Genomic DNA, 108174 nt, shown 5'->3' on the forward strand with positions numbered 1-108174 from the left:
TCGCCAAGGCCCGAAAGCCCTTCGAACCAAAGCTCGCCCCCTGAAAATAGGGCTTGCTCAACGTGACGGTATCTCACGGCGCGGCCTCCCCCGCCTCCCCGCTGCGACCGGCCGGCGCCGCCCCGGGCCGGCCGGTCAGCCGTTCCTCCAGGCGCTGGAACGCGGCGAACAGGGGCGGCACCAGCAGGATGCCCACCACCGTGGCGGCCAGCATGCCGGCGAACACGGTGATGCCGATGGACCGCCGGCTGGCCGCGCCGGCACCGCTCGCCACCAGCAGCGGCACCGCCCCCAGGATGAAGGCGAAGGCGGTCATCAGCACGGCGCGGAAGCGCGCCTTGGCCCCCTCCACCGCCGCCTCGTGCACCGACAGGCCGTCGTGGCGCCGGGTGCGCGCGAACTCGACGATCAGGATCGCGTTCTTGGCCGCCAGGCCGATCAGCAGAACCAGGCCGATCTGGGCGTAGACGTCCAGCGGGTTGCCGGCCAGCAGCAGTCCGCCCAGGGCCCCGGCGACGGCGACCGCCACCGACAGCAGCACCGAGGCCGGCAGGAACCAGCTCTCGAACTGCGCCACCAGGAACAGGTAGGCGAACAGCAGCGCCAGCCCGAACACCAGCGCCGCCTCGCCGCCGGCGCGCACCTCCTGGTAGGAGAGGCCCGACCAGACATAGCCGTAGCCGGCCGGCAGGGTGCGGTCAGCGACCGCGGCCATCGCCGCCAACGCCTCGCCGGAGGTGGCGCCGGGCGCGGTCTGGCCGTTGATCTGCGCCGACAGCGCCTGGTCGTAGCGGCTGATGGTGTCGGGGGCGAGATCCGGGACGACGCGGGCGATGCTCGACAGCGGCACCAGCTCGCCCGAGGCCGAACGGACGTGCAGGCGCTCGATGGCCGCGGGCGTCCGGCGGAACTGCGGCAGGTCCTGGATGCGCACCTGGTAGATCCGGCCGCCGCGCGGGAAGTCGTTGACGTAGGCCGAGCCGAGATGGGCCTGCAGCGTCTCGTAGACGGCGGCCGGCGTGATCCCGAGGAGCGCCGCCTTGGTGCGGTCCAGCTCCAGGAACAGGTGCGGCACGTCGGCGGTGTAGGTGCTGAAGGCCGAGCCGATCGCCGGCTCCTGGTTGGCGGCGACCAGCAGGCCCCGCAACACCGCCGCCAGATCCTGCGGCGAGGCGTCCGACAGCGCCTGGAGGCGGAAGTCGAAGCCGCCGGTGGCGCCGACGCCGGGCACCGAGGGCGGGTTGAAGGCGAACACCGTCGCCTCGGGGATCGCCATGAAGCGCGCCTGCAGGGTGCGGATCAGCGCATCGACGCTCTCCTCCGGGCCGCGGTCCGCCCACGGCTCCAGCACGGCGATCGCCAGGCCGGCGTTGGAGCCGCCGCCGCCGAGCAGGCTGAAGCCGGTGACGCCGATCACGTCGGCCACCCCCTCGGCGTCGCCGACGATGGCGGCGACCCGCTCCATCACCTCCTCGGTCCGGTTCAGCGCCGCCGCGCTGGGAAGCTGGACGTTGACGAAGAAGTAGCCCTGGTCCTCGGCCGGCAGGAAGCCGCCGGGCAGCACCCGCAGGAAGCCGTAGGCGGCGCCGGCGACCGCCAGGAACAGCACGGCCGTGAGCGCGAGGCGCCGCGCCAGCACGCCGACCAGGCGGCCGTAGCCGGCGCGCGTGCGCTCCAGCACCCGCTCGAAGGCGGCGAGCGGCCCGCGGCGGCGCGGCCGGACCGGCCGCAGGATGACGGCGCACAGCGCCGGGCTGAGGGTCAACGAGACGACGCCGGAGATGAGGAAGGCCACGGTGATGGTCACCGCGAACTGGCTGTAGAGCTGGCCGGTGATGCCGGGCAGGAAGGCCACCGGCACGAACACCGCCGCCAGCACCAGGGTGGAGGCGACGATCGGCCCGGTGACCTGGCGCATCGCCCGCAGCGCCGCGGCGGCCGGCGCCAGGTCCGGCTCCGCCTCCATGACGTGGCGGACGTTCTCGACCACGACGATGGCGTCGTCGACGACCAGGCCGATGGCGAGGATCAGGGCGAACAGGGTGATCGTGTTGGCGCTGAAGCCGGCGACGTAGAGCACGGCGAAGGTGGCGACCAGCGACACCGGGATCGCCAGGGTCGGGATCAGGGTCGAACGGCCGTCCTGCAGGAACAGGTAGGTGACGCCGACCACCAGCAGGAAGGTGACGCCGAGGGTCAGGACGATCTCCTCGATGGTCGCCTCGACGAAGCGCGTGGTGTCGAACACGACGGCGTAGTCCAGCCCCTCGGGGAAGCTGCCGGACAGGCGCTCCAGCTCGGCCCGCACGCGCTCGGCCACCTCCAGGGCGTTCGCCTCGGGCGACTGGTAGACCACCAGCATCGCCGACGGCCGGCCGTTGAGGCGCGAGGTGGAGGCGTAGGTCTGCGCCCCCAGCTCCACCTCGGCGACGTCGCCCAGGCGGACGACGCCGCCGTCGGGATTGGTGCGGACGATGATCCGGCCGAAGGCCTCGGCCTCCTCCAGGCGCCCCTCGGCGAGGATGGTGAGCTGCTGGCCCTGGGCGTCGCCGATCGGCGGGGCGCCGATCTGTCCGGCCGGCGCCTGGGCGTTCTGCGCCTGCACCGCGGCGACGATGTCGGCGGCCGTCACCCCGCGCGCCGTCATGCGGTCCGGATTCATCCAGATCCGCATGGAGTAGGTGGCGCTGCCCAGCACCTGCGCGTCGCCCACGCCGTCCAGCCGGGCGACGGCGTCCCGCACCGACAGGTTGGCGTAGTTGCCGATGAAGAGCGGGCTGAGGTCCGCCCCTTCGGCGGCGTAGAGATTGACGCCCATCAGCATGTTGGTGGAACGCGGCCGCACCGTCACGCCCTGGCGCTGCACGGTGGACGGCAGCATGGCCTCGGCGAGCTGGACGCGGTTCTGCACCTCGATCGCCGCGAGGTCGGGGTCGGTCCCCACCTCGAACGTCACCGTCAGGGCGTAGGAGCCGCTGTCGGAGCTGCTGGAGGACATGTAGAGCATGCCCGGCACGCCGTTCACCTGCGCCTCGATGGGGGCGGCCACGCTCTCGGCGACGACGGCGGCGCTGGCGCCGGGATAGCTGGCGGACACCTGCACCGACGGCGGCGTGATCGCCGGGAACTGCGCCACCGGGATGGCGCCCAGCGCCAGCAGCCCGGCCACCAGGGCGGCGACCGACAGCACGATGGCCAGGTTGGGGCGGCGGATGAACAGGCCGGAGATCATCGGGACTCACCGGGGGCGTCACCGGTCGTGGCCTCGGCCGTCTGCTCCGCCGGTATCGGGTTCACCGCCATGCCCGGCTGGACCTTCTGCTGTCCCTGGACGACGATGGTGTCCCCGGCTTCGAGCCCGCTGCGGACGGCGAAGGTCTGTCCGACCTGCGTCCCCAGCGCGACGCGGCGCGCCTCGACCCGGTTCTCCGGCCCGACCACCAGCACGAACGGCCCGTCGCGGTCGCGCTGCACGGCGGTGACCGGCACCACCGGCCGCTCCGTCGTCTGCTGCGGCCGGACGCGGACGGTGACGTACTGGCCGGGCAGCAGGGTGCGGTCGGGGTTGGGGAACTCGGCGCGCACCGTCACCGTGCCGGTCGCCGGATCGATGCGGTTGTCGACGAAGGCGATGCGGCCCGGTTCGCCGTAGGTCTCGCCGTCGGCCAGCTCCAGGGTCGGCGTGAAGCGGCCGACCAGCTCCGCCGGCGAACGGGCCCCGAAGCGCCGCTGCACCGCCAGGAGGTCGCGGTCGCTGACGGAGAAGACGACGCGGATCGGGTCGAGCCGGACGACCGTCGCCAGCACGCCGCTGTCCGGCCCGACCAGGTTGCCCTGGGTCACCGCGGTGGCGCCGATGCGGCCGGCGATGGGAGAGCGCACCTCCGTGTAGTCGAGGTCGAGCCGCGCCCGCTGCACCTCGGCCTCGGCCGCCTTGACGTCGGCCGCCGCCGTTTCCCGGGCCGCCAGGGCCTCCTGGAGGGCCGCCTCGCTGACGTTGCCGCGCTGGCTCAGCTCCTCGGCCCGGGCGTAGGCCTGCTGGGCCTCGCGGAGCTGCGCCTGGGCGCGCTGCAGCCGGGCCTCGGCCTGGGCGAGCCCGGCCCGGTAGGGGGCCGGCTCGATGACGTAGAGGAGCTGCCCCTCCTCGACGTCCTGGCCCTCGTCAAAGGCGACCCGCTCGACCGCGCCGGTGACCCGCGCCCGCGCCTCGTAGGACTGCGGCGCCTCGGTGCGGCCGACGAAGGCTTCCGACGGCGTGACGTCGGCGCGGCGCACCGTCTCCACCGCCACCGCCGGCGGCGGGCCGGCGGGCGTCTGCGCCCGGGTGGAGGGTGCTGCGAGCAGGACGGCGAGGACGGCGAACGCGCACAGCCGGCGCGCGGGCGTGAAGGGCGTCGTCATGCAGGCTCCCGCTGGCGAGGCTTCGGTCTGCCTCACAACAGGAGGGCCGGCATGGCGTTGCGCCGGCGCAGCGCAAGCGGAGCGGGAAAGCGATCTTGCTCTAAAGATTTGAATTTAGAGCGGGATCACTCCAGGTGGGATCACCTGGAGTGATCCCGCTCTGGAACCTAGGGACGGTGCGGCAGGTCGATCCGACACACCAGACCGGTGGCGGACCAGTCCATCTCCGCCCGGCCGCCCGGCCGGGCGGCGACGGTGCGCTCCAGGAGCCGGGTGCCGAACCCCTTGCGGCCGGGGGCCGTCACCGCCGGGCCGCCCGATTCCCGCCATTCCAGGCGCAGCACGGTGCCCTCGGCGTCGAGGCTGCCGGCGAGGACGACCCTGCCCTCCGGCACGGAAAGCGCGCCGTACTTCGTGGCGTTGGTCGCCAGCTCGTGGAGCGCCAGGGCGAGGTCCGACGCCACGTCGGCGGTGACGGCGACCTCGTCGAGGTCCAGGCGTGCACGCCCGTCGCCCCCGACGAACGGGGCGAGGGCCGTGCGGGCGAGGACGGGCAGCGGCACCGCCACGGCGCCGTGGCTGGCCGTCAGCAGGTCCTGCGCCGCCGCCAGCGCCCGCAGCCGCCCGCCGAACCGCTCCAGGAAATCGGAAAGCGTCGGCGCCGTGCGCGCCGACTGGTGCATCAGGGCCTCCATCATCGTGAACAGGTTCTTGATCCGGTGGCCGAGCTCGGCGTTGAGCAGGCGCGCCCGCTCCTCCAGCGCCTTCTGCTCGGTGACCTCGCGGACCATGACGCCGACGGCGACGACGGTCCCGTCGGCGTCCTTCAGGGGGTAGAAATCCTCGATCCAGCAGCGTTCCACGTCGGGTTCGCGTGGCGTGGTGCCGCGCACCTCGTTGTTGCGGATCGCCTCGCCGGTGTCGAAGACGCGCGCGAAGAGCGGTCCGGTCACGGGCCGCAGGGCGGGAACGACGTCCCAGGCGGAGCGCCCGAGGTGCGCCTCCACCGGCAGCCCGTTGATGTCCGCCAGCGCCTCGTTGACGCGCAGGAAGGTCATGTCGCGGTCGAACAGCCCGAGACCGATCGGCGCCGTCCGGTAGAGCGCCTCCACCTCGGCCAGTTGGACCCGCGCCCGCGCCTCGCTGCGGCGCAACGCCTGCTCGGTCTCCCAGCGGGCCGTGATGTCGTGGACCTGGATCAGGCAGAGCGGCTCGGGTCCCTGGTCCAGCAGACGGACCACCACGTTGTGGACCAGCGGCCGCCCGTCGAAGCAACACAACGGGAAGATGCGGTCGTGCAGGACGGCGGTGAGTTGCCGGGCGAAGCCGGACGACAGGGCGTCGTCGACGGCCTCCCGCAGGCCGGGCGCCGCCAGCGCGGACAGTCCCTCCCACAGCGGCCGGCCGAGGAGGGTGGCGGCGGCGACCCCGGAGGCGGCGACCATCCAGGCGTTCCAATGACGCACGCAGTGCCGGGCGTCCAGAATGACCGCCCCGCTGTCGAGCGCGTCAAGAATGGCGAAATCGAGGGGCGCTGCACCGAGGCCTGACATAAACACAGAGCCCTGGAAGCGTTGAGGCACGTCTGCCGCCGGCACGATAGCAGAGCGTGGTGACGGCGCCTAGAGTCGTCGCGAACGGGCGGAGCCTGGTCCGATGCACGCATTGTCCCGGCTGCTTCTTTTCCGGTCCGCCCCCCGGGCGGCGGGAAGGACGCCGCCCTCCCCCGCCGTTCCCGCATCTACTTCTTCGCCGCCTTCACCGGGTCCTTGACGTCGGGGATCGTGGCGAACTCGACGTTGTGGAGTTCGCCGTCCACCCGCTCGACCTTGCGGATGTAGACGTTTTGAACGATGTCGCGGGTCTCGGGATCGATGGTCACGGGCCCCCGCGGGCTGGTCCAGCTCATCCCCTTCATGGCCTCCACCAGGGCCGGGCCGGCGGTGTCGCCGCCGGTCTTCCTCAGCGCCTCGTAGATCAGGTGCATGCCGTCGTAGCCGCCGACCGCCATGAAGTTCGGCCGCATGCCGCCGCTGGCCTTCCTGAACGCCGCGACGAAGGCGCGGTTCTCCGGCGACGGATGGGCGGCGGAATAGTGGTGCGACGACACGATGCCGAGCGCCACGTCGCCCATGGCGTTCAGCAGGTCGTCGTCGGTCACGCTGCCCTCGGCGAGGACGGCCATGCCCGAATCGTGCAGGCCGCGCTCGACGAACTGCTTCATGAACTGGGCGCCGACCCCCGACGGCACGAAGACGAACAGGGCGTCCGGCTTGGCGTCGGCGACCTTCTGGAGGAACGGCGCAAAGTCCGGGCTGCGCAGCGGCACGCGCAGGGTGTCGGCGACGGTGCCGCCGGCGGCGGCGAAGCGCTCCTCGAACGCCGTCTCCGTGTCGATGCCGGGGCCGTAGTCGGTCACCAGGGTCACCACCTTGCCGATCCCGTTCCTGGCGGCCCAGTCGGCGGCGGCGACGGTCACCTGGGCCGCCGTGAAGCTGGTGCGGACGACGTAGGGCGAGGCTTCGGTGATGATCGAGGTGGCGGCCGACATCACCACCTCCGGCACCTTGGCCTGGGTGGCGACGGGGGCGGCGGCGAGCGCCAGCGGCGTCAGGCCGAAGCCGGCCAGCACCGCGACGCGGTCGTTGACCACCAGCTCCTGGGCCAGGCGCTTGGTCAGGTCGGCGACGCCGGTGTCGTCCCTGACCACCAGCTCCACCGTCTTGCCGGCGACGTCCGTGCCGTGCTGCGCCATGTAGAGGCGGGCCGCCGTCTCGATCTGCCGGCCGGTCGAGGCGAAGGGCCCCGACAGCGGCAGGATCAGCCCCACCTTCACCGTGTCGGCCGCGGCGGCGGGCATCGGGCCCGCCGCCATGACCGCCAGGACGGCCGCCGCGCCCAGCGCGACGGTGCGCCGATGGATCATCTCTCTCTCCTCCCTCTCGTCCGGTTGGCGACGACGCGTCTTCGGCGTCCTATCGGTCGGCGGTGTCGATGGTGATGCCGCCGTGCGCCACCCGCGACACGCAGGTGCACAGGCGGGTGTTCTCGGCCTTCTGCCGGTCGCTGAAGAAGACGTCGCGGTGGTCGACGTCGCCGTCGGCGTCGAGGATGGCGACGGCGCACAGGCCGCATTCGCCGCGCCGGCAGTTGTGGATCATGTCGACGCCGGCCGCCTCCAGGGCGTCCAGCATGGTCTGGTTCTGCGGCACGAGGATCTCGCGCCCGAGGCGCGGGATGCGGACGGTGAAGGACTCGGACGGGAAGCGGCCGGTGTTGCCGAACGTCTCGAAGCGCAGCCCGGCGGCGGGGCGGCCGCTCTGCGCCCACAGGCGGCGGGCGGCGTCGAGCATGCCGATGGGGCCGCAGATGTAGAGCTCCCCACCCGCCGGCAGGCCGGCGATCGCGGCGGCGAGGTCGATGGCGCCGCCCTCCGCCTCGACGAAGACCTCCAGGCGGTCGCCGAGGCGCCGCCGCAGCTCCTCGGCGAAGGCGAGGTCGGCGCGGCCGCGCACGGCGTAGAGCAGGCGCACGTCCGCCCCGCCCTCGGCCAGGGCGAGCGCCATGCCGTAGATGGGCGTGATGCCGATGCCGCCGGCCACCAGCAGGTAGTGCGGCCGGCCGCGGCCGAGCGCGAACAGGTTGCGCGGCGCGGTGATCCGCAGGCGCGCGCCCGCCTCCAGGGTCCAGAGATAGGCCGAGCCGCCGCGGCCGGCGGGCATGCGCTTGACGGCGATGCGGTAGACGCCGTCGCGGCAGGGGCCGACGACGGAGTAGGAGCGCACGTCCGGGCGTCCGTCGACGAACACGGTCACGTTGATGTGGGCTCCCGGCTCGGGAGCCACGAAGCCGTCCGCCGGTGCGATCTCGAACAGGCGGATGTCGGGCGTCAGATCGGTGACGGACCGCAGGACGGCGTCACCCCATTCGGATTCGGCTGGCATGTCTCGATCTCCGGCGCGGCTCAGGCGCTTTCGCGCGCCCGGATCAGCGGCGATCCGGGGATGCGCTCCCGATGGTGTTGGTTCTGCAGGGCGATCTGGAGGTTGCGCTGGGCGATGCGGGAATGCTCGCGGGCCAGGCTTTCGGCGCGCGCCCCCTCGCCACGCTCGATGGCCTCGAGGATGGCGCGGTGGTGCTCCTGGGCGATGACCAGGATCTCCCGCGATTCCGCCAGCTCCGACTGCATGAAGACGAAGGCGTTGGGCGAGGCGAAGGGCAGGGTCTGGATGCGGTCGATGGAGCGCTTCAGCACCGGGCTGTCGGCCAGTTCCACCAGCCGGGTGTGGAAGCGCTCGTTGAGGCGGATGTAGTCGGAGAAGCCGTCGATGCCCGGGCTGGTCCGCCGCACCAGCGCGTCGAGGCTGCCGACGCAGTCGCGCAGTTCCGCCAGCTCGTCCCGGCCCGGCCGGCGTTCGGCGGCGCGGCGCGCCGCCATGCCCTCCAGCGTGCCGCGCACCTCGATGGCGTCGGCGATGTCCCGCTCGTCGAAGCGGCGGACGGTGAAGCCGCCCGTCGCCAGGCAGTCCACCAGCCCCTCCTCCTCCAGCCGCACCAGCGCCAGCCGGATCGGCGTGCGCGACACGCCGAGCCGCTCGACGATGCCCAGCTCCGGCACCCGCTCCCCCGGCGGCAGCTCGCCGCTGAGGATCAGCTCGCGGAGCTGCAGCAGCGCCTTGACGGTCTGCGCGTTGCGCGGCTTGTCGTCCATGCTCCGTGCGGACATCGCCGGCCCGTCACTCCGCCGCCATGCGCGGCGCACCGCCGCGCTCGGCGGCGATCAGGCGCTCCACCAGGCGGCGCGCCCACAGGGCGCCGGCGTCGATGTTGAGGTCGTAGAAGGGCTGCCGGGCATGGCGGTCGATCGCCTTCTGCTGCGCCTCCAGCACCACGTGGTCCTGGTCGTAGACGCCCTTCCCGGCGTTGACGTGGCCGAGGTTGATGGCCCGCGTCAGCTCGGCGTCGTCCTTGCGGAAGTTGCGCACGAAGTTCCAGAAATAGTGGCACGAGGTCGCCGTCTCGGGCGCCAGCGCCGCCAGGAAATGCCCGTTGACGCCCTGCGAGCGGTCGCCCTGGCGCGCCCCGGTGCCGGTCAGCGCCACGCCGACGTCGCCGGCGACGATGCAGGGCGCCTCGAAGCGGATGATCTGCCAGCGGTCGACGTTGCCGGGGCGGCCCAGCAGGCGGGCCCAGAAGGGGGGCGGGTGGATGTCCTCCATCCAGCGGGCGACGGTCACCGTGCGCTCGGTGTGGGTGACCTCGAAGGGGGCGCGGGTGATCGCCTCGTCGCCGATGCTGCCGGCGTGGACGTAGGTCTCGTGGGTCAGGTCCATGAGGTTGTCGACCACCAGCCGGTAGTCGCACTTCAGGCTGTAGAAGGTGCCGCCCTCGCCCACCCAGTCGTCGCCGTCGTTCCAGTGGAAGTCGGGCACCTTGGCCGGGTCGGCCAGCGCCGGGTCGCCCGGCCACACCCACACCAGCCGGTGCTTCTCCACCGCGGGATAGGCGCGCACGCAGGCCGACGGGTTGATGGTCTCCTGCGCCGGCATGTGGGTGCAGCGCCCGCCGGCGTCGAACACCAGCCCATGGTAGCCGCACACCACCTGGTCGCCCTCCAGGCGCCCCATGGAAAGCGGCAGCAGCCGGTGCCAGCAGGCATCCTCCAGCGCCGCCACGCCGCCGTCGGTGCGGCGGTACAGCACGATGTCGCGCTCGCAGATCGTCCGAGCGGTCAGGCTGCGCGCCACCTCGTGGCCCCAGGCCGCGGGGTACCACGCGTTCAGCGGATAGGTCCGGGTCTCCGCCATCCGTCGTCTCCTCGCCCTCTGATTGTCATGCGCCGGCGCAATCCGGCCGGCCAACAGAATAGCGCGGGGCGTCATTGGATACAATAGCCGGGGCGAGGCACAATCCGTTTGGGGGATTTCAGCGGTCCCACGCCCGGCGGATCGGCGATATTGGATACATTTCTTGCCGCGAACCCTCCCCCGGCTCCGCCGGGGGAGGGTGGCCGCGAAGCGGCCGGGTGGGGGCAAGGATCCGCGAGGATGCCGGACGGCCAGCGTGGCAAAGCGAAGGCGCCGGCCCGACGGGAGACACCCTGCCCTCACCCTTCCCATGCTCCGCACGGGCCCCTTCCCTCCCCCGCCGGAGGCGGGGGAGGGAACACACCCCTACGACGCCATGGTGCGGCCGACGGGAGGCGGGGCGGCCTTGCGGGCGACGCCGAGGTGCCGTTCCAGGGTCTCGGCGTCGTCCCGCAGCGCGGCACTGGCGCCGACGTGGACCACCGTGCCGCGGTCGAGGATCATCGCCCGGTCGGTCATGGCGAGGATCTTCTGGGCGTGCTGCTCGACGACGATGCCGGCCATGCCCTCGTCGCGGAAGATGCGGCCGAGCGCCCGCAGCAGCTCCTCGACGATGATCGGGGCGAGGCCCTCGGTCGGCTCGTCGAGCAGCAGCACCTTGGGGTTCAGCACCAGCGCCCGGCCGATCGCCAGCATCTGCTGCTCGCCACCGGAGAGCTGGTTGCCCATGTTGGTGCGCCGCTCCCGCAGGCGCGGGAACATGGCGTAGACGCGGCGGACGTCCCACGGCCCCGGCCGCGCCACGGCGGTGAGGTTCTCCTCCACCGTGAGGGACTTGAAGATGTTGCGCTCCTGCGGCACCCAGCCGATGCCGGCGGCGGCGCGCTGCTCCGGCCGCCAGCGGGTGACGTCGCGCCCGCCCAGCGTGATCCGCCCGCCGAAGCGGCGGGTGACGCCGACCGCGGTGTTGAGCAGCGTCGTCTTGCCGACGCCGTTGCGGCCGAGCAGCGCCAGCGCCTCGCCCTCGCGCAGGCTCAGATCGACGCCGGAGATGACCACCGCCTCGCGGTAGCCGGCGGTGACCGCCTCCATGGTCAGGACGTCAGGCATGGGCCTCCTCCCCGAGATAGACGGCCTTCACCGCCGGGTCGTTGGCGATCTCCTCGACCGTGCCGTCGCGGAACAGGGCGCCGTTGACCAGCACCGAGATGCGGTCGGCGAAGCTGAAGACGAGGTCCATGTCGTGCTCGATCAGCAGGACCGCCACCTCGCGCGGCAGCGAGGCGACGGCGGCCAGGATCTCCTGGCGCTCGGCCTCGGGCACGCCGGCCGCCGGCTCGTCCAGCAGCAGGACGCGCGGGCGGCAGGCGAAGGCGATGGCGATCTCCAGGAGGCGCTGCTTGCCGTAGGCCAGGGTCGCCGTCCGCTCCTCCAGCACGTCGCCGAGGCCGAAGCGCTCGGCGATCGCGGCGATCTCGTCGACGATGGCGCGCTTGGTGCCGATCAGCCGCCACCAGTCGTGGCCGCCGCCCAGGCGCTCCGACACCGCCAGCCCCAGCGTCTCCAGCGGCGTCAGGTCGGCGAAGAGCTGGTTGATCTGGAAGGTCCGCGCCAGGCCGCGGCGCACCCGCCGGTGGGCGGCGAGGCCGGTGATCTCCCGCCCCTCCAGCAGGATGCGCCCGGCGCTCGGCGCCAGCACGCCGGTCAGCAGGTTGATGAAGGTGGTCTTGCCCGCCCCGTTGGGCCCGATCAGCGCGTGGCGGGCACCGGGCTCCAGGCGGAAATGGACGTTGTTGGTGGCGGTGAGGCCGCCGAACTGCTTCTGCAGGCCGATGGTCTCGAGCGCGGGCGTGCTCATGGCTCAGGCCCTCCGCAGGCCGGGCAGGCGCCGGGCGAGCCCGGCGAAGGGGGCGCCGAGGGCGGCGACGATGCGCTCGCGCCCCACCAGGACCATGACCACGAGGATCAGGCCGATCCAGAAGTACCAGTACTGCGGCGTCAGGTTGGCGAGCTGGTCCTGGACCATGCGGAACAGCACGGCGCCGATCAGACCGCCGTAGAGATAGCCGGTGCCGCCGATGATGAGCACCAGCAGCACGTCGGCGGAGCGGTGGAATTCCAGCACGTCGAGCGACACGAACTGGGTGGTCTGCGCCAGCAGCGCCCCGGCGATGCCGGCGTAGGCGGCGGCGAGCGTGTAGACGGCGACCAGCCGGGCTCCGACGGGGATGCCGACCGCCCCGGCGCGCAGCGGGTTGTCGCGGATCGAGCGCAGCGACAGCCCGAAGGGCGACGACACGACGCGCCGGGCCAGCAGGAACAGCAGGAAGGTGACGACCAGGCTGTAGCCGTAGGCGGTCTGCCCCCACAGGTCGAACTCGAAGGTACCGAGCACCGGCGCCACCATGATCCCCTGCAGGCCGTCGGCGCCGCCGGTCAGCCAGGCCATCTGGTTGGCGATCTCGGCCAGCACCAGGGCGACGCCGATGGTCACCATGATGCGGGTGAGGTCGGAGCCGCGCAGCACCAGGAAGCTGGTGGCGAAGCCGACGGCCGCCGCCACGGCGGCGGCGGCGAACAGGCCGACCACCGGCTCGCCCACGCCGTGCTTGGCGAGCAGCCCGGCGGTGTAGGCGCCCAACCCGAAGAAGGCGGCGTGCCCCAGCGAGACGATGCCGGCGTAGCCCAGCAGCAGGTCGAGGGAGAGGGCGAACAGGCCGAGGATCGCGATCTCGTTGAGGATCAGGTACTGGCTGGGGAACAGGTAGAGGGCGGCGAAGGCGAGCAGCCAGAAGGCGGCCTCGCCGATCCCCCAGCGGGCGCGCCGCCGGAGCGCGGAGGTGACGCGGTCGCCAAGGCGGGAGGAAGTCATGGGAGCGGCCTCGAAATCGTGTCGTCAGCGGGCCGGCGCGAACAGGCCCTGGGGGCGCAGCACCAGCACCACGATCATCAGCGTGTAGATGACGAAGGCGCCGAAGTCGGGCACGTAGTACTTGCCGGCCACGTCGGCCACGCCGAGCAGCAGGGCGGCGAGGAACGGCCCGGTGATCGTCGCGGTGCCGCCGACGGTGACGACGATCAGGAAGTAGATCATGAACTTCAGCGGGAAGGTCGGGTCGAGGCCGAGGATCTCGGTGCCCAGCGCCCCGCCCAGCCCGGCCAGCCCCGAGCCGGCGGCGAAGGTGGCGGCGAAGATCAGGTTGACGTTGATGCCGAGGCCGCGGGCGACGCGCTGGTCGTCGACCGCGGCGCGCAGGCGGCTGCCGAAGCGGGTGCGCGTCAGCACGAGCTGCAGCGCCACCACGACGACGCCGCAGATGGCGATGATGAAGGCGCGGTAGAGCCCGACGGCGACGCCCATCACGTCGACCCGCCCCTGCAGCCAGGCCGGCAGGGTGATGAGCTGCTGCGACGAGCCCATGGCGTAGTCGACGGCCGCCACCGCCATGAAGACGAGGCCGATGGAGAACAGCACCTGGTCGAGGTGGCTGCGCCCGTAGAGATGGACGTAGAGGGTGCGCTCCAGCACCAGCCCGACCGCGGCGGTGAGGGCGAAGGCCAGCGGCAGCGAGGCCAGGAACGGCCACCCCAGATGGTTCATGGCGACCACGGTGACGTAGCCGCCGGCCATGGCGAACGCGCCGTGGGCCAGGTTGATGAAGTTCATCAGCCCGAGCGTCACCGACAGGCCGCAGGACAGGATGAACAGCACCATCCCGTACGCGATGCCGTCGAACAGCAGGGTCAACATGCAGTGCTCCGCATCGTCTGGATCCGGGTGGCGGGAGGTGTCGCATCGGCCCCCCACCCGACCCTCCCCCACTTCGCGGGGGAGGGCTCATCTCCTCCCCCCGCGCAGTGGGGGGAGGTCGGGAGGGGGGACCGCCGCTGCGCCTCCGTCCGCCGCCTACTTCTTCGCCGCCTTCACCGGGTCCTTGACCTCGGCGATCATGTCGAACTCCACGTTGTGCAGCTCGCCGGCGGTGCGCTCGACCTTGCGGACGTAGATGTTCTGGACGATGTCGCGGGTCTCGGGATCGATCGACACGGGGCCGCGCGGGCTGGTCCAGGACATGCCCTTCATGGCCTCCACCAGGGCCGGGCCGGCGGCGTCGCCGCCGGTCTTCCTCAGCGCCTCGTAGACCAGGTGCATGCCGTCGTAGCCGCCGACCGCCATGAAGTTCGGCCGCATGCCGCCGTTGGCCTTCTTGAAGGCCTCGACGAAGGATTCGTTCTCCGACGACGGGTGGGCGGCGGAGTAGTGGTGGGTGGTGACGACGCCGAGCGCCACGTCGCCCATGTCGTTCAGCAGGTCGTCGTCGGTGATGTCGCCGGTGCCGATCAGCTTGATGCCGGAGTCGTTGAGGCCGCGCTCGACGAACTGCTTCATGAACTGGGCGCCGACCCCCGACGGCACGAAGACGAACAGGGCGTCCGGCTTGGCGTCGGCGACCCGCTGCAGGAACGGCGAGAAGTCGGGGTTGCGCAACGGCACGCGCAGGTTCTCGACGGTGCCGCCGGCCTTGGTGAACTCCGCGCTGAACGCCTTCTCCGCGTCGATGCCGGGGCCGTAGTCGCTGACCAGGGTCACCACCTTGTGGATGTCGTGCTTGGGCGCCCAGGCGGCCAGCGGCACCGCCGCCTGGGGCAGGGTGAAGCTGGTGCGGACGATGTAGGGCGAGGCCTCGGTGATGGTGGCGGTGGCCGCCGCCATGACGATCTCCGGCACCTTGGCCTGGGTGGCGATGGGGGCGGCGGCGAGCGCCAGCGGCGTCAGGCCGAAGCCGGCCAGCACCGCGATGCGGTCGTTGACCACCAGCTCCTGGGCCAGGCGCTTGGTGAGGTCGGCGACGCCGGTGTCGTCCCTGACGACCAGCTCCACCGTCTTGCCGGCGACGTCCTTGCCGTGCTGCTCGATGTAGAGGCGCGCCGCCGCCTCGATCTGCCGGCCGGTCGAGGCGAAGGGCCCCGACATCGGCAGGATCAGCCCCACCTTCACCGTGTCGGCCGCCAGCGCCGGCGGCGGCCCGAAGGCCAGGGTGCCGGCGACGGCGGCCAGTGCCGCCAGGGAAACGCTACGCCTGTTGAGCATCGATTGCCTCCCGAATGTATGGGGCCGCCCCTTGCGGTGCGGCGTTCATGATTGCAGCCAGCCCCGCAGGGCCTCGGTGACGGCCTCCGGCCGCTCCACCGTCGCCATGTGCCCGCAGTCCTCGACGACGGTGAGGGTCGCCCCGGCGATGGCGGCGGCGATCGGCTCGTGCTGGGCGACCGGACTCCAGCCGTCCTGGCGGCCGACGACCAGGGCCGTCGGGCAGCGGATCGCGGCGAGCTGGGCGGACGCGTCCGGCCGGTCGAGCAGGGCACGGACCTGGCCGGCGAAGACGGCCGGGGTGGCGCGGCACACCATGGCGGTGAGCGGCCCCATCAGGTCCGGCTCGGCGACCCGGTCGGGGTGGACCATCGGCGGCAGCCAGCGCCGCGCCAGCGCCTCCATCCCCTCGGCGTGGGCGAGATCGACGAGCGCCTGGCGCGCGGCCTCCTCGCCCGGCTTGCGGGGATGCACGCCGGTGTCGAGCAGGGCCAGCCGCTCCACCCGGTCCGGCGCCCGCCGCACCACCTCCAGCGCCACCCGGCCGCCCATGGAATGGCCGGCCAGGGCGAAGGGCCCGGGCACGCGGTCGAGGACCGACGCCGCCATGGCGGGGATGGACTCGTAGCCGCGGAAGACGGGAACGACGACCTCGTGAGTGGCGGCGAACGCCGCCGCCTGGTGCGCCCAGACGGAGGCGTCGCACAGCAGGCCCGGCAGCAGGACGAGCGTCGGCCGGACCGTCATCGGGCGCCGTCGTCGCTGCGTGCAGCGGCCTGCACTGGATACAAAGCCCGGCGGTTCATCCACTGTCCTCCCCTGCTCGGCGCCGTTTGCGGCGCTCCATGACTGCTTTGCCGGCCAACCATACCGTTTCCGCCGCGGCGGCGCCTATCGATTCGGCGTGCGTCGCTATTCGGAAAGGGTTGCGCGCCGAATTGGATACAATGAGCCGGGCCGGAATGGAAGAGCGCTGACTGTCAGCAAGGCGCACGGAATTTGCGCCCTCCCCCGTCCCATGCCAGCGCCCGTTCCGCGGAGGCGGGCCTGAGTGACCGCTTTTGCGGCCGACTGTCATTGATCCAGATCATTTCGCCAGCCTCTCTCATTGTATACATCAAGGACGGTCGAACGCCGGATCATCGCCCTCGAAAGCGGAATTCGGCGGATTTTCGCCCCCGATTGTACGCATTGGATAGGACCGGCAGCCGATGGAAGCGGTCAGGCACTGGAGCGTGCGGCACGCCCGCGGCCTCAAGCGCGTCTACGACGCCTGCGCCCGGCTGGCGCCGCGGCTGGGCGGCGCGGTGCGCCGGCTGGGGGCGGCGCGCGCCGAGCGGCTGCTCCTGCCGGCCGAGCGCGCATCCAAACGCCTCCTGTTCGACTGCCGGATGTGCGGCCAGTGCGTGCTGTCCGCCACCGGCATGGCCTGTCCCACCAACTGCGCCAAGGCCATGCGCAACGGTCCGTGCGGCGGCGTGCGTCCCGACGGCGCCTGCGAGGTGGACCCCGCCATGCGCTGCGTGTGGGTGGAGGCGACCGAGGGCCGCAAGCGCATTCCCGCCGCCGCCGCGCCCCTGCCCGCCATCGACCACCGCCGCGGCGGCCGCTCCACCTGGGTCCCCTTGATGGAGGGGCGCGACCCGGTGGCGCCCGTGCCCGCGGCACCGCCGCCGCGCGAGCGCCCGCTGCACGGGTTCGAGCAGGCCTGGCGCTCCGGCCGCTTCCTGGTGACGGTGGAGGTGGCGCCGCCCGACAGCGCCGACCCCGCCGCCCTGGTCGAGCGGGCGCGGCGCTTCCACGGCCTGGTGGACGCCGTCAACGTCACCGACGGCGCCGGCGGCAACTGCCACATGTCGAGCGTCGCCGCCGCCGCCGTGCTGGCCGGCGACGGGCTGCCGGCGGTGGCGCAGATCGCCTGCCGCGACCGCAACCGGATCGCCGTGCAGGGCGACATCCTGGGCGCCGCCGCGCTGGGCGTGCGCAACATCCTGTGTCTCACCGGTGACCACGTCAGCCGCGGCGACCACCCCGAGGCCAAGCCGGTGTTCGACCTGGACGCGGTGTCGCTGCTGCGCATCGCCCGCGACATGCGCGACCGCGCCGCCTTCGCCTCGGGCCGGGCGATCGAGGTGCCGCCGGACCTCTTCATCGGCGCCACCGCCAACCCCTTCGTGCCGCCCTTCATCGACCGCGTCGACAACCTGGAGCGCAAGGTCGAGGCCGGGGCCCAGTTCATCCAGACCCAGTTCTGCTTCGACCTGCCCCGGTTCGCCGCCTTCCTGCGGGAGGTGCGGGGGCGCGGGCTGCACCGGCGCTGCGCGCTGATCGTCGGGGTCGGCACGCTGGGCAGCGCCAAGGCGCTGCGCTGGATGGCGGCCAACGTGCCGGGCGTGCACGTCCCGGCCGCGGTCACCGACCGCATCGCACGCTCCGCCGACCAGAAGGCCGAGGGCCGGCGCATCCTGGTCGAGACCATGCGGGCGCTGGCGGAGATGGAGGGGGTCTCGGGAGTGCACCTGATGGGGCACCGCAACGAGGGCGTGCTGGCCGACGCCATCGTCGAATCGGGCCTGAGAAACGCAACGGCGGCCGCGTGAGCGTGCGGCCACAGACGGGGAAGACGCCGATGGATGGGATGACCGAAGACGAACGCCGGCTCGTGGAGTGGCTGGCCGACATGAACGAGGACGACGCCGTCGCCCTTGCCAAGCGCATGCTGCTGGAGGAGGGGGCGGACCCGCTGCGGGTGCTCGAGCTGTGCCGCGCCGGCATGGACATCGTCGGCCGCCGCTTCGAGGAGGGGGAATACTTCCTGCCCGAACTGGTGCTGGCCGGCGAGATGCTGGAGACCATCGGCGCCATCGCCAAGCCGCTGATCACGCACGCGCCGGGCGAGGAGCCGAAGAAGCTGGGCCGCGTGCTGATCGGCACGGTGCACGGCGACCTGCACGACATCGGCAAGAACATCGTCAGCTTCATGCTCGACATCAACGGCTTCGAGGTGAAGGACATCGGCGTCGACGTGCCGGTCAAGACCTTCCTGGAGGAGATCGACGCCTACAAGCCCGACGTGGTCGGCCTCTCCGGCTTCCTGACCCTGGCCTTCGACAGCATGAAGGAGACGATCGCCGCCATCGAGGGGGCGGGCCTGCGCGAGCGGATCAAGATCATGATCGGCGGCGGCCAGATCGACGAGACCGTGCGCGGCTACACCGGCGCCGACGCTTTCGGCACCAACGCGGTCGACGCGGTCTCCTTGTGCAAGCGCTGGGTGGGGGTGGCGGCATGAGCGCCTACGAGCAGACGCCGGAGGCCAAGGCCGCCTACGACGCGCGCTGGCAGCGCGTCATGGACTGCGTGGCGCTGAAACAGCCCGACCGCATGCCCATCGGCATGCAGCCGACCTTCTGGCTCGCCAAGTACGCCGGCATCACCTGCAAGGAGCTGATGTACGACTACGAGGGCACCAAGGCCGTCGCCGAGCGGGCGCTCCGGGAGTTCGAGCCGGACGTGCACAGCCCGATGGTGCTCGGCGTCGCCTCGGGCAACGCCCTGGAGGCGATCGGCTTCAAGCAGTTGCAGTGGCCCGGCCACGGCGTCGCCGACGACCAGCCCTACCAGTACATCGACCGCGAATACATGAAGCCGGAGGAGTACGACGAGTTCCTGTTCGACCCCACCGGCTTCTACCTCTCCAAGTACCTGCCCCGCGTCGCCGGCGCCTTCGAGGGGTTCGAGGACCTGCCGAGCTTCCCCGGCCTGCACTATTTCCGCCTGATCGGCGGCATCCGCGCCTTCGCCAAGCCCTCCGTGCGCGCCGCGCTGGAGAAGGTGATCAAGGCGGCCGAGGAGGTCGACCGCTTCGCCGCCCACCACGCCGACTTCACGGCACGGATGGCGGCGCTGGGCTACCCCGTGAGCTACACCACCACCTCGGTGTCGCCCTACGACTTCGTCGCCGACTATTTCCGCGGCGCCACCGGCATGATGAAGGACCTGTTCCGCAACAAGGACAAGCTGCTGGCCCTGCTCGACAAGGCCCGCGTCTTCCTGCTGCGCCATGCCATCGCCGGCTGCCGGGCGTCGGGCAATCCCTTCGTCTTCATCCCCGTGCACTGGGCCCCCGACGCCTTCATGTCGGGCAAGCAGTTCGAGACCTTCTGGTGGCCGAGCTTCCGGGAGATGCTGGTCGGCCTGATCGACGCCGGCCTGATCCCCATGCCGATGTGGGAATCCGACTGCACCAAGCGCCTGGAGATCATCCGCGACGTGCCGCCGGGCACGTGCGTCTACTGGTTCGAGCGCACCGACATGGTGCGCGCCTTCGAGGTGCTGGGCGACGTGGTGGCCCTGCGCGGCAACCTGTCGCCGTCGCTGATGACCACCGGCACGCCGGACGAGGTCGACGCCGCGGTGCGTCACCTCGCCGAGAACGTCTTCCACAAGGGCGGCCGGCTGATCCTCGACTGCGCCTTCGGCATCCCCGACGAGACGCCGGTGGCCAACGTGCGCGCCATGTTCGACGCCGCGCGCACGTACGGCGGCTGACGGCGATGGCGACGGGGGTGGCGACGGGGGTGGCGACCGGGGTGGCGACCGGGGTGCAGGACCGCTTCCGCCGCGAGGCGGCGGAGCTGGCGCAGCGGGAGGGGCTGGCCGAGCCGCGCTCCGCCTGGCGCTTCGTGGCGCTCGACGGCCCGCCGGGCGCGGTGCTGCGGGCCGGCGGCGCGGCGCTGGCCGCCGGCCGGCTGGTTCCGGAGTCCGGCACGCTGACCCACCTCGCCTGCGCGGCGTGCACCATCGGCCCGCGGCTGGAGCGGCGCGTCGCCGCCCTGTTCGCCGAGCGCAGGATGTCGCTGGCGCTGGCGCTCGACGCGATCGGCAACGCGCTGCTGCGGGAGACGGCGCGCCGCCTCCAGGACCGCATGCTGGCCGACGCCCGCCGCCGGGGCCTGAGCATGGCCGGCGAGCTGCGCCCCGGCGACCCCGGCCTCGGCCTCGACGCCCAGCCGGCGGTGCTGCGGCTGGCCGGGGCCGAGGGCATCGGCGTCGCCGTGACGTCCGGGCTGGCGCTGACCCCGCACAAGTCGGCGTCGATGGTGCTGGGCGCCGGGATCGACCTGCCGCCCGCCCGCTGGTCGCGCTGCGACGACTGCCCGACGGCGCCGCGGTGCGCCATGGCCAAGGAGCGGGTGGATGCGTGAGACGTGTCCGCACCGCCCCCCCCTCCCGACCTCCCCCCACTGCGCGGGGGGAGGAGTTGAGCCCTCCCCCGCGAAGTGGGGGAGGGTTTGGGTGGGGGTCCGCAGCAGCCAAGTCCCCGCCGATCCGGACCCCCTCCGATGACCGACCGCGTCCTGCGCTTTCCCCAGCTCCACCGCACCGTGCCGGCCCTGGCCGGGGAGACGGTGTTCCAGACCGCCCGGCGCGCCGGGGTGCGCATCGTCGGCGCCTGCGGCGGCCGCGGCACCTGCGGCACCTGCGCCGTGCGCGTCGTCGAGGACGGCGTGCACGAGACGCGCAGCCGCAAATGGCGGCGCGCCTGCCAGGCGGTGCCCCGCGGCGACTGCGTGGTCGAGGTGGCGGCGCGCTCGCTCGCCCCCGTGGTGCGCGCGGAGGCCGACGCCCGCGCCGCCGAGACCCTGCCGCTCGCCCCCGCCGTCCGGGTGTGCGACGTGACGGTGCGGGAAGCCACGCTCGCCGACACCGCCGGCGACGTCGACCGCATCGCCCGCGCGCTTCCCCTCCCCGTCGACTCCGTCGACCTCGCCGCGGCGCGCCGCCTGCCGGCGGTGCTGCGCGACGGCGGCTGGTCGGTGCGCGCCCGCATCCGCGGCCGCGAGGTGATCGGCGTGGCGCCGGCGGGAAGTCGCACCCTGGGCCTGGCGGTCGATCTCGGCACCACCAACGTCGCCGGCTTCCTGGTCGACCTGGAAAGCGGCGCGCGCGTCGCCGGCCTCGGCATCGAGAACCCGCAGACCGCCTGGGGCGCCGACCTCGTCAGCCGCATCAACCACGCGGTGCGCGGCGAGGCCGAGGCCGAGGAGCTGCGCCGCGCCGCGGTGGCCGCCATCGATGCGCTGTCCCACGACCTGTGCCTGGCCGCCGGGGCCACGCCCGACGACCTCGCCGACGTCGCCGTGTGCGCCAACACCGCCATGCACCACCTGCTGCTGGGGCTGCCGGTGCGCCAGTTGGGCCGCGCGCCCTTCGTGGCGGCGGTGCGCGACGCCATGGACGTGCGCGCCCGCGACCTCGGCCTGCGCACCGCGCCGGGAGCCTGGGTGCACATGGCCCCCAACGTCGGCGGCTTCGTCGGCGGCGACCACGTCACCGCCCTGCTGGCGACCGAGGACCGGTGGTCCGGCGCCGGCACCGCGCTGGTCATGGACATCGGCACCAACACCGAGATCTCGCTGATCCACGCCGGCACGATCCTGTCGGCCTCCTGCCCCTCCGGACCGGCGCTGGAGGGCGGGCACATCGCCTGCGGCATGCGCGCGGCCGAGGGCGCCATCGAACGGGTGCGGGTCGAGGACGGACGCCTTACGGTGGCGACCATCGGCGGCAAGGAGCCGGTGGGGCTGTGCGGCTCCGGCGTGCTCGACGCGCTGGCCGGGCTGCGCCGGGTCGCGGCGGTGGACGCGCGCGGGCGGCTGGCCGCCGGCCACGCGCTGGTGCGCGAGCATGGCGGAAAGCGCGCCGCCGAGCTGGCCCCCGGCGTCCTCTTCACACAGGACGACGTCCGCGCCGTGCAGCTCGCCAAGGCGGCGATCCGCACCGGCGTCGACCTGCTGCTGCACCAGGCGGGGCTGGAGGCCGACGCCATCGAGCGGTTCGTCATCGCCGGCGCCTTCGGCGCCTACATCGACGTCGCCAGCGGCATCGCCATCGGCCTGTTCCCCGACCTGCCCGCCGACCGGTTCGCCCAGGTCGGCAACGCCGCCGGGCTCGGCATCCGCCGCATGCTGGCCTCGACCCTGGCGCGCGACCGCGCCCGCGACCTCGCGGCGCGCTGCCGCTACGTCGAGCTGAGCACCCGCGCCGACTTCCAGAAGCGATTCCTGACCAACATCGGCTTTAGGACCCCGTCATGACCCAGGCCCACGGCTTCGCCATCGCCGTCATCGGCGAGCGCATCAACCCCGGCTTCAAGAGCACCAAGGCGCTGTTCGACACCGAGGACATCGCCGGCATCCAGGCGCTGGCCGTCCGCCAGGCCGAGGCCGGAGCCCGCTACCTCAACGTCAACATCGGCGCCCGCGCGCTGACCGATCCGCACTTCATGGCCGAGGTGATCCGCGCCATCCAGGCGGTGGTCACGGTGCCGCTCTCCTTCGACTTCCCCAGCGCCGCGGTGCAGGAGATCTGCCTGAAGACCTACGATCGGGAGAAGGCCGGCGGGGCGCCGCCCATCGTCAACTCGATCACCGAGCACCGCTGGGACCTGATGGACCTCTACCGGCCGCTCGGCCCCTTCAAGGTCATCCTCATGGCCTCGGAACGGGTCGAGGACGGCGTCGCCAAGAGCAACAAGACGGCCGACGAGATCGCCTCCACGGCCCGGCGCTGCGCGCTCCGGCTGGCCGCCGAGCACGGCATGGCGATGGACGACGTCTTCGTCGACCTGTCGGTCAGCGCCATCATCGCCGACACCGCCGGCCTCAACCGCGCCACCCTGGACGCGGTGCGCCTCATCGGCGAGGATGCCGACCTCAAGGGCATCCACATGATGGGCGGCCTCTCCAACATCGGCCAGCAACTGCCAGCGAAAGCGGCCGACGGCTCCGACCTCAAGCACGGGCTGGAGTGCGCCTTCCTGACGCTGGCGGTTCCGCACGGCTTCGACACGGTGCTGGGGACGCCGTGGCGCGCCTACCACCCGCTGCCCGACGACAGCTACGTGCTGACCGCCTACCGCAATTTCCTGGAACAGAGCGGCAGCAACGCGTTGCGCGCCGTGCGCAAGCTCTACAAGGCCTGACGCCATGGAGACCCTGGTCGTCGGCAGCTATTTCGACGGGGAGCGCCAGCACGACGGCGGTCCCTACGCGCTCCGCTTCGCCGACGGCGCCCTGCGCGCCGTCGAGCCGGTGGCGCCGGACACGCCGCGGGACGCCGCCTTCGCCATGCCGACCCTGGTGGAGGCGCACGCCCACCTGTTCCTCGACGGCGGCCTGCTCGACACCGCGGCCCGCGCCGCCGCCATGAAGGCCGACCGCGACGCCATGGTGGAGACGGCGCGGCGCAGCCTCGCCCAGGCGCGGGCCTCCGGCGTCGGGCTGGTGCGCGACGTCGGCGACCGCTGGGGCGTCAACCACCAGGTTCGCGACGAGGCGAACGGGCGGCCCGGCATCCGCGTGCGCTCGGCCGGCGTGGCGCTGCGCCGGCCCGGCCGCTACGGCGGCTTCATGGGCCGCGAGGTGGCCGACGACGACGCCATCCGCGCCGCGGTGGACGAGCTGGCGGAGCGCAGCGACGACGTCAAGGTGCTGCTGACCGGCATCATCGACTTCGCCAAGGGAACGGTCCCCGGCGCGCCCCAGTTCGACGCCGACGCGCTGCGCCTCATCGTCGAACGCGCCCGCGCCCACGGCCGGCCGACGCTGGCCCACTGCAGCGGTGCCGCCGGGCTGGAGGTCGCGGTGGCCGCCGGCATCGGCTCCATCGAGCACGGCTTCTTCATGTCCCACGCCGTGCTGGAGCGCATGGCCGGCGAGGGCATCGCCTGGGTCCCCACCTTCTCCCCCGTCGCCTTCCAGGCGGCGCACCCGCAGCATGCGGGCTGGCCGTCCGAGGTGGTGGCGACCATCCGCGCCATCGTCGAGAGCCACCGCGAGCACGTCGCGCTCGCCCACCAGATGGGCGTGGCGGTGATCTGCGGCTCCGACGCCGGCAGCCACGGCGTGCCGCACGGCCGCGCCCTGGTGGACGAGATGATGGCCCTGCGCGAGGCCGGGGTGCCGATGGAAGCGGTGCTGCGCGCCGCAACGTCGCTGCCGCGCCGCACCTGGGGAGCGCCGGCCAACGACGTGGTGCCGGGGGCGCGGCCCGACCTGCTGCTGCTGCCGGACAGCCCGTTCCGCGACGCCTGCGTCCTGTACCGCCCGCTCCCTCCCGTCTAGGATGCCGCCTGGCCTCAGCAACCCGGCGCATTCGCGATGTCGCGGCACACCCAGATCGTCCTCAAGCTGCGCGAGATGATCCTGAGCGGCGCGCTGCAGGCGGGCGAGCGGGTGACGGAGATCCCGATCGCCACCCAGCTCGGCGTGTCGCGCACGCCGGTGCGCTACGCGCTCGGCATCCTCTCGCGCGAGGGGCTGGTCGTGCCCACCGACAACCGCCGCGGCTTCGTGGTGCGCGCGTTCACCCTGAAGGACATCGACGACGCCATCCGCGTGCGCGGCCTGCTGGAGGGCATGGCGGCGCGCGAGATCGCCGAGGCCGGGCCGACGCCGGACCTGCAGGCGGAGCTGCGGGCCTGCGTCGCGGAGGGCGCGCGCCTGATCGCCAAGGGCCGGCTCGGCGACGAGGACGACGTGGCGTGGAGCGAGACGAACGGCCGCTTCCACGACCTGATCGTCGAGGGGTCGGGCAACCGGGCGCTCATCCACGCGCTGCGGATCAACGACCAGGTCCCCTTCGCCTCGGCCAAGGCCTTCCTCGACGACCGCTCGGACGTCGCGGTGACGCGCCGCCAGTTCGACGTGCTGTTCCTCGCCCAGAAGCAGCACGAAGCGGTCTTCCAGGCCCTGTGCAACCGTCAGGGCAGCCGCGCCGAGGCGCTGATGCGCGAGCACAGCCACGTGGCGATGGACAACATCCGCCTGTTCCGCACCGCCATCACCCAGCCGCCCGAGGCGTAGCCTCCGCCATTGCCGGCGCCGGCACTTTCGCCGATGGTGGGGCATCATGGAGCCGAACATCCAGGGCAGCGAGTTCGCGCAGTTGCGCGCCTTCGTCGCGGTCGCCGAGCAGGCGAGCTTCAGCCGGGCGGCCGAGCTCCTCGGCATCTCGCCGTCGGCGCTGAGCCAGACCATCCGCACCCTGGAGGAGCGTCTCGGGGTGCGCCTGCTCAACCGCACCACCCGCAGCGTCGCCCCGACGGCGGCGGGCGAGGCGCTGCTGGCGCGCCTGCGCCCGGCGATGGAGGAGATCGCCGCCGCCGTCGGCCAGGTCGGCCGCTTCCGCGACCGCCCGTCGGGCACCGTTCGCCTGCACTGCAGCCGGCAGGCGGCGCACGGCCTGCTGGAGCCGATGATCGCCCCCTTCCTCGCCGCCAACCCCGACGTCGTCCTCGACGTCACCGTCGACGACGCGGTGGTCGACGTGGTGGCCGGCGGCTTCGACGCCGCCATCCGGCCGGGCGAGGTGATCGAGCGCGACATGATCGCCGTGAAGCTGACCGGCGAGCACCGCCAGATCGCCGTCGCGGCGCCCGCCTACGTCGCCCGCCACGGCACGCCGGCGACGCCGCGCGACCTGCCCGCCCACCGCTGCATCCGCTGGCGCTGGGCGGGCCGCCCGACCCCCTACAACTGGGAGTTCTTCGCCGACGGCGCCTGGTTCGAGGTCGCGGTCGACGGACCGCTGATCCTCACCGACCGGGCGACCATGGTGCGCGCCACCGTGGACGGAATCGGCATCGCCTTCCTGACGGACTGGGAGACCCGCGAGCTGATCGCGCAAGGCCGCCTGGTGCCGATGCTGGAGGCGTGGTCGCACCCCTACCCCGGCTACTTTCTCTGCTATCCCCGCCAGCGCCAGATGGCGCCCGCCCTGCGCGCCTTCATCGACGCCCTGCGCACCGCGACGGCCGATTATGCAGGCCGGACTAACAAGCCTTCCAACGGCGGGCCCGATTAATCAGCCGGCGTGAACGAGCCATCCTCAGGGGCACAACCATCCCAGGAGGACGGACCATGACCGACAAGGTCTGGCTCATCACCGGCATCTCCCGCGGCCTCGGCCTGGCGCTGGCGCAGGCGGTGCTCGCCCGGGGCGACGCGGTCGTCGGCACCACCCGCGACGGCGCCGCCCCGCCGCAGCTCGCCCCCGAACGCCTCACCGTGCTGCCCCTCGACGTCGCCGACCCGGCGCAGGTCGAGCGGGCGGCGGCGCAGGCGCAGGCGGTGCACGGGCGCATCGACGTGCTGGTCAACAACGCCGGCTACGGGCTGCTCGGCCCGGTCGAGGCGGCGACCGCGACGGAGGTCGAGCGGCTGTTCGCCGTCAACGTGTTCGGCCCGCTCAACCTGATGCGCGCCGTGCTGCCGCACATGCGCGCGCGGCGCAGCGGCCACATCGTCAACGTCTCGTCGATCGCCGCCATCGCCCCGGCGCCGGGCTCGGGCGTGTACGCCGCCACCAAGGGCGCGCTGTGGGCGCTGTCGCAGAGCCTGGCGCAGGAGGCGGCACCGCTCGGCATCTGGGTCACCGTGGTGTCGCCCGGCGCCTTCCGCACCGACTTCCTGTCCGAGCACTCGTTGCGCCACACCGCGACCCGCATCGACGCCTACGCCGAAAGCGCGCGGGTGGTCGGCGGGCTGATGGAGCGGGCGGGCCGGCAGCCGGGCGATCCGGCGAAGGCGGCCCAGGCCATCGTCCAGGCCGTGCAGGCCGACGAGCCGCCCTTCGACCTGCTGCTGGGCAGCGACGCCCTGGCGCGGGCGCGCGTCCGGCTCGACCGGCTCGACGACGACCTCGGCCGCTGGGAGAGCGTCGGCCGCGCCACGGACGTCGCGCCGTGAGGGCGGACGACGACGATGCCAACGTGAAGGAGACGAGCTTGGGCCCGCACCCCTACGCCGGCACGTGGGTGACCGCCGACGGCGACGTCGTCGACGCCCTCCACCACCACGGCGGCATGCGGCTGCGCCGCGAACGCTGACGCCCGCCACGGCCGAGGCGGCGCGGCACCGTCGCGCCCTCAGCGGGACGGCGTGACGCCGGCCGCGGCCTCGCCGCCGATCCAGGCGCCGAGACCCGCGGCGAGCGCGTCGAACGTGGCGCGGCAGCGCGGCGTGGTGCGCAGGTCCTCGTGCATGACGATCCAGGTGTCCAGGCCGATCTCGAAGGCGTGCGCCAGCACCCGCACGAGGTCGCCGTGGCGCCGCGCCAGCGGCACCTGGCAGACGCCGATGCCGAACCCGGCCTCGATGGCGGCGAACTGCGCCAGGTCGCTGTCGGTGCGCAGGGCGAAGCGCTGCCGCTCCAGGCCGCGGGCATGGCGCAGCATGGCGCGGATCGTCGCCGTCTCGCGGTCGAAGCCGATCACGCTGTGCCCGGCGAGGTCCTCCAGGCGGTCCGGGACGCCGCGCCGCTCCAGGTAGCGGCGGTGGGCGTGCAGGCCGAGGGCAATGGTGCCGACCCGGCGCACCACCAGGGACTGCTGCACCGGCTCCACCATGCGCACGGCGATGTCGGCGTCGCGCTGCAGCAGGTTCTCCACGGCGTTCGACAGCACCAGCTCGACGGCGAGACCGGGATGGCGCTCGTGCAGCGCCGCCAGGATCGGCGGCAGCACCCGCGCCCCCACCACCTCGCTGGCCGTCACCCGCACCGTGCCGCGCACCGCCCCGCCCCGGCCGGACGCCGCCCGCATCAGCGATGCCGCCGTCGCCTCCATGGTCTCGGCGAAGGGCAGCAGGTCGCGCGCCGCCTCGGTCGGCTCCAGGCCACGCTGCGAGCGGACGAAGAGCGTGACGCCGACCGCCGCCTCCAGCGCCGCGACGTGGCGCGCCAGGGTCGGTTGCGTCAGCCCGAGGGCGCGGGCCGCCCCCGACAGCGACCCTTCGCGGATCACCGCCAGGAAGCTGCGGTGGAGGTCCCAGCTCGGATCGGTCCGGTTCATAAATTCATGTATAGCGACCCCACACCGTTCGACAATTCCGTTCATCACGGATCACGCCATTCTCTGGCCGTCACCCACGGATCGAGGGGAGAGTGAGCCATGAGGACGCGACGGACGGCGCTGGTGCTGGGCGCCACCGGGGGGATCGGCGGCGAGGTGGCGCGGCGGCTGGACGCCCGCGGCTGGGCCGTGCGGGCGCTGCATCGCGGTGCCGCGGCCCCGGCGGACGGCCGGTTCGCGTGGCGGCGCGGCGACGCCCTGTCGGCGCGCGACGTCGCCGCCGCCGCGGAGGGCGCCGAGCTGATCGTCCACGCGGTCAACCCGCCGGGCTACCGGCGCTGGGAGGAGCTGGTGCTGCCGATGCTGGACAACAGCATCGCCGCGGCGCGGGCCAACGGCGCGCGCATCCTGCTGCCCGGCACCGTCTACAACTACGGCCCCGACGCCTTTCCCGACCTGGACGAGGACGCCCCGCAGACCCCGGTGACCCGCAAGGGCCGCATCCGGGCGGAGATGGAGCGCCGCCTGCGCGCCGCCGCCGGGCGCGGCGCCAAGGCGCTGATCGTGCGGGCCGGCGACTTCTTCGGGCCGAAGCCGGGGAACAGCTGGTTCTCCCAGGCCCTGGTCAAGCCCGGCCGGCCGGTGACCGCCGTCTCCTGCCCCGGCCGGCGCGGCGTCGGCCACCAGTGGGCCTATCTGCCGGACGTGGCGGAGACGATGGTGCGGCTGGCCGAGCGGGGCGACGCCCTGCGGGAGTTCTCGACGTTCCACATGGAGGGCCATTGGGACGCCGACGGGACCGCCATGGTCGCCGCCATCCGCCGCGCCGTCGGCGACCCGGACCTGCCGGTCCGCCGCTTCCCCTGGTGGGCGATCGGCCTGGCGTCTCCCGTCGTTCCGCTGTTCCGCGAGCTGAAGGAGCTGCGCTATCTCTGGGAACGGCCGGTCCGCCTCGACAACGCCCGCCTCCGCGCCACCCTGGGGACGGAGCCGCGCACGCCGCTCGACGAGGCGGTGCGCGCCACCCTGGCCGGGCTCGGCTGCCTGCGCCCGCCGTCAGGCGACGGCGGGGTCGAGGGTGAACAGCTCCTCCGCCCGGCCCACGCCGCGCAGCGCGAAGCGCCCCACCGACACGAGGTCGCGGCGCTCCGGCTCCGGAGTTGCGCCGGCGAATTCGGCTGAGACGAGCATGGTGCGGTCGACCGACCGGCACATGGCGGAGATGCGGCTGACCTCGTTCACCGCCGGGCCGACGACGGTGAAGTCCAGCCGCTCGGCGCTGCCGATGTTGCCGTAGAACACCTCGCCGATGTGCAGACCGAGATAGACGGTGGTGACCGGCCGCCCCTCCGCGGCGCGGCGGGCGTTGAGCTCCTCCAGGCGGCGGCGCAGCGCGCGCTCGGCGGTGAGCGCGCAACGGCAGGCGGCCGCCGGCTCCGCCGCCTTGAAGATGGCGAGCACCCCGTCGCCGATCAGCTTCAGGACGTCGCCGCCGGCCTCCTGCACCGACGACACCACGGCGTCGGCGTAGTCGTTCAGCAGCGGGATGACCTCCTCGGGCGGAGCGGTGTCGGCGATGGTGGTGAAGCCGCGCAGGTCGGAGAACCACAGCACGGCGCCGATGCGCTCGCTGGCACCCCGCGAGATCCGGCCGGCGAGCACCGCCTGGCCGGCGTCGCGCCCGAGATAGACCTCCACCAGCGTCTCGGCGATGCGGGCGAGCGACGCCGTCTTGATGGTCAGCGCCAGCAGCGGCCCGAGCCGGCGCAACGCCGCCAGATCGGCGTCGGAGAAGCCCTCGGGGTGGCGGGTGGTCCAGGACGCGTAGACGCAGTCCATCTCGCCGAAGGTCCGGCCGGTCAGGCGGTGGGCCATCGCAACGTAGTCGGTGTGCCCCTCGTCCCGATGCAGGTTCAGCACGGGAAAGCGAAGCGGGCCGCCGGGGAGCAGCCGGCAGCGGTACTCGTCGGCACCGGTGGCGGTCAGGTGGTAGAAGGTGCTCTGCCGCCAGGCGTCGGCGGCCTCCCCCTCCTGGCTCGGGCCGTAGGCGACCACCGGCTGCTCCTCGCCGCCGTCGCGCCAGCGGAAGGCCCGCCCCTCGTGCACCGGGTGCAGCGTGTCGATCAGCACCACCACCCGGGAGAGCGGCAGCCCGGCGGCGCAGCAGCGCGCGCACAGCCCGTCGATCAGTTCCGTCTCCGATGCCCCGGCAAGGCCCTGCTGGATCAGCCAGCCGAGGATCCCCTTGATGTCGCTGTCCTGCATGCACCGCCTATCGTTCAGCGGAACGCCCCCGCGCCCCCGGCTCAAACTGGGCATGGCGAGCGGCAAAGGAAAGGGGCGGCTACCGCACCGCGCTGAGCCGGTCGATGCGGCGCAGCGCCGGGAAGCGCCACGCCCACACCGCCGCCATGAGGATGGCGCCGACGCCGCCGGCCACCACCGCCGGCACCGTGCCGATCAGCACCGCCGCCGTCCCGGATTCGAACTCGCCGAGCTGGTTGGAGGCGCCGATGAAGAGCTGGGAGACGGCGCCGACCCGGCCGCGCATCTGGTCGGGGGTGGAGAGCTGGATCAGGGTCTGGCGCACGAAGACGCTGACCTGGTCGGACGCCCCGAGGGCGACCAGGGCGGCGAAGGACAGGCCGGCGTGCTCCGACAGGCCGAAGACGACGGTCGCCACCCCGAAGGCGGCGACGGCGCCCAGCATCCAGCGGCCGGCGTCGCGCTCGATGCCCCAGCGGGCGAGCGCGAAGGCGGTCATCAGGGCGCCGATGGCCGGGGCGCTGCGCAGCAGCCCGAGGCCCCAGGGGCCGACGTGCAGGATGTCGCGGGCGAACACCGGCAGCAGCGCCGTGGCGCCGCCGAGCAGCACCGCGAACAGGTCGAGCGAGATGGCGCCGAGGATGGCCGGCCGGCTGCGGATGAAGCCGATGCCGGCCAGCAGGGTGGACCAGCTCATGGCGCGCGACGGCAGCTCGACCCGGCGCGGCCGCAGGCGGTGGACGAACAGCGCCGCCAGGGCGAGCAGGGTGGCGCTCACGCCATAGACCACCGCCGGCCCGGCGACGTAGAGCAGGCCGCCCAGCGCCGGGCCGACCACCGTCGCCGTCTGGTGGGCGGAGGAGTACCAGGCGACGGCGTTGGGCAGCTCGTCGGGCGGCACCGTCGCCGACAGGAGGGCCTGATAGGCCGGCCCCTCGAACGCCTTGGCCGCGCCCAGCACGAAGACCACGGCGAAGATGACGTGCGGCGTGAGCATCCCGGTTGCCGTCGCCGCGCACAGGGCGCCGACGGCCGCCAGCTCCACCAGCAGGCAGGCCCGCAGCACCTGGCGGCGGTCGTTGCTGTCGACCACATGGCCGGCGACGAGGGCCAGCGCCAGCGTGGGCAGGAACTGGAACAGGCCGACCAGCCCGAGGTGGAGCGCATCGCCGGTCATGGCGTAGATCTGCCAGCCCACCGCCACCACCTGCATCTGCAGGGCCAGCGCCGCGGCAATGCGGGCAGCCCAGAACAGGGTGAAGTTGCGGTGGCGGAAGGCGGAGCGGAAGCGGGAGGAAGCGTCGGCGGCCGGTGCGGCGGCCGGCGCGGCGGCGTCATGAGGCGTGCTGGTCATGGCGGCGCACACCGTCGCACGCCGGTCGACGCGGCGCCAAGACGCTTCCTTGGCGGAACGGCCGATGAAGGCGCATGGCACCCGTGCGCCGCGCCGCTCCCCCTATCGATCGGTGGGGCGGCGGGCCGACCAGGGGTGAGCCTCCTCGTACGCGGCGGCGAGGCCCAGCAGGCGCTCCTCCGCGCCGAGGTCGCCGATGAGCTGGACGCCGACCGGCAGCGCCCCCTCCTCGACCGGCGCCGGGACGGTCAGGGCGGGGTGCCCGGCGGCGTTGACCCAGCCGGTGTAGACGGCGTGGCCGCGCGGCCCCACGGCCGCGCCGTCGATCACCGGCGGGTACGCCTCCTCGGCCGGCCAGGGCATGGCGGCGCAGGCCGGCGTCACCACCACGTCCCAGTCGGCGAACAGCCGCGAGGCGGCGGCGCGCAGCTCCTCCACGGCCTGCAGGCCGGCGAGGAAGTCGGGCGCGGTCATCCGGGCGCCCGCCTCGGCGAGGGCGAGGTAGCGCGGCTCCGCCCGCTCCAGCCGCGGCTCGATCGCGCGCAGACGGGCGAGGCCGACCTGGGCGACCGCCGGCCAGAAGGCCGTGACGGCGTCGAGGTCGAGGGGGAGCGGGCCCCGCTCGACCCGGTTCCCGAGGCCGGCCAGGGCATCGGCGGCGCGACGGGCCGCCGCGGCGACGACGGGGTCGAGCGGGGCGTCGCCAAGCCGTTCGGCGTACAGGATGCGCATGGGACCGGGCGGCGCGCCGGCGGCGGCGATGCCGCGGGAGCGGGGATCGCGGCGGTCGGTGCCGGCCAGCACCGCCAGCACCGCGGCGGCGTCGCGCACCGTGCGGGTCAGCGGCCCCACCACCTCGAAGTCGAGCAGGATCTGCGGCAGCCCGCCGCCGCGCGGCACCCGGCCGAGCGACGGCTTCAGCCCGACCAGCCCGGTGTAGGCGGCCGGCCGGCGGATCGACCCGCCGCCGTCGGTGCCCAGCGCCAGCGGCGCCAGGCCGGCCGCCACCGCGGCGACCGAGCCGCCGCTCGACCCACCGGGGGTCAGCGCCGGGTCCCAGGGGTTGCGGGTGACGCCGAACAGGGCGTTGGCGGTGTAGCCCTCGACCGTGAACTCGGGCACGTTGGTCTTGCCGAGGACCACGGCGCCGGCGGCGCGCAGCCGCTCCACCGGCAGCTCGTCGCGCTCGGCGACGTCGCCGGCGTAGGCGCGGCTGCCCCAGGCCGCCGGCATGCCGGCCGCCACCAGATTGTCCTTCACGGCGACCGGGACGCCGTCGAGCGGTGAACGGGCGAGCCCGGCGCGCCAGCGCCGGGTGCTCTCGCGGGCCTCCGCCTCGGCCGCCGGGTTGGCCGCGACGTAGGCGTTGATCGCGGGGTCCAGCCGGGCGATGCGGTCGCGGTAGACGGCGAGCGCGTCGAGCGGAGTGGCGCGGCCGGCCGCGAAGGCGGCGGCGAGGTCGTGGGCGTCGAGGCGCCACAGCGCGTCGGAAGCGGTCATCGTCGGTCCTCGTCAGGGGGCGGACATGCTGGCGGGCAGCCACAGCACGATCTCCGGCACCGCAATCAGCGCCAGGGTGAACAGGATCATCAGGACGGCGTAGGGCACGCTGCCGACCACCACGTCGCGGAAGTCGCCGCCGTCCTTGCGCACACCCTGCACCACGTAGAGGTTCATGCCGACCGGCGGGGTGATCATGCCGAGCTCGCACATCAGGACGATGAAGACGCCGAACCAGATCGGATCGATGCCCACCGCCAGCACGATCGGCATGGCGATGGGAATGGTCAACACCTGCATCGACAGCACGTCCATGAACATGCCCAGCACCAGGTAGAACAGGATCAGCGCCAGCAGCAGCCCGGTGGCCGACAGCCCCTGCGCCGCCACCCACTTGGTCAGCGCCTCGGCCACCCCGCCGAGCGCCAGAGTCAGGTTGAGGACGAAGGCGGCCGCCACGATCAGCAGGATCATGCCCGTCGTCTTCGCGGTCTGGCGGAAGCAGTGGTCGAGGAAGGTCAGGGACAGCCGCCCCTCCCTCCACACCAGCGCCAAGGCCACCACCACGCCGATCGCCGCCGACTCCGTCGGCGTCGCCAGGCCGAGATAGATCGAGCCCATGACGATGGCGAAGATCACCGCCGGCGGCACGAGGTGGACGAGCGCCGCCAGCCGGGCGCGGCGCCCGCACGGCGGCTCGACCGGGTCGCCGCCGCCAGCACGGCGGGCCAGCAGGCTCTCGGCGGCGATGTAGGCCATGAACAGCAGGGTCAGCAGGATGCCGGGGACGATGCCGGCGATGAAGAGCTGGCCGATGGAGACGTTGGCGATGGAGCCGTAGACCAGCATGTTGACGCTGGGCGGGATCAGGATGCCCAGCGTGCCGCCGGCGGCGAGCGAGCCCAGCGAGCGGCTGGGGGCGTAGCCGCGCTGGGTCAGCGCCGGCAGGGCCACCGTGCCGATGGTGGCGGCGGTCGCCACCGACGATCCCGAGGTGGCGGCGAACAGGGCGCAGCAGCCGATGTTGGTGTGCAGGAGGCCCCCCGGCAGGCGGCCCAGCCACAGCGCCAGGGCGCCGTACATGCGGTCGGCGATGCCGCTGCGCAGGAGCATCTCGCCGAGCAGCACAAACAGCGGGATGGCGGTCAGGATGTTCTCGTTCTGCACGCCCCACAGGGTGGGGCCCATGGAGGTCAGCAGCGGCCAGCCGTACAGGGCCACGCCGCCGACCACGCCGACCAGCACCATGATGACGGCGATCGGGAAGCTCAGCAGCAGCAACCCCATCATGGCGGCGAAGCCGACGGACAGTGCCAGCACGCTCATGGGTCAGCGCCTTTCCAGGTCTTCGAGTTCCTCGTCCAGCTCCTCCAGCGCCCCCTTGGGATGGAAGTCGCGGTTGAGGCGCTCGGTGCGCCCGGCCGCCAGCAGCCACGTGGCGCGCAGGGCGAGGACGGCGGCGAGCAGGGCGAAGAGGCACAGCGCGGCGTACCACGCCGCCTGCGGGTAGATCAGCGGCGTCGCCCAGGGCGTGGGGGCGGTGCTGCCGTAGTCCAGCGTGTCGAGGATCACCAGCCGCCCCACCCAGACGAGGAACAGCCCGAGCAGCGCCATGGCGACCGCCGACAGCCAGTTGACCAGCGCCTGGGCACCCGGGCGCAGGCGCTGGTGCAGCAGGTCGATGCGGATGTGGGCGCGGTCGGCCAGGGCGACCACGAAGGCGAGGCTGGAGCCGACGGCCAGCACGTAGCCGCCCAGCTCGTCCGCCCCCTCGAAGGAGAAGTTCACCGTCTTGCGGAGCACCGTCTCCGCCGAGACGAACAGCGACAGGCCGAGCAGCGCCAGCCCGAACAGCCAGCTCGCGATGGTCATGAGCCATTTCATGGGCGATCTCCTCTGCCCCCACCCCCTCCCCCGCGAAGCGGGGGAGGGAGGGGGTGGGGGCGCCGTGCACCGATGCGTCCGTCCTGGGGCCTCAGAACCCGACCAGGGGGCCGACGCTCTTCTTCCAGTCGGCGGAACAGGTCGGGTTCACCTTGTCGCAGGCCTCGGCCCAGGTCGGGAACGAGATGTCCTTGACCGCGCCCTTGATGACGGCGAGGTCGCCGTCGGTGATCGGCACCTCGGTCAGCGCGTAGGGCTTCACCGTCTCGCACGGCGTCTTGCCGACGTTGCAGCGCATGGCGTCGTCGAAGAGGTGCTTGGAATAGGTCCAGATGTCGTCGACCAGCGCGTCGAACGCCGCCTGCAGCTTGCCCTGCTGCTCCGCCGACAGCCTGTTCCAGGTGTCGAGATTGATGCCGTAGCCGTTCAGCGCGAGCTGGACGCCGATGGGCAGGGTGAACGCGCTCACCTCCGGCCAGCCGGCGGAGTTGGCCGAGCTCGGCCCGGTGATGGCGCAGTCGACGACGCCGCGGGCCAGCGACTGCTGGACGTCGGGGAAGCTGATGGGCACCGCCGTCCCGCCCAGCGAGGCGACGAAGTTGGCGAGGTTCTGGTCGTAGACGCGCACCTTCTTGCCCTTGAGATCGGCGAGCTGCTTGATCTCGGGCTGGCAGAAGAACACCTGCGGGCCGAACGGCCACACCCCGAGCAGCTTGGTGTGGAAGCGCTCCTGCAGGCGGGCGTCGACGTAGGGCTTGTAGGCCTCGACCGTCTTGCGGCCGGTCTCGTAGGTCGGATTCAGGCCGACGAGGTCGAGGCCGAGCAGGGTCGGCTCGTCGCGCGAGACCTGCGACAGGCGCAGCGAGATGATGTCGAACAGGCCGCTCTTCAGCACCCGGAGCTGCTCGCTGTCCTTGATGCCGGTCATCTCCAGCGGCTTGTAGTCGACCGTCGTGTCGATGCCGGTGCGGGCGGCGAAGTCCTCGAAGAAGGGCTGCTCCTTGGTCTTCTGGATCAGGCCGGTCGACACCGGCTGGCCCATCACCTTGAGCGACAGGGTCTCGGCCGCGGCCGGATGGGCCAGGAAGGCCAGGAAGGCCAGGGCGGCGGTGGCGCAAAGCACGAGTCGGCGCATCGGGAAACTCCTCCCTTGCTGGTGACCGGGGCTGCAGCCCCGGGGAACGGGGGACGGAGCGGACCGCCCCCGGCGGGTCACGTGGGCCCGGAACCGGCGGCGGCCGGCAGGGCCTGGAACAGTCGGCCCCAGCCGGTCACCGCCTGGGTCGGCTCGCCGAGGAGGGCCAGCGTCTTCCACACGGTGACGGCGACGGAGTCGAGGATCGGGATGCCGAGCTCGCCCTCCAGGCGGCCGGCCAGCGGCGTGCCGCGGAAGTTGGTGCAGAGCACGGCGATCGCCTGCGGCCGGGCCTCGGCGACGGCGCGGATCAGGTGCTCCACCACGGCCTCCGGGACCTCGGCGAAGCGGAAGTTGCCGGATTCGCCGAGATGCCGTTCGGCCACCACCTCGATGCCGAGGGCGCCGTAGTTGGCGACGATCCCCGCCTGCACATCGTCGAGATAGGGCGTGACGAGGCCGAGGCGCGTCACGCCGAGCCGCTGCAGCGCGTCGTTCAGCGCCAGGATGGTGGTGGTGGCGGGAATCCCGGTTTCACCGGTGATCCGGTCGCACAGCGCCGTGTCGCGCGCGAACCCCAGCCAGGACGCGGCGGTGCCGTTCCACGCGACGACGTCGACCCGCGCGTCGGCGAGTTGGCGGGCGGCCGCCAGCAGGGCGTCCGGCTCGAACTGGCGGCGCGAGTCCTCCTCCAGGGCGATGCGGGTGACGGAGAACCGGGCGAAATGCGCGGTCACGCGGGGCAGCAGCGGCGCCAGGATCGCCGCGGTGTAGGGCTCCAGGACGGTGTTCGACGACGGCGTGATCATGCCGATCCGCCGGAACGCCGTGCGTTCGCCCGAAGAATCGACGGCGTCCATCCCGTTCGGCCGTGTCGGCGCGGGCCGACCGCCGGCCGAGTCCTCCTCGTTCATCGTCATTGCCTTCCTGGTTCACGGGTCGCATGTGCCTGCCGCGGACACCCTGCAAGCTCCGAGCCATTCGTAATTCTGCATTATATTTTTTCTAACATATTGTAATTACATGAGAATATAAAGTTTCTTAAGGCTCCGAAAGCGGCAGGCGCTTGCGCGCTGCACAGAAAAGCGAATACTTGCACGGAATCTGTGCGGTCGGCCCGCGGCGGGGGGGAGGTCGGGGATGGAAGAGGGATCGGCTCGCCCACGGCGCTCCCGCGCGTCTCCCGGCCGCCGGCCGGGACGCACCTCCATGCACGCCCGCGTCGCCGACCGGCTGCGCACCCTGGTCCTGGAGTGCCGCATCCCGCCGGGAACGCGGCTCAACGAGACGGCTCTGTGCGACCGGCTCGGCGTGTCGCGCACCCCCCTGCGCGAGGCGCTGAAGGTGCTGGCGAGCGAAGGCCTGGTGGTGATCCACCCCAACCGCGGCGCGTCGGTCAGCACCGTCACCGCGCGCGAGGCGGCCGAGCTGTTCCAGGTGATGGCGGAGATGGAGGCGCTGGTCGGCCGGCGCCTGGCGGCCCACGCCAGCGACCGCGACGTGCGCGGGCTGAAGACGCTGCACGCGCGGATGCGGGCGTTCCACGCGGCCGATCGGCGGGCCGACTACTTCCTCGCCAACGAGGCGTTCCATCGCCGCCTCGCCGAGATCGCCGGCAACGGCGTCCTGCTGGGCGTCCACGGCGGGCTCGCGTCACGGCTGCGGCGCGCCCGCTACCTCGCCAACCTGACCCACGCCCGCTGGGCCGAGGCGGTCGACGAGCACGCCGAGATCATCGCCGCTCTGGAGCGGCGGGACGGCGACGGTCTGGCCCGCGCCATGGCCGAGCACATGCGGGCGACGTGCGAGCGGGTGGTCGCCGGCCTCGCCGACGTCGGCGCGCCGGCCCGGGTCGCACCCGCCGTCGAGGGGGCTTGAACGGGCGGCACCTCCGTGCCGATAGTCGGGCCACCCGCGCGGCCCGGCCGCCGGCCTCTCCGGACCCCTGCACGATGACCGAGACCGCCCGCCCGCCCGCCGCACCCGCGCCGATCGCCCGTCCCAACCTCCACGACGAGGTGGTGGCGGCGCTGCGCACGATGATCCTGGACGGCGCCCTGCCGGCCGGCTCCCGGGTGCCGGAGCGCGAGCTGGCGGCGGCGTTCGGCGTTTCGCGCACGCCGCTGCGCGAGGCGCTGAAGGTCCTCGCCACCGAAGGGCTGGTGGTGCTGGAGCCCAACCGCGGCTGCCTCGTCGCGCGCCTCACCGCGACCGACGCGGAGGAGCTGTTCGAGGTCATGGTGCCGCTGGCGCGCCTGGCCGGCCGGCTGGCCGCCGCCGCCGCCGGCGAGTCCGACCGCGCGGACCTCGCCCGCCTCGACGGGGAGATGCGCGCCCGCCTCGCCGACGGCGACCACGCCGGCGCGGCCCGCCTCGGCCGTACCATCCGGCGGCGCGTCGTGGCGCTGGCCGGCAACGCCGCGCTCGACGGCGTCTACGAGACGCTCTCCGTCCGCGTCCGCCACGCCGCCGCCGACGTGCCCGAGCGATGGGACGAGGCCGTCCAGGTCCATGCGCTGATCCTCGACGCGCTCGCCCGGCGCGACGGGGAAGCGCTCGGCGCTCTGCTCGAACGCCGTCTCCTGGCCGAACGGGATGCCCTCCTCGACGCCTTGCGGGGCCGGGCACCGCGTTCCGCCCGGTCCCGCCACACCGGGGCGGCCGACACGGCCGACCCGGCGCCGCCGGCCGACTGACCGCGCCGCCCGCCCATCCGCAGAGCCGATTGTTTGCGATATTGACAAATGGCCCGGCTGTCGCTTAGCTTTGTCGGACAAATCGACAATCCGTCCAGAAATGCAGGCCGGGAAACGGCCGGGGCGGTCAGGGAGGAGCGCCGGCCGTGGATGCGGCAGCGGAACCGTCGGAGCCCGGCGATGGGCTTTTCGAACGCATCGACCATCGCCCCGCCTACCAGCGGGTGGCCGAGGCGATCGAGCGGGAGATCATGTCGGGGCGCCTGCCGCCGGGCGCCCCGATCGGCACCGAGGCCGATCTGGTCCGCCAGTTCGGCGTCAACCGCTCGACCGTGCGCGAGGGCATCCGCATGCTCGAGCAGTCCGGCCTGATCCGCCGCGACAGCAGCCGCCGCCTGTTCGCCAGCCTGCCCCGCTACACCAAGCTCGCCAGCCGCATCAGCCGGGCGCTGGTGCTGCACCAGGTCACCTTCCGCGAGCTGTGGGAGGCGACCATCGCCATCGAGCCGGTGTCGGCCGAGCTCGCCGCCGCCAACGCCGGCAGTCCCGGCGCCCGCGGCGAGACGCTCGACGCCATCGCCGACAACCTGGAGCGCTCCCGCCGGGCGCTCGACAACCCCAAGCTCCTGTCGGAGCTGGACACGGAATTCCATGCCCTGGTAGGCCGCGCCTCGGGCAACCGGGTGATCGAGCTGTCGCGCGAGCCGCTCGGCCTGCTGTTCCAGCCGACCTCGCAGATGCTGGCCGAGGAGGTGGAAGCCGCCCCGGCCCGCATGGTGGAAGCGCACCGCCGCGTCTACGAGGCGATCCGCGCCGGCGACGCCGCCGAGGCCGGCGCCTGGATGCGCCGCCACGTGCACGATTTCCGCCGCGGCTTCGAGCGGCTGGGCAAGGACCCGGAGCAGCCGGTGGAGCGGCTCTACCATGACCACGTCAGCGCCCGCCGGCCGGCGGACAATGACGACCAACGATAAGGCCATGACGGCCGTCAGAGGGAGAATCGGGTGTCCAAGGAGAGCGAACCGGTCCTGCTGGACCGGGCGGGAGCGGTCGCCTGGCTGCGGCTGAACCGTCCGCAGGTCCTCAACGCCATCGACGAGGAGACGGCGCACGCCTTCCTGGAGGCTTGCCACGCCGTCGCCGGCGACCCGGCGGTGCGGGCCGTGGTGATCGCCGGCCAGGGCCGTGCCTTCATGGCCGGCGGCGACCTCGCCCGCTTCCGCGCCGATCCCGACCGTGCGGCGGAGACCGCCGGCGCCATCATCGGCCCGCTGCACACCGCCCTGGAGGTGCTGGCGGCGTTGCCGGCGCCGGTGCTGGCCTCGGTGCACGGCGCCGTCGCCGGGGCCGGCATGAGCGTGGCGCTCGCCGCCGACCTCTGCATCGCCGCCGACGACGCCCGCTTCACCCTGGCCTACGCCCGCATCGGCGCCACCCCCGACGGCTCGGGCACCTACTGGCTGCCCCGCCTCGTCGGCCTGCGCAAGGCGATGGAGCTGGCGCTGCTGGCCGAGACGATCGACGCCGCCGAGGCGCTCCGCCTCGGCCTCGTCAACCGCGTCGTGGCGGCGGCGGCGCTCGAGGCGGAGACGCGGGCGCTCGCCGAGCGGCTGGCGTCCGGCCCGACCGCCGCCTTCGGGCGCATCAAGCGGCTGCTGCACCGCTCGGCGACGGCCTCGCTGGCCGACCAGCTGGCGGCGGAGGAGGAGAGCTTCCGCGCCTCGGCCGCCACCGACGATTTCCGCGAGGGGGTGGGCGCCTTCTTCGACAAGCGGAGTCCCACCTTCCATGGACGGTGAGATGACGGCCCCGATGACCGAGACGACGGCGGACGCCACCCCCATCCTGGCGGTCGAGAGGCTGACCCTGGCGTTCGGCGGCGTGCTCGCCCTGAACGGCGTGAGCTTTCCGGTGGCGCCAGGATCGATCACCACGGTGATCGGCCCGAACGGCGCCGGCAAGACCTCGCTGTTCAACGCCATCTCCGGCTTCTACCGGCCGCGCCAGGGCTCGGTGCGCTTCGCCGGACACCCGATCGACCGGTTGTCGGCGCCCGAACGGGCCCGGCTCGGCCTCGCCCGCACCTTCCAGAACATCGCCCTGTTCCGCGGCATGACCGTGCTCGACAACATCAAGCTCGGCCGCCACGCCCACCTGCGCACCGGCGTGCTCGACGCCCTGTTCTACCTCGGCCGCGCCCGGCGCGAGGAGATGGAGCTGCGGCGCGAGGTCGAGGAGCGGATCATCGACTTCCTGGAGATCGACCACATCCGCAAGGCGCCGGTGGGCGCCCTGTCCTACGGCCTGCAGAAGAGGGTGGAGCTGGCCCGGGCGCTCGCCATGCACCCCAAGGTGCTGATGCTCGACGAGCCGGTGGCCGGCATGAACCGCGAGGAGACCGAGGACATGGCCCGCTTCATCCTCGACGTGCGCGAGGAATGGGGCGTCACCGTGCTGATGGTCGAGCACGACATGGGCATGGTGATGGACATCTCCGACCACGTCGTCGTCCTCAACTTCGGCCAGGTCATCGCGCAGGGGCTGCCGCGGGACGTGCAGGCGAACCCCGAGGTGGTCGCCGCCTATCTCGGCTCGGGCAACGTCGACGACCTGCGGCGGCGGCTCGGTTCCGACGCGCGGAAGGTGGCGTGATGCGGATGTTCCGACATCCTGGATGCGCGGTCCCGTCGGCCCCCCACCCAACCCTCCCCCACTGCGCGGGGGAGGGCTTTCTCCTCCCCCCGCGAAGTGGGAGGAGGGCGGGAGGGGGGGCCCGCGCGGCCACCCCCGCCACCCGACCCGCCGGCAGGAGCGCCCCATGACCATGGACTGGCTGCTCCTCGCCGAGGTGAGCCTCGCCGGGCTCGGCACCGGCGGGCTCTACGCGCTGACGGCGCTGGCCTTCGTCGTCATCTACAAGGCGACGCGGGTGGTCAACCTCGCCATCGGCGAGATCCTCATGCTGGGCGGCTACGCCTTCTTCGGCTTCGCCGCGACCCTGGCGCTGCCGTGGTGGGCGGCGGCGGTCGGCGCGCTCGCCGTGGCCGGGCTGTTCGGGGCGGCGGTCGAGCGGCTGGTGATCCGGCCGATGCTGGGGGAGAGCCCGATCTCCGTCTTCATGGTGACGGTGGGGCTCGGCAGCATCCTGGTCGGCCTGGTGGAGATCCTGTGGACCGCCGACCCGCGCCGCCTGCCCGAGTTCATGCCGGCGACGCCGCTCTTCATCGGCGAGGCGTTCGTGGCGCCGAAGATCGCCACCGGCTTCGTCGTCGCCGCGGCGGTCGTCACGCTGTTCCTGGCGCTGTTCCGCTTCTGGCGCGGCGGCGTGGCGCTGCGCGCCACCGCCAGCGACCAGGCCGCGGCCTACTCCGTGGGGATCGACGTGCCCGGCGTCTTCTCGCTGGCCTGGGTGGTCGCCTGCATGGTCGCCGCCGGTGCCGGCATCCTGGTGGGGGCGGTCGGCGGCATCTCCTCCACCATGGGCGTGTTCGGCCTGTCGGTGCTGGTGGTGGTCATCGTCGGCGGGCTCGACAGCGTCGCCGGGGCACTGGTCGGCGGCCTGCTGATCGGCCTGATCGAGGCGCTGGCCGGGTTCTATCTCGGCGGCGAGTTCAAGCTGCTCGCCACCTTCTCCCTGCTGGTCGCGGTGCTGATGGTGCGGCCCTACGGGCTGTTCGGCACCCACGAGATCGAGAGGCTCTGAGGTCCATGCGCATCGCCTCCGCCAAGGAAAGCTACGCCGCCGACGAGGCGCTGTTCGACAGCGCCGTGCAGCGCGGCTGGTTCGCCGTGCTGCTGGCAGCGCTGGCGCTCTTCCCCTTCGCCGCCGACCAGTACTGGGCCTATCTGGCGTGCCTGGCCGCCATCAACGTGATCGCCGCCAGCGGGCTCAACATCCTGACCGGCTACACCGGGCTGGTCAGCCTCGGCCAGGCCGCCTTCATGGGGGTGGGGGCCTACACCGTGGCGGTGCTGGAGAACCGGCTGGGCACGCCGTTCCTCCTCAACATTCTCGCCGGCGGCTTCATGGCGGCCGGTGTGGGCGCGCTGTTCGGCCTGCCCAGCCTGCGGGTGAAGGGCCTCTACCTCGCCATCTCCACCATCGCCGCCTCCTTCATCCTGCACTTCGTCTTCGCCCACTGGGAGAGCGTGACCAACGGCGTCAGCGGCATCACCGTGCCGCCGGCCACGGTCGCCGGCATCCCCCTCGACACGCCCTTCCGGCTCTACTGGGTGGTCGTGCCCGTCGCCGTGCTGATGCTGCTGGGGGCCGCCAACCTGTTCCGTACGCGGGTCGGGCGCGCCTTCATCGCCATCCGCGACCGCGACATCTCGGCCGAGGTCCTGGGCATCCCGCTGCTGCGCTGGAAGCTGACGAGCTTCGCGCTGGCCTCCTTCTACGCCGGGGTGGCCGGCGGCCTGTGGGCCTACTTCTTCCGCGTGGTGACGCCGGAGAGCTTCCCGCTGCTGCTCTCCATCTTCTTCCTCGCGGCGATCATCGTCGGCGGCATGGGCACCATCCTCGGCGGCATCCTCGGCGCCATCTTCATGACCCTGGTGCCGGAGCTGCTGAAGCTGCTGGTGGGCTTCGCCACGCCGCTGTGGCCGGACGCGGTGATGATGCTGTCGCCGGTGCGCACCGTGGTGTTCGGCGCCCTGATCGTCGGCTTCCTCGTCTTCGAGCCGCAGGGGCTGGCCGAGATGTGGCGGCGCACCCGGCGCTTCTTCCATCTCTGGCCGTTCCGCACCTGACCAGAACCAAACAATGACGAATGGGAGGACACCACCGATGCTGACCCTGACCCGCAGACATCTGGGCGCCCTGGCGCTCGCCGCCGGGCTTTCGGCGGCCGCGGCGGCGCCGGCGCGCGCCGCCGACGACATCGTGCTGGGCGGCTCGATCCCGATGACCGGCGTGTTCGCCTTCGCCGGCATCGGCATCCACGCCGGCATCTCCGACTACGTCAAGCTGGTCAACGAGGCCGGCGGCATCCACGGGCGCACCTTGCGCTACGTCTACGAGGACACGGCCTACAAGGTCGACGCCTCGGTGGCCGCCTTCAACAAGATCGTCGCCCAGGACAAGCCGAACCTCTACTACGGCGACAGCACCGCCTTCTCCAAGACCATCAACCCGGAGCTGGAGCGGCTCGGCACCGCCATCATGGCCGGCGCCTCCTTCGCCACCGAGCTGAACGACCCGCAGAAGTACCCGCTGCAGTTCCTGCCCGGCCCCGACTACACCGAGATGTTCGGCATCCTGCTGCGCTACATCGCCAAGGAGCAGCCCAACGCCAAGGTCGCCTTCGTCCATTCCGACACCGAGTTCGGCCGCGACCCCATCGCCACCTCCGCCAAGAAGGCCAACGAGCTGGGCCTCAAGGTGGTGGAGACCATCGTCACCCCGCCGGGCAGCGTCGACGTGTCGACCGAGGTGCTGAAGCTGCGCCGCGCCGCCCCGGACTACACGATCTTCCACGGCTACGTGCTCGCCCCGATCCCCGAGTTCATCGCCCAGGCCAAGCAGATGGGGATCGCCAGCAAATGGATGGGCACCTTCTGGAGCATGGACAACTCCATGGTCCAGAAGATGGGCGAGATGGCCGACGGCTTCATGGGCGTCATGCCCTACCGCTACTACTACGACGAGGACGGCAAGGCGCCGATGCTGGAGAAGATCCGGCAGATGCGCCCAGAATACCAGTCGACCGCCTACATGCAGGGTTTCCTCACCGCCATGCTGATGAGCGAGGCGGTCAAGCGCACCCTCGACGCCGGGCAGGAGCTGAACGGCAAGAATCTCAAGGCGGCGCTCAACACCATCAAGGACTTCGACACCGGCGGGATCATCGGCGTGCCGATCTCCATCCCCGGGAACTCGATCCCGGTGGGCCGCATCTACAAGGCCGACGTCCAGAAGAAGCTGATGGTCCCGGCGTCCGACTGGATCGTCCTGGAGTAGCCGGCGATGCAATCCGCGGGGCAGACCGTGGCGGCACCGCCGCCGGTGCTCGAGGTCACCAACATCGAGGTGGTCTTCAAGAAGACCGTCCAGGTGCTGCGCGGCCTGTCGCTGACCGTGCCGAGGGGGCGGATCGTCGCCCTCCTCGGTTCCAACGGGGCGGGCAAATCGACCACCCTCAAGGCCGTCTCCAACCTGCTGTCGCTGGAGAACGGCGCGGTGAGCGCCGGCGCCATCCGCTTCGACGGCCGCCCCACCGCGGACCTCAAGCCGCACGAGCTGGTGCGCGCCGGCCTGTTCCACGTCATGGAGGGCCGGCGCATCTTCGAGGACCTGAGCGTCGAGGAGAACCTGGTCGCCGCCACCTACGCCCGCAGCGGGCCCCGTGGCGGCCTCCGCGGCGGCCGGAGCGCGGCATCGGGTCGCTTCGACCTGGTCTACGACTACTTCCCCAACCTGCACGCCCGCCGCTCGGTGCGCGCCGGCTACCTGTCGGGGGGCGAGCAGCAGATGCTCGCCATCGGCCGCGCCCTGGTGGCCGAACCCTCGCTGATCCTGCTGGACGAACCGTCGCTGGGGCTCTCGCCGCGGCTGGTCGAGGAGATCTTCGCCATCATCGCCCGCATCAACGCCGAGCAGGGCACCTCCATGCTGCTGGTGGAGCAGAACGCGGCGCTGGCCTTCGCCGTGGCGTCCTACGGCTACATCATGGAGACCGGCCGCATCGTCATCGACGGCCCGGTGGAACGCCTGACCCGCGACCAGGACGTGCGGGAGTTCTACCTGGGCCTGGGCGGCGCCGGCGGCGAGCGCCGCAGCTACCGCGACGTCAAGCACTACAAGCGCCGCAAACGGTGGCTGTCATGATCTCCCCCACCCTCCCCGACATCCCGGCCCTGACCCTGCCGCAGATGCTGCGCGAGCAGGCCCGCCGGCATCCCGGGCGCACGGCGCTGCGCCAGAAGGACTTCGGCGTCTGGAACCCGGTGACGTGGGGCCGCTACTACGAGCGGTCGCGCCATTTCGGGCTCGGCCTCCTGGCGCTCGGCCTGCCCGAGGGCGGGCACGTCGGCATCCTGTCGGAGAACCGCCAGGAATGGGTGTTCGCCCAGCTCGGCTGCGGCGTCGTACGGGCGGTGGCGGTCGGCGTCTATCCCACCAGCCCGGCGAACGAGGTCGCCTACGTGCTGGGCCACGCCGACGCCGCGTTCGTCGTCTGCGAGGACCAGGAGCAGGCGGACAAGGTGCTGGAGCGCGCCGACGACCTGCCGGCCCTGCGCCACATCGTCGTCGTCGACATGAAGGGCCTGCGCCACTGCGCCGACGACCGCCTGCTCTCCTTCGCGGCCGTCGAGCGGCTGGGGGCGGAGTACGAGGCGCGACACCCGAATCGGGCCGACGACCTGCTGGACGCCCAGCGGCTGGACGACGTCGGGCTGATGATCTACACCTCGGGATCGACCGGCAAGCCCAAGGGGGCGATGCTGAGCTACCGCACCATGCGGGCCGAGGCGCCGGCGATCATCGAGCGGCTGGGGCTCGACTCGTCGGCCACCCACCTCTCCTACCTGCCGCTCTGCCACGTGGCGGAGCAGATGCTGACCACCTTCACCCCGCTCTATCTCGGCTCCATCGTCAACTTCGGCGAGTCGCTGCGCACCGTGCAGGAGGATTTGCGGGAGGTGGCGCCGTCCCTGTTCCTCGGCGTGCCGCGCATCTGGGAGAAGCTGCACGCGTCGATCCACATCAAGATGGCCGAGGCCGGCGGGTTGCGCCGCCGCCTGTTCGAGCGGGCGGTGACGGCGTGCGAGCCGTGGGCCGAGACCCTGCCGGCGCGGCGTCCGGTGGTGGCGCGGGCGGTGTTCGCGCTGTGCTACCTGCTGGTGTTCCGGGCGCTGCTGAACTATGTGGGGCTGCGCCGCGCCGGCGTCTGCCTGACCGGCGCCGCACCGATCTCGCCGGTCATCGTGCGCTTCTTCCGCACCCTCGGCGTGCCGCTGATCGAGGTCTACGGCCTGACCGAGACCGCCGGCATGGTGACCGGGCAGCGCCTCGACCGGCGCGTGCCCGGCAGCGTCGGCGTGCCCGTCGTCGGCGCCGAATGCCGGGTCGGCGAGCAGGGCGAGCTGCTGGTGCGCGGCGACACGGTGTTCGCCGGCTACTACAAGAACCCGCAGGCGACCGCCCAGGCGATCCGCGACGGCTGGCTGCACACCGGCGACGTGGTGCGGGTGGACGGGGACGGGCAGATCGTCGTCGTCGACCGCCTCAAGGACATCATGATCACCGCCGGCGGCAAGAACCTCAGCCCGTCGGAGATCGAGAACGCCGTCAAGGCCAGCCCCTACGTCAAGGAGTGCATCGTCGTCGGCGAGGGGAAGAAGTTCGTCTCGGCGCTGATCCAGGTCGATCTGGAGACGGTCGGCAAGTGGGCGGAGGAGCAGGGCATCCCCTACACCCATTTCCGCAGCCTCGCCGAGAACGCGCGGGTGCGGGAGCTGATCGAGCGGGAGGTCGCCGCCGCCAACGCGACGCTCGCCCCGGTCGCCCAGGTCCGCCGCTTCCATCTCCTGACCAAGGAGCTGGACCACGACGACGACGAGGTCACCGCCACCATGAAGGTCCGCCGCGCCAACATCCACCGGAAGTACGCGGCGGAGATCGACGCGCTGTACTGAGGACGGAGCGCCTCTCCCAGGCGGGCCGGCGTCTGCACACATGCCGGCCGCCCGCGGGGTTCCTCCCCTGCGTCCGCATGGGGTGCTCGCCGGCGTCCGTCCCGCCGCCGGTGATCGCGGCGGTCCGCGTCTTGCTGGAGCGCACCGGCGGCGGCATGGGCATCATCCCGGTGCTGCGAGGTCACGACGGTGACGGACGAGACGCGGCCGGCCGGCTGCCGCGCATCAGCCACAGGCCGCTGGCGATGATGACCGCGGCGCCGGCCAGGGTGGCCGGGTCGGGCGCCTGGTCGAACCAGACGATGCCGATGAGCACCGCCCAGACCATCTGGCTGTAGGTGAAGGGCGACACCACCGACGGCGGCGCCGCCGCCAGCGCCTTGATGAGGAACAGGTGGCCCACCGTGCCCAGCGCGCCCATCACGACGAAGGCCGCCCAGCTCGACGGTCCCGGCCACTCCCAGGACAGCGGCAGGACGGCCGACGCGGTGACGAAGCCGACCAGGGTCATGTAGAACAGCGCCGTCACCGGCGGGTCCGACACCCCGGTCAGCCGGGTCAGGATCTGGTAGAGCGCGTAGCTCGCCGCCATGCCGAAGGGCAGCAGGATGGTCCAGTCCAGCGGGATCAGCCCCGGGCGGACGACGATCAGCACCCCGGCGAAGCCGGCGAGGATCGCTCCCCATTGGACCAGCGTCACCCGCTCGCGCAGCACCACCACCGAGAGGAGGGCGACCAGCAGCGGCGACAGGAAGGCGATGGCGTAGAAGGTCGCCAGCGGCAGGTGACGGACCGCGGCGAAGGTGAAGCCCGTGGCGGTCATCACCAGCAGGCCGCGCGCCACGTGCACCCAGGGCCGCGCCGTGCGCAGCACCGAGACCCCGCTGCCCCGGGGGATCAGCAGCAGCAGCCAGGCGAGGCCGAAGGCGTAGCGCGCCCACACCAGCATCGGCATGGCGTGGGCGCCGCCGAGCGCCTTGCCGAAGCTGTCGAGCAGGGTGAAGCAGAGCACCGCCAGCAGGGCCAACGGGATCCCCACCTCCGGTCGGTTGGCCGCGGCGGCGGTCGTGCTCATGAGGCGTGCGTCATGGTGGGGCTGGACCGGGGACGATGGCGGGACGTCCATCAAACCCCGCCGCCGCCCGTTCGGCACGCGGATTTCCGACGGGGAATGGCAGCCATGCCGGTGCCGACCGCCGGCCGCCGCCGATCGTTCAGGCCGATGGACTTGCCCTTCATCCGGTCGACACCTACAGTCATGTCAACCTTTGACACTGGAGGCCGCGGTGTCGACCAACGTGCATCTCACCCCGGAACTGGAGCGCTTTGCTCGCGACTGCGTCGAAGGTGGACGCTACAACAACGTGAGCGAAGTCGTGCGTTCGGCGCTGCGCCTGCTGCAGCAGGCAGAGGAGCGCCGGCTGCAGTTCCAGCATCTCTTGCAAGCCGCCGAGGCGGAAGCCGACCGCGATGGTGCGGTCGCGCTCGACGACGTCCTGGCCGAGGTCGAAGCCATCGTCACCCCCAGGGACGCGTGACCACCGCCGTTCTGTCGCCGGCGGCGCGGCGCGATCTGCTGGCCGCCGTGCGCTGGATCGCCGCCGCCAATCCCGTCGCCGCGCACGCCCTGGGCAGAGGCGTCGCAGAGGCGGCCAGACGTATCGGCACACACCCCCATCTCGGCCGACCTCGCCCCGAATTGGCCGGGGAGCCGTATCGCTTCATGGTCCTGGCAGGCTTCCCTTACGTCATCGTCTACAACGCCGACCGCCGGCCGCCGCTGATCGTCCGCATCCTGCACGGCGCGCGCGATCTCCCGGAGGTGCTCCGCGACCTTTGATCCGGCGCCGGTCAGGACAGCAGGGCCATCACCTCGGCCAGGGAGGGTGCCGACTCCGCCGCGCCAGGCCGGGTGGTGGCGAGGGCGCCGCAGGCGGCGGCGAAGCGCACCGCCGCCTCCAGGCCGTCGCCGCGCGCCAGGGCGACGGCGAGACCGCCGTTGAAGCAGTCGCCGGCGGCGACGCTGTCCACGGCCTTCACCGCGAAGGGCGGCACGAACCCCTCCCCCGCGGGCCCGCGGAAATAGACGCCCTGGGCGCCCATCTTGACCACCGCCATGGCGAGGCCGCGCCCGGTCAGGCGCGCCGCGGCGGCCGCCGCCTCCTCGGGCGTGCGCGGCCGGATGCCCACCAGGGCTTCCGTCTCCGTCTCGTTGGGGGTCATCAGGTCGACCGTCCCGAACGCCGCATCGGGCAGGCCGTCCCGCGGCGCCGGTGCCGGGTCGAGGATCACCCGCCCGCCGGCGGCCCGCGTCACCGCCGCCGCGGCGAGGCCGGCCGCCAGCGGGATCTCCAGTTGCAGGAGGAGCACCGGGGCGCGGCGGAACAGCGCCTCGCCGGCGCTCACGTCGGCCTCGGCGACGGCCATGTTGGCGCCGCCGATGACGGTGATGCAGTTCTCGCCGGCGGCGTCGACGCCGATCACCGCGATCCCGGTGGCGCCCTCCGGATCGGCCCGCAGATGGGCGGTGCCGACGCCGAAGCCGTCGAGGCGCTGGCGCGCCATCGCGCCGAAGCCGTCGGTCCCGGTCCGCCCCGCCATCTCCACCGCCGCGCCGAGCCGGGCGACGGCGGCCGCCTGGTTGGCGCCCTTGCCGCCCAGCCCCATGACGTAGCGGCTGCCGTGCACCGTCTCGCCCGGCCGCGGCAGGCGCTCGCTGTAGGCGGTGACGTCGATGTTCACGCTGCCGAACACGACGATGGGGCGTTGCCGGGCGTCGCTCATGGGATCCTCCGGGGTGGCCGGCCGACCGAGCCCCGCAGCACCAGGGCCGGCGCCAGGAGCAGCCGGTCGGGGAGCGGCTGGTTGGTTTCGAGATGGTCGATCAGCAGCGCCGCGGCCCGTTCGCCGAGGGCGGCGGCGGCCTGGCGGACGGTGCTGAGCGGCGGCGTGACGTAGGCCGCCAGCTCGATGTCGTCGTAGCCCAGCACCGACAGGTCGTCCGGCACCGTCAGGCCGCGCTCCTGGGCGGCCCGCAGGGCCCCCACGGCCATCAGGTCGTTGAAGGCGAAGATCGCCTCCGGCGGCGGCCCGTCCAGCAGGGAGGCGGCGGCGGCGTAGCCGCCGGGCATCGTCAGGTCGGCCTCGCGCACCAGGTCCGGCTCGACCGGGAGCCCGGCCTGCGCCAGGCCGGCCGCAAAGCCCGCGCGCCGGGCCCGCGACTGGGGATGGCCGGCGGGGCCGGTGATGCAGGCGACACGCCGGAAGCCGCGTTCGGCGAACAGGGCGGCGGCGAGCCGCCCGCCGGCGAAGGAATCGTCGGCGACCACGCAGGCGCCGGCGCGCGGCGCGGTGTCGAGCAGCAGCCGCGGCAGCTCCGGCTCGGCCGCCGCGACGGCCTCCAGGAAATCCGGCCCGGGGTCGGGGGACAGGATCGCCAGCCCGTCGATGCGCCGGCTGCGCAGCGCGTCGAAGCAGCGCACCTGCCGGTCCAGCTCGTCGTCGGAGTTGCACAGGATCAGGCTGTAGCCGCGCTCGAAGGCGGCGGTCTCCAGGCCGTGGATGACCTGCGCGAAGAAGGGGTTCGAGCTGGAGGGAACGATCATCCCGAGCGTGCGGGTGCGGCTGCGCTTCAGGGCGCGGGCGATGTCGTTGCGGGCGTAGCCCAGCCGGAGAATGGCGTCCTGCACCTGCCGGGCGGTGTCCGGAGCGACGAAGCGCGTGCCGTTGACGACGTGGGAGACGGTGCTCGCCGACACGCCGGCCGCGCGGGCCACGTCCTTGATCGTTGCCATGGGGGAATCCGGTCCGCGGTCCGCGACGGCGCGCCGGCCAGCGGCGCGCCGTCGCGGCAGCGCCTACTTGGTGAGGACCTTGAGGGGCACCGGCGTGAAGGCCGGCACCGTTTCGCCCTTCAGCACCTTGGCGGCGGTCTCGACGCCGAGCGAGCCGATCATCGCCGCCTGCTGGGCGACGCTGGCGTAGAGGCTGCCGTCCTTGACCGCCGCCACGCCGTCGTCGGTGCCGTCGAAGCCGACCACCGGGATGTCGCGCCCCGACGCCTGGATCGCCTTGACGGCGCCCAGCGCCATCTCGTCGTTGTGGGCGAACACGGCGTCGATCGCCGGCTGCGCCTGGAGGATGTTCTCCATCACGTTCAGGCCCTTGGTGCGGTCGAAGTCGGCCGGCTGGCTGGCGACGACCGTCACGCCGGAGGCGCCGTCCACCACCTCGTGGAAGCCCTTGCCGCGGTCGCGCGCCGCCGAGGTGCCGGGCACGCCCTGCAGCTCGACCACCTTGCCCTTGCCGCCCAGCTTGTCGAGGACGAGCTGCCCGGCCATCCGGCCGCCGGCCACGTTGTCGGAGGCGATGTGGGAGGCCACCTCGCCGCCGTTGGCCGAACGGTCGAGGGTGACCACCGGGATCTTGGCGCGGTTGGCGGCGCGCACGGCCGAGCGCACGGCGTCGGAATCGGTGGGATTGATCAGCAGGATCTTGACCTTCTTGTTGACCAGATCCTCGACGTTGGCCAGCTCCTTGGCCGGGTCGTTCTGGGAGTCGAGGACCAGCAGGGTGTAGCCGAGCTCCTTCGCCTTGGCCTCCGCCCCCTCCTTCAAGGTGACGAAGAAGGGGTTGTTCAGGGTGGAGACCACCAACGCCATGGTGTCCGCGGCCTGCACGGAAGCGGACACCAGCAAGGCTGACGCTGCCAGGGTCGCGGCGACTATCTTACGCATGACGGATCCTTCCTTTGTGCCGTTGTGCTGTTCGCGTGCCGGTCTTCTGGCGGCCGGTTCACGACGACCTGCGGCTGTCGGCGAGCACCGCAAGCAGGATGACGGCGCCCTTGGCGATCATCTGGTAGTACGAGGACACGTTCATCAGATTGAGCGCGTTGTTCAGCACGCCGATGATGAGCGCGCCGACGAGGGTGCCGAAGAGGGTTCCCTTGCCGCCCGACAGGCTGGTGCCGCCGACCACCACGGCGGCGATGGCGTCCAGCTCGTAGCCGGCGCCGGCGGTCGGCTGGGCGCTTTCCAGGCGGGCGGTGAGGATGATGCCGGCCAGCGCCGACAGCAGGCCCGACACCGCGTAGACCGCGGTCTTGACGCCGACGACGCCGACCCCCGACAGGCGGGCCACCACCTCGTTGCCGCCGATGGCATAGGTGTAGCGGCCGAAGCGGGTCAGCGACAGGACCACGCCGCCGCCGGCGAAGACGAGGCCGGCGACCACCACCGGCACCGGCACGCCCAGCAGGTAGCCGCCGCCGATCTCCCAGAAGGCGTCGGCGCCGGCGCCGCTGCCGGTGGTGATCGGCCGGCCGTCGGTGAACACCAGGGTCGCCCCGCGCAGGATGGTCATGGCGACCAGGGTGGCGATGAAGGGCTGCACCCCGCCGACGCCGACGGCGACGCCGCTGGCGGCGCCCAGGCCGGCGCCGAGCGCCAGGGTCAGCGCCACCGCCAGCCACAGGTTGAGGTCGGCGCCGACCAGCCAGGCGCAGACGGCGCCGCAGAAGGCGAGCACCGAGCCGACCGACAGGTCGATGCCGGCGGACAGGATGACGAAGGTCATGCCGACGGCGATGACCCCGTTGATCGAGGTCTGCCGCAGGATGTTGAGCAGGTTGTCGACGGTGAGGAAGTTCGGGCTGAAGGCGGACACCGCCGCCATCAGCAGCACCAGGCCGACCAGCGGCTTGTTGCGGGACAGGAAGGTCGTGAGGGTGTTCATGATCGTCCGCTCCGCGCCGTCAGCCGACCGCCCGGGCCATGATGCGTTCCTGGGTCGCCTCGCCCCGGGCGAAGCGGCCGGCCAAGCGGCCGCCGGCCATCACCAGGATGCGGTCCGAGAGCCCGAGGAGCTCCGGCATGTCCGACGACATCAGGAGGATGCACAGGCCGCGCGCCTTCAGTTCGTTGATCAGGGTGTAGATCTCGCGCCGCGCCCCGACGTCGACGCCGCGCGTCGGCTCGTCGAGGATCACCACCTTCGGCTCGAGCAGCAGCGCCTTGGCGAGCGACACCTTCTGCTGGTTGCCGCCCGACAGGGTGCGCACCTCGGCGTCGATGCCCGGCGCCTTGACCGAGAAGGCGGTCATGAAGCGGCTGACGGCGCCGCGCTCGGCGGCCCGGCGGATCAGCCCGCCGGGCCGGCACAGCCGTTCCAGCGCCGCCAGGGACATGTTGGTGCGCACGGAGTGCGCCTGGATCAGCCCCTCGCTCTTGCGGTCCTCGGGCACGTAGGCGATGCCGGCGCGCACGCCGTCGTGCGGGTTGCGCAGCCGCACCGGCGCGCCGTCGACGCGCACCGCGCCGGCACGCAGCCGGTTGGCGCCGTAGATGGCCTTGGCCAGCTCGGTCCGGCCGGCGCCCATCAGCCCGGCGAAGCCGACGATCTCGCCGCCGGCGGCGGTGAAGCTGACGTCGCTCACGCCGGCCGCCTCCAGGTGCTCGACCGCCAGCCGCTCGGGGCCGGCGGGGCACGGCAGGTAGGGGTACTGGTCGGTGATGGTGCGGCCGACCATGTGGCGGATCAGCCCGGCCTCGTCCAGTTCGGCGATGGGGCCGCGGTGCACCATGTGGCCGTCGCGCAGGACGGTGACGGCGTCGCACAGCGCGAAGATCTCGCCGAGGCGGTGCGAGATGTAGACGATCCCCTTGCCGTCGGCGCGCAGCCCGCGGATGACGTCGAACAGGATCGCCGTCTCGACGTCGGTCAGGGCATCGGTCGGCTCGTCCATGATGATGAGCTCGGCGTTCAGGGACAGCGCCCGGGCGATCTCCACCATCTGCTGCTGGCCGACGCTCAGGCCGCCGACGAGGCGGTCCGGCGCGATCGGCTGGCGCAGCCGCGCCAGCAGCGCCGCCGTCTCGCGCGCCATGCGCGGCCGGTCGATCAGGCCGAAGCGGTTCACCGGCTCGCGGCCCAGGAAGATGTTGTCGGCGACGCTGAGATGGGGAAGGAGGTTCAGCTCCTGATGGATCATCGCGATGCCGGCGTCGATCGCCTGGCGCGGCGCGGCGAAGCGCACCGGCCGGCCACGCAGGGTGATGGCGCCGCCGGCGTCGGCCGGGATGATGCCGGTGACGATGCGCATGAGGGTCGACTTGCCGGCGCCGTTCTCGCCGATCAGCGCCATCACCTCGCCGGCGTGCACCCGCAACGCCACCCGCGACAGCACCGGCACGGCGCTGAAGCTCTTGCTGATGCCGTCGAGGTCGAGCAGCACCCGGCGGTCGGACGCCGGTGCCGGCTGGGCGGCGGGCTGGGCGGCGGGCTGGGCGGCGGGCTGGGCGGCGGGCTGGGTGGTCATGGCGCGGGCCCTCAGAAGGTGACCCCGGACGTCAGGATGATGTTGGCGTAGGGGCGGCACTCGCCGGTGCGCACCACCGCCGCCGCCGAGGCGGTGAGCCGCTTGAACGTCTCGTGCGGCACCTCCTCCACGGCGACGGGGCGGCCCTGGGCGGCCGCGACGGCCGCCAACGCGTCGTCCAGCGCCCGGCGCAGCGCCGGGTTGGCGGCCGCCATCTCGGCGGCGATCACCGCCCGCTCGATCATCATCTCGCTGGCGGCCGCGGCCAGCACGTCCAGGAAGGACGGCAGCCCCGCCACCACGGCGAGGTCGATGCGCTGCGGCCCGGCCGGGATCGGCAGGCCGGCGTCGGCGATCACCAGGGTCTGGGTGTGGCCCAGGCCGGCGATGGCGGCGCTGAGCGGTGCGTTGAGCAGGGTCGCCCGTTTCATGATGCCCTTCTCCGCGATGGGGCCGGTGCTGACGCCGACGATAGCGCCGCGGAAACGTTTGCGCAAACGTTTGCGTCGCTGCGCCGCAGCACCCTCCGCCCGACCTCGGGACCGCTCCCCAGCCATTCTCCGCCGCGCCGCCGCGACGGCGCTTTCCGGCGCCGCGGCTGACATGCCGCAAACCGCTCCGGCCCCTTCCCGTGCTTTCATGCGGCATGCGGGGACACACCCCCGCGGGAGTTTCGGGGGCACAGATGAGGACGACGGCCGCCGGGCCGGCCAAATGTCGGCGCGGACCTTTCCCTTGGCGGGGCCGATCGGTGGTCCGGCGTCTCGCGCCGGCCATGTGGGCCGCCGCCTGCCTGGCCGCCGGCCCCCTGCAGGCCGCCGAACCGCCGATCCGCGTCGGCGTGCTCGCCTACCGGGGCGACGAGCACGCGAACGCCGTCTGGGAACCGACCATCCGCTATCTGGCCGAACGGTTCCCGGACCGGGGTGCGGCGATGGTGCCGCTGGACCTGCGCGGGATGGACGCCGCCGTGCAGGCCCGGACCGTCGACTTCGTCCTGACGAACACCGGAAACTACGTGGAGCTCGAGGCCCGTCACGGCGTGACCCGGATCGCCACGCTCCACTCCTCGCGCGCCGGGGCGTCCGGCGGCGCCATCGGCTCCGTCCTCATCGTCCGCTCCGACCGCACCGACATCCGCGAGGTCGGCGATCTGCGGGGTCGCACGGTCATGGCGATCGATCCCGACGCCTTCGGCGGCTTCCAGGTCGCCTGGGGCATGATGCTGGACGCCGGGGTCGATCCCTACCGCGACGTGAAGGATCTCCGCTTCTCCGGGTTCCCGGTGGACCGCGTCGTCTTCGCCGTCCGCGACGGCGAGATCGATGCCGGCATCCTGCGGGCCTGCGTGCTCGAGGAGCTGGCGGCGGAGGGCCGCATCGAGGCCAGCCGGTTCCGCGTCCTCGCGCCGAGGGCGGCGCCGGGCTTCGACTGCGCCCTGTCCACCGATCTGTATCCCGACTGGCCCCTGGCGCGGCTCGCCACGACGCCGGACGAGCTGGCGAAGGCGGTCGTCGTCGCCCTGTTCCAGATGCCCCGGAACCATCCGGCGGCGCAGGCCGGCGGCTACGAGGGCTGGACGGTGCCGCTCGATTACCAGCCCGTCCACACCCTGTTCCGGTCCCTGCGCATCGGGCCGTACCGCTACCTGCGCGAGGTGTCCGTGCTCGACGTCGCGCGCGAGCACTGGGAGTGGCTGGCGGTCGGCGCGCTCGCCCTCCTGTGGTGGGCGATCCACTCGCTGCGGGTGGAGCACCTGATCAAGGTGCGCACCGCGGAGCTGCGGGCGGCGAACCGGGACCTCGTGCGCGAGATGGCCGAGCGGCGCCGGGCGGAGGAGACCGCCCGCGCGCGGCAGAAGGAGATGGACCATGTCGCCCGCCTCTCCATCCTCGGCGAGATGGCCAGCAATCTGGCGCACGAGTTGAACCAGCCGCTCGGCGCCATCGCCAACTACGCGCGCGGCTGCACCCGGCGCCTGGCGAGCGGGACGGCGGACCCGGCCCAGTTGGCGGACATCACGCGGGCCATCGCGGAACAGGCGGAACGCGCCGGGCAGATCATCGCCCGCATCCGGAACTTCGTCCGCAAACGGGCCTCCCAGATGGAGCCGACGGACGTGAACGAGGCCGTCCGCGCCGCCTTCGCGCTGTGCGAGGGCCAGGCGCGCACCGGCAACGCCAGCATCGCCCTGGACCTTGCCGACGGCCTTCCGCCCGTGCTGGCGGATCGCGTGCAGATCGAGCAGGTGGTGCTGAACCTGATCAAGAACGCCCTCGACGCGATGCAGGACGGGTCGGCCGGCGCGGCGGGAGGGCGGGCCCGCAGCGTGACCGTCCGCACCGGACGCGACGGGGACGGACGGGTCGAGGTCGTGGTGGCCGATCGTGGCCATGGGCTCTCGGAAGAGGCGCGGGCGCGGCTGTTCGACCCGTTCTTCACCACCAAGCCCGGCGGCATGGGACTGGGGCTGTCGATCTGCCGGACCATCGTCGAGGCCCACGGCGGCCATCTCTGGGCGACGGACAATCCCGGCGGCGGCGCGGCGATGCGCTTCGTCCTGCCCGTCGCGGAGGACGGGCAATCGGCCGGCAACGAGGAGCGACACCATGCAGGCTGACACGGTCCGCGGGGGCACGCCCCGCACCGTCTACGTCGTCGACGACGATCCCGCGATGCGGCACTCGCTGGCCTGGCTGGTCGGTTCGCTCGGCGTGCCCGTGGAAACCTTCGCCTCGGGCGAGGAATTCCTCCGCGCCGTCCCCCCGGACCGCCCGGGCTGCCTGGTGACCGACGTGCGCATGCCGGGCATGAGCGGACTGGAACTGCAGGACACCCTCGCCAGGGCCGGATCGCTGCTGGCCGTCGTCGTCATCACCGGCCACGCCGACGTGCCGATGGCGGCGCGGGCGTTCCGCGCGGGCGCGGTCGATTTCGTCGAGAAGCCGTTCAACGACCAGATGCTCCTCGACCGCGTCCACGAGGCGCTCGAGAAGTCGCTCCGGCTCTGGGAGGAACGGGCCCGCAAGAGGCATGTCCACGCCCTGCTGGCACGCCTGACGCCGCGGGAGCGGCAGGTCGCCGATCTGGTCGTGGCGGGAAAGCCGAACAAGGTGATCGCCGTCGAGATCAACCTCAGCCTGAAGACGGTCGAGGTCCATCGGCACAACGTGATGGAGAAGCTCGAGGTCGGGTCGATCGCCGACCTGACCCGGCTCCTGCTCGAGGCGGGATGACGGCCGGGCGCCGCGCCGGTCCACGCCGCACGGCGTCTGCGACACATCGTCCTTGGGGAAAACCCCAACAAGTCTAGGGTTCCCCCCAATGGGACGGGCGGCCCGACGCCGGTACCCTTGCGCAAGAAGGCCCGCGGATGTCCGCGGCGCATGGATTCCGTGCAAGGGGGCCCGTCATGGACCGATCACGACGCAACTTCTGTCTGGGCGTCGGCGCCGCCACCGTCGGGGCGGCCGCGCCGGCTCCGGCACCGGTCGCGGCCGCGCAGGCGCGCACGGGAGGCGACGCGGCGCACCGTTGGGGCATGGTGGTCGACGTGCGCAAGTGCGTCGGCTGCCAGGCCTGCACGGTCGCCTGCATCATGGAGAACGACGTCCCGGAGAACAGTTTCCGCACCATCGTCTCGACCTACGAGGTGACGGAGCGGGGCAGCACCGGCTCCTACATGCTGCCGCGCCTGTGCAATCACTGCGAGGACGCGCCCTGCCTGACCGTCTGCCCGACCGGCGCCACCTTCCAGCGCCAGGACGGCATCGTCGTGGTGGACAACACGGTCTGCGTCGGCTGCGCCTACTGCGTGCAGGCCTGTCCGTACGATGCGCGCTTCATCAACCACGAGACGCAAACCGCCGACAAGTGCACCTTCTGTGTCCACCGCGTCGACGCCGGGCTTCTTCCCGCCTGCGTCGAGACCTGCGTCGGCGGCGCCCGCATCTTCGGCGATCTGAACGATCCGGGCAGCACCGTCTCCGCGCTGGTCCGTGACGAGGGCCCCAAGGTGCTGAAGCCCGAGCAGGGCACGCAGCCGCGGGTCTTCTACATCGGCCTCGATCCGAAATTCCAGGGCCGGGTGGACGGCACGCCGACCCTGTGGCGTCCGAGCGGCCGGCCGCACGCCGACGCCCATGCCGAGAAGGAGCACGCGTGATGGACACCAGCGTCGTCGAGGTCATCAACGTGACCCGGGAGGTCGCGTGGCTCCCCTGGGCCGTCCAGTATTTCTTCCTCATCGGCCTGTCGGTGGGCGGCGTCCTGCTGAGCCTGCCCGGCTACGCCTTCGCCAAGGAGGAGTGGCGCAGGCTCGGCCGCCTCGCCCTGCTGGTGGCGCTCACCTGCGGGCTGGCCGCTCCGGTGGCCCTGCTGTCCGACCTGCACCAGCCCGGCCGCTTCTGGCACTTCTACGTCGTGCTCCGCCCGACGTCCTGGATGTGGTGGGGCGCCTTCTTCATTCCCTTCTACGTCGCCGGCCTGCTGGTCTACGCCTGGGCCTGCCTGCGCGAGGAGTTCCAGGAGCACGGCCGTGTGGACAGCCGCCTCGCCGCGCTCTACCGCCTGGCCGCCCTGGGCGGCGGCCGCAGCGACCGGCTGATCCGCGCCACGGGGCTCGTCGTCCTCGCCGGTGCCGCCCTGGTCGCGCTCTACACCGGCGTCGAGGTCGCCGTCGTCGCAGCGCGTCCGCTGTGGCACACCCCCTTCCTGCCGGTGCAGTTCCTCACCACCGCGCTGGTCGGGGCGGCCGGCCTGGTGCTGATCCTGAACCGCGTCGCCGCGGACGGCGACCGCGCCGTGGAAAGGCAGGCGAGCCGGCTGCTGGCCGCCTTCCTGGGCGCCGTCATGACGGTCGGCGGCGTGTGGCTGGCGCTCGGCCTGTTCGGGATCGACCGGACGCACGCCGTGGCGCTGGAGAGCGTGGCGGACTCGCCGGCGTGGCGAATCACCGCCGTGTGGGCCGTGCTGGCGACCGCGGTTCCCTTCGTCATCGCCGTCGCCAGACCGGCGGGCACGGGCCTGCTGACCGGACTGATCGCCGTCCACAGCGCCTGGATGTTCCGCTGGACCGTGTTCATCGGCGGCCAGACCGTGCCGAAGACCGGTGCCGGCTTCTACGAGTACGCGCTGCCGGCCGGTCCGGACGGGGTGCTCGGCATCGCCGGCACCGCGGGCCTGTGGGTCTTCCTGCTCATCGTCATCACCGCCGTCCTGCCGACCCCGCGCCGCCCGGCGCCCCGCCCGGTCCGCGCCGTCCCGGCCGCCGACCGCGCCGTGGCCGCCGCCGAGTGAACGGAGACACCGCCATGTCCATCACCCGTCGCCTCCTCCTGAAGACCTCCGCCGCGGGCGGCGCGCTCGCCGCCTTCGCCGGCGGCTTCTCCGAAACCGGCCGCAAGCTCGTGAAGGGCGCGTGGGCGGGGGAACGGCCCGCCCATCCCATCTCCGGCAACGCGCCCGCGCCCGAGTTCCACGTCGATCCGCGCAGCGGCGATCTCGCCCCGACCCCGGGCCAGATCGTCGCCAACGTCGCCTGCCTCGGCTGCACCACCCTGTGCGGCGTGCGGGTCCGCGTCGACGTCGCGACGAACAGGGTGCTGCGGGTCGCCGGCAATCCCTACAGCCCGCTCTCCACCGATCCCTTCCTGCCCTACGGCACGCCGATCCGGGACAGCCTCAAGTCGCTGTCGCGCCTGGACGAGAAGGGGCTGAAGGGCCGCTCCACCGCCTGCGGGCGGGGCAACGCGGCCCTGGAGATGCTGACCTCCCCCTTCCGCATCACCACGCCGATGAAGCGCGTCGGCCCGCGCGGCGGGGGCCGGTGGGAGCCCATCGCCTTCGACCGGCTCGTCGAGGAGATCGCCGAAGGGGGCGACCTGTTCGGCGAGGGGCATGTCGACGGCCTGCGGGCCCTGCGCGACCTCGCGACTCCCATCGACCCGGCGGCCCCCGAACTCGGTCCGAAGGTCAACCAGGTGGCCCTGCTGGCCTCCGTCAACGACGGCCGCGACGCCTTCGTCCGCCGCTTCTTCAACAAGGCGCTCGGCACCATCAATTACGCCGGGCACGGTTCCTACTGCGGCGGCGCCTACCGCTCCGGTTCCGGCGCGGCGTTCGGCGACGCCAAGAAGATGCCGCACGCCAAGCCGGACCTCCAGAACGCCGAGTTCGTGCTGTTCATCGGCACCGCCCCGTCCAACGCGGGCAACCCGTTCAAGCGGCAGGCGATGCTGGTCGCCAAGGGACGCACCGACGGCGCGCTGAACTACGTCGTCGTCGACCCGGTGCTGACCAACGCCGACAACCGCGCGGCGGGCGGCCGCTCCAACTGGCTGCCGATCCGCCCGGGAACCGACGGCGCGCTGGTCATGGGCATGATGCGCTGGATGTTCGAGAACGGGCGGATCGACACCAACTACCTGGCGCAGCCCAACGGCAGGGCGGCGGAGGCGGCGGGCGAAGCCGGCTGGTGCAACGCCACCCACCTGGTGATCCGCCAGCCGGGCCATCCGCGGGACGGGCGGATGCTGCGCGCCTCCGACATCGGCCTGGCGACGCTGGACGGGACGGAGCGCTACGGCGCGAAGGACGCGTTCGTCGTCGTCGACGCCGACGGCAGGCCGATGCCCCACGATGCCCTGACGGGGCCGGCGGTGCTGTTCCACGACGGCTCCGTCGACACCCCGGACGGGCCGGTCGCGGTGGCGTCCAGCCTGGCCCTGCTGCGCGAAGAGGCCATGCGGATGGACCTGCGCGGCTACGCCGACGTCTGCGGCATCCCGGCGGACGTGATCGCCGGGCTGGCGCACGAGTTCACCAGCCACGGCAAGAAGGCCGCCGCCAACGCGCACGGCGGCATGATGGCCGGCAACGGCTTCTACAACGCCTTCGCCGTGGTCACGCTGAACACCCTGATCGGCAATCTGAACTGGAAGGGCGGCACCATCTTCGGCGGCGGCCGCTTCCCCGACGAGCAGGACGGCCCGCGCTACAAGCTGGCGAGCTTCCCCGGCCAGGCGAAGCCGTCGGGCATCCCGATCAGCCGCCCGGTGCCCTACGAGAAGTCCAGCGAGTTCAAGGCGAAGACGGCGGCGGGCAAGCCCTATCCGGCGCAGGCCCCGTGGTACCCCAACGCCCCGCAGCTCACCACCGAGTACCTGACCAGCGGCGTGGTGGACGGCTACCCCTACCCGCTGAAGGCGCTGTTCCTGTGGAACAGCAACCCGGTCTACGGCATCCCCGGCGTCCGCGCCGCGGTCGAGGCGACGCTCAGGGACCCGAAGGCCTTGCCGCTGATCGTCGCCATCGATCCGTTCGTCAACGAGTCCTCGGCCTTCGCCGACTACATCGTGCCCGACACGGTGCTGTACGAGACCTGGGGGTGGGCGAGTCCCTGGGCGGGCGTGCCGACCAAGACCTCGACGGCGCGCTGGCCGGTGGTGGAGCCCCGCACCGCCACCCTGCCGGATGGCCAGCACGTGCAGATGGAGACCTTCCTGATCGCCCTGGCCAAGCGGCTGGGCCTGCCCGGCTTCGGCACGGACGCCATCGAGGACATGGACGGCGGCCGGCATCCCCTGGAGCGGCCCGAGGACTGGTACCTGCGCGGCGGCGCCAACATCGCATGGCTCGGCAAGCAGCCCGTGCCCGACGTCTCGGACGACGACGTCGCCCTGTCGGGCGTGGAGCGGCTGCTGCCCACCCTGAAGGCGACGCTGAAGGGGGAGGAGTGGCGCAAGGTCGCCTTCGTCCTCGCCCGCGGCGGCCGCTACCAGAATCAGGCGGAGGGGTTCGAGGGCGAGATCGCGACCCACCGCTTCAAGGACGCCCTACTGGTCTACAACGAGAGCGTCGGCGCCGCGAAGAGCAGCATCACCGGCAGGCGGTGGACCGGCACCGCCACCTGGATGGAGCCGGCCTTCGCCGACGGCACCCCGGTCCGGCAGGTCCATCGGCCGGAGGCGTGGCCGTTCCAACTGATCAGCGCGAAGTCGGTGCTGGTCAGCGCCTACACCATCGCGGCCGGCCGCCTGCGCCACCTGCATCCGGAGAACCCGGTCGGCGTCAACGTCGAGGACGCCCGGCGGCTCGGCATCGCGACCGGCGACCGCATCCGCATCGCCACGCCGGGCGGCACGGAACTGGCGACGGCGATCGTCCGCCACGGCGTCATGCCCGGCGTCCTCGCCGTCGAGCACGGCTTCGGCCACAGGGAGCTGGGGGCGCGCCCGCACGCGATCGGCGGCCGGACCCAGCCGGACCTCCCGGAGATCGGCGCCGGCATCAACCTCAACGACCTCGGCATCGCCGATCCGACCCGCGCGGGCGCCTCGGTCTGGGTCGATCCGATCGCCGGAACCGCCGTGCGCCAGGGCATTCCCGCCCGGCTGGAGCGGGTCGCCGCGGCGGCCTGAGCCCGACGGGCCGACACGCTCCGGCAGGAGGACGCGGCCGCACGCCTCGCCCGGGACCTCCCGCCGGGGCGTGCGGCCCAGGCTCTCCCGGCCGCGCAGAACCCTGTCGGCCCGCTCCCCCGAGCCGGTTGGGTTGCCCGGGCCGGGCACGCCAAGCGATGAAAATGTATTTACAGATTTTTGGCAATTCTGTAACTATTTCGATATCGCAGCCGCGTTCGTGCTGGCCGAAAGGGCATCGACGGGAATGACGCCGCCCGAACCGAAGGGATCGTTGCTGGTCCGGATGCAGAGCTGCCAATCGCGGCTTCCGGCGGCGCTCGCCAAGGTCGGCGCCTGGGCGCTGGCCTACCCGTTTCGCACGGCGACGTTGAAGATCGGCGAGCTGGCCGCGGCGGCCGAGGTGTCCGTGGCCTCGGTCAACCGCTATGCCCGCGTCCTCGGTTACGACGGCTTCCCGGATTTCCGCGAGGACCTGCTGCGCGCCTTCGAATCCACCTTCGCGCCGGTGGAGAAGCTGCGTGTGGCGGTGCAGCGCGACACCACCAACGCCGAGATCATGCGTGAGTCGCTGGCCGGCGACGCCGACAACATCGCCCGCACGCTGGAGCTGCTGCAGCCCGAACAGTGCGAGGCGGCGATCCGCCTGATCCGCGAGGCGCGGCGCATCGTCGCGCTCGGCCTCGGCGACAGCGCCTTTCTGGCGCTGTTCCTGGTCGACGTGCTGGAGCCCTATGTGGACAACGCCCGCGAGGCGATCGGCTTCGGCGGGACCGAGCGCAACATCCGCCGCCTGCTGACGATCAAGCCGGGGGACCTGGTGGTCGCCATCACGTCGCCCCGCTATTCGCGCGGCACCATCGAGCATCTGCGCCTCGCCCGCGAGCGCGGGGCCAAGGCCATCGCCCTCACCGACGCGCCGGATTCGCCGATCGTCCCGCTGGCCGACGTGACGCTGCTCGCCCGCGCCGACCACGGCGTCCGCCACAGCTCGCCGACCGGGCTGATGGCCCTGATCGTGGCGCTCGGCACCGCGCTGTCGCGGTCCGGCCCGGACAGCATCGGTCAGGCGGCCGACGTCGCCGAACACCTCCTTCCCTACCTCCACGTCGTGCCGAAATCGGGCCCCGGGTCCGAGACATGACCGGCCTTTCCCCACTCCACCCGCGCTGAAGACGTGAAGTCGATGACGATCTCCTATTGGAACGGGCGCTATCTGCCGCTGGACCAGGTCCATGTGTCGCCGCTGGACCGCGGCTTCCTGTTCGCCGACGGGCTCTACGAGGTGACCGCCGCCTATCACGGCCGCCTGTTCGAGCCGGAGGCCCATGTCGCCCGACTCCAGCGCGGCCTGGCGGCGCTGCGCATCGACACCGGCCTGTCGGCCGGGGACTGGCTGGCGATCATGGAGCGGCTGGCCGCCGAGTCCGGCATCGCCGGCGACCTGACCGTCTATCTCCAGGTCACCCGCGGGGCGGCGCCGACGCGCGGCCACGCCTTCCCGGCCGGGGTGGCGCCGTCGGTGTTCGGCATGGCCAGCGCGCTGAAGCGCCCGCCCGCCGCCTGGCGCGAGCAGGGCGTGGCGGCGATCACCATCCCCGACATCCGCTGGGGCCGCTGCGACCTCAAGACCGTCGCCCTGCTGGGCAGCGTCCTGGCGCAGCAGGCGGCGACCGACGCCGGGGTGACCGACGCGATCCAGCTGCGCGACGGCGCCGTCACCGAAGGTGCCGCGACCAACGTCTTCGTGGTCAAGGACGGCGTCGTCGCCACGCCCATCGACGACCACCGCATCCTGAACGGCATCACCCGCACCGTCATCCTGCGGCTCGCCGCCGAACACGGCATGGCGCTGGAGGAACGCGACATCCCGGCGGCGGCGCTGGAGACCGCCGACGAGCTGTGGATCGCCAGCACCACCAAGGAGATCACCCCGGTGACCCGGCTGAACGGCAAGCCGGTCGGCTCCGGCGAGCCGGGCCCCGTATGGCGCCGCATGTTCGCGCTCTTCTCCGAAAGGCTCGGCCGATGAGCCGCTCCGCCGCGGCCGCCGTGCCGCCCGCCGGACACGCCGCCGGCCCGCCGCCGAGGCTGCTGTCGGTGGAGGGGCTGAGCGTCGCCTTCGACGGCGAGGACGGCCCGGTGCGGGTGGTCGAGGATCTCAGCTTCTCCGTGTCACCGGGCGAGACGGTCGCCATCGTCGGCGAGTCCGGCTCCGGCAAGTCGGTGACCTCGCTGTCGGTGATGCGGCTCGTCGACTACGCCGGCGGGCGCATCGTCGGCGGGCGCATCCGCTTCCGGGGGCGCGACGGGCGCGAGCGCGACCTCGCCGTCCCGCCGGCGGAAGCGCTGACCGCCATGCGCGGCAACGACATCGCCATGGTGTTCCAGGAGCCGATGACGTCGCTGAACCCGGTCTTCACCATCGGCGACCAGATCGCCGAGGCGGTGATGCTGCACCAGGGCATGGACCGCAAGGCGGCGCGGGCCGAGGCGTTGCGCATGCTGGAGAGGGTGCGGATTCCCGAGCCGGCCCGGCTGCTCGACCGCCATCCCCACCAGTTGTCCGGCGGCATGCGCCAGCGCGTGATGATCGCCATGGCGCTGTCCTGCCGGCCGTCGCTGCTGATCGCCGACGAGCCGACCACGGCGCTCGACGTCACCATCCAGGCGCAGATCCTGCGGCTGATCCGCCTGCTGCAGGACGAGATGGGGATGGGCGTCATCTTCATCACCCACGACATGGGCGTGGTGGCGGAGGTGGCCGACCGCGTCGTGGTGATGTGGCGCGGCAGAAAGGTGGAGGAGGGGACGGTCGCGGAGATCTTCGGCGCGCCGCGGCATCCCTACACCAAGGCGCTGCTGTCGGCGGTGCCGAAGCTGGGCGCGCTCAACGGCCAGGACCTGCCGGTGCGCTTCCCCCTGCTGGTGGCGGACGGGACGGACGGGGCCGAGGCGCCGGCCGCGCCGGCGGTCCAGGACACCGTCCGCGACGCCGGCACGCCGCTGCTGGAGGTGCGCGACCTCACCACCCGCTTCGACGTGCGCAAGGGGATCTTCGGCTCGCTGCGGGCGCGGGTGCACGCGGTGGAGAGGATCAGCTTCGCCGTCCGCCACGGCGAGACGCTGGCGCTGGTCGGCGAATCCGGCTGCGGCAAGTCCACCACCGGCCGCACCATCATGGGCCTGCAGGCGGCCACCTCCGGCACCATCCGCTTCGACGGCGTCGACACGGCGACGCTGGATTCCAACGGCCAGGCGAAGCTGAAGGAGAAGATCCAGTACATTTTCCAGGACCCCTTCGCCTCGCTGAACCCGCGCATGACCGTGGGATTCAGCGTGGCCGAGCCGATGCTGGTCCACGACTACGCCCCCGCCTCCCGGCCCGGCCTGTCGCGCCGGCGCGCCGTCGAGGAGCGCGTCGCCGACCTGCTGGTCCAGGTCGGGCTGAAGCCGGAGCACGCGCGCCGCTATCCGCACGAGTTCTCCGGCGGGCAGCGGCAGCGCATCTGCATCGCCCGCGCGCTCGCCTGCGATCCCAAGCTGATCATCGCCGACGAGGCGGTGGCGGCGCTGGACGTGTCGATCCAGGCGCAGGTCGTCAACCTGCTGATGGACCTCCAGGCGATGCGGGGCCTGTCCTACCTGTTCATCAGCCACGACATGGCGGTCGTGGAACGGGTCAGCCACCGCGTCGCCGTCATGTATCTGGGCCAGATCGTCGAGATCGGTCCGCGCCGCGCGGTGTTCGAGAACCCGCAGCATCCCTACACCCGCCGTCTGATGGCGGCGGTGCCGATCGCCGATCCCGGCCGCCGCAGCCGCGACCTCCGGCTGCTGACCGGCGAGATCCCGAGCCCCATCCGCACCCTGGGAGACGAACCGACGGTCGAGCCGCTGGTCGCCGTCGGCGCGGACCACTTCGTCGCCCGCCACGCCATCGGCGGGGATTTCTGAACCAAAACCCTGGGAGACTTCCTGTGACGCGCTTCGCCCTCACGCTGATGGCCGGTCTGCTGACCGGCACCGCGCTGGCCGGCCCGGCCTTCGCCGCCAAGGATCTGGTGGTCGGCGTTCCCGACAACCTCACCGGCCTCGACCCCTCCGACGTCAACGACACGCTGTCGCAGTCGGCCTCCCGGACCATGTTCCAGGGCCTGTTCGGCTTCGACAAGGACATGAAGCTGGTGCCGCTGCTGGCCGAGAGCTACGAGGTCAACGACGACGCCACCGAATACACCTACCACCTGCGCAAGGGCGTCACCTTCCATGACGGCACCCCCTTCGACGCCCGGGCGGTGAAGATCAACTTCGACCGCCTGGCCGACCCCGCCAACCGCCTCAAGCGCCAGAGCCTGCTGGCGATGCTGGCCGAAAGCGTGGTGGTCGACGACCACACCATCACCCTGAAGCTGTCGCAGCCCTTCGGCGCGCTGAACAACAACCTGGCCCATCCCGGCGCCATGATCCACAGCCCGAAGTCGCTGGAGGACTGGGGCAAGGACGTCGGCCGCCACCCGGTCGGCACCGGCCCCTACAAGTTCGTGAGCTGGGAAGCCGACACCCTGAAGGTCGAGAAGAACCCGACCTACTGGAAGGAAGGCCTGCCCAAGGTCGACACGGTGACGTTCCGCAGCGTGCCGGAGAACGGCAGCCGCATCGCCATGCTGCAGACCAACGAGGCCCAGTTCATCTACCCGCTGCCGCCGGAAATGGTGACGATGGTGGAGGCGAACAGCGCGCTGCAGGTCATCGACGCGCCGTCGATCATCGCCCGCTATGTGGCGATGAACACCATGAAGAAGCCGTTCGACGACCCGCGCGTCCGTCAGGCGCTGAACTACGCGGTCGACAAGAAGGCCTGGGCCAAGGTCGTCTACCGCGGCCACGCCGGCCCCCTCGATTCGGCGATCCCGCCGCTGCTCGGCTACCACGTCGCCCAGACGCCGCAGTACGACCACGACATCGCCAAGGCCAAGCGGTTGCTGGCCGAGGCCGGCTATCCCAACGGCTTCGAGGCCGAGATGTTCAGCCGCAACAGCACCAACCTGGTCCGCGGCATGCAGTTCGTGCAGCAGCAGTTGGCGCAGGTCGGCGTCAAGCTGACCGTCACCCCGCTGGAGGCCGGCGTCGAGGCGTCGCGCGTGTGGAGCGTGGAGAAGCCGGAGGACGCCACCGTGCAGATGCAGTACGGCGGCTGGTCGGCCTCGACCGGCGACGCCGACTGGGGCCTGCGCCCGCTGCTGTGGGGCAAGGGCTTCCCGCCGAAGTTCTTCAACGTCGCCTACTACCACAACGCCACGGTCGACGCCGCGATCGAACAGGGCATCGCCACCGCGGACACCGCCAAGCGCGCCGAGGCCTACCGCGTCGCGCAGGAGCAGATCTGGAAGGACGCGCCCTGGATCTTCCTGGGCGTCGAGAACCTGCTGGCGGGCCAGTCGAAGACGCTCAGCGGCCTCCACTACCTGGCCGACGGCGGCCTGCTGATGGAGGAAGCCGACCTCCAGTGATGCGGCGGCCGGCTTGCCCTCTCGCCCGCGCCGGGACCGGCCGGGGAGAGGGCGAGCCCCGTCGGACACCGGCCCGTTCATCCAGGACCAACGCCTCATGCTGAAATACCTCGTCGGCCGTGTCGCCGCCATCGTGCCGGTGCTGCTGGTGATTTCCGTCTTCGTGTTCGGCTTCGTCCATCTGCTGCCCGGCGACCCGGCGCGCCTGGTGGCCGGGCCGGACGCCCCGCAGCGCGACGTGGAGCTGGTGCGCCAGGACCTGGGGCTGGACAAGCCGCTGTGGGTCCAGTACGGGCGCTTCCTGTCCAACGTCGTGCAGGGCGACTTCGGCCGCTCGATGAAGACCAAGCGGCCGGTCGCCGTGGAGATCGGCGAACGGTTCCTGCCCACCCTCTATCTCACGCTGATCGCCATGGTCTGGGCGACGCTGGCCGGGCTGCTGATCGGCGTCGCCTCGGCGACCAAGCGCGGGCGCTGGCAGGACCATGCCGGCATGGTGGTGGCGGTGTCGGGCATCGCCTTCCCGTCCTTCTGGCTGGGCCTGCTGATGATCGACCTGTTCTCGGTCAAGCTCGGCTGGCTGCCGACCAGCGGCTACGGCACGTGGCAGCATTTCGTCATGCCGTCGCTGACCCTGGGGCTCGGCGTCGCCGCGGTGATGGCGCGCTTCACCCGCTCCGCCTTCATCGAGATCGCCCGCGAGGATTACGTCCGCACGGCGCGGGCCAAGGGCGTGCCGTCGCGGCTGGTGGTGTGGAAGCACACGCTGCGCAACGCGCTGATCCCGATCATCACCATGGTCGGCCTGCAGTTCGGATTCCTGCTCGGCGGGTCGATCGTCGTGGAGACGGTCTTCTCCTGGCCGGGGCTGGGGCGGCTGCTGGTGGACAGCGTGAACTACCGCGACTACGCCGTCATCCAGGCCGAGATCCTGCTGTTCTCGCTGGAGTTCATCCTCATCAACCTGCTGGTCGACGTGCTGTACGCCCTCGCCAACCCCGAGATCCGCTACTCATGACCGCGATCACCGAGACCACCGCACCCGCCACCGGCCGCGACGCCATCCGCTCGCCGCTGCGCGAGTTCTGGCACCGGTTCCGGCGCAACCGCACCGCCATCGCGGCCGGCGCCTGCCTGCTGCTCCTGGCACTCGCCGCGGCGGCGGCTCCCTGGCTGGCGCCCTACGATCCGGCGGCCTTCGACTACGACCGCATCCTGGAGGGCCCCTCGCCGGCCCATTGGGCCGGCACCGACGCCTATGGCCGCGACATCCTCAGCCGCATCCTGTGGGGCGCCCGCATCTCGCTGTCGGTCGGTCTGCTGTCGGTGCTGCTGGGCGGCGGCGCCGGCGTCGGGCTGGGCCTGATCAGCGGCTTCCGCGGCGGCTGGGTGGACGCGCTGATCATGCGGGTGTGCGACGTGCTGCTGGCCTTTCCCGGCATCCTGCTGGCCATCGGCATCGTCGCCATCCTGGGACCGGGCATCACCAACGTGGTCTATGCCGTGGCGATCTTCAGCGTGCCGGTCTTCGCCCGGCTGGTGCGCGGCAGCACGCTCGCGCTGAAGCGCGCGGTCTATGTCGACGCCGCCCGCGCCATCGGCGTGCGCGACCGGCTGCTGATGGTGCGCCACATCCTGCCGGGCACCCTGCCCAGCGTGATCGTCTACGTCTCCATGCGCATCGGCACCTCGATCCTGACGGCGGCGAGCCTCAGCTTCATCGGCCTCGGCGCCCAGCCGCCCAGCCCGGAATGGGGGGCGATGCTGGCCGACGGCCGCAGCTACATCGGCGTCGCCAGCCACGTCACCTTCTATCCCGGCCTCGCCATCTTCCTGACGGTGCTGGCCTTCAACCTGCTCGGCGACGGACTGCGCGATGCCCTCGACCCCAAGCTCCGCTGACGGCGCGCGGCGGGCGCGCGACGCCGGCCTCCCCTGCGGGCGGCTGAAGCCGGGGCCGGGCAACGCCATCACCGACGTGCCGGGCGTGCGGGTCGGCCATTGCACGCTGGACGACGGCGCGATCCAGACCGGCGTGACCGCCATCCTGCCGCACCCCGGCAACCTCTACCGCGACAAGCCGGTGGCGGCGGCCGACGTGCTGAACGGCTTCGGCAAGAGCGTCGGCCTGATGCAGGTGGAGGAGCTGGGGGTGCTGGAAACGCCGATCCTGCTCACCAACACCCTGTCGGTCGGCACCGCCGCCACCGCGCTGATCCGCCACGCCGTCGCCGCCAACCCCGACATCGGCCGCACCACCGCCACCGTCAACCCGGTCGTGCTGGAGTGCAACGACGGGCCGCTGAACGACATCCAGGCCCTGGCGGTGAGCGAAGCGCACGCGGCGTCGGCGCTCGCCGCCGCCGCCGCGGCGGACGGGGCGGCGGTCGCCGTCGGGGCCGTCGGGGCCGGGCGGGGCATGTCCTGCTTCGGCTTCAAGGGCGGGATCGGCACCGCGTCGCGCCGGCTGTCGCTGGACGGCACGCGCCGTCACCTCGGCGTGCTGGTGCTGGCCAATTTCGGCCGCCCCGGGGAGCTGCGCCTGCCCGACGGCCGCCTCGTCGTGCCGCCGGACCGCGACGAGGCGCCCGAGAAGGGCTCCGTCATCGTCGTCGCCGCCACCGACGCGCCGCTCGACCACCGCCAGCTTCGCCGCGTCATCCGCCGCGCCGGCGTCGGCCTGGCGCGGGTCGGTTCCTTCTGGGGCCACGGCAGCGGCGACATCGCTCTGGGGTTCTGCACCGCCAACCGTGTCGGCCACGACGAGACCGCCGACACCGTGCCGATGCGCGTGCTGAACGAGCGCCGCATCGACCGGCTGTTCGAGGCGATGGCCGACGCCACCCAGGAGGCGGTGCTGGACGCCCTCGTCGCGGCGACGCCGGTGGTCGGCCGCGACGGCGCCACCCGGCCCTGCCTTTCCAGCGTCCTGAACTCCGGGAGTTCCCGTTGAAGATCTACATCTCCGCCGACATCGAAGGGGTGGCCGGCGTCGTCACGGCGCAGCAGGCGACCCCCGGCAACGGCGAGTACGAGCGCGCCCGGCGGCTGATGACCGCCGAGGTGAACGCCGCCGTCGAAGGCGCCCTGGAGGGCGGGGCGACCGAGGTCCTGGTCAACGACAGCCACGGCCCCATGGTCAATCTGCTGCCCGACGAGCTGCATCCGGCGGCCGAGCTCATCCTCGGCCGCCCGAAGCCGTTCGGCATGTTCGCGGGGCTGGAGGCGGACGCGGCCGGCGTCATGTGCGTCGGCTTCCACGGCGCCGCCCGGCACTACGGCGTCCTCGCCCACACCACCAACAGCTTCGCCTTCGGCCGCGTCCGGGTGAACGGCAGGGAGCTGGGGGAGGCCGGCAATTACGGCGCCTGGGCCGGGGAGCTCGGCGTCCCCGTGATCCTGCTGACGGGCGACGACCGTTTCGCCGATGAGGTGGCGCCGCTGTTCCCCGACTCCGAGCGGGTGGTGGTGAAGCGGGCCCTCGGCCAGCGCGCCGCACGCTCGGTGGCGCCGGCGGTCGCCCGCGCCCGCATCCGCGAGGCGGCGGGCCGGGCCGTGCGCCGCGCCGCCGGCATCCCGCCCCTGCGCATCCCGCCGTGCGGCGACGGTGCGCCCTATCGGCTGGAGATCGAGATGACCAGCCCGGCGCTGGCCGACCTGGCGGCGCTGATCCCGGTGTCCGAACGGCTCGACCCCGTGACCGTCCGCCTGCCGGCCGACGGCATGGCCGCCGTCCTCGGCTGGATCAACACCCTGTCGGCCATGTCGGCCACCCTGCGCTGAGACCCCGACCCATGACCCAGTGCGATCCGCAGCCCTTCGCCCTCGCCATCCATGGCGGCGCCGGCACCATCCGGCGCGACGCCCTGACCGCGGAGCTGACCGCGGCCTACCACGCCGGCCTGCGCCGGGCGCTCGCCGCCGGCCATGCGGTGCTGGCGGACGGCGGCAGCGCCTTGGACGCCGTCACCCGTGCCGTGATGGCCCTCGAGGACGATCCGCTGTTCAACGCCGGCCGCGGCGCCGTCTTCACCGCGGAGGGCCGGCAGGAGATGGACGCGGCGGTCATGGACGGCCGCGACCGCGCCGCCGGCGCCGTCGCCGGCCTGTTCGGTCCGCGCAACCCGATCCTCGCCGCCCGCGCGGTGATGGAGCACAGCGACCACGTGCTGCTCATCGGCGACGGCGCGATGGAGCTGTGCCGCCGCCGCGGCCTGGCGATGGAGGAGGCGCCCTACTTCTTCACCCAGCCGCGCTGGGACGCCCTCCAGGCCGAACTGGAGCGCCGGCGCAGTGGGGCGCCCGACGACGGCGACGAGCAGCGCCGCCACGGCACCGTCGGCGCGGTGGCCCGCGACCGCGACGGCCATCTGGCGGCGGCAACCTCGACCGGCGGCATGACCGCCAAGGCCAAGGGGCGGGTCGGCGACAGTCCGGTGATCGGCGCCGGCACCTTCGCCGACAACGCCACCTGCGCGGTCTCCGCCACCGGCCACGGCGAGCATTTCATCCGCCGCTGCGCCGCCCATGAGATCGACGCCCGCATGCGCTGGGCCGGACACACGCTGGAGCGGGCCGCGTCCGCCGTGGTGGAGGAGCTGGGGGCGCTCGGCGGGTCGGGCGGGCTGATCGCCGTCGATCGCGACGGGCGCGTGGCGCTGCCCTTCAACTGCTCCGGCATGTACCGCGGCGTCATCGGCGCCGACGGGCGGGCGCTGACGGCGATCCATCGCGAAGCATACCGCGGGGAATGAGCGGGCGGCCTCAGGTTCGGCCGGGCGGCGACGCCGGCTCGCACGGGATCGCCGCGCCCGGGGCGTCGCGGGAGGTGACCGCCCAGATCACCGGGAACAGCAGGGTGACCATGGCGAGCAGGCCCAGGCTCATCAGCTTGTCGATCATGGCCGGCTCCTCTTCACGGCGGGTGCGTGTCTTTCCGTATGGCCCCGATGGTAACAATTCCGCAACCTGTCCGTAGGTGATCGGCCGTTCGTCGGAACCGGATGCGGCCGTCGTGCCACGATCTTTCACGGCGGACCCGGCGCCGGTCCGGCGCGCATGGCGGATACGCGCCGGCCGCGGCCTGGCCCCTCGCCCCGCGCCCACGGCGGTGGTAGACATCGCCGCCACGGGAGGACCACAGGTCATGAACGCGCACAACCCACCCGCCCCGGCGTCCCGCCGGGCGGCCTTCTTCCTGCACGGCTTCGAGATGGGGGGCGCCCAGCGGCGCAGCCTCGCCCTCGCCGGCGAGCTGGTCCGCCGCGGCTGGCGGATCGACCTGCTGGTCGCCCTCGACGAGGGGCCGCTGCGGCCGGAGGTGCCGGCCGGCGTCCGCGTGGTCGACCTGGGTGGCCGGCTGGCCCGCCTGCCGTGGGTCCGCGGCCGCCGCCGCCGCCGGGTGCGCGCCGTCGTCCCCGCCCTCGCCGCCTATCTGCGCGCGGAGCGCCCGGCGGTGCTGATGGCGGCGGCGAACCACACGGCGCTGGCCGCCGCCGCCGCCCACGCCCTGGCCCGCTGCCCGGAGGTACGCCTGGTGCTGCGCGCCAGCAACTCCGTGTCGGCGACCCGGCGCAGCCTGTCCGACCGCCTGAAGCGGCTGGCCGTCCGCTGGACCTACCCGCGCGCCGCCGCGGTGGCCGCGGTCTCCCAGGCGATCGCCGCGGAGCTGACGGCGCTGCAGCCGCGGCTCGCCGGCCGCGTCCACGTCGTCCCCAACCCGGTGATCGGCCGCGACGCGGCGCAGCGCATGACGGAGCCGGCGGACCATCCCTGGTTCGCTCCGGGCGAGCCGCCGGTCGTGCTGGGCGTCGGCCGGCTGGCGCCGCAGAAGGACTTCGCCACCCTGGTCCGCGCCGTGGCGCGGCTGCGCGGGGAGCGGCCGGCGCGCCTGCTCATCCTCGGCGACGGCGAGGAGCGGGAGGCGCTGACCCGCCTCGCCGGCCGGCTCGGCTTCGGCGACGCGTTCGCCCTGCCCGGCTTCGTCGCCAACCCCCTGCCCTACATGGGCGCGGCGGCGGCGTTCGTCCTGTCGTCGCGCTGGGAGGGCATGCCCGGCGTGCTCATCGAGGCGATGGCGTGCGGCTGCCCGGTGGTCAGCACCGACTGCCCCGGCGGCAGCGCCGAGGTGCTGGGTGGCGGGGCGCTCGGCCCGCTGGTGCCGGTGGGCGACGACGCGGCCCTGGCGGCGGCGATCCGCACCGTCCTCGACGCCGGTGCCGACCGTCCGGCCCTGCGCGCCCGCGCCGCCGACTTCTCGGTGGACCGGGCGGGGGCCGCCCTGGACGCCCTGTTCACCGCGGTCATCGCGGATCGGGCGCCCTCCTGAGCCAACTCCAGGTCGGCAGCAGCAGCCCGACGAAGCCGGTCAGCGCGCCGGCGATGGCGGCCAGACCGGCGCCGTTCAGGCCGACCGCCCACACCAGGACGACGAGCAGCCCGGCGTGGGTGAGCGCGCTGGCCAGCCGGGTGCGCAGGGCCGGCCCGACCCGTCCGGTCGCCATCAGCAGCGGCTCCAGGGGAAAGCTCCACAGGGTGATCGAGGCGGCCACGCCGAGCATGAGCATGACCGGGTAGCCGGCGGCGAACGGCGGGCCGGCGATCAGCACCAGGATCGCCTCCCCCGCGGCCGCCAGGACCGCCAGGACCGCCACGCTGACCGCCGCCGACAGCGCCACCGCCTGCAGGACGAGGCGCCGCAGGCTGGCCAGGTCCTCCTCCGCCGAGAGCCGGGCGAACTCCGGATAGATCACCGGCACCAGCAGCTTGGCCGGCTTGGTCAGGGCCTCGCCGAGCTGGCGGGCGATCCGGTAGAGCCCGGCGGCGGCCGGCCCGAGCAGGAAACCGACGCCGAGCGTGGCGAACTGGTTGGGCGCCAGGGCGATGGTGGCGGTCAGGTTGGTCGACCAGACGAAGCGCCAGAAATCGGCATGGTCCGCGGTGAGCGGGCGCCGCGGTCCGCGTCCCGCCACGCGCACGCCGCGGCGGCGCAGCTCGCGCCAGGCCGAAGCGATCTGCAGCAGGCCGGCCACCAGGGTGGCGGCGAACCACACCGCCAGGAACGCCTCGAGGCCGCCGCCCACCCCGTACAGCAGCGCCGCGCCGACGAGGCGGACCAGCGAGCCGCTGGTGTTCTGGAAGGCCAGCAGGTCGAAGCGGTCGAACAGGCGCAGGACGCCGACCGACGTGCCGCCCACCATGAAGGCGGAGGAGACGGTGTAGAGGGCGACCAGCGGCGCCAGTTCCGCCGGCCAGCCGAGCCACGGCCCGGCCAGCCACGCCACGGCGCCGCCGACGACGACGCCGACGGTGGCGCTGAGCAGGTCGAGCCGCATGGTGGCGCGGATGATGCGGCCGAGATGGGCGGTGTCGTCCTGGCGCAGCGCCATCGCGCCGTAGCGCAGGACCGCCTGCCAGGACTGGAACTTGGCGAGTTCCCCCACGGCCTGGGCGTAGGCGTGGACGAGCACCAGCAGCCCCAGCCCCTCCAGCCCGAGGGCGCGGGCCGCCAGCGCGGTGTAGGCGAGGCTCAGCACCCCGTTCAGCGACTTGCCGGTCAGCAGGACCGAGACGTTGCGGATCAGCCGCGCGAACGGGCCGCGCTCCGCACCTCGGCCCGACGACGGAGGGAGCCGGCCGCCGGCGACGCGGAGCATGTCCATTCCATTTCCTCGGCCGTGACGAACCCGCCGACATTGACGGAAGCGGCGGCGGCGGACAAGGGGTGGCGGACAGGGGGCGGTTGCCCGTCCGGGACGACGCGCCGCGTCATGCCGCTTGCGTCGCCCGGATCGGTATCCTAACAATCGGTCGCCGGTCGCTCCGGGACCGTACCGTCCGGCGCCGGTAGGCGCCGGACCCGGTCCCCGGTCGGCAATGCGGACGTGTGATGAGGGCAGCATCCCGGTGAGCGACGTCGTGGTTCAGGCAGCGACCGAGGGCGACACGGTGGTCGACCCCGGACTTCCACCCCTTGGGCTGATCGTCGGCAGCTGCCAGGTGCGGCTGTGGGGGATGACCTCGGCCGAACGCCTGCGCCGCTCCCTGGGCCGCGCCGGGGTGAGCGAGGTCCAGCCCTGGGAGGGCCGGGCGGCCCCCGGACGGCGCAACCTGCTGATGCGCGACGACCACGTCTACGACGCGGTGCTGGTCGCCGACCTCGCCGGCGCCCGCAACACCGTGCTGACCACCGACGACGGCCGGCCGGTCGCGGCCAACGTCGACCCCGGCCACGCCGCGGCGGCGGCCGCGCTGCTGACCGACGGCGGCCCGCTGCCCGAAGGGCTGCGCGCCGTCACGCCGTCGGCGCTCAGCTCCGTCTACAACCGCGCCCTGCGCAAGCGGGAGAAGCCGTACCTGGTGCCGCTGACCGAGCAGACGCTGCCGTCGGTCGAGCGGCGGATGTTCTCCGGCTCCTACAAGGGCGTCACCGACCTCGTCACGAAATATGTCTGGCCGGCGCCGGCGCTGCGCGTCACCCGCTGGTGCGCCGACCTCGGGATCACCCCCAACGCCGTGACCTCCCTCAGCCTCGTCCTGGTGCTCGTCGCCATGGCGGCGTTCTGGAACGGCTGGTTCCTGGCCGGGCTGGCCATGGCGTGGGGCATGACCTTCCTCGACACGGTGGACGGCAAGCTCGCCCGCGTGACGATGACCTCGACCAAGCTGGGCAACGTCTACGACCACGGCATCGACCTGATCCATCCGCCCTTCTGGTACTGGGCCTGGATCGTCGGCCTGGGAACGGTCGGGCTGCCGCTCGACCAGCCGTGGCTGATCCTCGTCGTGGTGACCGGCGGCTACGTCCTGCAGCGCCTGCAGGAAGGGCTGTTCCTCGCCCTGTTCAAGATGCAGATCCACATCTGGCGGCCGTTCGACAGCTGGTTCCGGCTGATCACCGCACGGCGCAACCCGAACCTGATCCTCCTCACCGTCGGCGCCCTGGCCGGCCGGCCGGACCTCGGCATGGTGGCCGTCGCCGTCTGGACCGTGGCCTCGCTGCTGGTGCACACGGTGCAGATCGTCCAGGCCCTGGCGGCCCGCCGCAGCGGGCCGCTGGAATCGTGGATGGCACGGTGAGGCGGGCCGGGACGGCCATCCGCTCCTCCCGGCGCCGGCTGCGGCGTCGGGTTTCCCAAGCACGTTCCATGGACATCTCTCCGTGAAGGCAGTCATCCTCAGCGCCGGCCAGGGCAAGCGTCTCCTGCCGCTGACCGAATCCCGCCCCAAGTGCCTCCTGCCGCTGGCCGGCCGCTCGCTGCTGGAGTGGCAGCTCCGCGCGCTCGCCGCCAACGGCATCGACGAGGCGGTCGTGGTCATCGGCTACGCGGCGGAGGCGGTCGAAACGGTGCTCGCCGGCGTCCGCATTCCCGGCCTCGCCGTCCGCACCCTCTACAACCCCTTCTACAACGTGGCCGACAACATCGGCAGCTGCTTCGTCGCCCTGCCGGAGATGGCCGGCGACTTCCTGCTGCTGAACGGCGACACCCTGTTCGAGCCGGCGGTGCTGGGCCGGGTGCTGGAGCGGGCGACCGCGCCGGTGACGGTCACCATGGACCGCAAGGCGCAGTACGACGCCGACGACATGAAGGTGTGCCTCGACGGCGGGCGCCGGCTGCGCGCCATCGGCAAGACCCTGCCGCTCGACAGCGTGGACGGCGAGTCCATCGGCATGCTGATGTTCCGCGGCGACGGCGGCGCCCGCTTCGCCGCGGCGATCCAGACCGTCCTGCGCGAGCCGGACGGCATCCGCCGCTGGTACCTCTCGGTGATCGACCGGCTGGCCCAGAGCGGCGAGGGGGTGGAAGCCCTGTCCATCGAGGGCCTGCAGTGGGGCGAGGTCGACTTCCTGGCCGACGCCGAGCACGCCCGCCGTCTCGTCGAGTCCTGGGTCGCCGCGGGCCGCTTCGGCGCGCTGCCCGCGGCGGAATAGACCCGACGGTGCACCCCTGGAGCAAGATCGCTCCCGGTGATTCCACCTGGAGCGATCCCGCTCTAACCGCGCCGCCTCAGGATCGCCTCGGCGAGCGCCAGGTCGTCCGCCTTGTCGACGTCGACGGCGGCGTCGGCGAAGGGCATGTCCACCGCCGCCAGCGTCGTGCCGGTCTTCCGGCCGAACGCCGCCAGCGCGGCGTCGAGCCGCAGCCGCCCCAGCGCGAAGGACAGCAGCGTGCCGGGACCGAGTAGGCGGATCATCCGCCACGGCTTCTTGCGGTCCTGCTCGACCCGACGCCAGAACGCCACCACCGAACGCGCCGCCGGCGTGCGCAGAGCGAACAGGTTGCAGCCGCTGACCGGCCCGTCGGCAAAGCGAAGATAGGTGCGCCGGGTGCCGGGATGCGCGGCCTGGATCGTCGCCGCGCCGGCGAGCGCCACCGCGGCATCGGCGTCCGATGGCAGCCGGGACCAGAAATGCTCGACCATCTCCGGCGTCAGCAGCGGATGGTCGGCGGTCGTCACCAGGCACGGAAAGGGCGAGGCGAGCGCGTCGAGCGCCGCCAGCACGCTGCGGCTCGGCGACGGGGCGGCGGGGAGGACGGACAGGGTGCCCTGTTCGACGAAGCGGGCGAAGGCCGGGTGGGTCAGGACGAGATCCGGCCGTTCGATCACCACCGCCACATGGCCGATGCGGGGGACCGCCGTCAGGGTAGCCAGCACGCGGGCCAGCATCGGCTCGCCGGCGACCAGCGCCAGCGCCTTGTGGGAGACGCCGGCCGCCACGGCCACCGGATCGGCCGGACCGCGGCTGCCGGCCAGGACGATCGCCGTCATCGACGCGATCACAGCGCCTTCTCGTAGACCCGGTAGGTCTTGTAGGCGCGCCCGGTGACGGCCTCGGCGATGCGCCGCATGGGCAGGTTGTCCTCCAGCACCCAGGACATCTCGATGCGGTGAAGCCCCATGGCCGCCGATTCCCGGCGGAGCGCGGCGATCACGTGGAAGGCGAGCAGCGAGCCGGTCAGGCTGCTGGCATACCGGCGCCGCACGCCCATCAGCGGCACGCGGCCGCTGCGCACCCCGGACACCTTCAGCCGCCACAGCAGCTTCGCCCAGCCGAACGGGAACAGGCGTCCGCCGAGGTCGTGGATCGCCTCGTTCAGGTTGGGCAGGCACACGGCGAAGGCAGCGGGCTGGCCATCGACCTCCGCGAACCAGACGAGGCGTTCATGGATCAGCGGCTTCATCTGCCGCGCCATATGGTCCACCTCGTCGTCGGTCAGCGGAATGAAGCCCCAGTTCCCGCTCCAGGCGTCGTTGAAGATCGCGGTCAGCGCGGCGATCTCGGCCCGGTAGTCCGCCATGCGCAGCGGACGGACGCGAACGTTGGCCGGGAGAGGCCTCTGCACCACCGCCGCCACCCGCGCCGGCAGATCGGGGCCGAGGCTGAGATAGGCCAGCATGTCCTTGGCCTTGACGTAGCCGGCACGCTCCACCAACGGGCCGAGATAAGGACGGTCGTGCCCCATCATCAGCATGGGCGGCGTGTCGAAGCCGTCGACGAGGAGCCCGGTTTCCTCGTTGATCGACAGGTTGAACGGTCCCAGGACCCGCGCCACGCCCCGGGCGCGCAGCCACTCCTCCGCCGTGCCCATGAGGGCCGCCACCACCTCCGCGTCGTCCACCGCCGCCAGCAGCCCGAAATGGCCGGTGCCGGCCGGCGTCAGGCGATCGATCTGGGCGCTGATCCGGCCGACGTCGCGGCCGCCCCGCCGGGCGATCCAGAACGCCGCCTCGGCGTGGCGGAAATAGGGGTTCTTCGCCGGCGACAGGGCCTCGCGGCGCTCCAGCATCAGCGGCGGCACCCAGGTCGGATCGTCGCCGTGCAGGGCGAAGGGGACGCGGATGAAGCGGTCCAGGTCGGCCCGGCCGCCCACCGGCTCGACGGAGACGCCGGCGGCGCCGCGCCGGACCGGCGCGCCGGGGGCCGCGGCCTCGATCACGCCGTTCACGACGGGGCCACCTCCTCGTGGGCGCGCGGCGGCCGGTCGCGCGGCGGCGCCCCGGTCAGCTCGGCGACCCAGGGGTAGCGGCGCGCCTCGTCCAGATCGTAGCCCAGGTTGAAGACGGTCGGGCTGCGCGGCGTCGCCCGCGCGTCGTCCGACAGGGTGCCGGCCAGCCGGTCGACGAGGAAGGAGGTGATGCCGAAGTTGCTGTTCTCGTCGTGGAAATGGTGCGCCAGGTGGCGCTGCTTGATGCGCAGCAGCAGGCGGTTCTTCGGCTTCACGTTCAGGTGCTGCATGCAGTGGCAGAACTCGTAGACGCACATCACGACCATGGCGCTGGCGACCGCGGCGGCGGCGCCGGCCCGGCCGTCGACCGCCCAGCCCAGGGACAGGCCGATGACCAGGATGAGCGGCAGGGTGTTGGCGAGCGACCCGAACAGGACGTCCAGCCGGTGGGGGTCCTGGTGGTGGTCGAAATGGATGCGCTTCCACAGCGCGGCCGTCAGCGGCGACTTGTAGAGGAAGCGCGCGTGCAGGATGAAGCGGTGCAGCCCGTATTCGATGAAGGGATAGAGGACGACGACGAGCAGGGCCGCCAGCGCCGTGCGCCCGCCCCCGTCGCTCCAGGCGACGGCCAGGGCCGCGCCGACGGCGGCCGCGGCGGCGTAGACCTGGATGGCCGGATAGGTCGCGTAGGCCACCAGGAGCTCCCGCAGGCTCATGCGGCCGAGGTCGTAGGTCCGTCCGTTCCAACCGGGCATGTCGAATGCGCTCCCCGTTCCTGTCCAGCCGATCACTCTTCCAGATAAAGCAGGATCGCGCCGCCGATAAGCGCAAAGATCGCCAGGGGGAACCACACCGCCAGCAGGGGCGGCAGCAGATCGGCTTCGGCGAACGCCGACAGCAGTCCCTGGAACACCATGAACAGCAGCCCGAGGGCGAGACCGGCGGCCATGCCGGCGCCGAAGCCGCGGCTGCGGCGCATGCCGTGCAGCGCCGGCTGGGCGAGCAGCAGCATGACGAAGGATGAGGCGGGAATCGAGAAGATCCGCTGCACCTGGACCTCGTAGAAGGCGACGTCGCGCGTCCCCGACCACACCCCCTCGACGATGGTGCGCAGCCGGTCGATCGACAGGAACTCGGTCGGATCGGCGACGAAGGCGACGTTCTCCGGTGCCGGGCCGTCGGGCCAGGGCAGCACCGCGTCGTGCCGCTGCGACTGCGTGTCCTTGCGCAGGGTGAAGGCGTCGACGTCGTGCAGCACCCAGCCGCCGTCGGCCCAGCGGGCCTCGTCCGCGACCAGACGCGCCGTCGCCCGGCCCAACTCGTCGCGGCGGACGATGGTCACCCCCTCCAGGCGCCGGCCGTCGTCGCGCACCGCCCGCACGGCGACGATGCTGCTCCCTGCGCGCATCCACACCGGCTCGGCGGGCTTCGCCTCCTCGCTGGGCGGCGCCGGCCGCGCCTCCCACCAGGCCTGCAGCGCCTGCTCGGCGCGCGGGGCCAACTGGTCCATCAGCACGAAGTGCAGGGCGACGATCGCGGCGACCGCCGGCAGCAGGGTCGCGAACAGCCGCCAGGACGACGCGCCGATCGACCGCAGGGCGATCACCTCGCCGCGCTGCGCGAAGGACATGAAGGCGAGGAGGGCGCCGATCAGCACCGCCAGCGGGACGAGCTGGTTGAGGATCAGCGGCAGCCGCAGGACGACGTAGGACAGCAGGTCGGCGGTGCCGTGCCCCCGCTCCAGCACGTCGCCCATCTTGTCCATCAGGTCGAGGAGCTGCAGCAGCGCCCCCAGGCCGAACAGCACGGCGCAGAAGCGGCCGACGAAGGCGCGCGTGAAGTAGGCGGCGAGCGTCACGTCGCCACCCTCCGGCGCGGCAGCAGGCGCCGCACCCGCCGGACCACGCCGTCCACCGCCTCGAACACCGGTTCGAAGGGGTTCACGCCCGGCCGGCGGTCGGCCATCAGGTAGAGGGCGAGGCACAGGGCGGCGAAGACGGCGAACGGCCCCCACAGGCTGAGGACCGGCGGCACCCGGCCGAGGTCGCCCAGGCTCTCGCCGAACTGCACGGCATGGTGGTAGAGGAGCAGGATGACGGCGGCGACGGCGATTCCCTGCCAGCGGAACGACCGCTTCGCCGCCATCCCCATGGGCACCGCCAGCATGGGCAGAAGCATCAGCGACACCGAACGCACCAGACGGGCGTGGAACTCGGCGACGAGCCGGCTGTGCGGCACCGGCGCGCCGGGGTCGGCCATCTCCCGGCGCAGCTCGGTCATCGTCAGCTCCCGCTCGCTGTCGCCGCGGCTGCGGAACAGCGGGATGTCGCGCGGGAAGCGGTGGTCGACCAGCAGCTCGTCGAAGGCGACGGCCGCCGGGTTCTCCCCGGGGGCCGTCCGGATCTGCACCACGTTGTGCAGCCGCAGCCGCAGGAAGTCGCTGTCGGCGCTCGCCTGGAGGAACCCCGACTCGGCGGTCGTCGTGACCTCGGTGCCGGTGGGCCGCGTCTCGTGGATGAACACGCGTTCCAGCCGGCGCCCGTCGCGGTCCAGCCGGTCGGCGTAGACGGTGTAGCCGTTGCCGGCGTCGATGAAGGTGCCGGCGGTGACCGACGCGTCCCAGGCGGCGTTGGTGACGACGTGGAAGATCGACCGGTAGGTGTAGCGGGAATAGGGCTGGATGTAGCCGTAGAGCGCCACGCTGAACACCGTCAGCAGGACGCCGAGGCCGAGGAACGGCCGGCTGAACCGCCGCACCGACAGGCCGCAGCCGTGCAGGGCGTCCAGCTCGCTGTCCTCGCTGAAGCGTGCCGACACGAGGAAGATGCTGATGAAGAACGCCGCCGGCAGCGCCAGACCGAGATAGTGCGGCACCAGGTTGACCAGCATGTTCATGATCTGCCCGAACTGCTTTCCCTGGGTGGCCAGCAGGTCGAACAGGCGCAGCAGCCGCTCGAGCACGAGGGCGATGAGCACCACCGCCAGCGACACGCCGAGCGGCTTCGCCGTCTGCACCAGGATGTAGCGGTCGATCAGGCGCACGGCATTCCGAGGCGTCCAGCGGAAGGGGCGGGTTCGTCCGATCTCATGCAGCGGTCTCGCCCCAGGCCGTGCGCAGCGCCGCCACGAGGCGGTCCAACGCGTCGGCCTCCGGCGCCACCGCCGTGCCCAGCGCCGGCGGACCGGGCCAGCCGGCGTCCGGGACCTCCAGTCCCTCGAACCGGCGCACACCCTGGTAGCGCGGGATGACGTGGAAGTGGACGTCGGGGTCCACCATCATCAGCATGAGATAGTTGATCTTGTCGTAGCAGACGAAGGCCGCCAGCGTCGCCTCGATGCGCGCCACCACCGCCTGCAGGTCGGCGAAGGCGGCCGGGCTCACCGCCCCGAAGCTGGTGACCGGCTCGCGGCAGGCGAGGACGAGCGATCCGAGGGTGACCTGCTGCGGACGCACGAGAACGCACCAGTGCGGCGTCTGCGCCAGCAGCGTGTGCGGATGGCCGAACTTCCGCATCGTCGCGTTCGACATGGGTTTCATCCCGGGTGGTCCTGAGCGGCAGGACGGGGTAAAAGCCCTATGTATGGCGGTCGCGAGTGAAACGCAAATCAAACGCCGCCCGCCGCGTCTTCCAGGGTTCCCACTCATGCCGTCTTTGCGTTTCCTGTTCGGCGTGCCGGCGCTGCTGGTCGGCATGGGGATGGCTTCGGCCGAGCCGGTGCTGACCGGCGAGGCGGCCCCGTGCACCGACGCGCCGGACCAAGTGCGGCTGCACGTGGCGGTGTCCGGCGTGCGCAACGACCGCGGCACGGTCACCGTGACCGTGTACGGCGACGTTCCCGCCGACTTCCTGGCACCCGGACGCAAGCTCGCGCGGGTGCGGGCACCGGCCCGCGCCGGCCTGACCGATGTCTGCCTCGCCGTGCCGCCGCGCAGCGCCTACGCCGTCGCCCTGTACCACGACGAGAACGACGACCGCGACTTCAACCGCACGCTCCTCGGCCTGCCCGCCGAAGGCTACGGCGTCTCCAACGACGCGCCGACCCTGCTCGGCATCCCCAGCTACGACTCGGCGCGGATCACCGCCCATCCCGGCGACAACGACGTCGCCATCACCATCCACTACTGACGGCCGGCTGGCCGCAGACCGCCAGCGCCGGGGCGTCGTAGGACACGGCGAACCGCTCGGCCGTCCCGAAGCCGCCGGCGCCGTAGCCGCGGACCAGCGCCGCGAGGTGCCAGCCGCCCTCCCCGCGCGCCGTCACCGTGAACTGGATCCAGCGCGCCGGATGGGCGTGCCCTTCGGCGCCCGAGGCCGACGCCACGCCGACCACCGGTATCGATCGACCGCCGGGGCCCGGCAGGAGGCCGCGGTGGTTGCGGTGGTGATGTCCGTGCAGCACCAGCTCGGCCCCGGCGCGGGCCAGAACGCCCTGCACGGCGCGGCGGTCGGTCAGTCCCTTGCGGGCGCCGCCGCCGACCGGCAGGGGTGGGTGATGCATGAGGACGACCCGGAAGAGGCCACGCGCCGCCAGCTCGTTCAGCACCGCCTCGACGCGGGCGCGCTGCGCCGTCCCCACCGTGCCGGTGGCGAGCAGCGGCAGGGTCGGCACCGCGGTGGAGACGCCGACGAACGCCACCGGGCCGCGGATCCGGACATAGGGGAAGCCGGCGGGGCCGCCGGCGTCCGCGCCGTCTCCCGTCATCCACGGCTGCCAGCGCCCCAGGCCGATGCCCCAGGGGACGGCCACGGTGGCGTCGTGGTTGCCCGGCACCACCGACACCCGCTCGGGAGCCCCCAGCCCTTCCAGCCACAGGCGCGCCAGCTCGAACTCGTCGGGCAGCGCGATGTTGACGAGGTCGCCGGTGACGACGACGTGGTCGGGGGCGTGGCGCTCGACGTCGGCCAGCAGTGCCGCGAGAACATCGGGCAGGTGGAGGCGGTGCCGCTTGCGCCGCCAGGACAGGAAGCCTAACAATCGCTTCCCCGCGAGGTGGCGCAGCCGGGCCGGCAGGCCCGGCGGCAGGGGCAGGTGCGGATCGGACAGATGGGCGAAGCGGAAGCCGTGCGGCATCACGAGGACATGAGCGTGGAGAGCGGGATCGTCGACCTACCATTGCCCGGCGCCGGCCGCCCTGTCGAGTCCGCACGCCCGCGCCGCGCCGCGCCCGCACCGGCACGGGTCGGCTTCATCGGCAACCCGCGCAGCCGCCACAACGCGGGCGGCGGCCTCGACGCCGCCTTGGCCGGGTTCGGCGACCTGCCGCAGGCGCAGCCGCGGAGCGCGGACGAGCTGGCCGAGGCGCTGCGCGAGTTCCGCCGGCGCGAGGTCCGCGTGCTCGCGGTGAGCGGCGGCGACGGGACGATCCGCGAGATCCTGACCGCCCTGCCGCAGGTCTACGGCGACGACCCGCCGGATCTCGCCCTGCTGCCGGCCGGCAAGACCAACCTCGCCGCACGGGTCGTCGGGGTGGCCGGGCGTCGGCACCGGAACGTCCCGGCGGAACTGACCCGCCTGCTCGACGGCGCCCGCCGCCGCACGTTGCGGCGGATCGAATGCCCCGTGCTGGACGTGGCGTGGCGCGACGCGCCGGAGCGCCGCATCCGCGGCTTCCTGTTCGGCGCCGCCGGGTTCGCCGCGGGCACCCGGCTCGCCAACAGCCACGTCCACCGGGTGGGCATCGCCAACGCCGCGGCGGTCGCCCTGTCGATCGCCGCCATGACCGGTTCCGTGCTGTTCGGCCGGGAACGGCGCGCCCTGATGGATGGCGACGCGATGCGCCTCCAGATCGACGGCGGCTGGCAGCGTGCGGGCCGCCACTTCCTGACGCTGGCGACGACGCTCGACAGCCTGGTGCTGAACATCCGGCCGTTCTGGGGCGAGGGCGGCGCGCCGCTGCGCTGGCTCGACATCCCGGCGCCGCCGCCGCGCCTGGCGACCGCCCTCCTGCCGACCCTGCTCGGCCGGCCGCGGCCGTGGATGATCGAGGCGGGCTACGCCAGCGGCCGGGCGCGCGCGATCGACATCGAGCTGGACCGCCCCTTCATCGTCGACGGCGAGGCGTTCGAGCCCGGCCCGAGGGGCATCCGGCTGTCGGCCGGCGGGCGCATCGGCTTCGTGGTGCCATGAGCCGCCCCCTGGCCGCCGCCGCCGCCGCCGAGCTGGAGCGGCCGGTCATGGCGCAGGCGCGCGCCCTCGCCGACGCCATCGTCGCCCGGCACGGCGCGGCGGTGGCGGCGGTGCTGTTCTACGGCTCCTGCCTGCGCACCGGCGACGCCGACGGCATCCTCGACGTCTACGTCCTCACCGACCGGCTGCGCGCCTTCCACGGCCGCCTGTGGCCGGCCGTCCTGAACACCCTGCTGCCGCCCACCGTGTCCTACCTGGAGGTGCCGTTCGGGGCGGGCCGGGTGCGCGCCAAGGTGGCGGTCATGGGAACGGCGGCGTTCGCCCGCGCCGTGCGGGGGAACGGGGTCGACACCACGGTGTGGGCCCGCTTCTGCCAGCCGGCGGCGCTGCTCCACGCCCGCGACGCGGACTGCCGCGCCGCCGCCGTCGACGCCGTCGCCACGGCGATCGCCACGGCGGCGCGCTGGGCGGTCGGGCTGGGACCGGACCGCGGCACCGCGGCGGAGTACTGGACCGGGCTGTTCCGCCACACCTACGGCGCCGAGCTGCGGGCCGAACGCGGCAACCGTCCCGACCTCGTCCACGACTGGGCGGCGGAGCGCTACCGCCGCCTGCTGCCGCTGGCGCTCGCTGACGCCGGAATCGCCGCCGAGTCGGACGCCGACGGCCGGCTCCGTCCGCTCGTCGACCACGGGGCGGCCCGGCGCGCCTGGGCCGTGCGCCGCCGCGCCGGCAAGCTGCTGAACCTCCTGCGGCTCGCCAAGGCGCTCGCCACCTTCGAGAACGGCGTCGACTACATCCTGTGGAAGCTGGAGCGGCACAGCGGCCGCCCCGTGGCGATCTCCGACTGGGAGCGGCGCCACCCGCTCCTCGCCGCTCCCGTGGTGCTGTGGCGCCTGCGCCGCGACGGCGTCATCCGCTGAACGCGGCTACTGCGCCGCCGCGCAGGCCAGGGAGGGCGTGACCACGCCCATCTGGCGCCCGATGTAGGTGATCGCCGCGACGGCGGCGTCGATCTGCTCGGGCGTGTGGGCGGCGCTGACGCTCGAACGCAGGAGCGGGAAATTGTCCGGCGTCGCCGGCGGCAGGGCCAAGTTGAGGTAGATCCCGGCGTCGAGCAGCCGGTTCCAGAAGGCGATGGCGACCTCGGTCGAGGGCATGCGCACCGAGACGACGGGGTTGACCTGCGGCCCCAGCACGAAGCCCTCGGCCGCAAGCCCGCCGTAGAGGCGCTGGGCGTTCTCGCGCAGGCGGGTGCGCAGGCCCGGCTCCTCCTCGACCCGGGTCAGCGCCTGCAGCACCGACGCGATCACCGACGGCGGCAGCGAGGCCGTGAACATGTACGGCCGGCAGGCGACGCGCAGCACGTCGAAATCCGGCAGGTTGGAGACGCAGAAGCCGCCGACCGCCCCCAGGCTCTTGCTGAAGGTGCCGACGATGAAGTCGACGTCGGCCTCGACGCCGGCCTCCTCGGCGAGGCCGCGGCCGCGCGGGCCCAGCACGCCGAGCGAGTGCGCCTCGTCCACCAGCAGATGGGCGCCCCACTCGCGCTTGACCTCGGCGATCTCCTTCAGCGGCGCGGTGTCGCCGAGCATGCTGTAGATGCCCTCGACGACGATCAGGCGGCTGCCTTCGGCGCCCTTGAGCCGGCGCAGGCGGCGCGCCAGATCGTCGGGATCGTTGTGGCGGAAGCGGATGACCTCCGCCTGGCCGAGGCGGCATCCGTCGTAGATGCTGGCGTGGCTGTCGGCGTCGATCAGGATGTGATCGCCGCGGCCGGCCACCGTCGACAGGATGCCGAGGTTGGCCTGGTAGCCCGTGGAGAACAGCATCGCCGACTGGCAGCCGTAGAACGCGGCGAGGCGGCGCTCCAGTTCGGCGTGGCCATCGTAGGTGCCGTTGGCGATGCGCGACCCGGTGGTGCCGGTGCCGGCCCGGCGGACCGCGTCGGCCGCCTGCTCGATGCAGGAGGGGTCGAAGGTCAGGCCGAGATAGTTGTTCGTCCCCAGCAGGATGACCGGCTGGCCGTTGAGTATCCCTTCGGTCGGCGAGCGGATCGCGTCGAATCGCACGGCGAAGGGGTTGTTCCCAGCGGCCCGCACGGCATCGTACGAATCCCGGAGGGACGAGAACTTGGCGAGAATGCTCATGTCGGGGTCAGCACCTCTTGAGGTCCGCGATCACCGCAGCAAGATCACCGACGGTCTCGATCCCCACCAGGCGGTCCATGGGAATGGATACGTCGAACCGGTCCTCGAGAGTCATGACGAAATTCATGACTGCGAGCGAATCGAGGCCGAGGTCGTGCACGATGTTCGTCTCAGGACCGACATTGCTTGGCGGTTGCGGCAGACCATCCATCATTTCGATGATGGTGGAAATGATCTCGCGGTTTCGGTCGGGATCTGGATCGGGCGACGGAGATGCCGGCATGAATGGTTGAACCTATCAACGTGTCGGGGTTCGGAACGCCCACGTGTCGCCGAACTGTAAAAATAATCCCACCAAGGCTTCAACCTTTTCGATTTCATGGCCCCCATACCGATGCATAAGCGCAACGGTATGGGGGGTACGCCCGACGGCAGGGGGGCTGAACGGCGTTCACAACCAGCCGGCGTCGCGGTACCAGCGGACGGTGGCGGCGAACCCGTCGTCCAGCGCGATCGCCGGAGTCCACAGCTCCGTCGGCGGCTGGCGCTCCGCCGCCGACGACCAGTCCGGGTGCAGGATCTCGCGCGCCTTGCCGGCGGTCAGCATGGGGGAGCCGCCGCCCAGCCGGCCCAGCGCCCCGGCGACCGCGCCGCCCAACCGCACCACGGCCGGCGGGACGCGCACCAGGCGGGGCGTGCCGCCGCTCGCCGCGGCGGCCGCCCGGAGGACGGTGGTCCACGGGTAGCCCTCCCGCCGCGCGTCGCTGAGCTCGAAGATCCGGCCGGTCGGGCCGCCGTCGCACAGCGCGGCCACCGCCGCGGTGGCGTCGTCGACGTGGATCAGGCAGACCCGCGACTCCGGACCGTGGAACAGCGGAAGCAGCGGCCCGCGGGCGGCCCGGAAGACGGCCAGGGTCTCGCGGTCCCACGGGCCGTAGATCGCCGGCGGCCGGACGATGGTCCACGCCACCGCGGCCGCGGCGGCGCGGAGCGCCTCCTCGCCGGCGCGCTTGCTGGCGGCGTAGTCGGACAGCTGCGGCTCGCGCGCCGCCAGGGAGGATACGGCGACCAGCCGGGCGGCGGGGGCCGCGGCGGCCACCGCCGCGGCGAGCCGGCCGGCCCCGTCGCCGTTGACGGCGAAGAACCGCGACCGCGACGGCGCCTTGATCAGGCCGGCGCCATGCACCACCGCGGCGGCGCCGCGCACCAGGACACGCAGCGACTCGGGATCGTCGAGGTCGCCGCGGACCACCTCGACGCCCTGGGCGGGAAGCTGCGGGTGCGCCGGGTCGCGGCGCGCCAGCAGGCGGACGCGCCAGCCGCGGCGGACCAGGGCCGCCACCACGGCGCGTCCGAGGAAGCCCGTGCCGCCGGTGACCGCGGCGAGCCGCGTCAAAGCCCCTCCCCGAAGGCCCCCGTCAGAAAGAGCTGGCGGGCGCGGCTGCGGCTGAGCTTGCCGGACGAGGTCTGCGGCAGGCTGTGCGGCGGCACCAGCACCACCGTCGCATCGACGCCGTGGGCGCTGTTCAACGCGCCGCCGACCGCGGCCCTCAGCGCCTGCCGGCCTTCGGGCGTGGCGGTCCGGCAATGGACGAGGACGATGATCCGTTCGGAGTCGCCGCCGTCGTCGATGGAGAAGGCCGCGGCGTCGCCGCTGCGCAGGCCGTCGACGTGCTCGGCGCTCCACTCCAGGTCCTGCGGCCAGATGTTGCGGCCGTTGACCAGGATGAGATCCTTGGCGCGCCCGGTGATGACCAGCGACGAGCCGAGCCGGTAGCCGAGGTCGCCGGTATCGAGCCAGCCGTCGGCCGACAGCACCCGGGCCGTCTCCTCCGGGTTCTCGAAGTACTCGCGCATCAGGCTGGGGCCGCGCACGAAGATCCGGCCGACCCGCCGCTCGTCGAGCACCCGGCCGTCGCTGTCGCGGATCTCCGCGGTGTAGCCCGGCAGCGGCGGTCCGCAGAGGACGAAGTCGCGGGCCCGCGAGTCGGGCGTGGCCGGCGCCGCCGCGTGCTGCAGTCCCTCCAGGCGGTCCATGTCCACCCGGTCCACGTCCACGCCGCGGCCGAGCGGGGCGAAGCTGACCGCCAGCGTCGTTTCCGCCATGCCGTAGCTGGGCACGAAGGCGCCGGCGTCGAAGCCGCAGGCCCGGAAGGTCTCGGCGAAGCGGGCCAGGATGTGGGGGCGGATCATGTCACCGCCGATGCCGGCACCGCGCCAAGTGGAGAGGTCGAGCCCCTCCGGCAGGCTGTTGCCGGCGCGCCGCGCGCACAGCTCGTAGCCGAAGCTCGGGCTGTAGGACAACGTCCCGCGGTTGCGCGAGATCAGCGACAGCCAGGTCAGGGGCCGGCGGGCGAACTCGTGGGTCGGCAGATAGTCGACGGTCGTGCCGGTGACGACCGGCGTCAGCAGGAATCCGACGAGGCCCATGTCGTGGTAGAAGGGCAGCCACGACACGCAGCGGTCGCTGGGGACGATCTTCAGGCCGTGCAGCGCGATCGCGTGCGCGTTGGCCATCAGCGCCCGATGGGTGATCGTCACCCCGTGGGGAAAGCGCGTGCTGCCCGACGAGAACTGCAGGAAGGCGACGTCCTCCGCGGCGACGGCCGGCAGCTCGGCGCCGTCCTCGGCCACCGCGTCGAAGGCCGAGAGGTCGCCGACGGTCCGCAGACCCAACCCGTCGGCCGCTTCGGCCATCCACTCGACCAGCGGCGACGGGGCCAGCACGCCGGACACCCGCGCCACCGTCAGCATGCCGCGGATGTGGGCGACGTAGCGGTCGCGGCCGCCCAGCGCCATGGGCGGCGGCAACGGCACCGGCGTGAGCCCGGCGACGATGCACGCGAAGAACGCCCGCACGAAGTCGGCGTTCATCTCGGCAATCAGCGCCACCCGTTCGCCCCGGGCGAAGCCCGCGTTCAGCATGCGCCGGCCCAGGATGCGGGCCTGCCCGGCAAGGGCGCGATAGGTCACGCCCTCGACCAGCTGTCCGCGTCCCGAATGGAAGCTGAGGCCACCCTCGCCCCGGGCCGCACGGTCCAGCGCGTCGACCAACGTCGCACAACCCAGCCACGGGGGAGAAACGGCGCTCATCGACGGGTCGCTTGCCAACATCCCTGCAATCCTGATCTGAACCGCGCAAACGAAGACGAGCGGCCAACACGACGATTGTGTCCCAGCGGAGCGAATACTCCGGACCTGCCAATCTCGGGCGGAATGGACGCCAGGAGAGCTTCGGCGGCTCGGCCACTCGGAGGCCTGCAAGCTGTCGGAGGAGCCGTTGGGTGTCAAGCTCGGATTCGGCGGCGCCCGTGGCGGCGCACCGACGGCCGCGGGCGGGGTGCCGCGTTGCCACATGCGGCCCGGACCGGAACCGCCGGATGCCGGCCGATCAGGACAGCCGGCAGCGGTCGAAGAAGCGCTCCCGGCTCAGCGCCATCAGGGCCGCGCGCTTGTGCGGGAAGTCGAACTCCTTGTCCCGGTTGAAGCCGTGGGCCTGCATGTAGCCGATCATGACCTGGTTGTCGGCGCGCGGCTCGGCCACCACGGTCTGCGTCCGCGGTTCGTCGAGGAACAGATAGTGGACGAGGGCCGGCAGCCAGCTCGCGACCCTGTGGGGACCGCGATGGGCCTGCTCCCCCACCAGCATGTGCACCCCGCGGTCGTGATCGCCGGCCGGGTAGAAGGGCGCGATGCGGTCCTCTTTGGCCCAGTAGGCCTCGAAATAGGCGAAGGGCTCGTCGTCGAAGCAGCCGATCAGGGTCAGCGTGTGGGGATCGGCGGCCAGCCGCGCCAGATAGGCCCGGTGCGCCGCGAGGTCGCCGCCCTCCTGCCAGAACCGCAGGACCCGCGGCGTGTTCTGCCAGCGGTTGAAGCGGACGAGGTCGCCGTCGATGTCGAGGGTGCGCAGCGACACCCAGGCGCCCAGCCGGGCGTCGAAGCGGCGGTAGACCGTTCCGGCGGGCTTGGGCGGGCGGATGGGATGACGCCTGCCGTCGGTCAGCGTGAAGGCGAGGGGGTAGCCGGCCGCCGATCCGCCCGCCCGCCAGGGCCGGGGCAGCTGCCAGAACATGGCGCGCAGGCTCTGCCAGCCCGGCCCGTCGGTCCGCGGCGCCACCAGTCCGCTGGCCGCCGCCTCGGCGCAGCCCGCGAGTTCGGGCCAGAGGACGCGGGCGCAGTCCGGACGTCGGGAGAAGGCCCAGTAGGCCGCCCCCCAGAGGTCGGCCGCCGCGGGAGCGGGACCGGCGAGGCGCAGCGACGGCGTCTCCGCCGGTTCGGCGATCTCCAGCGCGACCGGCGGACGCTCCCCGACCCGCAGGGTGCGGCGCCCGCCCTCGCCCTCGATGGTGACGGAGCCGCCGTCGGGCAGCGGCAGGACGAGGCGGCGGTTCGTGTCGGCGGGGATGGCGGTCATCGTGCCTCGGTTCCGATCTGGTGGCCCCGCCGCCGGACGCCGTCGAACAGGCGCTGCCGGGCGGCGGCGTAGCAGAGATAGGCGCCCCAGCCGGCGTGGGCCTCGACACCGTCGACACCGGCCGGGATCTGCGGGTCGACGTCGACCACGGTCACCGGCGCCCCGGCGAAGGCGCGGGCCGCCTCCAGGGTGCTCGCGAACGGGACGACCGCGTCGCGCCGGGCGCCGCACAGCAGCGTCGGCGTCCGCGGCGTCCAGCCGTCCAGCAGGTCATTGCGCCGCAGCGCCGCCCGGAACGGGTGGTCCGGCCGCCGCTCGACCGCCCGGGCGAAGGCGGGGGTCCGCACCGCGTCCAGGTCGGCCACGCCGGCGAAGGGGGCGTTCTCGGCCAGCTCGAACACGCCCCAGGGGCCGGGGAACAGCGCCTCGACCCGCTCGGCGAAGGGCGGCCGGAAGACCTCCCCGGGGCGCCGGTAGAGGCCGCCGTAGGCGCGCTCGTAGGAGACCAGCGTGTAGGACAGCAGCAGCGGTGCCAGCGGATCGGCGGCGGAACCGCCGCCCGACCAGCCGTCGAGGACGATCCGCGACGGGTAGTAGGGGCCGGCCATCGGCGCGCTGGCGACCAGGTCGAACTCGTCGGCGTGGTCCCGCTCGATCGCCCGCTGGGCCGCCAGCGTGGCGTGCCCCCCCTGGGAATACCCGGCCAGCATGACCTGGCCGGACAGATCGGCCTTGACCAGGCGCGCCGCCTGCCGGGCCGCCCGCAGGGCGTCGACGATCGCCGTCGCCTCGGACCCGGCGTGCAGGTAGGGATGGAACGGATAGCCCGACCGGCCCAGGCCGAGATAGTCGGTGGCGGCGACCGCGTAACCCTTGGCGGCGTAGAAGGCGGCCAGGGGCGAGTTGGCGACCTCCGCCGCCCGGTCGGCCTGCGCCGCCGTCCGGCGGGTCTCGGTGCCGCGGGCCCAGCCCAGCAGCGGCACGTCCCCGGCGCACGCCGGCGAGCCGCTTGGCAGCAGCAGGACCGCGGAGGCGTCCGCCGGCTCGCCGTGGACGCCAACGGTGGCGTAGCGCAGGTCGAAGACCCCGACGTCGCACGCCGCGGGACCGACCAGCGCCATCTCGTCGCCGACCGCCGCGTCGATCTGCGCGGCCGTGAAGCGGGCGACCTCCGCCATCGCGAGGAGGCCGCCGCGCGGCGGCGCGCTCACCGCCGCCGGCGCGGCGAGCGCCGCCAGCAGCGCGAAGGCCGCCGCCAGCCGGCACCGCCCGGGCCGGTCATGGCGCGACCGGCGTTCCCCGCCCGCCCAGGGCATGCGTCACAGGTTCCCCACGTGCAGGGCGCGGCCGGCCTCGGCGAAGGGGCGCCGCTCGGGCGCCGTCGCGGCCAGCGCGTCCAGCAGGGACCCGGCGATCTCGGCGGCCCGCATCGGCAGCACGGACAGCAGGGTGTCGCTCAACCCGTGCGACGACTCGCAGTAGCCCTGCAGGAACACCGGCGCCGTCAGCCGTTCGTCGGCGAGCAGGCGGTAGTTGCGGTCCACCCTCATGCCGTCCAGGTGCTCCGCCAGCGGTTCCAGGAGGGTGCGGTGGACGGTGCGCTCGAAGCCGGTCGCCAGCACCACCGCGTCGTAGCGGCGGGTCTCGCAGGCGCCGGTGTCGAGGTCGCGCAGCACCAGGGCGACGCCGTCCGGGCCGGCGGTCGCCGCCGTCACCTCCCGCCGGCACAGCAGGGCGTGGCGGTCGCGGCGCGCCACCTTCTGGCGGTAGAAGATGGCGTAGATGCGGTCCAGCAGGTTGGGATTGACGACGGAGTAGTTGGAGCTGCGGTAGTGGCGCAGGGTCTGCTCCCGCGCCGCGTCGGAGCGGGCGAACATGCGGTCGGTGGCGGCCGGCGCGAAGATCTCGTTGACGAACGGGCTGTCGTCGGACGGCCGCAGGACGGCGGCCCGCACCACCAGGTCGACGCCCGCCGCGGGGTGCCCGTCGTTCAGGTCGACGAAGGCCTCGGCGGCGCTCTGGCCGCCGCCGATCACGGCGACGCGCCGCAGGCCGCCGGCCGGCAGCCCGGCCATGCCCTCGAGGTAGCGGGCGTAGTGGAACACCCGCGGGTCGTCGCGCAGCGGCGCGAAGGGGGCGGGGATGCGCGGCGTGCCGCCCATGCCGATCACCAGCGAGCGGGCGAGGCGCGCGTGGTCGCGGCCGCGGGCGTCGCGGGTGTGCACCTTCAGCGTGTCGATCGTCGGCCCGGCCTCGACCGGCTCGACGGCCACCACCTCCTCGCCGTACAGGCAGTCGTCGGCGAAGTGCCCGGCCACCCAGCGCAGGTAGTCGTTGAACTCCATGCGGCAGGGGAAGAAGCTCTTGAGGTTGATGAAGTCGCTCAGCCGGCCCTGGGTGTGGAGATAGTTGATGAAGGAATAGGGGCTGGTCGGGTTGCGCAGGGACACGAGGTCCTTGAGGAAGGAGATCTGCAGCTCGCTCTGCGCGACGATGGTGTTGCCGTGCCAGCTGTAGTCGCTCTGGCGCTCGACGAACAGGCGGCCGAGGGTGCGGCCGCGGGCGGCGGCGAGCTCGTCCAGGGCGATGGCGAGCGCCATGTTCGACGGGCCGAAGCCGATGCCGAGCACGTCCACCGGGGTGGACAACGAAACCAGTTGCGTCATGCCGAGCCTTCCCCAATCCGTTCGGTGCCCACCGGGGCGGTGCCGCAGCCGGCCGCGTCGCCGGGCCGGGCGTCCGGGCGCCTCTCTTGCTCTAAGACGAGACGGAGGCCGGGATCTTTAGGCGGTGCTGCGCAACCACGCGGCGATGTCCCGCCGCAGGGACGCGGCCTCGGGCAGGAGGTCGGCCATGCGCAGGACGTCGTGGGTCAGGCCGGGCAGGACGCGCAGGGTCACGTCGTTGCCCGCCTGCCGCAGGGCGTGCGCGTAGGCGACGGTCTCGTCGACCAGGGGATCGTACTCGCCCACCAGCACCAGGGCGGGGGCAATGCCGGCCGGCGGCACCGCCCGCAGCGGCGACAGGCGCCAGTCCGACCGGTCCTCCGGCCGCCGCTCGACGTGGCGGAAGAACCACTCCAGGGTGGCACTTTCCAGGAGGTGGCCCTCGGCGAAGCGGCGGCGCGACGGGTGGTCGCCCACGGCGTCGGTGACGGGGTAGAGCAGGACCTGGGCGCGGGGCGGCAGCGGCATCGCCGCGGGCTCGCGCACCGCCAGGCTCGCCAGCACGGTCGCCAGGGTGCCGCCGGCGCTGTCGCCCGCCACCGCCAGCCGCCCCGGGTCGAGGCCGATCCCCGCCCCCTCCGCGGCCAGCCAGCGCACCACGGCGAGGGCGTCGTCGAAGGCCGCCGGGAAGCGGTGCTCGGGCGCCCGGCGGTAGTCGACGGCCAGCACCGCCCATTCCGACAGCCGGGCCAGCGCGCGGCACAGGGCGTCGTGGCTGTCGAGATCGCCGACCACGTAGCCGCCGCCATGGAAGTACAGCAGCACCGGCAGCGGCGCCGCCGCGGACGGCGCGGCGACCGCGTACAGCCGCACGGCGACGGAGCGTCCATCCGCCGCCGGGACCGCGAGGTCGCGCACCCAGGGCAGGTCGGCCGGATCGCTCTCCAGCATCGCCGAGGAGCGGGCGAAGGCCAGCCGCGCCTCGTCGACGCTCAGCTCGTGCATGGCGCGCTGGCGGCCGCTGGCGCGGCCGAGCTCCACCAGTTCCAGGAAGGACGCGAGGTCGGGGTGCAGCGGCATGGCGGGGCGGTATCCTCGGTCGGCGCGTGGCGCCCGACTCACGCGGGTTGCAGGGAGAGGGAGAGGGCGTCGCGCACGCCGTCGAGGACGGCGGCGTCGCGCAGGATGCCGAAGTGGCCGCTGTCGCTCAGCCGGCAGGACGCCGCCGGCCGGCCGGTCTGGCGGCACAGCGCGTCGTGGGCCGCCCGCCGCCCCGACCGCCACCAGCAGGCCGGGGCGACGCCGGGATCGGGCAGCGACGGCAAGGCGTCCGACAGCGCCCGCAGGCGGGCGGCGACGGCGAAGGCCAGCGCCAGCTCCTCGTCGCCCAGGGCGTCCCAGCCGGCCGACGGAGGCGGTCCGCCGGCCCCGGCGCGCGCCGCCGCGATGGCCCGCCGCATCCGCTCCCGGTCGGTCCCGGCGGCGACGGCGTCGAGCAGCTCGGCGTCGGGCTCCGGACCGGGCAGGACCGTGCGCAGGACGTCCAGCAGGTCCTCCCGCGCGTCCGTCCCGCCCTCCCCGGTCCCCGGCACGAAGGGATCGACGAGGCCGAGGACGTCGACGGCCCGCCCGTTGCGGCGCAGGGCGTCGGCGACCAGCACCGCCAGGCTGCCGCCCAGCGACCAGCCGAGCAGCCGGACCGCGCCGTCGGGCTGCGCGGCGGCGATGTGGCGGGCGTAGTCCGCGGCCATCGCCGCCAGGGACTCGTCCCGCCAGGCCGGGTCGAGCAGCATGCGGCACTGCACGCCGTGGACCGGGACCGTCCCGTCGAGGCGGCGCGCCAGCGGCTCGTAGTCGAACACCGTGCCGAAGCCGGCGTGCAGGCAGAACAGGGGCCGCTGCCCCGGCACCGGCCGGTTGAGGGCGACGAGCGGGCACGGTTCCGCCGCTGCCGCCGCCCCTGGCGCCGCCGCCGCGGACGCGCAGAGCTGGGCGATGGTCGGCGTCTGCATCATGTCGCGCAGCTTCAGGTCCAGTCCCAGCTCGGGCGTGGCGCGCACGCGGGCGATGACCCGCAGGGTGAGGAGCGAGTCCCCGCCGAGCTCGAAGAAGTTGTCGTGGACGCCGACGGCGTCGAGGCCGAGGACCTCCTGCCAGATGGCGGCGAGCCGCCGCTCCGCCGGCGTGCGCGGCGCCACCCTTGCGCCGCCCTGCCACTGCGGCTCCGGCAGGGCGGCGCGGTCCAGCTTGCCGTTGGCGTTCACCGGCAGCCGCTCCAGCACGACGATGTGCGCCGGCACCATGTAGTCCGGAAGCTGCGCCTTCAGGTGCGCCCGCAGCTCCCCCGGCTCCGCCGCCCCCGCCACGTAGCCCACCAGCTGCTTGCCGCCCGGCGCCTCGCGCGCCACCACCAGCGCCTCGCGCACCGACGGGTGCGCCGCCAGGCGCGCCTCCACCTCCCCAAGCTCGATGCGGAAGCCGCGGATCTTCACCTGGTGGTCGACCCGCCCGAGATACTCGAACACCCCGCCCGCCCTCCGGCGCACCCGGTCGCCGGTGCGGTAGAGCCGCCCGCCCGCCGTCCCGAACGGGTCCGGCACGAAGCGCTCCGCCGTCAGCCCCGGCCGGCCGTGGTAGCCCCGCGCCACCCCCGCCCCGCCCAGGTACAGCTCCCCCGCCACCCCGTCGGGCAGCGGGTTGAGGTCGCCGTCGAGCACCCAGGCGCTGCGCGCCCCCACCCGGTCGCCGATCGGCGCGTAGGGCGCCCCGCACGCCTCGTCCGCCGCCGGCGTCCACAGCAGCGGCGTCACCACCGTCTCGGTCGGGCCGTAGCCGTTGACGACGCGCTCCGGCGCCAGCGCCCGGCGCACCAGACCGACGCTGGCCTCGGGCACCGCGTCGCCGCCGAAGCAGTAGACCCGCACCGGAGGCGGCGGCCCGCCCCGCCGCTCGGCCTGTTCGGCGAGCTGCTGCAGGTAGGCCGGCGGGAAGGCGGCGACGCTCACCCCATGCCGCTCCAGCGCCGCCAGGGTCTGCTCCGGCGTCCACAGCTCGGGTCCGCGCAGCACCACCGCGGCGCCGTGGCTGAGCGCCGTCAGCCAGCGCTCGTGCGCGCCGTCGAAGGAGAAGGACATGAAGATGAGCTCGCGGTCCTTGGGGCCCATGGCGTAGCGCGCACCGATGGCGCGGCAGTGCATGGCCAGGGCCCCGTGCGCCACCGCCACCCCCTTGGGCCGGCCGGTCGAGCCGGAGGTGTAGATGAGATAGGCCAGCGCGGCCGGCGGCACCGCCACCGCCGGCGGCGTCGCCGGCCGGTGCGCCAGGTCGAGGCTGTCGAGCGCGACCACGTCGGACCCCGGCGCGTCGGGCCCCGACACGTCGGGCAGGACGGCGCGCAGGTTTGTCCGGGTGAGCAGCAGGGCCGGGGCGGCGTCGGCGATCATGAAGCGCAGGCGCTCGGCCGGGTAGGCGGTGTCGAGGGGGACGTAGGCGCCGCCGGCCTTCATCACCGCCAGGAAGGCGACCACCAGCTCGACCGAGCGTTCCAGGGCGACGGCGACCCGCACCTCCGGGCCGACGCCGCGGGCGGCCAGCTCGTGGGCCAGGCGGTTGGCCCGTTCCTCCAGGGCGGCGAAGCCCAGCACGGTGTCGCCGCACACGAGCGCCGGCGCCTCCGGCCGCGCCGCCGCCTGCGCCGCGATCCGCGCCGCCAGCAGCTCCCCGGCGACGCCGGCCGCCGGCGGCGGATCGCCCGGCTCCGCCGCGGCCAGGCCGAGGTCGCCGAGGCGGCGGTCGGCGTCCTCGGCGATGCGCGCCAGCAGCCGCTCCATCGCCCCGCGGATGCCCTCGGCCGTCCCGGCCGCGAAGGCGCCGCGCAGGTGCATGTACTCGATGGTCATCCGGCCGCCGTCCACGGTCACCATCAGGTCCATGGGCACGCTGGTCACGCCGGCGTCGCTGGCGTCCTCGAAGCGCAGGTCGCGGTCGTTCCACTCCCGCAGGGTGCGGTCGATGGGCTGGTTCTCGAAGACGATGATGCTGTCGAAGAGGGGCTGGCCGGGGCGCCCGGCCCAGCGCTGCACGTCGGCGAGCGGCGTGTGCTCGTGCTCGCGGATCTCCAGGTTCTCCGCCTGGAGGGCGCGCAGCCAGTCGCCGACCGGCTGCTCCGGCACGAGGGTGCGGATCACCGGCAGGGTGTTGATGAACAGGCCCAGCATGCTCTCCGCCCCCGGCAGCTCGGCCGGGCGGCCCGACACGGTGGCGCCGAAGCACACCGTCGCCTGCCCGGTGTAGCGGGAGAGGAGGAGGAGCCAGGCGCCCTGGACCAGCGTGTTGACGGTGATGCGCTGGCGCTGGGCGAAGGCGAGCAGGGCGCCGGTCCGCCCGGCGTCCAGACGGGTGTAGAGGGCGGCGTGCCCGCTCTCCCCGGCCGGCGGCCGCGGGCCGGCGCTCGCCGCCAGCAGGGTCGGCTCCTCCAGGGCGGCGAGGCGGCGGCGCCAGAAGGATTCCGTGGCGGCGCCGTCGCGGGCGGCCAGCCAGGCGACGTAGTCGCGGTAGGGGGCGGTGGGTGCGGGCGGTTCGCCGCGGTAGAGGCGCAGCACGTCGCCGATCAGGCGCGACACGCTCCAGCCGTCGATCAGGGCGTGGTGGTAGGTCCACACCAGCCGGTGCCGGTCCTCGCCCAGGCGGATCAGCAGCAGCCGCATCAGCGGCGGCCGTTCCAGGTCGAAGGGCCGGGCGCGCTCCTCGGCCGCCGCCGCGGCCAGCGCCCCCGCCCCGGCGGCGCGGTCGTTCCGACCCGGCCCGCGCCACTCCAGCTCGCGCAAGGGCAGCGCCGCCCCGGCGAAGACCCGCTGGCCCGACGGCGCGCCGCCGGCGAAGGCGAAGCCGGTGCGCAGCACGTCGTGGCGGGCCACCGCCGCCTCCCAGGCCGCGCGGAACCGCCCGGGATCGAGGCCGTGCACGTCGACCGCCATCTGGTTGATGTAGAGGCCGGCCCCGTCGTCGTCCGCGGTGTGGAACAGCATCCCCTGCTGCATCGGCGACAGCGGGAAGGTCCCGTCCTCCGGCACCGGGGCGCCCGCCGCGTCCGGCGCCGGCTCCAGCGCCGCCGCCGCCGCCGCCAGGGCGGCGACGGTCTGGTGCTGGAACAGGTCGCGGGCGGTGACCGCCAGCCCGGCCTGGCGGGCGCGGCCGACCACCTGGATGGAGAGGATGGAATCGCCGCCGAGGTCGAAGAAGTTGTCATCGAGGCCGACGCGCGGCCGCTCCAGCACCTCCTGCCAGATCCCGGCGAGCAGCCGTTCGGCGGCGCTGACCGGCGCACGGTGGGCGGCGGCGGACCAGTCCGGCTCCGGCAGGGCGCGGCGGTCGAGCTTGCCGTTGGCGGTCAGCGGCATGGACGGCAGCGCGACGATCCGCGCCGGCATCATGTGGTCGGGCAGATGGGCCTTGAGGTGGGCCTTGAGCCGCTCCTCCAGCCCCCCCTCCGGGTCGGCGACGACGTAGGCGACGAGGTGGCGCCCGCCCGCCGCCTCGCGCACCACGGCGGCGGCCTCGCGCACCGCGGGGTGGTCGGTCAGCCGCCCCTCGATCTCGCCGAGCTCGATGCGGAAGCCGCGGATCTTCACCTGTTGGTCGATGCGCCCGACATACTCCAGCGTCCCGTCGGCGCGCCAGCGCGCGAGATCGCCGGTGCGGTAGAGCCGCGCGCCCGGCGGGCCGAAGGGCGAGGGCACGAAGCGCTCGGCGGTGAGGCCGGGGCGGCGGTGGTAGCCGCGCGCCAGCCCGGCGCCGGCCACGTGGATCTCGCCGAAGACGCCGACCGGCACCGGCTCCAGGGCGCCGTTCAGCAGGTACCAGGAGAGGTCGCCGAGCGGCCGGCCGATCGGGCTGCCGGCGCGGTCGGCCGCATCGAGCGGGCGGTGGCTGACATGGACCGTCGTCTCGGTGATGCCGTACATGTTGACCAGCCGCGGCCGGCGGTCGCCGAAGCGGGCGAACCACGGCCGCAGGGTGCCGACGTCGAGGGCCTCGCCGCCGAACACCACGCAGCGCAGCGGCAGGTCGGCGCCGCGCTCCAGGGCGACCCGGGCGAACTGCTGGAACGCCGACGGCGTCTGGTTGAGCACCGTCACCCCCTCGGCCAGCACGAGGTCGTGGAAGGCGTCGGGCGCCCGGCTGGTCTCGTGGGGCACCACCACAAGGCGGCCGCCGGTGCACAGCGCCCCGAAGATCTCCCACACCGAGAAGTCGAAGGCGAAGGAGTGGAACAGGGTCCACACGTCCGCCGCCGCGAAGGCGAAGTCGTCCTGCGTCACCGCCAGCAGACGGTCGACGTTGCGGTGGGTGAGCAGCGCCCCCTTGGGCCGTCCGGTGGAGCCCGAGGTGTAGATGCAGTAGGCGAGGTTGTCCGGCCTCGTCCCCGCCGGCGGCGGCCCGGCCGGCGCCGCGGCGCCGTCCTCCCCGTCGAGGTCGAGGACGCGCACCGGCCCCGCCGGCAGGGCCGCCCGGCCGTGCGCGTCGGCCAGCACGAGGTCGGCGCCGCTGTCGGCCACCAGATAGGCCAGCCGCTCGGGCGGATAGGCCGGGTCGAGCGGCAGGTAGGCGCCGCCGGCCTTGAGGATGGCCAGCATGCCGACGACCAGCTCCGCCGAGCGCCCGGCCGCCAGGCCGACCAGCCGGTCGGGCCCGACGCCGAGCCCGCGCAGCCGCCACGCCAGGCGGTTGGCGCGGGCGTCGAGGGCGCCGTAGGTGAGCGAGCGGCCGCCGCAGCGCACCGCCACCGCGTCGGGTCGGCGGGCCGCCTGCTCGGCGACGCGCTCGTGCAGGCAGCGGGCGCCCGCCGGGTCGACCGGCGTGCCGGTGCCCGCCCGCACCAGCCGGGCGGCCTCGGCGGCCGGCAGCAGCGGCAGCCGGTCGAGGCGGCCGTCGGGCGCGTCGGCGACGGCGGCCAGCAGGTGCAGGAAGCCGGCGGCCAGCCGCTCGACGCTGTCGCGCTCGAACAGGTCGGTGGCGTAGGCGAAGGTGCAGGCGATGCCGCCGTCCGCCCGCTCGCTGGTGTGCAGGGCGAGGTCGAACTGTGCCACCGCCGTCTCCGCCTCCAGCCCGGCGACGCGCAGGCCGCCGAGGTCGCGGGCCGGCGGCGGCGCCGGCCGGTCGTGGCTGAAGAGAACCTGGAACAGCGGGTTGTGGCTGAGGCTGCGCTCCGGCTGCAGGGCCTCGACCACCTGGTCGAACGGCACGTCCTGGCAGGACTGCGCCTCCAGGGTCAGCCGCCGCGCCTCGGCCAGCAGGGCGCGCGGGCTCGCCGCCCCGTCCACCCGGAAGCGCAGCACCAGGGTGTTGACGAAGAAGCCGATCAGGCCCTGGGTCTCCAGGCGCTGGCGGTTGGCGACGGGCACGCCGATGCAGAGGTCGCGCTCGCCGCTGACGCGGTGGAGCAGCAGGGCGAAGCCGGCCAGCATCAGCATGAAGGGGGTGGCGCCGCCGTCGCGGGCCAGCGCCCGCAGCCGGTCGGCGAGCGCCGCCGGCACCACCGCGTCGAGGCTGGCGCCGCGGTGGCTCTGCACCGGCGGGCGCGGACGGTCGCCCGGCAGGTCGAGCACCGCCGGCGCGTCGGCGAGGGCGGCGCGCCAGTGCGCGAGCTGGCGGGCGCCCTCCCCCGCCGCGAGCCAGTCGCGCTGCCACAGGGCGTAGTCGGCGTACTGCACGGGCAGGTCGGGCAGCGCCGGCGCGACGCCGTCGCGGAACGCGGCGTAGAGGTGGCACAGCTCCTCCACCAGCACGCCCATCGACCAGCCGTCGGCGACGATGTGGTGTAGGGCGATCAGCAGGGCGTGCTCCTCCCTCCCCTCCTCCCGCACGAGGCGTAGCAGGGTGGCGCGCAGCAGGCTGCCGGTCTCCAGGTCGAAACCGGTCGCGGCGTCCGCCGCGGCGAGGCGGCTGGCCTCGGCGCGCGCCGCGTCCGGCGGCAGGGCGGACAGGTCGCGGTGGGCGAGCGCGAACGGCTGCTCCGCGCGGATGCGCTGGACGATCCGGCCGTCGACCCGGGCGAAGCCGGTGCGCAGCGCCTCGTGCCGGGCGATCAGGGCGGCGAACGCCGCCTCCAGTGCCGCGCGGTCGAGCGCCCCCTCGAGGCGCAGCGCCACCGGGATGACGTAGGCGGCGCCGTCCGGCTGCAGGTGCCAGAGGAACCACATCCGGCTCTGGGCGAAGGAGGCCGGCGGGTCGCCATCGCTGTCGCCGTTGCGCGGGCGGCGGACCAGCGCCGGCCCCGCCGCCGCCGTGGCGGCGCGTTCCGCGACCAGCGCGAACTCCTCCAGGGTCGGCGATTCGAAGAGGGTGCGCAGGTCGAGCGCGGCTCCCAGCGCCTCCTGCACGCGGGCCACCACGCGGATGCCCAGCAGGGAGTGGCCGCCGAGCTCGAAGAAGTTGTCGTGGACGCCGACGGCGTCGAGGCCGAGGACGTCCTGCCAGATGGCGGCGAGCCGCCGCTCGGCCGGCGTGCGCGGCGCCACCCGCGCGCCGCCCTGCCACTGCGGCTCCGGCAGGGCGGCGCGGTCCAGCTTGCCGTTGGCGTTCACCGGCAGCCGCTCCAGCACGACGATGTGCGCCGGCACCATGTAGTCCGGAAGCTGCGCCTTCAGGTGCGCCCGCAGCTCCCCCGGCTCCGCCGCCCCCGCCACGTAGCCCACCAGCTGCTTGCCGCCCGGCGCCTCGCGCGCCACCACCAGCGCCTCGCGCACCGACGGGTGCGCCGCCAGGCGCGCCTCCACCTCCCCAAGCTCGATGCGGAAGCCGCGGATCTTCACCTGGTGGTCGACCCGCCCGAGATACTCGAACACCCCGCCCGCCCTCCGGCGCACCCGGTCGCCGGTGCGGTAGAGCCGCCCGCCCGCCGTCCCGAACGGGTCCGGCACGAAGCGCTCCGCCGTCAGCCCCGGCCGGCCGTGGTAGCCCCGCGCCACCCCCGCCCCGCCCAGGTACAGCTCCCCCGCCACCCCGTCGGGCAGCGGGTTGAGGTCGCCGTCGAGCACCCAGGCGCTGCGCGCCCCCACCCGGTCGCCGATCGGCGCGTAGGGCGCCCCGCACGCCTCGTCCGCCGCCGGCGTCCACAGCAGCGGCGTCACCACCGTCTCGGTCGGGCCGTAGCCGTTGACGACGCGCTCCGGCGCCAGCGCCCGGCGCACCAGACCGACGCTGGCCTCGGGCACCGCGTCGCCGCCGAAGCAGTAGACCCGCACCGGAGGCGGCGGCCCGCCCCGCCGCTCGGCCTGTTCGGCGAGCTGCTGCAGGTAGGCCGGCGGGAAGGCGGCGACGCTCACCCCATGCCGCTCCAGCGCCGCCAGGGTCTGCTCCGGCGTCCACAGCTCGGGTCCGCGCAGCACCACCGCGGCGCCGTGGCTGAGCGCCGTCAGCCAGCGCTCGTGCGCGCCGTCGAAGGAGAAGGACATGAAGATGAGCTCGCGGTCCTTGGGGCCCATGGCGTAGCGCGCACCGATGGCGCGGCAGTGCATGGCCAGGGCCCCGTGCGCCACCGCCACCCCCTTGGGCCGGCCGGTCGAGCCGGAGGTGTAGATGAGATAGGCCAGCGCGGCCGGCGGCACCGCCACCGCCGGCGGCGTCGCCGGCCGGTGCGCCAGGTCGAGGCTGTCGAGCGCGACCACGTCGGACCCCGGCGCGTCGGGCCCCGACACGTCGGGCAGGACGGCGCGCAGGTTTGTCCGGGTGAGCAGCAGGGCCGGGGCGGCGTCGGCGATCATGAAGCGCAGGCGCTCGGCCGGGTAGGCGGTGTCGAGGGGGACGTAGGCGCCGCCGGCCTTCATCACCGCCAGGAAGGCGACCACCAGCTCGACCGAGCGCTCCAGGGCGACGGCGACCCGCACCTCCGGGCCGACGCCGCGGGCGGCCAGCTCGTGGGCCAGGCGGTTGGCCCGCTCCTCCAGGGCGGCGAAGTCCAGCACCGTGTCGCCGCACACGAGCGCCGGTGCGTCCGGACGCGCCGCCGCCTGCGCCGCGATCCGCTCGGCAAGAAGAACCCCGTCGAAACCGGGCGACGGCGCGTTGGTCGCGGCCAGCGCCTGCGCCTCGTCGGGCAGCAGCAGGGCGAGGTCGCCGACGGGGCGCTCCGGCGCCGCCGCCACCTGGCGCAGCAGGGCGAGGTAGCGGTCGCGCAGGCGCTCGGCGGTGGCCCGCCGGAACAGGTCGGTGGCGTAGCTCAGGGCGGCGCGCACGCTGCCGTCCGCCGCCTCGGCGGTGTCCAGGGTGAGGTCGACGCCGATCGCCGTCAGCGGCGCCTCGACGGGCTCGACGGCGAGGCCGGGCAGCGCCTGGGCCGCCGTCGCCGTGTCGCGGAGATGGTTGTGCAGCACCTGGAACAGCGGCGTGGCGCTCAGGCTGCGCTCGGGCTGCAGGGCCTCGACGAGCTGTTCGAACGGCAGATCGCGGTTGGCCTGCGCCGCCAGCGCCGTCCGCCGGACCTCCGCCAGCAGGGCGGCGAAGGACAGGTTGCCCGCCACCCGGGCGCGCAGCACCTGGGTGTTGACGAAGAGGCCGATCACCCCCTCGGTCTCGGCGCGGTCGCGGTTGGCCACCGGCACGCCGACCCGCACGTCCGTCTGCCCGGTGCAGCGGTAGAGCAGCGCCTGGAAGGCGGCCAGCAGCACCATGAAGAGGGTGGCGCCGTGGGCGCGGGCGAGGCCGCGCAGGGCCCCGGCGAGGCCGGCGTCGAGGGTGAAGGCGACGGTGGCGCCGCGCCCGCTGCGCAGGGCCGGGCGCACGTGGTCGGCCGGCAGGTCGAGCGCCGGCGGATCGCCGGCCAGGGCGTCCAGCCAGTAGGCGCGCTGCCGCTCCAGCTCGCCGGCCTCCACCAGCCGGCGCTGCCACAGGGCGTGGTCGCGGTAGCGGACCGGCAGGGCCGGCAGCCCGGCGTCGCCCCCCTGCCGCCGGGCGGCGTAGAGCCGGGCGAACTCGGCCATGGCGACGGCCATCGACCAGGCGTCGGCGACGATGTGGTGCATGGTCACCGACAGCCGGTGCTCGCGCCCGTCCAGGCGCAGCAGGCGCAGGCGCAGCAGCGGGCCGGCGGTCAGGTCGAACGGCCGCTCCGCCTCCTCCGCCACGATCCGGCGGGCCGCCTCCTCCCGCTCGTCGGGCGCGAGGGCGGACAGGTCTTCCACCGGCACGGCGACGGGGGCCGGGGGAAGGACGCGCTGGCGGGCGTCCCCGTCCACGGCGCGGAACACCGTGCGCAGGCTCTCGTGGCGGGCGACCAGGGCGGTGAAGGCCCCGTCCAGGGCATCGCGGTCGAGGTCGCCGGCCAGCCGCAGCGTGCGGTGGAGGTTGTAGGCGGGGCTGGCGGGATCCAGCGTCCACAGCACCCACAGCCGCGCCTGGGCGAAGGACAGCGGCGCCTCCTCGCCCTGCGGGAACGGCACCAGCGGCAGGCGGGCCGGATCGATCCCCTGCTCGCGCAGGCGGCGCAGGAACAGGGTCTGCTTCTCCTCCGGCAACCGCACCAGGCGGGCAACGATGTCCTGCAGGGCGGTGGGCGGCACGGCCGTCGCCTTCATCAGAGATGCTCCAACTCGTCGAGAAGTCCGGACATCACGTCCACGTCCGCGTCACGGCGGGCGGCGTCCGGCGGGGTGGCGTCGCCGTCGATGCGGAGCGCCAGCCGCTCGACGGTCAGCGCCTCGAAGACCAGCGACAGCGGCAGCTCCACCGCGAACTCCTGGCGCACCCGCGCGGCCAGCCGGGTCAGCAGCAGCGAGTGGCCGCCCAGCTCGAAGAAGCCGTCGGTGACGCCGAACCCGTCGATCTCCAGCAGCTCCGCCCAGATCGCCGCCAGCCGGCGCTCGGTCCCGGTGCGCGGCGCGACGGCGTCACGCCCCTGCCACTCGGGGTCGGGCAGGGCCTTGCGGTCGAGCTTGCGGTTGGGGGTGAGGGGCAGCGCGTCCAGGCGCACGATGCGCGCCGGCACCAT

At 73.2% G+C, this 108174-nt stretch carries 90 protein-coding genes and 1 pseudogene; 44 read left to right on the forward strand and 47 right to left on the reverse strand.

The features are described from left to right. Positions 1-73 precede the first annotated feature (73 nt). The 13 genes from ACSBPG_RS21575 to ACSBPG_RS21635 form a co-directional block, all read right to left on the reverse strand. Positions 74-3232 (reverse strand): efflux RND transporter permease subunit, encoded by a 3159-nt coding sequence (locus ACSBPG_RS21575; protein ID WP_435539279.1) that lies wholly within the window; start codon positions 3230-3232, stop codon positions 74-76. Continuing rightward, positions 3229-4401 (reverse strand): efflux RND transporter periplasmic adaptor subunit, encoded by a 1173-nt coding sequence (locus tag ACSBPG_RS21580; protein ID WP_435539280.1) that lies wholly within the window; start codon positions 4399-4401, stop codon positions 3229-3231. The genes ACSBPG_RS21575 and ACSBPG_RS21580 overlap by 4 nt, the downstream gene beginning before the upstream one ends. 167 nt (positions 4402-4568) lie before the next feature. Then, complete coding sequence (locus tag ACSBPG_RS21585) at positions 4569-5954, reverse strand: sensor histidine kinase (RefSeq protein WP_435539281.1); 1386 nt, start codon at positions 5952-5954, stop codon at positions 4569-4571. 188 nt (positions 5955-6142) lie between these two features. Continuing rightward, the gene (locus tag ACSBPG_RS21590; RefSeq protein WP_435539282.1) at positions 6143-7327 is read right to left on the reverse strand and encodes an ABC transporter substrate-binding protein; all 1185 of its coding nucleotides are present in this window, start codon (positions 7325-7327) and stop codon (positions 6143-6145) included. Between the two features lie 49 nt (positions 7328-7376). Beyond that, positions 7377-8345 carry a PDR/VanB family oxidoreductase gene (locus ACSBPG_RS21595; RefSeq protein WP_435539283.1) on the reverse strand — a complete coding sequence of 323 codons (969 nt, stop codon included), beginning with the start codon at positions 8343-8345 and terminating at the stop codon, positions 7377-7379. 20 nt (positions 8346-8365) lie between these two features. Next, positions 8366-9127, reverse strand: a complete 762-nt coding sequence (locus ACSBPG_RS21600; protein ID WP_435539284.1) for a GntR family transcriptional regulator — start codon at positions 9125-9127, stop codon at positions 8366-8368. A 10-nt stretch (positions 9128-9137) separates the two neighbouring features. Next, the gene (locus tag ACSBPG_RS21605; protein WP_435539285.1) at positions 9138-10208 is read right to left on the reverse strand and encodes an aromatic ring-hydroxylating dioxygenase subunit alpha; all 1071 of its coding nucleotides are present in this window, start codon (positions 10206-10208) and stop codon (positions 9138-9140) included. Between the two features lie 366 nt (positions 10209-10574). Then, positions 10575-11318: an ABC transporter ATP-binding protein gene (locus tag ACSBPG_RS21610; protein ID WP_435539286.1), complete on the reverse strand. Its 744-nt coding sequence runs from the start codon at positions 11316-11318 to the stop codon at positions 10575-10577. After that, the gene (locus ACSBPG_RS21615) at positions 11311-12066 is read right to left on the reverse strand and encodes an ABC transporter ATP-binding protein (RefSeq protein WP_435539287.1); all 756 of its coding nucleotides are present in this window, start codon (positions 12064-12066) and stop codon (positions 11311-11313) included. Before ACSBPG_RS21615 ends, ACSBPG_RS21610 begins: the two co-directional genes overlap by 8 nt. Positions 12067-12069: 3 nt before the next feature. Beyond that, positions 12070-13080: a branched-chain amino acid ABC transporter permease gene (locus tag ACSBPG_RS21620; protein WP_435539288.1), complete on the reverse strand. Its 1011-nt coding sequence runs from the start codon at positions 13078-13080 to the stop codon at positions 12070-12072. 24 nt (positions 13081-13104) lie between these two features. After that, entirely contained in the window at positions 13105-13959 is an 855-nt protein-coding gene (locus tag ACSBPG_RS21625; RefSeq protein WP_435539289.1) for a branched-chain amino acid ABC transporter permease, read from the reverse strand. 156 nt (positions 13960-14115) lie between these two features. Next, positions 14116-15300 carry an ABC transporter substrate-binding protein gene (locus ACSBPG_RS21630; protein WP_435539290.1) on the reverse strand — a complete coding sequence of 395 codons (1185 nt, stop codon included), beginning with the start codon at positions 15298-15300 and terminating at the stop codon, positions 14116-14118. A gap of 45 nt (positions 15301-15345) precedes the next feature. Beyond that, positions 15346-16047, reverse strand: coding sequence for an alpha/beta fold hydrolase (locus ACSBPG_RS21635; protein WP_435539291.1), 702 nt, complete (start codon positions 16045-16047; stop codon positions 15346-15348). 464 nt (positions 16048-16511) lie between these two features. Here ACSBPG_RS21635 and ACSBPG_RS21640 point away from each other — a divergent pair, with 464 nt between their 5' ends. From ACSBPG_RS21640 to ACSBPG_RS21690, 11 genes are all read left to right on the forward strand, one after another. Then, positions 16512-17900, forward strand: coding sequence for a methylenetetrahydrofolate reductase C-terminal domain-containing protein (locus tag ACSBPG_RS21640; RefSeq protein ID WP_435539292.1), 1389 nt, complete (start codon positions 16512-16514; stop codon positions 17898-17900). 38 nt (positions 17901-17938) lie between these two features. Continuing rightward, complete coding sequence (locus ACSBPG_RS21645; RefSeq protein ID WP_435539293.1) at positions 17939-18592, forward strand: cobalamin B12-binding domain-containing protein; 654 nt, start codon at positions 17939-17941, stop codon at positions 18590-18592. Further along, entirely contained in the window at positions 18589-19851 is a 1263-nt protein-coding gene (locus ACSBPG_RS21650) for a uroporphyrinogen decarboxylase family protein (RefSeq protein WP_435539294.1), read from the forward strand. Before ACSBPG_RS21645 ends, ACSBPG_RS21650 begins: the two co-directional genes overlap by 4 nt. Positions 19852-19856: 5 nt before the next feature. Further along, entirely contained in the window at positions 19857-20507 is a 651-nt protein-coding gene (locus ACSBPG_RS21655; RefSeq protein ID WP_435539295.1) for a hypothetical protein, read from the forward strand. 138 nt (positions 20508-20645) lie between these two features. Beyond that, the gene (locus ACSBPG_RS21660; RefSeq protein ID WP_435539296.1) at positions 20646-22400 is read left to right on the forward strand and encodes an ASKHA domain-containing protein; all 1755 of its coding nucleotides are present in this window, start codon (positions 20646-20648) and stop codon (positions 22398-22400) included. Next, positions 22397-23287, forward strand: a complete 891-nt coding sequence (locus ACSBPG_RS21665; RefSeq protein WP_435539297.1) for a dihydropteroate synthase — start codon at positions 22397-22399, stop codon at positions 23285-23287. The genes ACSBPG_RS21660 and ACSBPG_RS21665 overlap by 4 nt, the downstream gene beginning before the upstream one ends. A gap of 4 nt (positions 23288-23291) precedes the next feature. Continuing rightward, positions 23292-24428: an amidohydrolase family protein gene (locus ACSBPG_RS21670; protein WP_435539298.1), complete on the forward strand. Its 1137-nt coding sequence runs from the start codon at positions 23292-23294 to the stop codon at positions 24426-24428. Positions 24429-24464: 36 nt separating this feature from the next. Beyond that, complete coding sequence (locus ACSBPG_RS21675) at positions 24465-25169, forward strand: GntR family transcriptional regulator (protein WP_435539299.1); 705 nt, start codon at positions 24465-24467, stop codon at positions 25167-25169. 46 nt (positions 25170-25215) lie between these two features. Then, positions 25216-26169 (forward strand): LysR family transcriptional regulator, encoded by a 954-nt coding sequence (locus ACSBPG_RS21680; protein ID WP_435539300.1) that lies wholly within the window; start codon positions 25216-25218, stop codon positions 26167-26169. A gap of 56 nt (positions 26170-26225) precedes the next feature. After that, a complete protein-coding gene (locus tag ACSBPG_RS21685; protein WP_435539301.1) occupies positions 26226-27053 on the forward strand; it encodes an oxidoreductase in 828 nt (275 codons plus the stop codon). After that, complete coding sequence (locus ACSBPG_RS21690; protein WP_435539302.1) at positions 27050-27193, forward strand: hypothetical protein; 144 nt, start codon at positions 27050-27052, stop codon at positions 27191-27193. Before ACSBPG_RS21685 ends, ACSBPG_RS21690 begins: the two co-directional genes overlap by 4 nt. Positions 27194-27232: 39 nt before the next feature. Here the strand turns inward: ACSBPG_RS21690 and ACSBPG_RS21695 are convergent, their stop codons facing one another. Next, the gene (locus tag ACSBPG_RS21695; protein ID WP_435539303.1) at positions 27233-28156 is read right to left on the reverse strand and encodes a LysR family transcriptional regulator; all 924 of its coding nucleotides are present in this window, start codon (positions 28154-28156) and stop codon (positions 27233-27235) included. 99 nt (positions 28157-28255) lie between these two features. Between ACSBPG_RS21695 and ACSBPG_RS21700 the strand changes: the two genes are divergently transcribed. Next, positions 28256-29338: an NAD-dependent epimerase/dehydratase family protein gene (locus ACSBPG_RS21700; RefSeq protein ID WP_435539304.1), complete on the forward strand. Its 1083-nt coding sequence runs from the start codon at positions 28256-28258 to the stop codon at positions 29336-29338. Here the strand turns inward: ACSBPG_RS21700 and ACSBPG_RS21705 are convergent. The 7 genes and pseudogenes from ACSBPG_RS21705 to ACSBPG_RS21735 form a co-directional block, all read right to left on the reverse strand. Beyond that, a pseudogene (locus tag ACSBPG_RS21705) lies at positions 29321-30475 on the reverse strand (adenylate/guanylate cyclase domain-containing protein); the annotation flags it as partial. The gene ACSBPG_RS21700 and the pseudogene ACSBPG_RS21705 overlap by 18 nt on opposite strands. A 25-nt stretch (positions 30476-30500) precedes the next feature. After that, a complete protein-coding gene (locus tag ACSBPG_RS21710) occupies positions 30501-31775 on the reverse strand; it encodes an MFS transporter (RefSeq protein ID WP_435539305.1) in 1275 nt (424 codons plus the stop codon). 102 nt (positions 31776-31877) lie between these two features. Next, positions 31878-33275 carry an amidase gene (locus ACSBPG_RS21715; RefSeq protein WP_435539306.1) on the reverse strand — a complete coding sequence of 466 codons (1398 nt, stop codon included), beginning with the start codon at positions 33273-33275 and terminating at the stop codon, positions 31878-31880. A gap of 12 nt (positions 33276-33287) precedes the next feature. Then, the gene (locus tag ACSBPG_RS21720; RefSeq protein ID WP_435539307.1) at positions 33288-34601 is read right to left on the reverse strand and encodes a TRAP transporter large permease; all 1314 of its coding nucleotides are present in this window, start codon (positions 34599-34601) and stop codon (positions 33288-33290) included. Between the two features lie 3 nt (positions 34602-34604). Continuing rightward, the gene (locus ACSBPG_RS21725; protein WP_435539308.1) at positions 34605-35159 is read right to left on the reverse strand and encodes a TRAP transporter small permease; all 555 of its coding nucleotides are present in this window, start codon (positions 35157-35159) and stop codon (positions 34605-34607) included. 91 nt (positions 35160-35250) lie between these two features. Further along, the gene (locus tag ACSBPG_RS21730; RefSeq protein WP_435539309.1) at positions 35251-36294 is read right to left on the reverse strand and encodes a TRAP transporter substrate-binding protein; all 1044 of its coding nucleotides are present in this window, start codon (positions 36292-36294) and stop codon (positions 35251-35253) included. Positions 36295-36371: 77 nt separating this feature from the next. Next, on the reverse strand, positions 36372-37208 hold the full coding sequence (locus ACSBPG_RS21735) for a maleate cis-trans isomerase family protein (RefSeq protein ID WP_435539310.1): 837 nt from the start codon (positions 37206-37208) through the stop codon (positions 36372-36374). A gap of 295 nt (positions 37209-37503) precedes the next feature. On the opposite strand from ACSBPG_RS21735, the gene ACSBPG_RS21740 reads away from it, so the two are divergent. From ACSBPG_RS21740 to ACSBPG_RS21785, 10 genes are all read left to right on the forward strand, one after another. Continuing rightward, on the forward strand, positions 37504-38172 hold the full coding sequence (locus ACSBPG_RS21740) for a GntR family transcriptional regulator (RefSeq protein ID WP_435539311.1): 669 nt from the start codon (positions 37504-37506) through the stop codon (positions 38170-38172). A 74-nt stretch (positions 38173-38246) separates the two neighbouring features. Continuing rightward, positions 38247-38990 carry a GntR family transcriptional regulator gene (locus tag ACSBPG_RS21745; protein ID WP_435539312.1) on the forward strand — a complete coding sequence of 248 codons (744 nt, stop codon included), beginning with the start codon at positions 38247-38249 and terminating at the stop codon, positions 38988-38990. 146 nt (positions 38991-39136) lie between these two features. Continuing rightward, positions 39137-39964 (forward strand): FadR/GntR family transcriptional regulator, encoded by an 828-nt coding sequence (locus ACSBPG_RS21750; protein ID WP_435539313.1) that lies wholly within the window; start codon positions 39137-39139, stop codon positions 39962-39964. A 30-nt stretch (positions 39965-39994) separates the two neighbouring features. Then, the gene (locus ACSBPG_RS21755) at positions 39995-40789 is read left to right on the forward strand and encodes an enoyl-CoA hydratase/isomerase family protein (RefSeq protein WP_435539314.1); all 795 of its coding nucleotides are present in this window, start codon (positions 39995-39997) and stop codon (positions 40787-40789) included. A 1-nt stretch (position 40790) separates the two neighbouring features. Continuing rightward, positions 40791-41642: an ABC transporter ATP-binding protein gene (locus ACSBPG_RS21760; protein WP_435539315.1), complete on the forward strand. Its 852-nt coding sequence runs from the start codon at positions 40791-40793 to the stop codon at positions 41640-41642. Positions 41643-41808: 166 nt separating this feature from the next. Next, on the forward strand, positions 41809-42693 hold the full coding sequence (locus tag ACSBPG_RS21765; RefSeq protein ID WP_435539316.1) for a branched-chain amino acid ABC transporter permease: 885 nt from the start codon (positions 41809-41811) through the stop codon (positions 42691-42693). A gap of 5 nt (positions 42694-42698) precedes the next feature. Further along, positions 42699-43742 carry a branched-chain amino acid ABC transporter permease gene (locus ACSBPG_RS21770; RefSeq protein ID WP_435539317.1) on the forward strand — a complete coding sequence of 348 codons (1044 nt, stop codon included), beginning with the start codon at positions 42699-42701 and terminating at the stop codon, positions 43740-43742. 37 nt (positions 43743-43779) lie between these two features. Then, entirely contained in the window at positions 43780-44952 is a 1173-nt protein-coding gene (locus ACSBPG_RS21775; protein WP_435539318.1) for an ABC transporter substrate-binding protein, read from the forward strand. Positions 44953-44958: 6 nt separating this feature from the next. Next, complete coding sequence (locus ACSBPG_RS21780; RefSeq protein ID WP_435539319.1) at positions 44959-45819, forward strand: ABC transporter ATP-binding protein; 861 nt, start codon at positions 44959-44961, stop codon at positions 45817-45819. Next, the gene (locus ACSBPG_RS21785) at positions 45816-47630 is read left to right on the forward strand and encodes an AMP-dependent synthetase/ligase (RefSeq protein WP_435539320.1); all 1815 of its coding nucleotides are present in this window, start codon (positions 45816-45818) and stop codon (positions 47628-47630) included. The genes ACSBPG_RS21780 and ACSBPG_RS21785 overlap by 4 nt, the downstream gene beginning before the upstream one ends. Positions 47631-47811: 181 nt before the next feature. Here the strand turns inward: ACSBPG_RS21785 and ACSBPG_RS21790 are convergent, their stop codons facing one another. Beyond that, positions 47812-48705, reverse strand: a complete 894-nt coding sequence (locus tag ACSBPG_RS21790) for a DMT family transporter (RefSeq protein ID WP_435539321.1) — start codon at positions 48703-48705, stop codon at positions 47812-47814. A 211-nt stretch (positions 48706-48916) separates the two neighbouring features. Between ACSBPG_RS21790 and ACSBPG_RS21795 the strand changes: the two genes are divergently transcribed. Beyond that, on the forward strand, positions 48917-49168 hold the full coding sequence (locus ACSBPG_RS21795; RefSeq protein WP_435539322.1) for a type II toxin-antitoxin system ParD family antitoxin: 252 nt from the start codon (positions 48917-48919) through the stop codon (positions 49166-49168). Continuing rightward, a complete protein-coding gene (locus ACSBPG_RS21800) occupies positions 49165-49470 on the forward strand; it encodes a type II toxin-antitoxin system RelE/ParE family toxin (RefSeq protein ID WP_435539323.1) in 306 nt (101 codons plus the stop codon). The genes ACSBPG_RS21795 and ACSBPG_RS21800 overlap by 4 nt, the downstream gene beginning before the upstream one ends. An 11-nt stretch (positions 49471-49481) precedes the next feature. On the opposite strand, the gene rbsK is transcribed toward ACSBPG_RS21800, so the two are convergent. The 6 genes from rbsK to rbsD form a co-directional block, all read right to left on the reverse strand. Beyond that, positions 49482-50414, reverse strand: coding sequence for a ribokinase (gene rbsK / locus ACSBPG_RS21805; protein ID WP_435539324.1), 933 nt, complete (start codon positions 50412-50414; stop codon positions 49482-49484). Beyond that, positions 50411-51424, reverse strand: a complete 1014-nt coding sequence (locus tag ACSBPG_RS21810; RefSeq protein ID WP_435539325.1) for a LacI family DNA-binding transcriptional regulator — start codon at positions 51422-51424, stop codon at positions 50411-50413. The genes rbsK and ACSBPG_RS21810 overlap by 4 nt, the downstream gene beginning before the upstream one ends. Before the next feature lie 63 nt (positions 51425-51487). Next, the gene (rbsB, locus tag ACSBPG_RS21815) at positions 51488-52366 is read right to left on the reverse strand and encodes a ribose ABC transporter substrate-binding protein RbsB (RefSeq protein ID WP_435539326.1); all 879 of its coding nucleotides are present in this window, start codon (positions 52364-52366) and stop codon (positions 51488-51490) included. 58 nt (positions 52367-52424) lie between these two features. Continuing rightward, positions 52425-53366, reverse strand: coding sequence for a ribose ABC transporter permease (gene rbsC, locus ACSBPG_RS21820; protein ID WP_435539327.1), 942 nt, complete (start codon positions 53364-53366; stop codon positions 52425-52427). Positions 53367-53385: 19 nt separating this feature from the next. Next, entirely contained in the window at positions 53386-54948 is a 1563-nt protein-coding gene (locus ACSBPG_RS21825) for a sugar ABC transporter ATP-binding protein (RefSeq protein WP_435539328.1), read from the reverse strand. An 11-nt stretch (positions 54949-54959) separates the two neighbouring features. After that, on the reverse strand, positions 54960-55379 hold the full coding sequence (rbsD, locus tag ACSBPG_RS21830) for a D-ribose pyranase (RefSeq protein ID WP_435539329.1): 420 nt from the start codon (positions 55377-55379) through the stop codon (positions 54960-54962). 320 nt (positions 55380-55699) lie between these two features. Between rbsD and ACSBPG_RS21835 the strand changes: the two genes are divergently transcribed. From ACSBPG_RS21835 to ACSBPG_RS21900, 14 genes are all read left to right on the forward strand, one after another. Continuing rightward, complete coding sequence (locus ACSBPG_RS21835) at positions 55700-57568, forward strand: sensor histidine kinase (protein WP_435539330.1); 1869 nt, start codon at positions 55700-55702, stop codon at positions 57566-57568. Further along, the gene (locus ACSBPG_RS21840) at positions 57558-58184 is read left to right on the forward strand and encodes a response regulator transcription factor (RefSeq protein ID WP_435539331.1); all 627 of its coding nucleotides are present in this window, start codon (positions 57558-57560) and stop codon (positions 58182-58184) included. Before ACSBPG_RS21835 ends, ACSBPG_RS21840 begins: the two co-directional genes overlap by 11 nt. Before the next feature lie 176 nt (positions 58185-58360). Further along, positions 58361-59113 carry a sulfate reduction electron transfer complex DsrMKJOP subunit DsrO gene (gene dsrO / locus ACSBPG_RS21845; RefSeq protein WP_435539332.1) on the forward strand — a complete coding sequence of 251 codons (753 nt, stop codon included), beginning with the start codon at positions 58361-58363 and terminating at the stop codon, positions 59111-59113. Continuing rightward, the gene (gene nrfD, locus ACSBPG_RS21850) at positions 59113-60246 is read left to right on the forward strand and encodes an NrfD/PsrC family molybdoenzyme membrane anchor subunit (protein WP_435539333.1); all 1134 of its coding nucleotides are present in this window, start codon (positions 59113-59115) and stop codon (positions 60244-60246) included. Before dsrO ends, nrfD begins: the two co-directional genes overlap by 1 nt. A 14-nt stretch (positions 60247-60260) precedes the next feature. Next, positions 60261-63368 (forward strand): molybdopterin-dependent oxidoreductase, encoded by a 3108-nt coding sequence (locus ACSBPG_RS21855; protein ID WP_435539334.1) that lies wholly within the window; start codon positions 60261-60263, stop codon positions 63366-63368. Positions 63369-63615: 247 nt separating this feature from the next. Beyond that, positions 63616-64512, forward strand: coding sequence for a MurR/RpiR family transcriptional regulator (locus ACSBPG_RS21860; RefSeq protein ID WP_435539335.1), 897 nt, complete (start codon positions 63616-63618; stop codon positions 64510-64512). Between the two features lie 42 nt (positions 64513-64554). After that, positions 64555-65400, forward strand: a complete 846-nt coding sequence (locus ACSBPG_RS21865) for a D-amino acid aminotransferase (protein WP_435539336.1) — start codon at positions 64555-64557, stop codon at positions 65398-65400. Continuing rightward, the gene (locus tag ACSBPG_RS21870) at positions 65397-67325 is read left to right on the forward strand and encodes an ABC transporter ATP-binding protein (RefSeq protein ID WP_435539337.1); all 1929 of its coding nucleotides are present in this window, start codon (positions 65397-65399) and stop codon (positions 67323-67325) included. Before ACSBPG_RS21865 ends, ACSBPG_RS21870 begins: the two co-directional genes overlap by 4 nt. Positions 67326-67348: 23 nt before the next feature. Continuing rightward, entirely contained in the window at positions 67349-68881 is a 1533-nt protein-coding gene (locus ACSBPG_RS21875; RefSeq protein WP_435539338.1) for a glutathione ABC transporter substrate-binding protein, read from the forward strand. Between the two features lie 97 nt (positions 68882-68978). After that, positions 68979-69899 (forward strand): glutathione ABC transporter permease GsiC, encoded by a 921-nt coding sequence (gene gsiC, locus ACSBPG_RS21880; protein WP_435539339.1) that lies wholly within the window; start codon positions 68979-68981, stop codon positions 69897-69899. Continuing rightward, the gene (locus ACSBPG_RS21885; protein WP_435539340.1) at positions 69896-70783 is read left to right on the forward strand and encodes an ABC transporter permease subunit; all 888 of its coding nucleotides are present in this window, start codon (positions 69896-69898) and stop codon (positions 70781-70783) included. The genes gsiC and ACSBPG_RS21885 overlap by 4 nt, the downstream gene beginning before the upstream one ends. Beyond that, positions 70758-71834, forward strand: a complete 1077-nt coding sequence (locus tag ACSBPG_RS21890; RefSeq protein ID WP_435539341.1) for a P1 family peptidase — start codon at positions 70758-70760, stop codon at positions 71832-71834. The genes ACSBPG_RS21885 and ACSBPG_RS21890 overlap by 26 nt, the downstream gene beginning before the upstream one ends. Further along, a complete protein-coding gene (locus tag ACSBPG_RS21895; RefSeq protein ID WP_435539342.1) occupies positions 71831-72664 on the forward strand; it encodes a M55 family metallopeptidase in 834 nt (277 codons plus the stop codon). Before ACSBPG_RS21890 ends, ACSBPG_RS21895 begins: the two co-directional genes overlap by 4 nt. Before the next feature lie 11 nt (positions 72665-72675). Beyond that, positions 72676-73635 (forward strand): isoaspartyl peptidase/L-asparaginase family protein, encoded by a 960-nt coding sequence (locus ACSBPG_RS21900; protein ID WP_435539343.1) that lies wholly within the window; start codon positions 72676-72678, stop codon positions 73633-73635. A 10-nt stretch (positions 73636-73645) separates the two neighbouring features. On the opposite strand, the gene ACSBPG_RS21905 is transcribed toward ACSBPG_RS21900, so the two are convergent. Next, positions 73646-73783, reverse strand: a complete 138-nt coding sequence (locus ACSBPG_RS21905; RefSeq protein WP_435539344.1) for a hypothetical protein — start codon at positions 73781-73783, stop codon at positions 73646-73648. A 244-nt stretch (positions 73784-74027) separates the two neighbouring features. Here ACSBPG_RS21905 and ACSBPG_RS21910 point away from each other — a divergent pair, with 244 nt between their 5' ends. Then, positions 74028-75209 (forward strand): glycosyltransferase, encoded by a 1182-nt coding sequence (locus tag ACSBPG_RS21910; RefSeq protein WP_435539345.1) that lies wholly within the window; start codon positions 74028-74030, stop codon positions 75207-75209. Here ACSBPG_RS21910 and ACSBPG_RS21915 read toward each other — a convergent pair. Next, entirely contained in the window at positions 75184-76542 is a 1359-nt protein-coding gene (locus tag ACSBPG_RS21915) for a lipopolysaccharide biosynthesis protein (RefSeq protein WP_435539346.1), read from the reverse strand. The two genes, ACSBPG_RS21910 and ACSBPG_RS21915, sit on opposite strands and share 26 nt — an antisense overlap. A gap of 256 nt (positions 76543-76798) precedes the next feature. Between ACSBPG_RS21915 and ACSBPG_RS21920 the strand changes: the two genes are divergently transcribed. Both ACSBPG_RS21920 and ACSBPG_RS21925 read left to right on the forward strand, forming a co-directional pair. Then, the gene (locus tag ACSBPG_RS21920) at positions 76799-77959 is read left to right on the forward strand and encodes a CDP-alcohol phosphatidyltransferase family protein (RefSeq protein ID WP_435539347.1); all 1161 of its coding nucleotides are present in this window, start codon (positions 76799-76801) and stop codon (positions 77957-77959) included. 82 nt (positions 77960-78041) lie between these two features. Next, entirely contained in the window at positions 78042-78812 is a 771-nt protein-coding gene (locus ACSBPG_RS21925; RefSeq protein ID WP_435539348.1) for an NTP transferase domain-containing protein, read from the forward strand. A 62-nt stretch (positions 78813-78874) separates the two neighbouring features. On the opposite strand, the gene ACSBPG_RS21930 is transcribed toward ACSBPG_RS21925, so the two are convergent. The 6 genes from ACSBPG_RS21930 to ACSBPG_RS21955 are packed head-to-tail and all read right to left on the reverse strand — an operon-like array spanning position 78875 to position 84358. After that, on the reverse strand, positions 78875-79663 hold the full coding sequence (locus ACSBPG_RS21930) for a nucleotidyltransferase family protein (protein ID WP_435539349.1): 789 nt from the start codon (positions 79661-79663) through the stop codon (positions 78875-78877). Continuing rightward, positions 79660-80829 carry a dATP pyrophosphohydrolase gene (locus ACSBPG_RS21935; RefSeq protein ID WP_435539350.1) on the reverse strand — a complete coding sequence of 390 codons (1170 nt, stop codon included), beginning with the start codon at positions 80827-80829 and terminating at the stop codon, positions 79660-79662. The genes ACSBPG_RS21930 and ACSBPG_RS21935 overlap by 4 nt, the downstream gene beginning before the upstream one ends. Continuing rightward, complete coding sequence (locus ACSBPG_RS21940; RefSeq protein WP_435539351.1) at positions 80826-81584, reverse strand: sterol desaturase family protein; 759 nt, start codon at positions 81582-81584, stop codon at positions 80826-80828. The genes ACSBPG_RS21935 and ACSBPG_RS21940 overlap by 4 nt, the downstream gene beginning before the upstream one ends. A gap of 32 nt (positions 81585-81616) precedes the next feature. Next, entirely contained in the window at positions 81617-82687 is a 1071-nt protein-coding gene (lptG, locus tag ACSBPG_RS21945) for an LPS export ABC transporter permease LptG (RefSeq protein ID WP_435539352.1), read from the reverse strand. Beyond that, a complete protein-coding gene (locus tag ACSBPG_RS21950; protein ID WP_435539353.1) occupies positions 82684-83871 on the reverse strand; it encodes an LptF/LptG family permease in 1188 nt (395 codons plus the stop codon). Before ACSBPG_RS21950 ends, lptG begins: the two co-directional genes overlap by 4 nt. A 43-nt stretch (positions 83872-83914) precedes the next feature. Next, a complete protein-coding gene (locus ACSBPG_RS21955; protein WP_435539354.1) occupies positions 83915-84358 on the reverse strand; it encodes an HIT family protein in 444 nt (147 codons plus the stop codon). Between the two features lie 115 nt (positions 84359-84473). On the opposite strand from ACSBPG_RS21955, the gene ACSBPG_RS21960 reads away from it, so the two are divergent. Beyond that, a complete protein-coding gene (locus ACSBPG_RS21960) occupies positions 84474-84956 on the forward strand; it encodes a DUF2141 domain-containing protein (RefSeq protein WP_435539355.1) in 483 nt (160 codons plus the stop codon). On the opposite strand, the gene ACSBPG_RS21965 is transcribed toward ACSBPG_RS21960, so the two are convergent. Then, on the reverse strand, positions 84940-85902 hold the full coding sequence (locus ACSBPG_RS21965; protein WP_435539356.1) for a metallophosphoesterase family protein: 963 nt from the start codon (positions 85900-85902) through the stop codon (positions 84940-84942). The genes ACSBPG_RS21960 and ACSBPG_RS21965 overlap by 17 nt on opposite strands. Here ACSBPG_RS21965 and ACSBPG_RS21970 point away from each other — a divergent pair. Both ACSBPG_RS21970 and ACSBPG_RS21975 read left to right on the forward strand, forming a co-directional pair. Continuing rightward, positions 85876-86958 carry a diacylglycerol kinase family protein gene (locus ACSBPG_RS21970; protein WP_435539357.1) on the forward strand — a complete coding sequence of 361 codons (1083 nt, stop codon included), beginning with the start codon at positions 85876-85878 and terminating at the stop codon, positions 86956-86958. The two genes, ACSBPG_RS21965 and ACSBPG_RS21970, sit on opposite strands and share 27 nt — an antisense overlap. After that, positions 86955-87881: a hypothetical protein gene (locus ACSBPG_RS21975; protein WP_435539358.1), complete on the forward strand. Its 927-nt coding sequence runs from the start codon at positions 86955-86957 to the stop codon at positions 87879-87881. Before ACSBPG_RS21970 ends, ACSBPG_RS21975 begins: the two co-directional genes overlap by 4 nt. A 6-nt stretch (positions 87882-87887) precedes the next feature. On the opposite strand, the gene spt is transcribed toward ACSBPG_RS21975, so the two are convergent. The 10 genes from spt to ACSBPG_RS22025 all read right to left on the reverse strand — a co-directional run. After that, on the reverse strand, positions 87888-89108 hold the full coding sequence (gene spt / locus ACSBPG_RS21980) for a serine palmitoyltransferase (protein ID WP_435539359.1): 1221 nt from the start codon (positions 89106-89108) through the stop codon (positions 87888-87890). 7 nt (positions 89109-89115) lie between these two features. Next, entirely contained in the window at positions 89116-89391 is a 276-nt protein-coding gene (locus ACSBPG_RS21985) for an acyl carrier protein (protein ID WP_435539360.1), read from the reverse strand. A gap of 168 nt (positions 89392-89559) precedes the next feature. After that, positions 89560-90504: an NAD-dependent epimerase/dehydratase family protein gene (locus ACSBPG_RS21990; protein ID WP_435539361.1), complete on the reverse strand. Its 945-nt coding sequence runs from the start codon at positions 90502-90504 to the stop codon at positions 89560-89562. After that, entirely contained in the window at positions 90501-92222 is a 1722-nt protein-coding gene (locus ACSBPG_RS21995) for a fatty acyl-AMP ligase (protein ID WP_435539362.1), read from the reverse strand. Before ACSBPG_RS21995 ends, ACSBPG_RS21990 begins: the two co-directional genes overlap by 4 nt. A 277-nt stretch (positions 92223-92499) precedes the next feature. After that, on the reverse strand, positions 92500-93522 hold the full coding sequence (locus tag ACSBPG_RS22000) for a GNAT family N-acetyltransferase (protein WP_435539363.1): 1023 nt from the start codon (positions 93520-93522) through the stop codon (positions 92500-92502). Beyond that, complete coding sequence (locus ACSBPG_RS22005) at positions 93519-94838, reverse strand: lipase family protein (protein WP_435539364.1); 1320 nt, start codon at positions 94836-94838, stop codon at positions 93519-93521. The genes ACSBPG_RS22000 and ACSBPG_RS22005 overlap by 4 nt, the downstream gene beginning before the upstream one ends. A gap of 3 nt (positions 94839-94841) precedes the next feature. Next, positions 94842-96188: a lysine N(6)-hydroxylase/L-ornithine N(5)-oxygenase family protein gene (locus tag ACSBPG_RS22010; RefSeq protein ID WP_435539365.1), complete on the reverse strand. Its 1347-nt coding sequence runs from the start codon at positions 96186-96188 to the stop codon at positions 94842-94844. A gap of 117 nt (positions 96189-96305) precedes the next feature. Continuing rightward, on the reverse strand, positions 96306-97268 hold the full coding sequence (locus ACSBPG_RS22015; RefSeq protein WP_435539366.1) for an alpha/beta hydrolase: 963 nt from the start codon (positions 97266-97268) through the stop codon (positions 96306-96308). A gap of 38 nt (positions 97269-97306) precedes the next feature. Then, positions 97307-107761 carry an amino acid adenylation domain-containing protein gene (locus ACSBPG_RS22020; protein WP_435539367.1) on the reverse strand — a complete coding sequence of 3485 codons (10455 nt, stop codon included), beginning with the start codon at positions 107759-107761 and terminating at the stop codon, positions 97307-97309. Then, positions 107761-108174: phosphopantetheine-binding protein (locus tag ACSBPG_RS22025; protein WP_435539368.1), on the reverse strand; the 414-nt coding region annotated here is incomplete at its 5' end. The genes ACSBPG_RS22025 and ACSBPG_RS22020, both read right to left, overlap by 1 nt.

This window comes from Azospirillum sp. ST 5-10 (assembly GCF_051225715.1).
Lineage (GTDB): Bacteria > Pseudomonadota > Alphaproteobacteria > Azospirillales > Azospirillaceae > Azospirillum.

Coding starts and splice junctions, on each gene's coding strand:
- ACSBPG_RS21595 (WP_435539283.1), bottom strand. CDS start 8,345: ATGCCAGCCGAATCCGAATGGGGTGACGCCGTCCTGCGGTCCGTCACC.
- ACSBPG_RS21590 (WP_435539282.1), bottom strand. CDS start 7,327: ATGATCCATCGGCGCACCGTCGCGCTGGGCGCGGCGGCCGTCCTGGCG.
- ACSBPG_RS21840 (WP_435539331.1), top strand. CDS start 57,558: ATGCAGGCTGACACGGTCCGCGGGGGCACGCCCCGCACCGTCTACGTC.
- ACSBPG_RS21580 (WP_435539280.1), bottom strand. CDS start 4,401: ATGACGACGCCCTTCACGCCCGCGCGCCGGCTGTGCGCGTTCGCCGTC.
- ACSBPG_RS21965 (WP_435539356.1), bottom strand. CDS start 85,902: ATGCCGCACGGCTTCCGCTTCGCCCATCTGTCCGATCCGCACCTGCCC.
- ACSBPG_RS21870 (WP_435539337.1), top strand. CDS start 65,397: ATGAGCCGCTCCGCCGCGGCCGCCGTGCCGCCCGCCGGACACGCCGCC.
- rbsC (WP_435539327.1), bottom strand. CDS start 53,366: ATGAACACCCTCACGACCTTCCTGTCCCGCAACAAGCCGCTGGTCGGC.
- gsiC (WP_435539339.1), top strand. CDS start 68,979: ATGCTGAAATACCTCGTCGGCCGTGTCGCCGCCATCGTGCCGGTGCTG.
- ACSBPG_RS21650 (WP_435539294.1), top strand. CDS start 18,589: ATGAGCGCCTACGAGCAGACGCCGGAGGCCAAGGCCGCCTACGACGCG.
- ACSBPG_RS21985 (WP_435539360.1), bottom strand. CDS start 89,391: ATGCCGGCATCTCCGTCGCCCGATCCAGATCCCGACCGAAACCGCGAG.
- rbsD (WP_435539329.1), bottom strand. CDS start 55,379: ATGAAACGGGCGACCCTGCTCAACGCACCGCTCAGCGCCGCCATCGCC.
- ACSBPG_RS21900 (WP_435539343.1), top strand. CDS start 72,676: ATGACCCAGTGCGATCCGCAGCCCTTCGCCCTCGCCATCCATGGCGGC.
- ACSBPG_RS21575 (WP_435539279.1), bottom strand. CDS start 3,232: ATGATCTCCGGCCTGTTCATCCGCCGCCCCAACCTGGCCATCGTGCTG.
- ACSBPG_RS21665 (WP_435539297.1), top strand. CDS start 22,397: ATGACCCAGGCCCACGGCTTCGCCATCGCCGTCATCGGCGAGCGCATC.
- ACSBPG_RS22000 (WP_435539363.1), bottom strand. CDS start 93,522: ATGACCGCCATCCCCGCCGACACGAACCGCCGCCTCGTCCTGCCGCTG.
- ACSBPG_RS21585 (WP_435539281.1), bottom strand. CDS start 5,954: ATGTCAGGCCTCGGTGCAGCGCCCCTCGATTTCGCCATTCTTGACGCG.
- ACSBPG_RS21605 (WP_435539285.1), bottom strand. CDS start 10,208: ATGGCGGAGACCCGGACCTATCCGCTGAACGCGTGGTACCCCGCGGCC.
- ACSBPG_RS21765 (WP_435539316.1), top strand. CDS start 41,809: ATGACCATGGACTGGCTGCTCCTCGCCGAGGTGAGCCTCGCCGGGCTC.
- ACSBPG_RS21640 (WP_435539292.1), top strand. CDS start 16,512: ATGGAAGCGGTCAGGCACTGGAGCGTGCGGCACGCCCGCGGCCTCAAG.
- ACSBPG_RS21910 (WP_435539345.1), top strand. CDS start 74,028: ATGAACGCGCACAACCCACCCGCCCCGGCGTCCCGCCGGGCGGCCTTC.
- rbsB (WP_435539326.1), bottom strand. CDS start 52,366: ATGCGTAAGATAGTCGCCGCGACCCTGGCAGCGTCAGCCTTGCTGGTG.
- ACSBPG_RS21960 (WP_435539355.1), top strand. CDS start 84,474: ATGCCGTCTTTGCGTTTCCTGTTCGGCGTGCCGGCGCTGCTGGTCGGC.
- ACSBPG_RS21810 (WP_435539325.1), bottom strand. CDS start 51,424: ATGGCAACGATCAAGGACGTGGCCCGCGCGGCCGGCGTGTCGGCGAGC.
- ACSBPG_RS21865 (WP_435539336.1), top strand. CDS start 64,555: ATGACGATCTCCTATTGGAACGGGCGCTATCTGCCGCTGGACCAGGTC.
- ACSBPG_RS21675 (WP_435539299.1), top strand. CDS start 24,465: ATGTCGCGGCACACCCAGATCGTCCTCAAGCTGCGCGAGATGATCCTG.
- ACSBPG_RS21760 (WP_435539315.1), top strand. CDS start 40,791: ATGACGGCCCCGATGACCGAGACGACGGCGGACGCCACCCCCATCCTG.
- ACSBPG_RS21615 (WP_435539287.1), bottom strand. CDS start 12,066: ATGAGCACGCCCGCGCTCGAGACCATCGGCCTGCAGAAGCAGTTCGGC.
- ACSBPG_RS21955 (WP_435539354.1), bottom strand. CDS start 84,358: ATGTCGAACGCGACGATGCGGAAGTTCGGCCATCCGCACACGCTGCTG.
- ACSBPG_RS21940 (WP_435539351.1), bottom strand. CDS start 81,584: ATGCCCGGTTGGAACGGACGGACCTACGACCTCGGCCGCATGAGCCTG.
- ACSBPG_RS21775 (WP_435539318.1), top strand. CDS start 43,780: ATGCTGACCCTGACCCGCAGACATCTGGGCGCCCTGGCGCTCGCCGCC.
- ACSBPG_RS21740 (WP_435539311.1), top strand. CDS start 37,504: ATGCACGCCCGCGTCGCCGACCGGCTGCGCACCCTGGTCCTGGAGTGC.
- ACSBPG_RS22020 (WP_435539367.1), bottom strand. CDS start 107,761: ATGAAGGCGACGGCCGTGCCGCCCACCGCCCTGCAGGACATCGTTGCC.
- ACSBPG_RS21630 (WP_435539290.1), bottom strand. CDS start 15,300: ATGCTCAACAGGCGTAGCGTTTCCCTGGCGGCACTGGCCGCCGTCGCC.
- ACSBPG_RS21735 (WP_435539310.1), bottom strand. CDS start 37,208: ATGAACGAGGAGGACTCGGCCGGCGGTCGGCCCGCGCCGACACGGCCG.
- ACSBPG_RS21695 (WP_435539303.1), bottom strand. CDS start 28,156: ATGAACCGGACCGATCCGAGCTGGGACCTCCACCGCAGCTTCCTGGCG.
- ACSBPG_RS21905 (WP_435539344.1), bottom strand. CDS start 73,783: ATGATCGACAAGCTGATGAGCCTGGGCCTGCTCGCCATGGTCACCCTG.
- rbsK (WP_435539324.1), bottom strand. CDS start 50,414: ATGAGCGACGCCCGGCAACGCCCCATCGTCGTGTTCGGCAGCGTGAAC.
- ACSBPG_RS21700 (WP_435539304.1), top strand. CDS start 28,256: ATGAGGACGCGACGGACGGCGCTGGTGCTGGGCGCCACCGGGGGGATC.
- ACSBPG_RS21730 (WP_435539309.1), bottom strand. CDS start 36,294: ATGCGCCGACTCGTGCTTTGCGCCACCGCCGCCCTGGCCTTCCTGGCC.
- ACSBPG_RS21915 (WP_435539346.1), bottom strand. CDS start 76,542: ATGGACATGCTCCGCGTCGCCGGCGGCCGGCTCCCTCCGTCGTCGGGC.
- ACSBPG_RS21770 (WP_435539317.1), top strand. CDS start 42,699: ATGCGCATCGCCTCCGCCAAGGAAAGCTACGCCGCCGACGAGGCGCTG.
- ACSBPG_RS21855 (WP_435539334.1), top strand. CDS start 60,261: ATGTCCATCACCCGTCGCCTCCTCCTGAAGACCTCCGCCGCGGGCGGC.
- ACSBPG_RS22005 (WP_435539364.1), bottom strand. CDS start 94,838: ATGCCCTGGGCGGGCGGGGAACGCCGGTCGCGCCATGACCGGCCCGGG.
- ACSBPG_RS21655 (WP_435539295.1), top strand. CDS start 19,857: ATGGCGACGGGGGTGGCGACGGGGGTGGCGACCGGGGTGGCGACCGGG.
- ACSBPG_RS21710 (WP_435539305.1), bottom strand. CDS start 31,775: ATGACCAGCACGCCTCATGACGCCGCCGCGCCGGCCGCCGCACCGGCC.
- ACSBPG_RS21890 (WP_435539341.1), top strand. CDS start 70,758: ATGCCCTCGACCCCAAGCTCCGCTGACGGCGCGCGGCGGGCGCGCGAC.
- ACSBPG_RS21745 (WP_435539312.1), top strand. CDS start 38,247: ATGACCGAGACCGCCCGCCCGCCCGCCGCACCCGCGCCGATCGCCCGT.
- ACSBPG_RS21715 (WP_435539306.1), bottom strand. CDS start 33,275: ATGACCGCTTCCGACGCGCTGTGGCGCCTCGACGCCCACGACCTCGCC.
- ACSBPG_RS21635 (WP_435539291.1), bottom strand. CDS start 16,047: ATGACGGTCCGGCCGACGCTCGTCCTGCTGCCGGGCCTGCTGTGCGAC.
- ACSBPG_RS21670 (WP_435539298.1), top strand. CDS start 23,292: ATGGAGACCCTGGTCGTCGGCAGCTATTTCGACGGGGAGCGCCAGCAC.
- ACSBPG_RS21780 (WP_435539319.1), top strand. CDS start 44,959: ATGCAATCCGCGGGGCAGACCGTGGCGGCACCGCCGCCGGTGCTCGAG.
- ACSBPG_RS21995 (WP_435539362.1), bottom strand. CDS start 92,222: ATGTTGGCAAGCGACCCGTCGATGAGCGCCGTTTCTCCCCCGTGGCTG.
- nrfD (WP_435539333.1), top strand. CDS start 59,113: ATGGACACCAGCGTCGTCGAGGTCATCAACGTGACCCGGGAGGTCGCG.
- ACSBPG_RS21720 (WP_435539307.1), bottom strand. CDS start 34,601: ATGAGCGTGCTGGCACTGTCCGTCGGCTTCGCCGCCATGATGGGGTTG.
- ACSBPG_RS21970 (WP_435539357.1), top strand. CDS start 85,876: ATGGGCGAAGCGGAAGCCGTGCGGCATCACGAGGACATGAGCGTGGAG.
- ACSBPG_RS21790 (WP_435539321.1), bottom strand. CDS start 48,705: ATGAGCACGACCGCCGCCGCGGCCAACCGACCGGAGGTGGGGATCCCG.
- ACSBPG_RS21685 (WP_435539301.1), top strand. CDS start 26,226: ATGACCGACAAGGTCTGGCTCATCACCGGCATCTCCCGCGGCCTCGGC.
- ACSBPG_RS21645 (WP_435539293.1), top strand. CDS start 17,939: ATGACCGAAGACGAACGCCGGCTCGTGGAGTGGCTGGCCGACATGAAC.
- ACSBPG_RS21885 (WP_435539340.1), top strand. CDS start 69,896: ATGACCGCGATCACCGAGACCACCGCACCCGCCACCGGCCGCGACGCC.
- spt (WP_435539359.1), bottom strand. CDS start 89,108: ATGAGCATTCTCGCCAAGTTCTCGTCCCTCCGGGATTCGTACGATGCC.
- ACSBPG_RS22010 (WP_435539365.1), bottom strand. CDS start 96,188: ATGACGCAACTGGTTTCGTTGTCCACCCCGGTGGACGTGCTCGGCATC.
- ACSBPG_RS21625 (WP_435539289.1), bottom strand. CDS start 13,959: ATGTTGACCCTGCTGTTCGACGGCATCGCGTACGGGATGGTGCTGTTC.
- ACSBPG_RS21600 (WP_435539284.1), bottom strand. CDS start 9,127: ATGTCCGCACGGAGCATGGACGACAAGCCGCGCAACGCGCAGACCGTC.
- dsrO (WP_435539332.1), top strand. CDS start 58,361: ATGGACCGATCACGACGCAACTTCTGTCTGGGCGTCGGCGCCGCCACC.
- ACSBPG_RS21660 (WP_435539296.1), top strand. CDS start 20,646: ATGACCGACCGCGTCCTGCGCTTTCCCCAGCTCCACCGCACCGTGCCG.
- ACSBPG_RS21785 (WP_435539320.1), top strand. CDS start 45,816: ATGATCTCCCCCACCCTCCCCGACATCCCGGCCCTGACCCTGCCGCAG.
- ACSBPG_RS21725 (WP_435539308.1), bottom strand. CDS start 35,159: ATGAAATGGCTCATGACCATCGCGAGCTGGCTGTTCGGGCTGGCGCTG.
- ACSBPG_RS21620 (WP_435539288.1), bottom strand. CDS start 13,080: ATGACTTCCTCCCGCCTTGGCGACCGCGTCACCTCCGCGCTCCGGCGG.
- ACSBPG_RS21860 (WP_435539335.1), top strand. CDS start 63,616: ATGACGCCGCCCGAACCGAAGGGATCGTTGCTGGTCCGGATGCAGAGC.
- ACSBPG_RS21610 (WP_435539286.1), bottom strand. CDS start 11,318: ATGCCTGACGTCCTGACCATGGAGGCGGTCACCGCCGGCTACCGCGAG.
- ACSBPG_RS21975 (WP_435539358.1), top strand. CDS start 86,955: ATGAGCCGCCCCCTGGCCGCCGCCGCCGCCGCCGAGCTGGAGCGGCCG.
- ACSBPG_RS22015 (WP_435539366.1), bottom strand. CDS start 97,268: ATGCCGCTGCACCCCGACCTCGCGTCCTTCCTGGAACTGGTGGAGCTC.
- ACSBPG_RS21680 (WP_435539300.1), top strand. CDS start 25,216: ATGGAGCCGAACATCCAGGGCAGCGAGTTCGCGCAGTTGCGCGCCTTC.
- ACSBPG_RS21825 (WP_435539328.1), bottom strand. CDS start 54,948: ATGACCACCCAGCCCGCCGCCCAGCCCGCCGCCCAGCCCGCCGCCCAG.